87 protein-coding genes (2 of these 87 running past the window's edge) are annotated in these 115343 nt (G+C 46.4%); 54 read left to right on the forward strand and 33 right to left on the reverse strand.

From position 1 onward, the window contains the following. Positions 1-697 carry the 5' portion of an arsenosugar biosynthesis radical SAM (seleno)protein ArsS gene (gene arsS / locus DTQ70_RS24820; protein WP_122933293.1) on the reverse strand. Its footprint begins 365 nt before the window's first position, so only the first 697 of its 1062 coding nucleotides appear in the window; it begins with the start codon at positions 695-697; its stop codon lies beyond the left edge, outside the window. 27 nt (positions 698-724) lie between these two features. Next, positions 725-1060, reverse strand: coding sequence for an arsenosugar biosynthesis-associated peroxidase-like protein (locus tag DTQ70_RS24825; RefSeq protein WP_028525823.1), 336 nt, complete (start codon positions 1058-1060; stop codon positions 725-727). Between the two features lie 112 nt (positions 1061-1172). On the opposite strand from DTQ70_RS24825, the gene rnr reads away from it, so the two are divergent. Then, positions 1173-3509 (forward strand): ribonuclease R, encoded by a 2337-nt coding sequence (rnr, locus tag DTQ70_RS24830; protein WP_409050421.1) that lies wholly within the window; start codon positions 1173-1175, stop codon positions 3507-3509. A gap of 98 nt (positions 3510-3607) precedes the next feature. On the opposite strand, the gene DTQ70_RS24835 is transcribed toward rnr, so the two are convergent. Continuing rightward, complete coding sequence (locus tag DTQ70_RS24835) at positions 3608-8584, reverse strand: hypothetical protein (RefSeq protein WP_122933294.1); 4977 nt, start codon at positions 8582-8584, stop codon at positions 3608-3610. 96 nt (positions 8585-8680) lie between these two features. Here DTQ70_RS24835 and DTQ70_RS24840 point away from each other — a divergent pair, with 96 nt between their 5' ends. Together DTQ70_RS24840 and DTQ70_RS24845 are read left to right on the forward strand one after the other, a co-directional pair. Further along, positions 8681-9955 carry a DUF2851 family protein gene (locus DTQ70_RS24840; protein ID WP_122933295.1) on the forward strand — a complete coding sequence of 425 codons (1275 nt, stop codon included), beginning with the start codon at positions 8681-8683 and terminating at the stop codon, positions 9953-9955. 85 nt (positions 9956-10040) lie between these two features. Continuing rightward, positions 10041-11507 (forward strand): M20/M25/M40 family metallo-hydrolase, encoded by a 1467-nt coding sequence (locus tag DTQ70_RS24845; protein WP_122933296.1) that lies wholly within the window; start codon positions 10041-10043, stop codon positions 11505-11507. Between the two features lie 227 nt (positions 11508-11734). Here the strand turns inward: DTQ70_RS24845 and DTQ70_RS24850 are convergent, their stop codons facing one another. After that, on the reverse strand, positions 11735-12370 hold the full coding sequence (locus DTQ70_RS24850) for a DUF1361 domain-containing protein (protein ID WP_122933297.1): 636 nt from the start codon (positions 12368-12370) through the stop codon (positions 11735-11737). A 409-nt stretch (positions 12371-12779) separates the two neighbouring features. On the opposite strand from DTQ70_RS24850, the gene DTQ70_RS24855 reads away from it, so the two are divergent. From DTQ70_RS24855 to DTQ70_RS24865, 3 genes are all read left to right on the forward strand, one after another. After that, entirely contained in the window at positions 12780-16022 is a 3243-nt protein-coding gene (locus DTQ70_RS24855; protein ID WP_122933298.1) for a SusC/RagA family TonB-linked outer membrane protein, read from the forward strand. Positions 16023-16087: 65 nt separating this feature from the next. Further along, the gene (locus DTQ70_RS24860) at positions 16088-17614 is read left to right on the forward strand and encodes a SusD/RagB family nutrient-binding outer membrane lipoprotein (protein ID WP_122933299.1); all 1527 of its coding nucleotides are present in this window, start codon (positions 16088-16090) and stop codon (positions 17612-17614) included. Between the two features lie 109 nt (positions 17615-17723). Continuing rightward, positions 17724-18623, forward strand: a complete 900-nt coding sequence (locus tag DTQ70_RS24865; RefSeq protein WP_122933300.1) for a DMT family transporter — start codon at positions 17724-17726, stop codon at positions 18621-18623. Between the two features lie 12 nt (positions 18624-18635). Here the strand turns inward: DTQ70_RS24865 and DTQ70_RS24870 are convergent, their stop codons facing one another. Together DTQ70_RS24870 and DTQ70_RS24875 are read right to left on the reverse strand one after the other, a co-directional pair. Continuing rightward, on the reverse strand, positions 18636-20351 hold the full coding sequence (locus DTQ70_RS24870) for a hypothetical protein (RefSeq protein WP_122933301.1): 1716 nt from the start codon (positions 20349-20351) through the stop codon (positions 18636-18638). Between the two features lie 46 nt (positions 20352-20397). Then, positions 20398-21579 (reverse strand): GlmU family protein, encoded by a 1182-nt coding sequence (locus DTQ70_RS24875; protein WP_122933302.1) that lies wholly within the window; start codon positions 21577-21579, stop codon positions 20398-20400. Positions 21580-21705: 126 nt separating this feature from the next. On the opposite strand from DTQ70_RS24875, the gene DTQ70_RS24880 reads away from it, so the two are divergent. The 10 genes from DTQ70_RS24880 to rimO all read left to right on the forward strand — a co-directional run bounded on the left by DTQ70_RS24880 (position 21706) and on the right by rimO (position 31949). Next, positions 21706-23196 carry a tagaturonate reductase gene (locus DTQ70_RS24880; protein WP_122933303.1) on the forward strand — a complete coding sequence of 497 codons (1491 nt, stop codon included), beginning with the start codon at positions 21706-21708 and terminating at the stop codon, positions 23194-23196. Positions 23197-23276: 80 nt separating this feature from the next. Beyond that, a complete protein-coding gene (locus tag DTQ70_RS24885; protein ID WP_122933304.1) occupies positions 23277-23915 on the forward strand; it encodes a DUF1684 domain-containing protein in 639 nt (212 codons plus the stop codon). Positions 23916-24090: 175 nt separating this feature from the next. Continuing rightward, positions 24091-25131 (forward strand): hypothetical protein, encoded by a 1041-nt coding sequence (locus DTQ70_RS24890; RefSeq protein ID WP_122933305.1) that lies wholly within the window; start codon positions 24091-24093, stop codon positions 25129-25131. A 355-nt stretch (positions 25132-25486) separates the two neighbouring features. Continuing rightward, on the forward strand, positions 25487-26347 hold the full coding sequence (gene rfbA / locus DTQ70_RS24895) for a glucose-1-phosphate thymidylyltransferase RfbA (RefSeq protein WP_122933306.1): 861 nt from the start codon (positions 25487-25489) through the stop codon (positions 26345-26347). A gap of 4 nt (positions 26348-26351) precedes the next feature. After that, complete coding sequence (locus DTQ70_RS24900; RefSeq protein WP_122933307.1) at positions 26352-26960, forward strand: riboflavin synthase; 609 nt, start codon at positions 26352-26354, stop codon at positions 26958-26960. 12 nt (positions 26961-26972) lie between these two features. After that, complete coding sequence (locus DTQ70_RS24905; RefSeq protein ID WP_122934549.1) at positions 26973-28445, forward strand: alpha-amylase family glycosyl hydrolase; 1473 nt, start codon at positions 26973-26975, stop codon at positions 28443-28445. 51 nt (positions 28446-28496) lie between these two features. Further along, positions 28497-29003: a GbsR/MarR family transcriptional regulator gene (locus tag DTQ70_RS24910; protein ID WP_122933308.1), complete on the forward strand. Its 507-nt coding sequence runs from the start codon at positions 28497-28499 to the stop codon at positions 29001-29003. A gap of 85 nt (positions 29004-29088) precedes the next feature. Beyond that, a complete protein-coding gene (locus DTQ70_RS24915; protein ID WP_122933309.1) occupies positions 29089-29667 on the forward strand; it encodes a hypothetical protein in 579 nt (192 codons plus the stop codon). 160 nt (positions 29668-29827) lie between these two features. Continuing rightward, positions 29828-30475 carry a hypothetical protein gene (locus DTQ70_RS24920; protein ID WP_122933310.1) on the forward strand — a complete coding sequence of 216 codons (648 nt, stop codon included), beginning with the start codon at positions 29828-29830 and terminating at the stop codon, positions 30473-30475. 166 nt (positions 30476-30641) lie between these two features. Further along, positions 30642-31949, forward strand: a complete 1308-nt coding sequence (gene rimO / locus DTQ70_RS24925; RefSeq protein WP_122933311.1) for a 30S ribosomal protein S12 methylthiotransferase RimO — start codon at positions 30642-30644, stop codon at positions 31947-31949. Positions 31950-32083: 134 nt separating this feature from the next. On the opposite strand, the gene DTQ70_RS24930 is transcribed toward rimO, so the two are convergent. Continuing rightward, on the reverse strand, positions 32084-33430 hold the full coding sequence (locus DTQ70_RS24930) for an amidohydrolase (protein ID WP_122933312.1): 1347 nt from the start codon (positions 33428-33430) through the stop codon (positions 32084-32086). 92 nt (positions 33431-33522) lie between these two features. Here DTQ70_RS24930 and hisB point away from each other — a divergent pair, with 92 nt between their 5' ends. After that, entirely contained in the window at positions 33523-34644 is a 1122-nt protein-coding gene (hisB, locus tag DTQ70_RS24935; protein WP_122934550.1) for a bifunctional histidinol-phosphatase/imidazoleglycerol-phosphate dehydratase HisB, read from the forward strand. Between the two features lie 504 nt (positions 34645-35148). Next, complete coding sequence (locus DTQ70_RS24940; protein ID WP_122933313.1) at positions 35149-35520, forward strand: DUF3127 domain-containing protein; 372 nt, start codon at positions 35149-35151, stop codon at positions 35518-35520. Positions 35521-35674: 154 nt separating this feature from the next. Here DTQ70_RS24940 and DTQ70_RS24945 read toward each other — a convergent pair whose 3' ends face one another. From DTQ70_RS24945 to DTQ70_RS24995, 11 genes are all read right to left on the reverse strand, one after another. Further along, the gene (locus DTQ70_RS24945; protein WP_122933314.1) at positions 35675-37051 is read right to left on the reverse strand and encodes a putative oxidoreductase C-terminal domain-containing protein; all 1377 of its coding nucleotides are present in this window, start codon (positions 37049-37051) and stop codon (positions 35675-35677) included. Positions 37052-37099: 48 nt separating this feature from the next. After that, a complete protein-coding gene (locus tag DTQ70_RS24950) occupies positions 37100-37888 on the reverse strand; it encodes a glucosamine-6-phosphate deaminase (RefSeq protein ID WP_122933315.1) in 789 nt (262 codons plus the stop codon). Between the two features lie 15 nt (positions 37889-37903). After that, positions 37904-39079 (reverse strand): N-acetylglucosamine-6-phosphate deacetylase, encoded by a 1176-nt coding sequence (gene nagA, locus DTQ70_RS24955; RefSeq protein ID WP_122933316.1) that lies wholly within the window; start codon positions 39077-39079, stop codon positions 37904-37906. A 28-nt stretch (positions 39080-39107) separates the two neighbouring features. Continuing rightward, positions 39108-40463 carry a sugar MFS transporter gene (locus tag DTQ70_RS24960; protein ID WP_122933317.1) on the reverse strand — a complete coding sequence of 452 codons (1356 nt, stop codon included), beginning with the start codon at positions 40461-40463 and terminating at the stop codon, positions 39108-39110. A 70-nt stretch (positions 40464-40533) separates the two neighbouring features. Next, on the reverse strand, positions 40534-41901 hold the full coding sequence (locus tag DTQ70_RS24965) for a Gfo/Idh/MocA family oxidoreductase (RefSeq protein ID WP_122933318.1): 1368 nt from the start codon (positions 41899-41901) through the stop codon (positions 40534-40536). 225 nt (positions 41902-42126) lie between these two features. Then, positions 42127-42450, reverse strand: coding sequence for a high-potential iron-sulfur protein (locus DTQ70_RS24970; protein ID WP_122933319.1), 324 nt, complete (start codon positions 42448-42450; stop codon positions 42127-42129). 23 nt (positions 42451-42473) lie between these two features. Continuing rightward, the gene (locus DTQ70_RS24975) at positions 42474-44408 is read right to left on the reverse strand and encodes a PVC-type heme-binding CxxCH protein (RefSeq protein ID WP_122933320.1); all 1935 of its coding nucleotides are present in this window, start codon (positions 44406-44408) and stop codon (positions 42474-42476) included. A gap of 7 nt (positions 44409-44415) precedes the next feature. Next, positions 44416-45681 carry a hypothetical protein gene (locus DTQ70_RS24980; RefSeq protein ID WP_122933321.1) on the reverse strand — a complete coding sequence of 422 codons (1266 nt, stop codon included), beginning with the start codon at positions 45679-45681 and terminating at the stop codon, positions 44416-44418. Between the two features lie 161 nt (positions 45682-45842). Then, positions 45843-47186, reverse strand: coding sequence for a neutral/alkaline non-lysosomal ceramidase N-terminal domain-containing protein (locus tag DTQ70_RS24985; RefSeq protein ID WP_122933322.1), 1344 nt, complete (start codon positions 47184-47186; stop codon positions 45843-45845). Beyond that, positions 47183-48577: a DegT/DnrJ/EryC1/StrS aminotransferase family protein gene (locus DTQ70_RS24990; protein WP_122933323.1), complete on the reverse strand. Its 1395-nt coding sequence runs from the start codon at positions 48575-48577 to the stop codon at positions 47183-47185. Before DTQ70_RS24990 ends, DTQ70_RS24985 begins: the two co-directional genes overlap by 4 nt. 62 nt (positions 48578-48639) lie before the next feature. Beyond that, positions 48640-49656: a Gfo/Idh/MocA family protein gene (locus DTQ70_RS24995; protein WP_206019577.1), complete on the reverse strand. Its 1017-nt coding sequence runs from the start codon at positions 49654-49656 to the stop codon at positions 48640-48642. Between the two features lie 154 nt (positions 49657-49810). On the opposite strand from DTQ70_RS24995, the gene DTQ70_RS25000 reads away from it, so the two are divergent. The 26 genes from DTQ70_RS25000 (at position 49811) to ileS (ending at position 85845) form a co-directional block, all read left to right on the forward strand. Beyond that, positions 49811-50449, forward strand: a complete 639-nt coding sequence (locus DTQ70_RS25000) for a GntR family transcriptional regulator (protein ID WP_122933325.1) — start codon at positions 49811-49813, stop codon at positions 50447-50449. 329 nt (positions 50450-50778) lie between these two features. Next, positions 50779-53943 carry a TonB-dependent receptor gene (locus DTQ70_RS25005; RefSeq protein WP_122933326.1) on the forward strand — a complete coding sequence of 1055 codons (3165 nt, stop codon included), beginning with the start codon at positions 50779-50781 and terminating at the stop codon, positions 53941-53943. Positions 53944-54112: 169 nt separating this feature from the next. Then, positions 54113-55900 (forward strand): RagB/SusD family nutrient uptake outer membrane protein, encoded by a 1788-nt coding sequence (locus DTQ70_RS25010; RefSeq protein ID WP_122933327.1) that lies wholly within the window; start codon positions 54113-54115, stop codon positions 55898-55900. Between the two features lie 116 nt (positions 55901-56016). Further along, on the forward strand, positions 56017-56805 hold the full coding sequence (locus DTQ70_RS25015) for a creatininase family protein (protein WP_122933328.1): 789 nt from the start codon (positions 56017-56019) through the stop codon (positions 56803-56805). A gap of 149 nt (positions 56806-56954) precedes the next feature. Continuing rightward, the gene (locus DTQ70_RS25020) at positions 56955-57344 is read left to right on the forward strand and encodes a RidA family protein (RefSeq protein WP_122933329.1); all 390 of its coding nucleotides are present in this window, start codon (positions 56955-56957) and stop codon (positions 57342-57344) included. Between the two features lie 90 nt (positions 57345-57434). Further along, positions 57435-58394, forward strand: coding sequence for a 3-hydroxyacyl-CoA dehydrogenase family protein (locus DTQ70_RS25025; RefSeq protein ID WP_122933330.1), 960 nt, complete (start codon positions 57435-57437; stop codon positions 58392-58394). Then, positions 58394-59521, forward strand: a complete 1128-nt coding sequence (locus DTQ70_RS25030) for a mandelate racemase/muconate lactonizing enzyme family protein (protein WP_122933331.1) — start codon at positions 58394-58396, stop codon at positions 59519-59521. Before DTQ70_RS25025 ends, DTQ70_RS25030 begins: the two co-directional genes overlap by 1 nt. A gap of 65 nt (positions 59522-59586) precedes the next feature. Further along, positions 59587-60498, forward strand: a complete 912-nt coding sequence (locus DTQ70_RS25035) for a DMT family transporter (protein ID WP_229600008.1) — start codon at positions 59587-59589, stop codon at positions 60496-60498. An 11-nt stretch (positions 60499-60509) separates the two neighbouring features. Then, positions 60510-61460 (forward strand): dihydrodipicolinate synthase family protein, encoded by a 951-nt coding sequence (locus DTQ70_RS25040; protein ID WP_122933333.1) that lies wholly within the window; start codon positions 60510-60512, stop codon positions 61458-61460. Positions 61461-61567: 107 nt separating this feature from the next. Further along, positions 61568-62356 (forward strand): SDR family NAD(P)-dependent oxidoreductase, encoded by a 789-nt coding sequence (locus tag DTQ70_RS25045; protein ID WP_122933334.1) that lies wholly within the window; start codon positions 61568-61570, stop codon positions 62354-62356. A 498-nt stretch (positions 62357-62854) separates the two neighbouring features. Beyond that, the gene (locus DTQ70_RS25050) at positions 62855-64924 is read left to right on the forward strand and encodes a beta-N-acetylhexosaminidase (protein WP_122933335.1); all 2070 of its coding nucleotides are present in this window, start codon (positions 62855-62857) and stop codon (positions 64922-64924) included. A gap of 124 nt (positions 64925-65048) precedes the next feature. After that, a complete protein-coding gene (locus DTQ70_RS25055; RefSeq protein WP_122934551.1) occupies positions 65049-66122 on the forward strand; it encodes a hypothetical protein in 1074 nt (357 codons plus the stop codon). Positions 66123-66410: 288 nt separating this feature from the next. Continuing rightward, positions 66411-67832 carry a Gfo/Idh/MocA family protein gene (locus DTQ70_RS25060; RefSeq protein WP_122934552.1) on the forward strand — a complete coding sequence of 474 codons (1422 nt, stop codon included), beginning with the start codon at positions 66411-66413 and terminating at the stop codon, positions 67830-67832. A 102-nt stretch (positions 67833-67934) separates the two neighbouring features. After that, on the forward strand, positions 67935-68429 hold the full coding sequence (locus DTQ70_RS25065) for a molybdopterin-dependent oxidoreductase (protein ID WP_122933336.1): 495 nt from the start codon (positions 67935-67937) through the stop codon (positions 68427-68429). Between the two features lie 45 nt (positions 68430-68474). Next, the gene (locus tag DTQ70_RS25070; protein ID WP_122933337.1) at positions 68475-69554 is read left to right on the forward strand and encodes a cytochrome-c peroxidase; all 1080 of its coding nucleotides are present in this window, start codon (positions 68475-68477) and stop codon (positions 69552-69554) included. Between the two features lie 7 nt (positions 69555-69561). Then, positions 69562-70317: a molybdate ABC transporter substrate-binding protein gene (modA, locus tag DTQ70_RS25075; RefSeq protein ID WP_122933338.1), complete on the forward strand. Its 756-nt coding sequence runs from the start codon at positions 69562-69564 to the stop codon at positions 70315-70317. A 5-nt stretch (positions 70318-70322) separates the two neighbouring features. Continuing rightward, positions 70323-70982 (forward strand): molybdate ABC transporter permease subunit, encoded by a 660-nt coding sequence (gene modB / locus DTQ70_RS25080; protein ID WP_206019579.1) that lies wholly within the window; start codon positions 70323-70325, stop codon positions 70980-70982. Next, positions 70979-71794: a sulfate/molybdate ABC transporter ATP-binding protein gene (locus DTQ70_RS25085; protein ID WP_122933339.1), complete on the forward strand. Its 816-nt coding sequence runs from the start codon at positions 70979-70981 to the stop codon at positions 71792-71794. Before modB ends, DTQ70_RS25085 begins: the two co-directional genes overlap by 4 nt. Positions 71795-71876: 82 nt before the next feature. Further along, entirely contained in the window at positions 71877-72611 is a 735-nt protein-coding gene (locus DTQ70_RS25090) for a Bax inhibitor-1/YccA family protein (protein WP_122933340.1), read from the forward strand. 14 nt (positions 72612-72625) lie between these two features. After that, on the forward strand, positions 72626-73423 hold the full coding sequence (locus DTQ70_RS25095; protein ID WP_122934554.1) for a cation transporter: 798 nt from the start codon (positions 72626-72628) through the stop codon (positions 73421-73423). 408 nt (positions 73424-73831) lie between these two features. Then, positions 73832-76936 (forward strand): SusC/RagA family TonB-linked outer membrane protein, encoded by a 3105-nt coding sequence (locus DTQ70_RS25100; RefSeq protein WP_122933341.1) that lies wholly within the window; start codon positions 73832-73834, stop codon positions 76934-76936. A 157-nt stretch (positions 76937-77093) separates the two neighbouring features. Then, a complete protein-coding gene (locus DTQ70_RS25105; protein ID WP_122933342.1) occupies positions 77094-78554 on the forward strand; it encodes a SusD/RagB family nutrient-binding outer membrane lipoprotein in 1461 nt (486 codons plus the stop codon). A 128-nt stretch (positions 78555-78682) separates the two neighbouring features. Beyond that, positions 78683-79942, forward strand: coding sequence for a dipeptidase (locus DTQ70_RS25110; RefSeq protein ID WP_122933343.1), 1260 nt, complete (start codon positions 78683-78685; stop codon positions 79940-79942). Positions 79943-80205: 263 nt separating this feature from the next. Then, entirely contained in the window at positions 80206-81306 is a 1101-nt protein-coding gene (locus DTQ70_RS25115; protein ID WP_164490200.1) for a mechanosensitive ion channel domain-containing protein, read from the forward strand. 244 nt (positions 81307-81550) lie between these two features. Beyond that, positions 81551-82264, forward strand: coding sequence for a head GIN domain-containing protein (locus tag DTQ70_RS25125; protein WP_122933345.1), 714 nt, complete (start codon positions 81551-81553; stop codon positions 82262-82264). A gap of 128 nt (positions 82265-82392) precedes the next feature. Continuing rightward, positions 82393-85845: an isoleucine--tRNA ligase gene (ileS, locus tag DTQ70_RS25130; RefSeq protein WP_122933346.1), complete on the forward strand. Its 3453-nt coding sequence runs from the start codon at positions 82393-82395 to the stop codon at positions 85843-85845. Positions 85846-85885: 40 nt separating this feature from the next. Here the strand turns inward: ileS and DTQ70_RS25135 are convergent, their stop codons facing one another. Then, entirely contained in the window at positions 85886-86410 is a 525-nt protein-coding gene (locus DTQ70_RS25135; RefSeq protein WP_122933347.1) for an NADPH-dependent FMN reductase, read from the reverse strand. A 100-nt stretch (positions 86411-86510) separates the two neighbouring features. Between DTQ70_RS25135 and DTQ70_RS25140 the strand changes: the two genes are divergently transcribed. The 3 genes from DTQ70_RS25140 (at position 86511) to DTQ70_RS25150 (ending at position 89619) form a co-directional block, all read left to right on the forward strand. Continuing rightward, entirely contained in the window at positions 86511-87167 is a 657-nt protein-coding gene (locus DTQ70_RS25140) for a bifunctional 4-hydroxy-2-oxoglutarate aldolase/2-dehydro-3-deoxy-phosphogluconate aldolase (protein WP_122933348.1), read from the forward strand. Between the two features lie 215 nt (positions 87168-87382). Further along, the gene (locus DTQ70_RS25145; RefSeq protein ID WP_122933349.1) at positions 87383-87928 is read left to right on the forward strand and encodes an RNA polymerase sigma factor; all 546 of its coding nucleotides are present in this window, start codon (positions 87383-87385) and stop codon (positions 87926-87928) included. Positions 87929-87972: 44 nt separating this feature from the next. After that, the gene (locus DTQ70_RS25150) at positions 87973-89619 is read left to right on the forward strand and encodes an anti-sigma factor (protein ID WP_164490201.1); all 1647 of its coding nucleotides are present in this window, start codon (positions 87973-87975) and stop codon (positions 89617-89619) included. Here DTQ70_RS25150 and DTQ70_RS25155 read toward each other — a convergent pair whose 3' ends face one another. The 4 genes from DTQ70_RS25155 to atpD all read right to left on the reverse strand — a co-directional run bounded on the left by DTQ70_RS25155 (position 89620) and on the right by atpD (position 94023). Beyond that, the gene (locus DTQ70_RS25155; protein WP_122933351.1) at positions 89620-90477 is read right to left on the reverse strand and encodes an SDR family oxidoreductase; all 858 of its coding nucleotides are present in this window, start codon (positions 90475-90477) and stop codon (positions 89620-89622) included. It lies immediately after the preceding gene. 16 nt (positions 90478-90493) lie between these two features. Beyond that, positions 90494-92026, reverse strand: a complete 1533-nt coding sequence (locus tag DTQ70_RS25160; protein WP_122933352.1) for a 4Fe-4S binding protein — start codon at positions 92024-92026, stop codon at positions 90494-90496. Positions 92027-92184: 158 nt separating this feature from the next. Further along, entirely contained in the window at positions 92185-92424 is a 240-nt protein-coding gene (atpC, locus tag DTQ70_RS25165) for an ATP synthase F1 subunit epsilon (protein WP_028525889.1), read from the reverse strand. A 78-nt stretch (positions 92425-92502) separates the two neighbouring features. Next, positions 92503-94023: a F0F1 ATP synthase subunit beta gene (atpD, locus tag DTQ70_RS25170; protein WP_122933353.1), complete on the reverse strand. Its 1521-nt coding sequence runs from the start codon at positions 94021-94023 to the stop codon at positions 92503-92505. 343 nt (positions 94024-94366) lie between these two features. Between atpD and DTQ70_RS25175 the strand changes: the two genes are divergently transcribed. Further along, complete coding sequence (locus DTQ70_RS25175; RefSeq protein WP_122933354.1) at positions 94367-95440, forward strand: endonuclease/exonuclease/phosphatase family protein; 1074 nt, start codon at positions 94367-94369, stop codon at positions 95438-95440. 4 nt (positions 95441-95444) lie between these two features. Here the strand turns inward: DTQ70_RS25175 and DTQ70_RS25180 are convergent, their stop codons facing one another. Beyond that, positions 95445-96638, reverse strand: a complete 1194-nt coding sequence (locus DTQ70_RS25180) for an ATP-binding protein (RefSeq protein WP_122933355.1) — start codon at positions 96636-96638, stop codon at positions 95445-95447. Positions 96639-96975: 337 nt separating this feature from the next. Between DTQ70_RS25180 and hemA the strand changes: the two genes are divergently transcribed. Beyond that, positions 96976-98247, forward strand: a complete 1272-nt coding sequence (gene hemA, locus DTQ70_RS25185) for a glutamyl-tRNA reductase (protein WP_122933356.1) — start codon at positions 96976-96978, stop codon at positions 98245-98247. Positions 98248-98368: 121 nt separating this feature from the next. Here hemA and DTQ70_RS25190 read toward each other — a convergent pair whose 3' ends face one another. Further along, positions 98369-99466 carry a P1 family peptidase gene (locus tag DTQ70_RS25190; protein WP_409050433.1) on the reverse strand — a complete coding sequence of 366 codons (1098 nt, stop codon included), beginning with the start codon at positions 99464-99466 and terminating at the stop codon, positions 98369-98371. A 267-nt stretch (positions 99467-99733) separates the two neighbouring features. On the opposite strand from DTQ70_RS25190, the gene DTQ70_RS25195 reads away from it, so the two are divergent. Continuing rightward, positions 99734-101320, forward strand: a complete 1587-nt coding sequence (locus DTQ70_RS25195) for a hypothetical protein (RefSeq protein ID WP_122933358.1) — start codon at positions 99734-99736, stop codon at positions 101318-101320. A 76-nt stretch (positions 101321-101396) separates the two neighbouring features. Here DTQ70_RS25195 and DTQ70_RS25200 read toward each other — a convergent pair whose 3' ends face one another. Together DTQ70_RS25200 and mdh are read right to left on the reverse strand one after the other, a co-directional pair. Next, positions 101397-103415: a plastocyanin/azurin family copper-binding protein gene (locus DTQ70_RS25200; RefSeq protein WP_122933359.1), complete on the reverse strand. Its 2019-nt coding sequence runs from the start codon at positions 103413-103415 to the stop codon at positions 101397-101399. 111 nt (positions 103416-103526) lie between these two features. Beyond that, positions 103527-104456 (reverse strand): malate dehydrogenase, encoded by a 930-nt coding sequence (gene mdh, locus DTQ70_RS25205; RefSeq protein ID WP_122933360.1) that lies wholly within the window; start codon positions 104454-104456, stop codon positions 103527-103529. Between the two features lie 277 nt (positions 104457-104733). On the opposite strand from mdh, the gene DTQ70_RS25210 reads away from it, so the two are divergent. Then, complete coding sequence (locus DTQ70_RS25210) at positions 104734-105366, forward strand: hypothetical protein (protein ID WP_122933361.1); 633 nt, start codon at positions 104734-104736, stop codon at positions 105364-105366. Positions 105367-105385: 19 nt separating this feature from the next. Next, positions 105386-106558: a glutathionylspermidine synthase family protein gene (locus tag DTQ70_RS25215; protein WP_122933362.1), complete on the forward strand. Its 1173-nt coding sequence runs from the start codon at positions 105386-105388 to the stop codon at positions 106556-106558. A 45-nt stretch (positions 106559-106603) separates the two neighbouring features. On the opposite strand, the gene DTQ70_RS25220 is transcribed toward DTQ70_RS25215, so the two are convergent. Then, entirely contained in the window at positions 106604-107566 is a 963-nt protein-coding gene (locus tag DTQ70_RS25220; protein WP_122933363.1) for a YheT family hydrolase, read from the reverse strand. A 338-nt stretch (positions 107567-107904) separates the two neighbouring features. Between DTQ70_RS25220 and DTQ70_RS25225 the strand changes: the two genes are divergently transcribed. Continuing rightward, complete coding sequence (locus DTQ70_RS25225) at positions 107905-109062, forward strand: cysteine desulfurase family protein (protein ID WP_122933364.1); 1158 nt, start codon at positions 107905-107907, stop codon at positions 109060-109062. 3 nt (positions 109063-109065) lie between these two features. Here DTQ70_RS25225 and DTQ70_RS25230 read toward each other — a convergent pair whose 3' ends face one another. The 5 genes from DTQ70_RS25230 to DTQ70_RS25250 all read right to left on the reverse strand — a co-directional run bounded on the left by DTQ70_RS25230 (position 109066) and on the right by DTQ70_RS25250 (position 115059). Beyond that, positions 109066-110097 carry a flavin reductase family protein gene (locus tag DTQ70_RS25230; protein WP_122933365.1) on the reverse strand — a complete coding sequence of 344 codons (1032 nt, stop codon included), beginning with the start codon at positions 110095-110097 and terminating at the stop codon, positions 109066-109068. Positions 110098-110148: 51 nt separating this feature from the next. Continuing rightward, positions 110149-111231, reverse strand: coding sequence for a TlpA disulfide reductase family protein (locus DTQ70_RS25235; protein WP_122933366.1), 1083 nt, complete (start codon positions 111229-111231; stop codon positions 110149-110151). Between the two features lie 128 nt (positions 111232-111359). Further along, the gene (gene lysS, locus DTQ70_RS25240) at positions 111360-113069 is read right to left on the reverse strand and encodes a lysine--tRNA ligase (RefSeq protein WP_122933367.1); all 1710 of its coding nucleotides are present in this window, start codon (positions 113067-113069) and stop codon (positions 111360-111362) included. A gap of 89 nt (positions 113070-113158) precedes the next feature. After that, positions 113159-114250 (reverse strand): glycosyltransferase family protein, encoded by a 1092-nt coding sequence (locus DTQ70_RS25245; RefSeq protein WP_229600009.1) that lies wholly within the window; start codon positions 114248-114250, stop codon positions 113159-113161. Then, positions 114247-115059 (reverse strand): UDP-2,3-diacylglucosamine diphosphatase, encoded by an 813-nt coding sequence (locus DTQ70_RS25250; RefSeq protein ID WP_122933369.1) that lies wholly within the window; start codon positions 115057-115059, stop codon positions 114247-114249. The genes DTQ70_RS25245 and DTQ70_RS25250 overlap by 4 nt, the downstream gene beginning before the upstream one ends. Positions 115060-115207: 148 nt before the next feature. Here DTQ70_RS25250 and DTQ70_RS25255 point away from each other — a divergent pair, with 148 nt between their 5' ends. Continuing rightward, a protein-coding gene (locus DTQ70_RS25255; RefSeq protein WP_122933370.1) for a PadR family transcriptional regulator crosses the window boundary here: on the forward strand, positions 115208-115343 show its beginning. It continues 203 nt past the right edge of the window; 136 of the gene's 339 nt are visible here — the first part of the coding sequence; its start codon is at positions 115208-115210; its stop codon lies off the right edge, out of view.

Here is a 115343-nt window from a genome sequence, read left to right on the forward strand (position 1 = left end):
GCGCCCGTTTAAATTCGCGCTCCAGCCCCGCTTGCCCGCTAGGCAAGAAAGCGCCCGCAGGGTTATAGACCAAATTGAGGGTCAAGCCCGAGCCTTCTTGCCCGTATCCCACAGCATTGAGGAGCTGAAGCGCTTTGATAGAATCTTCAAACACGCCGTTGCCGCGTTGAGAATCTGTGCGGTTGGCGGTATAAAATGGCAACGAAGATACCACTTCCACCCGATGCTTTTTGAAGAAATCGGGCAGGTCGTGGTACTTAGGATTAGCCAGAATAATGGTAAGATTGCAGCGAACAATGATTTTAATCTCCTGACTGATTTCACGAATTTGCTCCACAAACCACCGAAAATGAGGGTTCATTTCGGGGGCTCCTCCCGTTAGGTCAACGATTTTGAAAGGATGCTTTTTTAAGACATCCAAACACAACTGCATGGTGTCTTGCGTCATAATCTCCTTGCGGTCGGGGCCTGCGTCCACGTGACAGTGTTTACACACTTGATTGCACATTTTGCCCACGTTGATTTGAAAAATATCAATTTGCGTGGGTTTCAACGGAAACAAACCCATTGGGGCTAGTTTTTCCCGAAACAACGGAAAATTATGTCCTAGTTTATCCGAATCGTTCAGTACATCAAGCTGGTACTGGGTGTTTCCGAGTTCGTGTTTTTGTGCCTTGAGAGATTTGACGGGATTCATGAAAAGGGAGGGTAAAACCTGCAAAAACTACATGGTGACTTCTTTGGCTTTATTAATCATTTGGGTGCTGTGAACAAGCGTAATTCCTGCGGCCATAACGGCACTTACGTGTACAGCTTCCATCATTTCATCTTCCGAGCAGCCTTTTTCGAGGGTGTCGGTGGTGTACGCGTCAATGCAATAAGGGCATTTGAGCACGTGAGCTACGGCCAACGCAATGAGTGATTTTTCGCGAGAGGTAAGAGCGCCTTCCGCAAACACGTCGCCGTAATATTTGAAAAAGTCTTGGGCTAAATTTTTTGCACCAAAATCGCCAATGGCGCCAAATTTTTTAAGGTCTTCAGAGTTGTAGTACGATGCCATAGTTTAAAATGTCTTGGGTGTTTACTTATTTACGCAAATAGAGGGGTTTTGGTTTTAAAAACTAGAGAAATGCAATGATTTTCGAGAAAAAATGGTTAATTTGAGTAGAAGTATGAAAAATATGAAGAATAAGTCACAGAAAACGCGTAGCCCCAAAAAGAAACAAGGGGGGCGTACGCACCGACAAATAGTCTCGTTTTTGGACGAACTCAAATCCGAGATTGCTACTTTTTTTGAAATCAATACCGAGCGCCCTTTTGAATTGCATGAACTTCACAGTCATTTTGATGCCGACGACCCAAAACTTCGGCTTATTTTCAATGGATTGCTCGATGAACTTGTGGAAGAAAGTAAAGTAGTCCGAACGAAAGAAGGGCTGTATGCGACCAACGAAAACGCAAATGTGTTTATCGGGAAAGTCGAACACGTCAATAAAAACTATGCCTTTATTGTACTAGATACCCAAAAATCAAGTGAGCAGCCTAAGTTAGAAAACACCGACATTTGGGTGGATTCTGATGATTTGCGTGGGGCGATTGATGGTGATACCGTTCGGGTAAAACTTTTGAGTGATTACCGAAGTGGCCGCCGTCGCGAAGGCCGAGTGGAGGAGATTTTGGAGCGTGGACGGGTCGAATTGGTCGGAGAAGTAGAACTTTGGCCTAAATACGGCATAGTGGTGTTGGACAACCGTCGCATTTATGACGATGTGTATATTCCTGAGCCCAAACTCAAAAATGCACAAGACGGAGACAAGGTGCTGTTGAAAATTACGCAGTACCCAACGCGTTCGCGACGCATGGAAGGAGAAGTGCTGGAAGTATTAGGCAAAGCAGGAGCTCATGAAACCGAAATGCACGCGATTTTGGCGGAATTTGGGTTGCCGTATAAGTTCCCTGAAGATGTAGAAGCGGAGTCAAATGCGATTTCGGAAGTGATAGAAAACGATGAAATAAAGCGCCGTCGCGATATGCGTGACGTGACTACGTTTACCATTGACCCCGCCGATGCCAAAGACTTTGACGATGCGCTTTCGGTTCAGTTGTTGGAAAATGGTCATTTCGAAATCGGGGTTCACATTGCGGACGTTTCGCATTACGTACGCCCCAATACGGCGTTGGAACGGGAAGCGTATGCGCGTGCTACGTCGGTGTATTTGGTGGATAGAACAGTGCCTATGTTGCCCGAAAAACTATCCAATAACTTGTGCTCTTTACGCCCGAATGAAGATAAATTGACGTTTTCGGTGGTGTTTGAGTTGAACGAAAATGCTAAAATCGTCAACGAATGGTTTGGCCGTACGGTGATTCATTCTGACAAGCGTTTTACGTACGAGGAAGCGCAAGAGGTACTCGAAGCGACTGCGCGTGGAGAAGAGGAAGCGGGGCCTTTTGCCAAAGAACTTACGTTGCTCAATCAGCTGGCCTATAAACTTCGCGATGAGCGTTTTGCCAAAGGAGCGGTCAATTTTGAAACCACCGAAGTGAAGTTTAGGTTGGACGAAAATGGCAAGCCGTTGGGGCTTTACACCAAAATCCGCAAAGACGCCCACAAGCTGATTGAGGAATTTATGTTGTTGGCCAACAAACGTGTACCCGAATACATTTACCGAAAATCGAAAAATAAGGAACAGCCCAATACCATGGTCTATCGGATTCACGAGGAACCCGACATGGAAAAGCTGCGTATGTTTGCCGCCTTCGCGGGCCGACTGGGCTATAAAATGAAGCTCGACGATGAAAAAGTAGTGGCAAAGTCACTCAATCAACTGATGTCGGATTTGGAGGGAAAACCCGAACAAAATGCGCTTGAACAATTGGCGATTCGAACCATGGCCAAGGCGCGGTACAGCACCGAAGATGTCGGCCACTTTGGTTTGGCTTTTCGTCGGTATTCGCACTTTACGTCGCCGATTCGCCGCTATCCTGATATGATGGCGCACCGTTTGTTGCAGCATTATTTGGACGGAAAGCCATCGCCCGACCGAGCCGAGTACGAGCCTGCTTGCAAACATTCGTCGTCGAGGGAGCAACTGGCCGCCAATGCCGAACGGGCAAGTATCAAGTATAAGCAAGTGGAGTTTATGTCTTCGATGGATCCTGAGCGCGTTTGGGACGGCATTATTACGGGCGTTACCGAATTTGGCTTGTTTGTCGAAATTACCGAAACTGCATCCGAAGGCTTGGTCAGAATGAATGACCTGAACGATGATTTTTACGAACTAGACAAAGAAAACTACCGATTGGTAGGAAAGCGCACGCAGCGTTTCTACACGTTTGGGGATACGGTAAAAGTAAAAGTGAAAGACACGAATATTTCGCGCCGAAGCATGGATTTGACTTTGACAGAAACTACTTCTAATGTCGTTTCGGCTTTACCTACGCGTGGCCGTGGTAGAGGAAGTGTGAAAGAAAAACGCCCTCGAACGAAGGAAAAGCGCCGCAAATAATTTTTAAAAATAGCCTCGGAGAGACGCAACCTTTGTAGAAATTGCGTCGGAGACGCTAGACAGTATTTCGCCCCGAGCTGAACTCGGGGCGAGTTTGTTTAGAACCCTTCCTTCTCTTCCTCCTTCTCTTTCTTTTTCGTTGGGGTTTTAGCAGGTGGCGTTTGTGCTACTTTGGCACCAGGTTTTGCTTTCGGGTCAGTAGCTGTCGTCTTTGCTGCCGTTTTGGTATCTTTTGCTTTCGGATCTGTTGTTGCTTTGGCGTCTTTTGCAGCAGGTTTGGTATTTTTATCTGCCACTTTTACCTCTTCCTCCTCAGCTTCCGTTTCTTCGGCTGGAGTCGTTGTCGTTGCTTTTTGAGCAGCGGCAGGTGCCGATTTTGGCGCAGTCGATGGCGCAGTTGTTTTCGCGGGAGCGCCTTTGGCAGGGGCTTTGGTGTTTGCCAGCGGTTTTTTGACTTTCGGACGGTAATAGGCCGTAAAACGATCCACAAACAAATCACGTTCTTCAAAGCCGATTGGCAGAATAGAACCGTCTTTTTTGTCTTTTGATTTCACCGAAATTAAATCGTTGATTTCTTGCACTGACGATACCATGGCAAGTTTGTCTTGTTGCCAATCAAAATAATACCATACATCTTCAGATGCTTCGATGTAGATACTGACTTCGTCGCCACGGGCGTTTTTACGAATTTCCACCATACCTTCTAGCTCGGCGTTGATGTCGGTATTGCCAAGGTTGGAGACTCCAATTTTTCCCACACTATAAAACGCATTTTGAGGCGCCGACCAGCGAAGATTGACGTTCGATAAAACGAGTGTACTGTTGAATTTAGGAGAAGCATCAAACAACGGTTTGTACGCGGCGGCACTGCGACTGATGTAGCCGTCGGTGGCTTTGCGGCCAATGAGGGCGGCCAATTTATTACCCAAACGCTCGATACTCGGTTCGGCGGGGTCGCTGTTTTGTTCGTCTAAGTTGGTTTGAACAAGGTTTTCGGCCGCTTTGGTAATAATCTCACGGTTCGCAGGAAAGTTGAGCGACATGAGGGTGTTGAAGCGGTACGTACTACTGTCGATGTTGGCCTGCGCACCTCCTGAAACCATAAAGAGCTGCTCAGCTTCTTTGGTGCTTCGGTCGCTGATAAGGCTCATTTTACCCGAATACGAAATGGTGCCTTTGGTGTCGTTGAAAGTATAAGCATTTTCTTCATCGACTAGCTCATCGGCGGTTTTGGCTTCGGGCGTTACGCGGAATGCTTTTAGCTTATCATCAAAGCGCAAAAGTCCATACGCTTCAAAAATCACTTGGTCGTTACGCGCTTCTTTGCCCGATAAAAAGGTTGGATACAACCCATCAGTCCCAGCCCGATAATGCAACCCAACCGATATTGGCATATCTGCTTCGTTTTTGAGGCCAGGGGTTACTTTGAGGGCTACGTCTTTGGTGGGGGTTTCTTTGAACGGAATCCAAGAAGCGACCAAATCGGGGCGTTTTTTGAGGATTGGCTTGACGTACCCATCAAATTGTAAGTTCGGTTCGGGGGCAAGCATGGTCATAGCCCCTTTGTACTGCAAGCGAGGGGCCGCCACAAAGTTGTCGAGTTCCACAATTTCCGCCTTGGCCACGGTGTAAGAAGTCTTTTCTTTGGAAGGCGCTGTGCGGTTGCTACCCGACGACACCGCTACGCCTTGGCGCAGGCCAAAGTTGCCCATTTTGACAGGAATGGTGTCGTTGGTAACGGTAGCATAGAGATAAGTGGCGTCGCCCGTAAATTTGGTGCGTGATTCAATCTTGATGTTACCGTTTTTGAGGCGGTGGTATTCGTTGAGGGTATCAAGTACCAAGCGTGCGTTTTTGAAAGGTGTCATTTCGCCGTTGCGGTGAATGACCACAAGTCCTTTATCTGGCAATACCTTCGCGTCAGCAGATTTGATAAACGGAACACCGCCAATATTGAGGGTCATTTTTTCGATTTCGTACAAGGCCGAAGAACCATTAAACGTCAACCCTGCTTGTTCGGGAGCAGTGGAGGTAAAGGTGGAAGTGGCCACATCGCCTTTCATAGCAATGGTTTTGGCGTTGATGTTCCACTGAGCGCGGTTGATAGAGGTTTGATATGAGGCAAACGGAAACTCCATGAGCGGGTTTTCCAGGGTATTTTTACTGGTCGAAATACCGACTAATCCCTTCACAAGGTTAAAGTCCACGTCCACGTTAGAGCCTAACAAAACGGGGCGGGTGGCATTGGTGGCTGAGATAATTTTGTACTGCGATTCGCCCGCAAAAAAACCTTCTTTGTTAAACTTGATGTCTTGAGAAGTAAGCTCTGAGTCGTCGCGGCGAAGTAATCCTTTTCCATACAAACCCGTCGAACGAAGCACAATCCGCCCGTCGAGTTTGGTTGTACCGTTGTAAAAATTAAAGGTATTTCCCTTGGTTGTCAGTGACATACTATCCGCTTTGGGCGTCCAGCGTAGGGTAAAGTTACGAAGGTCAACCCTAGGGAAATACGCCTTTCCAATGGTTGCCTCTTTGACTTCGGCCTGCGCACCGTTGGCAATCAACGAATCTGACATAAACAACAGGCTTTCGGTAGGAATACGCGCACTCAAGTGGGTAATTTCCCCTTGCGACCGAAGACCTTTATTGTCCATGACCAGTTCTTTGGTAAACTTCACGACGGTATTGGTGCCATATACTTTATAGCCCGTAGCTGGCGGGGTATAATTGAAACCCAGCGAGTTGTCGGGCATGGAGCGAAGTTCGGCTTGGAAGGTGGGGAAAATGCCGTTGGAATTAAACGTTCCAATAAACACAATGTCTTGAAGACCAAGGCTGTCGTAGTCGAGCGACGGAATTTTAAAGAAAACTTTGCGGTCGTATTTGAAATTTCCACGGTCGGGTTGGTCAAAATACACTGTCATGCCTTCGGGCACGTGCAAACGGGGGAAAATAGAGTTTTTACGTCCACCCGATTTATTGGTTGGGTCATTTAGATAAATCCGTCCTGATTTTTCATACACAATATCACCGCCCACCTCGGTGTTGCTTCCTTTGTCGTAGGCCGCTTTTGGCACAAAAGTGATATTGTCAATTTTATTCAAATCGACAAAAAACTTGTCGTAGTTAAACATCAAATCGCGGCCATTGAAGCGGAAGTTGGCCGAAACCAACAGACCATTCATGCGAAAATCGCGGTTTTTGAGGACTTTGATTTCTTTGTCTGAAGGCGAAGCGACGATTTTAAGGGAGTCGCTAATGGTAAATTTATCAACTCCTCTAATGGTCAACACATTGTCTTTGAGGTCGATGCTGGCGTTAGCGACGTCGTTGTTGGCAGGATACAACGACGAGACTTTGAAGTTATCAAAATCGGTTTGTTTGTTGTTGGCCATCACGTACAAAGCTCCTTTATTGGTAAAGCGGAAAAGACCATTTTTAGGATCGATGGACAAAAAGCCGTCGTAGTACAGTTGCATAAAAGCCGAGCGTACGGCGTTCATGTCGCGTTTGAAAAACTGGGCAACTTCTTCGGGTGCAAAGCTGGTTACTTTTTGTTTGGTAACGTAGTTTGATGCCATTTGCAGCGGGTGAAAACCCGACTGCTCGTTCATGGCGCGGAAGCGTTCGGGTTTGAAATAGCTAAACGATTCGAACGAAATGGGAACGACGTTTTTACCCGAAATACGCAAAAACTCAATTTGATTTTTGGGGAAATTCCAGCGAAGCATTTCCGCGTCGATGTACATTTTGTGGTACGAGTCGGAATAAGGCGTATAGTGAAAGCCTGATTTGACCGAAGCGGGTTGTGTTTTGACTGTCCCTGCGGCTTCGCTGTACGAAAGTTGAACGCCAGGGTGATACAGCGAATCAGTTCCTATATAGCTCGTGAATGTCGCAATGGGAGAAGTAATGAGGGAATCGGTGATGTCGAAATGGCTGCTGCTCGATTTGAACGCCAATTTTCCGTTGTAATTGACCATTACCGTAGAGGGCGATTGGCTCAAAGACGCACTGGTCATTTTTTGCCCTATCAGCGAAATTCCCCCTTGGTACATGATATTTTTGCTTAATCCCTTGATTTGGGCGTCGTTGCGGTACGAAATAAAACGAGGATAGGGCGAAGGTTGGCCTTTGGTGCGTCGTTTACTTTCGTATTCAAATACCCCTTCGACAGGAGCGTTGAGCTTGGCACCGTACTGGAGTTTGGCATCGTCGGTCACGAGTTTAGGAAGTCCTACATTAAAGCTGTAGGCACTCAGGTTGACAAAAATATCGGGTGTGCCTGCTGTTTCCCAAGTTACTTTTCCACCCATACCTACCCAGTTTCCTTCACGAATGGCCAATTTCCCGCTCGTTTGCAGAATAGGCACTGAATCGTTAGCGGTGAGCATAACGAGGTTGGTGTTCTTGAACTCAATAATGGCACCTGAAACGTCAGGTAGAGGCTTTTTCTCGTAAGCAGGCAGCAGGGTGACGGCGTTTGAAGTATCGGTTACGGCTCCCCAGCCATCGTTGGCTGCACTATTTTTGGCCGATTCTACGGTCTTGATAAGCTCAGAATTGACGTCACTAAAACGGAAACTAAACGTTCCTTCGAGCGCATAAAGTCGGTTGAAGTTCGAGGTATAAATCAGGCGATTTTCAAACAAGTTGCGGGCTGTCTCAAAATACTTTAAAGTCGCTTTGGTGTCGTAGGCTTCTAAGGTTTGGGTGGTGGTGGTTAGGTAGCCATCTACTTCGTTAGGATTGGCGTGTGTTCCATTGAAAGCCGCGTAAAGACTGTTGAAAAACTGCTCAAAATGAGGTGTGGTAGGTTTGTATCCTTTCGCTACCATGCGTTTGGTGAGGGTAACGATACTTTTTTGGTGCGCCTGCGTCAAACGACTGTCCAACCAAAGGGTTTCGAGGTTTTTGGCGGCTTTGAGATAGGTAGGATTGCCACTTGCAGCCATCATTTTCTGCACGTCGGCTATAAACTGCGCAGGGTCGTCAGAAAGTTTGACGACTTGAGCGTGAAGAACCAACCCTGTAAGCCATAAAAAAACGATGAAGTAGGGCGTAAAACGTTTCATAGTATCTGCGGAATTTGTCGAAACCAAAACTAGGTATAGAACTATTAATATACCTATTTAACTCAATTTAATTCAAAATTATTTCAATAAAGCGCTATGTCCGAAGATTTTCTGTACTTCTTGTGGCAGTTTCAGTATTTTGACGCTGCTCACCTCACCACCACGGCGGGAGAATCGCTCCAAGTACTGGCCATTGGACAACGAAACGCCAATGCTGGCCCCGATTTTATCAATGGGCGCGTCATAGTAGAAAATATCGAATGGGCAGGAAGTATCGAAATGCACTTGCGAAGCTCAGACTGGCACCGACATGCCCATACCACCGACCGTGCCTACGAGAGTGTTGTTTTGCACGTGGTTTGGGAAAACGATGCGGATATTTGTCGGCACGATGGCACGGTGGTTCCTACCTTGGCTTTGAAAGACATTACCTCTCCCAAACTGTTGCACAAATATCACCTACTAATAGAAAGCAAAGAAACGATTCCTTGTGAAAACCAATTGGACGTTGTTTCAAGCTTGCAGAAACGCATGATGCTCGACCGCGCGGCTACGCAGCGTCTTGAGCGTAAAGCACAGGGCGTATTGGAATTGTTGACCCAAAACCACCAAGACTGGGAAGAAACGACGTATCAATTGTTAGCCCAAAATTTCGGTTTTAAAGTCAATGCTGAACCGATGCTTCGGCTGGCGCAGGGATTGCCCCTGAAAATCCTTCACAAACACCGCGATAACCTTTTTCAATTAGAAGCCCTACTGTTTGGGCAGTCAGGATTATTGACACCCGCAGACGAATACGCACTGTCTTTGCAAAAAGAATACACGTTTTTAGCAGCGAAATACAGTTTAAAGTCCACCCAACTGCAGGCCCACGAATGGAAGTTTTTGCGGTTGCGTCCCGCTAATTTTCCCACGGTTCGGTTGGCGCAGTTGGCGGCGTTTATTCAGCAACAACCCAGCCTATTTTCGCTCTTTATTCACGGGGAAAATGTCAAAAAATTGGAGGCTGTACTCCGCGTCAAGCAGTCGGACTATTGGCAGACACATTATCACTTTCAAAAAACAATGGCAGCGAAAGTAGCTACCTTAGGAAAAGCATCGGTCGAAAATATTGTCGTCAATACGGTCGTTCCTTTATTAGCAGCTTATGCGGAAGCAAAAGATAATCTAGATTTTATGAGCAAAGCAACCGAATTATTGGAACAACTTCCTGCCGAAACAAACCACCTCACCGATAGGTGGCATCAGATGGGGGTAGAATCAAAAACAGCCTTTGATTCCCAAGCTATTATCGAACTCTATACCCATTTTTGTGTAAAAAAGGGATGTTTACAGTGTGCTATTGGTACATCGTTGCTGAAATCTCCCTGACCGTTAGATAAATAGTTCCATTCTTTTTAAACCAAACACTTACTATTTTTGTATTGTTTAAAGTTGTAAAACTATACAAGCCCCCATGTATCGCCACCTTTTTCCTTCCTTTTTGGTCAGTGCGAGTTTTTGCGTAATTGTTGCATTTCGAGACAACAGCGAATTTGTCTCGGCTTTTCAAAAAATTAACAATGAAACCCTGAAAAATAGCCAAGCGTACGAAACCCTCGGCGATGCTACTTCGACCATCGGACATCGTCTGACGGGAAGCCCGAACGGAGCCAAGGCAGAGCAGTATGCCTTCAATCTTCTCAAAAAGTATGGCTACACAGATGTCAAATTTCAATCGTTTGAGGTAGAGTCGTGGATGCGTGATACCGTGACGTTGGATGTAGTGCCCAACAAAAGTGATAATTTCAGGACAGTGCCCGTGGTGGCGTTGGCGCATTCGCCCGTGCGTGCCAAAGTTAGCGGTGCAATAGTGGACGTGGGTAATGGCTTGGAAGAAGATTTTGAAGCGGTCAAAGATATTATTAAAGGTAAAGTAGCGCTAGTAAATATCGGATTGGTTAACGGAAAAGCTGGGCAGAAAAACCTCCACCGCTCCGAAAAAACGGCTTTGGCCATCAGATACGGCGCAAATGCGATTATCACCGTCAACCAAGTGGTAGGGAATGTGCTTTTGACAGGAACGGCCTCGGTGACAGGGGCGTTGATTGGTATTCCTGCCGTGAATATCTCGCGCGAAAGTGGTGAAGAAATTCGGAGTTGGATGAAGGTGGACAACGACCTCCATGCTATTATTGACATGACCAACGTGAGTAAAAAAATAAAAGCACGGAATGTCATTGCTACCCTTCCAGGCAAAAGCGACGACCGAATTGTGATTGGGGGGCACCTTGATTCGTGGGATTTGGCAACGGGCGCAGCCGATAACGGCCTAGGTTCATTCACTGTCATGGATATTGCCCGAACGTTTAAAGCCTTAAAAATTAAGCCTAAACGAACGATTGACTTCGTATTGTTTATGGGAGAAGAGCAAGGTTTGCTTGGTTCGCGGCAAATGGTGAAAGAATTGGCCAAGACCAAACAGCTTGAGAAGGTCAAGTTTATGATGAACCTCGACATGACCAACAACGTGTTTGGAATGAGCGTGGGAGGGCGCGACGAACTGATTCCGTTTTTCCAAGCGGTGGGGGAACAAATCAAAAAAGTGGACGATACCTACTCAAACATCGTTAGCAGCCGCGCAGGGCTCCATTCAGACCACCAACCGTTTATGTTGGAAGGCATTCCGACGGGAGCACCTGCGGGACGTCTCGGCGCTAATGTTTATGGCTGCTATCACGCTGACTGTGATAAATTTGATTTAATCAATCGCAGTGAAATGGTCAATGGCGTTCGTTTTTCGGCCATGCTGCTTTATGCTTTGGCCAATGCCAACGATTTGCCTGCCCAAAAACTAGATACTTACAAAACCCGCGATTTAATGGTTGCGCAAGGGCTCAAAAAAGAGTTGATTCTCGGCAAAGACTGGAAATGGACGGATTGATAAGTGTGCCAAGGGTTGCTCACGTCGTGCTAAGGGTTGCTCACAACCCGCCCGATAATGAACAAAGGGCAAGAAGCAAAAGGCAAATGCCGTGCTAAGGGTTGCTCACGTCGTGCAAAGGGTTGCTCACAACCCGCCCGATAACGAATAAAGGGCAAGAAGCAAAAGGCAAATGCTGTGCTAAGGGTTGCTTACAACCCGCCCGATAACCCCAAACAGGAAACACATTACTCGGCATTAGAGCGAGCCAATACCCAAAAGACTCCGTACGTGGACAACATCACAAAGGAAAATGCCAGCGTGAGTTGTAGCGCTACGGGGTTTTGTAGTAAATTATTCCCAATATACCGAACCAACGATAATGGATGGGTAGCCACGTGCCAGCTATTCCAACGACCAAACCTTCCCAAATAGATTCCATAACTTGCGACTATTAAACTCCCCCCAATTAGCAGCCAACTTGTGATTCGGCTGTAGTAATCCTCCAAAAGTGCATGGATTTTTAGGACAGAATAAAAACCCGTGAACAGCCCTGCCAACGCAAACGAAAAACTCATTAAAGCATCGTACCAAATCAAATGGTCGGGGGAAGCCCTCAGGTGAATTAGGTCGGTGATGAGGTAAGGAGCATTGGGAAAAAACAACAACCAAGCTGCTGCTCCCAAGAGTACTCCCCGTTGGTGGACAAAACGGTGCTGAGCTAAATCTTCTACAATACAAGCAATTCCGAACGGAACCCAAGCCAGAAAAAGATTCCAAGTAAGGAAAATTCCTCCAAAATTTTCGGTAAACGTAACGCGACCACAAAGCAAAATGATGCTTATGAGCGACACCGCAGCGAGTAGATGGTTTTTGTTTTTCATTTTTAAAAAAAAGAACTTTGAAATACAAAGTAAAATAAACCAATCAACTGTGTCAATAGGAAAGCCCTTTTTTATTTCGGTGAAAAGATGACTAAAGTCTTTTTTTTAGGATGGAGATGAATTGATATTTGTTTAGGGCAAGAAGAAGACAAAAAGCCATTATTGAAAAAGTACTAAAACAGAAATAGAAATTTAAGCTTTTTGTGAGAGAGTAAAACGAACAAAGAAAGGTTTTAATGGCTATTTTAATGGCAAAACGTCATTAAAGAGGGGGTTTTGGTAGCTAGATTTGGTGTTTTTGTAGATATACAAAATAACTTTAATCTAATTTTCATCTCGGCAGATAGTATCTTCTTTAGATTTACCCGCAGAAATATTTCTTAATCTAAACTAAAAAACAAGTAAAAGTATGAAACAAAGGTTTACACTGCTGGCCGCAGTGGCGATGCTTTTTTGTGGCCTCACGTTGTTTGCCCAAGACCGTACAATCACGGGTAAAGTAACCGCTGACGATGGTTCTGTTCTTCCTGGGGTAAACATTACGCTTCGTGGTTCTAACCGCGGTACAAACACAACAGCGGAAGGGACTTATCAAATTGCTGTCCCAAACAACGCTGTTTTGGTGTTCAGTTTCATTGGTTTTAAATCGCAAGAAGTTGCGGTAGGCGCACTGTCGGTAGTTAATGTAAAGCTGGTTGCTGATGCTTCACAATTGCAAGAAGTAGTGGTAACGGCGCAAGGAATTCGTAAAAGCCAACGCGAAATCAATTACTCGTATGCAAAAGTAGCCAACGAAGACATCACCCTTGGGCGTGCACCTCGTTTGGCACAAGCGCTTGCGGGTAAAGTAACAGGTTTGGCCGTTTATAACGTAAACAACAGCGTTGACCCTTCGGTGAAGGTGGTATTGCGTGGGTATCGGTCATTGACAGGTAATAACGAAGCGCTTGTGGTGGTTGATGGTATGCAAACAACCTCGACGGTATTGGCCCTTATCAATCCCAACGACATTGAGAGCGTAACAGTACTGAAAGGTGGTCAGGCGGCTACGCTTTATGGCTCGGCAGGTATCAACGGTGCGATTGTTATTTCAACCAAAAAAGGTGCAAAAGGAAAATTAAAAGTAAACTATACCAACAGTACTAACTTTGAAGAAATTAGCTTTTTACCACAGTTTCAAAATAAATACGGGTCAGGGTCACACTACGCGGCCTCTTTCGGGTCGGCAGGGTATTTGACCAGCCACACTGATCGTATGAAGCAAAACTGGCGCCCTTACGAAAACCAACAGTACGGAGATGCTTTTGATGGCTCGATGCGTATTCAAGGACGGGTGTTGGAAGATGGTTCAAAATTAGAAATTCCGTATGCTGCCCTTGACAATGTTCGTCGTAAGACCTTCGACAGGGGAGTGTCAATGAACAACCAAATCAACTTTGAAGGTGGTGATGAATCAACAACGTTCCGTTTGTCATTGGAAAATCAGAAAATTGCGGGGATTGTTCCTAAAGATAAAAGTGATAGAACGGGGATTCGTTTCGCGGCGTCGAAAGAGTACAAGCGTTTGACGGCGAGCTTCACGGCCAACTACACCCAAGCAAAGTATGATCGTACGTCTGCTGATTTCTATAACGACGTATTGAACCAACCTGCCAACTTGCCATTGTACGACTTGCGGGATTGGCAAAACAACAAATTTGCGAACCCTAACGGTTATTACAACGATTACTACAACAACCCTTATTTTAATAAGGACATCAACCGTAACAACTACAAAGATGCCAATATTTCAAGCAACATTGCTTTGGAATTTAGAGCAACTGATTGGTTGAGATTGGTAAACCGTTTGGGAGTGATGAACAACTCACGTACGGGTAAAAACTACACGAGCAAGTTCCTTTATTCTGACTGGGCAAAAACAAAAGCATTTGTTCCTGCGCCTTGGGGTATCGATGATGTGGACGGAACGGGTATCTACCGTGCTATTTCTGACATCTTAGGAGGTGTGTCAGACTACTCAAGCACAGAAAACGTCATCAACAACGAATTCCAAGCACACGTAAACAAAGATTTTGGTGACTTCAAAAACAACTTGATTTTGGGGGGAAGCTTGTATCAACGTTACACAAAAGCGATTGCTATCAGTTCGTCATCTATTGTTGTGCCTGATGTGTATAACGTATCGAACCGTCAAGGTATCCTAGGGGGTGGTGAAGGAAACACCATGGAGCGTCGTTATGGATATTATGCCGACGTAACTTCTAACTATAAAAACTGGTTGATTCTTAATGCTTCTGGTCGTTACGATGCTACTTCACGTTTTTATAAGCCAACGCGCAACAAAAACTATTGGTCTTATTTATACTACGGAGCAGGTTTATCGTTCATCCCAACCGACGCCTTTCCAAGTTTGAAGAGCAATGTACTTAACTTCGCTAAAGTACGCATGAACTACAACAAAAATGCGAACGACAATATTCCTCTTTATGGATTGGACTTGACGTATCCTAATGGTAGCGGTTTCCCATTCGGAAACACGGTAGGGTTGACCGTAGGTAACACACTTCCTGATGCCAACCTCAAACCTGAAATTGTATATTCTGGTGAGATTGGTGCTGAATTTCAGATGTTTAATAACCGCGTAAACTTAGAGTTCTCGGCCTACAGCCAAACTTCGAAGGGCCAAGTAATCACCGTACGTGTACCAAACACTACTGGTTTTAGCAACTTGCTTATCAACGTAGGTGAAACCAAAAACTGGGGATATGAGGGTGAATTTAAGTATCTTATCGCTCGTGGAAGCAAACTTAACTGGGATGTGAGCGTGAGATATTCTTACAACGACAACAAGGTAATTGACCTGTATCCTGGGATCAATGAATTCCAATATGGCGGATTCGCGTATGCCACAACCAACGTAATTAAGGGCGAGCGTTTTCCAATGCTTAAAACGAACGGATACACATACGCGCCAGATGGATCAGGATATGTGCTGGTAAACCCGACGACTGGCTATCCTATTCTTAACAGTACTTTGGCCAATAGAGGTGGTACTTTGCCACGCCACATTGCGGGTTTAGGTTCAAAAGTTAGCTACGGTAACTTGACGTTTAACTTCAACTTTGAGTACCGTGGTGGAAACGTGATGTTTAGCGACTTAGGCCGTCAGATGACCTTTACAGGGGCAGGTAAGTGGACAGAGAACCGCGACCCACAAATGGTGCCAAACTCCGCAACGCTTAATGCCGATGGCAAAACAGTTACGCCAAATACCAACATCAACGTTCGCGAGTCAGAATATGGATATTGGGTGGACAATTACCGTTTGATTTCGGAAAACTTCGTCACTCCAGGTTGGTTTATCAAATTGAGAGATGTGAACCTTGCTTATACGCTACCAACTAGCCTTATGGAGAAAACAAAGGTATTCTCACGGGCAGAAATCGCGTTCTTTGGACGTAACTTATTCACGATTGTTGATAAGAAAAACTACTACACCGACCCTGAGTTCAGTAACGTAGCGACCAACAACTTTACAGGTACGATTTCTTCAGTTACTGCACCAAGTGCTGGTAACAACGTGGGTATCAACACGACTGGCCAAACGCCACCTGTTCGTCAGTATGGTGTAAGCCTTAACTTGACATTCTAAGAGGAGAGCAGCAGACAGTTTCTGGATGTTTCTCAATTTTTTACAACCTTATAAAGAAGTACACAATGAAATTAAAATCATATTTTCTCATTGCGGTGTTGGCTTTGCTAAGTACGGCTTGTAACGAGCAATTCCTAGACATAAACACCAACCCCAACTCGTTGCCAACGGCATCGCCAAACTATATTTTTACCAATGCGCTTCGTCAAACGGCATCTAACATGCTGGGACCAAACGAAACTGCTTCGTACTGGTCGGGACAATGGACGCAGTCAAACGGGTATATCCTGAGCACAACCATTTTTACGTATAATTTTACCAATGGTGATTTTAATTACTGGGATGGCTATTATGACAACCTCCAAGATTATCAGGTGGTTATTGATAATGCGGATGCGCAAAATCAGAAGTTTTTGAAAGGGCCAGCTAAAGTAATGAAGGCGTTATTGTTCCAACAATTGGTGGACATGTACGGAAACCTTCCATACACCGAGGCTTTGAAAGGTGTGTCGTCGTTGGCTCCTAAATTTGATGAGCAACAGGCGGTATATGATAACCTTATCAAACTTCTTGATGACGCAATAGTGGACTTAAAGGCCAATGCGTTTGCCAGTGCTTTTGCAGGTTCGGATATTGTTTTTGCGGGTAGCAACACTAAGTGGATTCGTTTTGCGAACTCTGTTAAATTACGCATCTTGATGCGTCAGGCACGTGTAGCGGCTAAAGAAGCAACTATCAAAACGGAAATCAATAAAATCGTAACGGAAGGTTCGGGTTTCATCACGGGCGAAGACGTAGGTATTGGTAGTGCCTCTTTCTGGCAGCCAGCGGATGGTCAAATGAACCCAATTTACGAAAGCTGGGGTTATAGCGCCGCTGGTGCGAAAAAAGCATTGAACAATTACCCTCGCCTTACGAAGTATTTGATTGATGGTTTGAAAACATCAGGCGATACTCTTCGCTTGAAGCGTATTGCATATGCCATTGGTGGCGAAGGTAGCACAGCGGGTGTAAGTACTCGTGCAGAAATTGCTGCTAACTACGCTGGAGTACCGTTCGGTGCAAGCTCAGGCTATCTGCCAACTACGGTCTCGGCGCCTGGCCCAAGTATCATTGCCAAAGGCGCGTTTAACCGTCCGTACCTTATTATGACAGCAGCGGAAATCCAATTGAACTTGGCAGAAGCAAAAGAAAAATTCGGAACTGGAGTAAGCTTGCCAGGTACGGCACAATCGTACTTTGAAGAAGGTCTAGTCCAATCATTCAGAGCATTGGGCGCAGCTACTACTGGAGCGGCGGCGTTTAAAGGAAGTAAAATTGAGAACTACGACTACGTAGCTTCAACCAATAAGCTTACGGCAATTGCCTACCAAAAATGGCTTGCTTCTTGTAACTTCACTGGTTTGGAAGCGTGGGCAGAATACCGTAAAACGGGTGTGCCTGTTACGCCACAAAGCTTGGGTGTACCTGATGCCAAACGCCCCGTTCGTTTGTTCTATCCAAACACGGAAGGTGGTTCAAACTCTGCCAACGTAACTGCCCAAGGAACGGTGGACGTATTTTCTACTAAAATCTTTTGGGATATCGACTAATTAGGCTCAAAAAGTAATTCGTTGATTTCGTACGTACAGAAGGCAGCGCCACGGCGCTGCCTTCTTTTTTGTATTATAATTGTACCTTTGTTGTCTAATACCAACACTGATGAACACCTCGCCCAAACCTACCCTGTTCGATTACTTACACCTACACTTTTTGGTCATCATTTGGGGCTTTACGGCCATTTTGGGAAAATTAATCAACGCCGATTTGTCGCGGGTTAGTTTGACGTTCTTTCGCACTCTATTAGCAGCCGTCGGCTTGGCCTTGGTACTAACCTTGCGCAAAGAATGGAAAAAAGTAGCCCCTCAAGACCGCAATAAAATGCTGGGCGTTGGGGTGATTATGGGCGTTCACTGGTTGACTTTTTTTGCCTCTGCCCACGTATCGAGTGCGTCGGTATGTTTGGCAGGAATGTCCACTACGTCATTGTTTACGGCTTTGCTAGAACCGTTGTTTAGCCGTAAACAAGTGCGACCATTAGAAATTCTGATGAGCCTGTTGGTTATGTTGGGGCTTTACCTGATTTTTCGTTTTGAGTTTGACCAATCGTGGGGCTTGGGCTTGGCGCTCATTTCGTCCTTGCTGGCGGCCTTGTTTACCATTGCCAACAGCCGTTTTGTCAAAACCCATCCTGCGTTAGTCATTACTTTTTATGAAATGAGCGGTGCCACCATGGGGATGTTTTTGGGGTTAGTGGGTATCGGAATGGTGAGTGGCCTTTCTCAAACACAAGTCGTTCCTCAAAGCATGGATTGGCTTTGGCTGGGGGTTTTAGCCAGTGTTTGTACCGTTTATGCGTATTCGGCAGGCGTGCATTTGCTGAAAAAAATGTCCCCGTTTACCCTCAATCTTACCATCAACCTAGAACCTGTGTATGGCATGGCGCTGGCGTATTTTATTCTCAATGAGCGCATGACCGCAGGTTTTTACGCAGGAACGGGCGTTATTTTACTGACAGTAATTTTGTACCCGATACTCAACAGCCGTTTTTCTAAAGGATAACCGCTGTCTTTTCTATCTCTTAAAAACCTTTGGCCAAATCTTGCTCCATCCTTCGCGGTCGCCAGGAAGGGGGGCGTCGCGTTTGATGTACCTGCCTTGGGCATCCAGAAGAACAGCATAAGGAGCTCGGGTTATTTCCCATTCTGCTTCTAAGAATTCGTTTTGATCTTGGGTAAGTTTCCCGTGCAGTCCCCTAGATTTTCGCTTGATTACATTTTCAACCCATACGTTATTGTCCTCTTTATATTCTGACAAATAGACAAAATTAAGCTGCCCTTTGGGCAAAGATGCCTCTAGCTGACGGGCTTCGGCGAGGGCGCGCATTCCGTATTCGTCGTTGGTCCAAAAGATTAAATAGGTGGGTGCTCCTCGTACTTTTCTTTTGATTTCATCCCAAAACTCACGCCCGCCCATGTAGATTTTTTGGTATAACGTAATGCCATTTCCCACTTCTGCTTCGAAGTTGCCTCGGGTTTGCAAATCTACAATGTCGTGTGCTTCATTGATGGCGGTGGAGTCGTTACATTCGATGTGGTGCAATTCGTCCAACGACTTTTGGTAATAGGGCGAAGTCAAGGTAGGGCGAATGTGTTGGTACCAGACCATTTTATTTAAAATAGGTGCGGTGTAGAGATGTCTGACATAAAACGTCGCGTTGAGGTAATCGACTCCTCTGTCTCCAAAATAGAAGCTATATCTTCGGTTTTCAAGCTCAAACGTGTTGATTGCCTCTAATGTATCGCGTTTTTTGTTGAAAAGGTTATTTAGCATTGTCAAGTCGCGTGTTTTGGCCGAGCCACCCTGTGATATTTCCAGCAACTTGCTTTTTTGTTCTTCGGTAATGTTGGTAATGTAGGTAAGAATGAGCGAAGCAACTTTGGAAACAGGAAGTGAACTAACAGAAAGGGCGGGGGTGGTCAGCTGCGCGTGAGCGCTGAATTGCCGAAAAAAATCTGCGCGCGCAAAGGTAAGCAAACTCGATTGGTCTAAGTCGGCGACGGTAACAATCGGCTTGCCTTGCGGCCCCATGCGGGTTGTTCGTTGCTCAGCCTCGGTCGAAGAAATAACCCAAAGTGAATTTGGTACACGCTGCAGGGTTTGCTGCAAAAAAGAATACAATTGCGCTTTGGCGGTATTTTCAATCGAAGAAACCACCCATTCCTCTAACAAAGGGGGCGCTTTAGTAAAAGCTGGGAGTGCGCGAAAAAACTCAATTTGTCGGTTGCTTTCGGTATCTAAGTGCTGCCAGTATTTGCTTGGGTCAGTCGTGTTTGTCGTTGTTGCAGGGTTGGCTTCTAGCCACTTTTTGCGTTGGACATAAAACTGAGCGTGTAAATTATTCACCTCGGCATTGACGCCTGCAAAGCGGAGTGGAATATCGCTTTTGATCAAAGAATCGGCATAAATCGTCACTTCGACAATGCCTTTACTTCCCAAGAAGGGCATCACGACGTTGTTATACGTCAAATAACACTCTTCTTTGGGAAAAATAAGGGGCATTTTGAGTTCAAAACTACCGTTGGGTTGCAAAGGAGCAGCCCGTATGATTTCGTGGTTGGGTTGTAAAATATTTACTCTCGCCACGATAACTTCAGGAGCTTGTCGATAAAGACGTGCCGTGAGGTTTTCGATTTTTCCCCGCACCACTAGGGTGTCAGTTTGAGCATAAGTGTTTTGGGTGGACAAAAATAGCACGAGGGCTGAGAAAAAATACCAACGCAATTTCATAGGAGTACTGAACGAATATGTTGTTATGGCTCTAAAAATAGTTGACTCAAGAACGTACCCGAGTCTGCTCAAATATACTTCTTAAAATGTCTTGTTCTATTTCTCCAAAAGGAACATTACGCCTGCTAACAGTTTCGTAGGCCACTTGGATGGCCTTTTCGAGACGGTATTCGGTGGTGCCTTCCGCGGCGCCTCCCCACGAAAACGAAGGGATGTGCTTCGACTGAAATCCTGCCCCAAAAACGTTGGCATTGACGCCCACAACCGTCCCTGTGTTGAACATAGTACTGATGCCCGCTTTGGTGTAGTCGCCCATAAACAAACCACAAAACAAGCGCCCCGTGTCTTCAAGGGTATGCGTGGCGTAGCTATACAGCTTTACATTGGTATAATCGTTTTTGAGGTTGGAGTTGTTGCAGTTAGCGCCTAGGTTGCACCATTCACCAAGAACAGAATTCCCCAAAAAACCATCGTGGCCTTTGTTACTATAACTAAAAAGAACAGAGTTGCTGATTTCTCCTCCTACTTTACAGTGAGGACCAATGGTTGTGTTCATGCGCATTTTTGCCCCCCAGTTGACAGTCGCGCTTTCTCCCAATGAAAATGGACCCATGACCACGCTACCTTCGCAGATGGTTGCATTTTTACCAATGTAAATAGGGCCGTTTTCGGCGTTCAAAATCGCAGCGCGTACACTCGACCCTTCTTCGATAAAAATACGCTCGGGGGCGTAACAATGCGTGTGTGGGTCGGCCAGTGGTTGGGAAGTTCGCTGGTGGGTGATGGCGGCAAAATCAGCGTTGATTTGTGCGCCGTTTTCTACAAAAATATCCCATATATGTTGAATAACTGTAATAGGCTCGGGAAAAGAAATGACCGAAAGCTCGGTCTGCGGCTGTACCACTTCAAACGGTGAACGGTAGGCAATTGTAATGCCACTGGAATCCACTAATACTTGTCCTTCTTGTAATTTTTCAACCGCATTGGCGATAGCAACGGTGGCACAAACGGCCCCGTTGAGGAAGGTATTGTCATGGGTTGTAATGAGCGGAAATTTATACTGAAGGTAAGGTTCGGTCAAAAAAGAAGGGGTTGTACCAAGGTAATGCACCCATTTTTCGGTCAAAGTCATAATGCCACAGCGTACTTCGGAAACTGGGCGGGTGAACGTGAACGGGAGCAAATGAGGGCGGATGGCCGCGTCGTCGTACAAAATAAAATTGGTCATAAATCAATAAAATCTATTAGAGTTTGTAAGCCTTTGGTAGCCACAAAGATAAGTTTTGCGCAAAATTTATTAGGTTTGCCAATACAAACATTTTTAACCTACCAAACTGCTCAATCTTTTAGAACCATGCCTAAATTAACCAAACAAATTGTTGATAACGAAACCCAATATAGCTTTGATTTACCCGTAAAAGTGCTCCAATTTGGTACGGGCGTGTTGCTCAGAGGGTTGTGTGATTATTTGATTGACCAAGCCAATAGACAACACGTTTTCAACGGACGTATTGTGGTGGTGAAATCTACCGCAGGTCTATCCGACGATTTTGCCGAGCAAGATGGATTATATACGGTTTGTGTGCGTGGCGTGGATAGCAACGGCGAAACCATCGACGAGGCCGTGACAGTGGGGGCAATTAGCCGCGTGGTATCGGCACAAGACAATTGGCGCAGCATTTTGCAAGTAGCCCGCAATCCGCACCTCGAAGTCATTATCTCGAACACGACCGAAGTGGGAATTCAGTACGTGGAAGAAAATATTTTTCAAAATCCACCTCAGTCGTTTCCCGCCAAATTGACGGCGTTTTTGTACGAGCGCTTCCGTACGTATGGTGGAAAAAGAGACAAAGGCGTGGTTGTAATTCCGACGGAGTTGATTACCGACAATGGCCTTAAACTGCGCGAATGTGTCGAAAAACTTTCTGCTTATAATGAGCTTGGTAAATTGTTTAATAAATGGTTAAAATACCACGTTAAGTTTTGTAACTCATTGGTGGACAGGATTGTGCCAGGGAAACCCGATGCAGCTACTCAAGCGCAATTAGAAGCAAAACTAGGGTACGAAGATAGCCTATTGACCGTAGCCGAACCGTATTATTTGTGGGCTATTGAGGGCGACGACCGCGTGAAAAAAGTGCTGTCGTTTGAGCAATTGTTTGACAATGTGATTGTTGACGAAGATATTTCGTACTACCGCGAGCGCAAACTTCGCATCCTTAACGGAAGCCACAGTGCTTCTGCTCCGTTGGGATATTTGAGTGGCTTTGACATTACGTACCAGTGTATGCAAGACCCTGCGATGTCGAAATACTACGAAAGTGTTATTTACGATGAAGTGGTGCCAACCTTGCCTTTTGAAGACCAACTAGCGGAGTTGAAAGTCTTTGCGGGCGACATCTTGAGTCGCTACCGTAACCCGTTCATTCAACAAAAGTTGATCGGTATTACGCTCCAACAAACCTCGAAAATGAACGCCCGTAACGTTGCGACCATTCAGCGTTATTACAAGCAATTTGGTACTGTACCTAAGCATTTTGCGTTAGGTTTTGCGGCTTATTTGCTTTTTATGAAAGCCGTTAAGAGTGAAAATAATCAGTACTTTGGACAGCGTGGCGAGAGTTTTTACCTCATCAACGACGACCAAGCGGCTTATTTCTCTGAACAATGGCAAGGCGTAACCGTAGAGACGGTAGGAACGCTAGTAAATGAGGTGTTGAGTAATACCAAGATTTGGGATACTAACTTGACCAAATTGGCAGGTTTTGCCGAAACCGTCACCGAGTTGTTGACCGAAATGATGACCAACGGGGTCAAAGCAACGCTCGAAAAAGCAATTTTGTAAGAATATCAGTTATAAAGATTACTTGCGACGGCATCGCCTCAAGCGATGCCGTCGCTTTGTCTCATTAATTTTAAGCCAGTATGTTTAAAAATAAATTTGTCATCGGATTGATTGTAGCGGTTATTGTCGGGGTCATTGGCTACACATTTTTGGGAGAAGAAACAACCGTGTCAGAAGCGGATTATGCGGCAGAAATGGCGCAAGAGCGTAAAGACAAAGACAAATTTTTCCGCGATTCAGAGGAGTCTCCTTTTCGTAAAACGGGTGATTTCAAAGGCATCAATTATTTTTCTCCGAGCTCTATTTATAAAGTAACTGCCACGGTGGTGCCTTACCACGCTACTGATAAAAAAGTCAACGTGCCAATGACCGACGGCACAACGGTAGCATACGAAAAATACGGCTTTGCAGAATTTACGTTGCCAGGCGAGAGCGCCGCTGCCGACCTTAACGTTTATCGGTTGTTGATTTATAAACACGAATCAGGGCTGTCGATTTTGTTTCGTGACGCCACTGCTCCCAAAGAAACTTACGGCGGTGGACGTTACTTAGATTTCAAAATAGAGGACGTGAAAGACAGCAAATTGGTCATTGATTTTAACAAAGCATATAACCCTTACTGCGCGTATAATCACGAATATTCGTGCCCTATTCCTCCCAAAGAAAATACCCTGCCAGTGCGGGTAGAAGCGGGCGAAAAAATCTATCAACAAGAATAAAGGAAAGAGTCCGTTTTTTCCCTTTACTCTTGGCGGTGAATTCCAAAATCATTCGCCAAAATTTCCAGCCTTTCCGTTTTGAATTAGAAAAAATCTTTTTGAAAAAACAGCGCTTTGCGTGCAACGTGAGCTCAAGGTTTTGCATCTATTTAACAAAACACAAACTCATACAACCATGAAAGCCATCGTCTTTACACTATCGTTCGTTTTAGTTGCTTTTGCCGCATTCTCTCAAAAGGACAACGAAACTCCTTATTTTACCAAAACATTTAGCGCTTCGGCTGTAAAAGCCCTTCAAGTACGTACCTCTGGCGGGAGCATTCGTGTAGCAGGTAGTACCAACGAACCCAAAGTCGAAATGTACGTACGCTCCAACAACTGGAACGGCAGTTCGGAATTGAGCAAAGAGGAAATTGACGAACGCCTCAAAGAATACGAAGTACGCGTAGCGATGGAAGGAGAAACACTCGTTTGCCGCGTAAAACGCAAAAACGAAGACGAAAAATGGGATTGGAAACGCTCATTGAATATTTCATTTAAAATCATTGTTCCCGAAAAAACCGCTACCGATTTGGTTACGAGCGGGGGAAGTATCCGTTTGGCGAATTTGTCGGGAACGCAAAGCTTCTCTACCAGTGGTGGGAGCTTGCATTTAGACGAATTGAGCGGAAATGTTAAAGGACGCACGTCGGGTGGCAGTATTCATTTGGCAAAATGCCGTGAGCAAATCGACCTCAGTACGAGCGGTGGCAGTATTCATGCCGAAGAATGCAAAGGTGAAATCAAACTCGTAACTTCAGGAGGAAGTATCGAGCTCAACCAAGTGGATGGCGTTTTGAGAGCCAGTACGAGTGGTGGGAGCATTAGAGGAGGCGGTATCAAAGGAGAACTGACGGCTTCAACTTCGGGAGGTTCGATTCGTTTAAACGACGTAGCAGCTTCGTTGCGAGCTTCCACAAGCGCAGGAAGTATCCACGCTGATATTGTATCGGTAGGACAATTTTTAGACTTGTCAACTTCAGCAGGCGGGATTCACGTTCAAATGCCATTCAACAAAGGCATGGAGCTTGATTTACGCGCCAATCGCGTCAACGTAGGGACACTTAAAAACTTCAACGGTATCGTAGAAAAAGACCGCGTAAAAGGCTCACTTAACGGCGGTGGCGCGTTGGTGTCGATGCGTGCAAGTGCTGGTTCTATCTCAGTGAATGATTAATAGGTCAGACGATTTTTCGGTCAGACGGTAGTCAGACCGCCTCGGAATCGTCTCTCAGTCTGACTGTCGTCTGACTCTGAGATAAGGTCAGACGATTTTTCGGTCAGACGGTAGTCAGACCGCCTCGGAATCGTCTCTCAGTCTGACTGTCGTCTGACTGAAATAAGGTCAGACGATAGTCAAACCGCCTCGGAATCGTCTCTCAGTCTGACTACCGTCTGACTGGGTTTACGATAGTCAGACCGTAGTAAGTCCGCCAGTTTTGGCGGACTTTATTTTTTGGTGCTGAGTTTCACAATGAAATAGCTAATTTTGACGCTAAATCACCGAAACACAATTAGAACTTCCGCATTCTATGAAAGGAATTATTTTGGCGGGTGGCTCAGGCACTCGCTTACACCCACTCACGTTGGCCGTTAGTAAGCAGTTGATGCCAGTTTACGATAAGCCAATGATATACTATCCGTTATCGATTTTGATGTTGGCGGGTATTCGTGAAATTCTCATTATTTCGACTCCCCATGATTTACCGCACTTCCAAAAACTCTTAGGAGATGGAAGCCGCATCGGTTGTGAATTTAGCTATGCCGAACAACCTAGCCCTGATGGCCTTGCCCAGGCGTTTATCATTGGCGCTGACTTTATTGGAGACGACAAAGTGGCCTTGGTATTAGGCGATAATATTTTCTACGGAAGTGGTCTCAGTAAATTATTGCAAGCCAACAACGATCCCGACGGAGGTGTGGTGTATGCCTACCAAGTTCACGACCCTGAGCGCTATGGTGTGGTAGAATTTGACAAAGATTTTAACGTGCTTTCGATTGAAGAAAAACCCGAAGCACCTAAGTCAAACTACGCCGTTCCAGGGCTTTATTTTTATGACAATGAGGTGGTGGAAATCGCCAAAAATATCCAGCCTAGCCCGCGCGGAGAACTCGAAATTACGGACGTAAATCGCGTGTATTTGGAGCGTGGAAAGCTCAAAGTAGGCGTTCTTAATCGTGGAACAGCCTGGTTAGATACAGGCACGTTTGCGTCGTTGATGCAAGCAGGGCAATTTGTTCAAGTAATTGAAGAACGCCAAGGGCTTAAAATCGGTTGTATCGAAGAAGTGGCTTACCGTATGGGATTCATTACGGCCGACGAACTTCGCGAAATCGCCCAGCCGTTGCTCAAAAGCGGTTATGGCCAGTATTTACTAGGAATTTTGAAGTAAAACCATGTTTACAGGAATTGTAGAAGCGACGGCCGAAATCGTCGAAATCATTGCGGAAGGAACGAACCTGACGTTTAGATTGAGTGCAGCTTTGGCGCCCGAACTCAAAGTGGACCAAAGCGTGAGCCATAACGGCGTTTGTCTGACGGTGACGAGCATTGAAGGAACTACCTACACGGTAACGGCGGTGGACGAAACCCTCAAAAAAACAAACTTAGGTCAGTGGAAAGTAGGCACGAAGGTAAACGTAGAACGATGTATGCCTGCCCACGGTCGTTTTGATGGGCACATTGTTCAAGGCCACGTTGACCAAACGGGGGTTTGTACCTACATCGCTGAAGTGGGTGGAAGTTGGTTGTTTGATTTTACGTACGATGCCGCTGTGGGCAATATTACCGTAGAAAAAGGCTCAATTTGTGTCAATGGGGTGAGCTTGACGGTCTTTAACTCGCACGATGACGGTTTCCGCGTAACGATTATTCCTTATACCTACGAGCATACTAATTTTCATCAATTGCAAGTCGGCGACATCGTCAATTTGGAGTTTGATATTTTGGGGAAATACATGCAGAAGATTTTGGCGAAATCAATGGCGCCCATTGCAGTTAAATAAACCTTGGAAATCTTGACGCACCCCCGAATTTGTTACGAAATTTTTGTTCGTTCTTTTTGCGATTCCAACTGGGACGGAATCGGTGATTTGAATGGCATTCGTTCCAAACTGCCTTACCTTCAAGAGTTGGGCATTGAGGCAATATGGCTCACTCCGATTCAGCCATCACCCAGTTATCATAAATACGATGTTGTTGATTATTACGGCATTGAACCCGAATACGGAACCCTCGACGATTTTAAAAACCTCCTGACTGAAGCCCACGCTCGCGGGATCAAAGTCATCTTAGATTTGGTGATTAATCACACGAGTGTGCGCCATCCTTGGTTTGTAGAATCGGCGAAAGGCAAAGCCAATCCTTACCGAAACTATTACAATTGGAAAAGCCCGAAGGAAATTGAAGCATTGGGGATTGCCACGCGCGAGGCTACCCCCGATACGTGGGAACGAAAGCCTTGGCACAGTGCCGTGGGCAATACCGAAAAATACTACGGTTTGTTTTGGAAAGGAATGCCTGACCTCAACTGCGACCACCCACCTGTGCGCCAAGCGATTTATGACATTGGCAAATATTGGCTAGAAATGGGCGTGGACGGTTTTCGATTGGACGCCGCCCGCCACATTTATCCCGAATGGGAAGAGTACAAAAACTACGATTTTTGGGTCGAATTTCGGACGGAAATGCAGAAAGTAAACCCGCAGGTGTATTTGGTCGGTGAAGTGTGGAACGCAGCCGATAAAATTGCTCCTTATTTTCGCGGGCTGACGGCCAATTTTAACTTTGATTTGAGTTTGGCGCTTCAAAAAATCACCGCCGAGGAGCGAGATACCGTGCATTTGATTACTACTTTGGCTAAAAATCGTCAAGTATTTGCCCAAACAAATCCCCGTTTTATTGACGCCACTATGCTGACCAATCACGACCAAACGCGCATTGGAAGTGTGTTACACGGCAAGCAGACCCATTTGAAAGTAGCGGCGAATTTACTTTTTACGCTGCCAGGGCAGCCGTACGTTTATTATGGCGAAGAACTGGGGATGCTGGGACAAAAGCCCGATGAGTTTATCCGTGAACCGTTTTTGTGGGGGTACCGTCAGCACGACCGTGAACGAGCGCGATGGATGAAGCCCAAGTACAGCAAAAGCGTGACCGTAACTCCGTTGGCGAATCAACAAAACGACCCCAATTCGCTTTATAATCACTACAAACGCTTGATTCATTTCCGTAAATCCAATGACGTCATCGGTAGTTTTTACGGGCAAATCGAACCTTTACCCAACCGCAACCCTCGCTTGGTCGCATTCAAGCGTGGCCTTGCTGAGCAGGAAGTATGGGTGCTTCATAATCTTTCCAATACAACCGTAATTTACGCTGCTTCCTTCATGCCCACCGAACTGCTATTCACCACCGACACCGCGTCGCGTTTTGAAAAGGTCGATACCATTTCGTTGGCGCCGTTTAGTTGTGTGGTGTTGGGAGAATAAATTTATTTTCAAATATTTTTGAAAATACAATAATTTATTTTACTTTTGGCTATGGAATTACAAGAGGCAAAAGACCGCTTTGTTCAGGCATGGGGAACATTAGCGACCCAATGGGGAATTAATCGTACGATGGCGCAGATTCACGCGCTATTGATGATTTCTCCTAATCCGCTCACGACCGAAGACTTGATGGCGCAGCTTCAGATTTCTCGTGGGAATGTAAGCATGAACTTACGGGATTTGATGGATTGGGGATTGGTTTTTAAAGAATTGCGCCCTGGAGAGCGTAAAGAATACTTTTTTGCCGAAAAAGACGCTTGGAAAGTAGCCAAACAAGTAGCAAAAGAACGCCGAAGGAGAGAGATTGAGCCTGTGATTAAGTTATTAGAAGAGCTTCGGGGTGTCCCTGTTCGGGCGGGTGATGCCGATTCGGAAACATTCCATGCGACCATCGAAAGCATCAGTCGAGTGGTAAACTTAGCAGACGGGGCTTTAGATGCCGCAATGAAGGCGGAAGAAAGCTTAATCTTAGGAACGCTAATCAAGCTATTGCGCTAATAATGGCGAACAAACGGGCACTTAGGTGCCTATTTATTGGGTTTTAAATTTCAATAATTTCTGAAATATCTAAATATACAAAAAGATGAATCGTGTCATGAACCTTCCGCCCCAAGCGCCAGACATCCGTTCGGCGTTTCGACAAAAATGGTTTTGGTTGTGGGCATTATTGCCCGTCGGCGCCTATTACGTAAGTTGGTTGTTGATGATGATGCCTTTTCCTTTGTTTTTGGTCGCTGGACAATGGGTCGCATTGGAGAGTTTTCATAAAAAACAAAAACCAATGACTTTATGGCTACTGAATTTAGTGACCTTGCTGGTAACAGGTCTGCTTATTGTAGTGATGGTGGATAAGATGTGGACAAACCAATACGATGACTATCTCCTTTTTGTCCTTTTCGGAACGTACTACCTATTCCAGTGCTTCAATGAGTGGGTTTTCTTTAAGTTATTTCCTTCTTGGCGCTTTGGCTATTGGTCAGGGGCCAATCTCATCGCAGCAGCGGTCTGGATAGGAGTTTTAGTGGGTGGCAAACTCATTTTACCTTTTGCCATCAAGCAAGAATATGTGCTTTGGTTTATCATTCCCGTGCTTGGAATCATCTCCAATAGTATCACCGCCTTAGGAATACATCTCGCTACTCAAACCCGTTACGGACTATGAAAAAAATAGTAGTCTATCCCGCCACTTTGAGTCTGCCTTTAATGCTTTTACCCTAATATGGCCTTATGTTTCTTATATGGTTCACCACCTATTAACAAACAAAAACTAAAAAAGAAATAAATCATACCAGTAGCCGTTTTATCATTATAACGGCTATGACATGAGAACCTTCTATTTCTTTACGCTTGCGTATCTTCTGGGCAAGGAAACTTTGGCACAATACCCAAACACCAGCTATTGGCAAGCCGAAATGAGCTATGCCGCCCCCATTTTTCAGAAATCGCAGGCCATTCGCTACGGTTCAACTCAAGTTGATGCGTGGACGCCACGGGGGCAAGTCAATGCCAACCTTGGGTTGCACTTTGAATCCATAGAAGGGCATTTTGCAGAAGTTTTTCTTCATGCACGATGCTTAGAAAATGATTTTGAAGACTCTGCTATACTTATGGGCATGCGGCTAGGAACGGGCAAAAAAAGGTGGCGCGTCTATTTGGAATTAGATCAAGGTGGGCGAAATGGCAATTTTTGGGCTTTTGAAGTTCATGACGAATCCGCAGGCTTTATGTATGGCTTAGGGACTCGCTACCGAATCTCGACGCGGGTGTCCCTGCAAGCCTCTTATTTAAGAAATCATTTTATCCAATTCAAAGAAGTCGCTGTTCCATTCAAACGACCCTTTGGTTCTTTTGCCTCGTTGGGTCTTTATTGGAACTTGAGCGTAAAACCTGATAGGCAGTCCAAACCCACCAAAGTCAAAAAGTTGACGCCTAGTCGGCAAGACCGCTGCTTGTACGCGCCAGCTGTTTAGAGATAGTTTGCAGTACAATAACCCCTAAATCCGTCATCAATTTTGGTGCTTCCGATTCAGTTGCCGAACTTTGTGGCTCAAATTACAGTATTACGTAGAGGCATAATAAGTTGAGTATCTGTTTTTTTCTTGTGACTCATGAAGCCTGCCTCCATTCTCTGAATCAATGAAAACCAAAGGAACCAAACGAAACAAAGTCAATATCGTGACACTGGGTTGTAGTAAAAACTTGGTGGATAGCGAAAATATCTTTACCCAACTCAAAGGCAACGGCTACAACGTGACCCACGAGTCGCAAAAAGACGATGCCAATATTGTGATTGTCAATACGTGTGGGTTTATCGACAATGCCAAACAAGAATCGGTGGACACCATTCTGCGCTATGCCGATGCCAAAGAAGCAGGGCTGGTGGATAAAGTATATGTAACGGGTTGTTTGTCACATCGTTATAAGGATGAATTGGCGGTTGAAATCCCCACAGTAGATGCGTGGTTTGGGACGAATGAACTTCCGCGTTTGCTCAAAACCCTCAAAGCAGACTACAAACAAGAGCTCGTTGGAGAACGTCTATTGACGACGCCCGCGCACTATGCCTACCTCAAAATCGCAGAAGGATGCGATCGTCCTTGTAGTTTTTGTGCAATTCCGTTGATGCGCGGAGGCCACGTGTCGCGTTCAATTGATGAGCTGGTGACTGAGGCAAAATCATTGGCGCGTCGTGGCACGAAAGAGTTGATTTTGATTGCTCAAGATTTGACCTACTACGGGTTGGATATTTACAAAAAACGCAATTTGTCGGAGCTACTCAATCACCTAGCCGATGTAGAAGGCATCGACTGGATTCGTTTACAGTATGCGTACCCGTCGGGTTTTCCGCTAGATGTGTTGGATGTGATGCGCGAGCGTTCCAACATTTGTAAGTATTTGGACATGCCGCTGCAAAGTGGTAGCACCGAAATGCTGAAACTCATGCGCCGTGGTATCACGCGCGAAAAAACCGAAGACCTCATCAAGACCATTCGGGATAAAGTACCAGGCATTGCGCTGCGTACGACCCTCATTGCAGGGCATCCAGGGGAAACGGAAGAAATGTTTGAAGAAACCCTTGAGTTTGTGGAACGTACCCGTTTCGATCGCTTGGGTGTGTTTGCCTACTCGCACGAAGACCAGACGCATTCGTTTACCATGCCCGACGACGTGCCTGCCGACGTAAAACAACAACGTACCGACGACATCATGGCGGTGCAGCAAGACATTTCGTGGTCGTTGAACCAAGAAAAAATTGGCAATACGTACAAGGTGTTGTTCGACCGTAAAGAAGGTGGTTATTTCATTGGCCGTACCGAATTTGATTCCCCCGAAGTAGATAATGAGGTATTAATTTCGGCCGAACAGTACGTTCGAGTAGGGGACTTTGCCAACGTAAAAATCAACAACGCCGAGGAGTTTGACTTGTACGGGCAATTGGTCTAAATCGGGTATATTCATTTCTAAAACACATAGAGCACAGTAGTGTTTTCACATAGTAAACATATCGAACGGCTAATGCGGCTGAATGCTATGTTTACTATGTGAAAAAAACTATCTAAACTATGTGGTCACCCACGTTATTTTGTTGCTTTCTTCCCTTTGGTAGTGCTTGAAGCTGCTGCTTTAGAGTTCATCTCCATATAATCTACCACCAAGTGGCTAAGAGATTTTACGCCTAACGTAAACCCGCTTTCATCAAGGTAAAAATCAGGGGTGTGATGCGGTGCTACGTCGTAAGGGCTTTTGCCTTTGGCCATTCCTCCCAAAAAGAAGAAGAACCCAGGGATTTTCTTTTGGAAGTAGCTAAAGTCTTCGGCACCAGTAGCAACGGGCGAAAGAAGGACGTTGTCTTTGCCTGCCAATGCCTCCAACGTCGGAATCATTTTATCGGTAAGTGCGGGGTCGTTGACCGTCGCTGGGTAGCCGATGCCAATTTCTACGTCGGCTTTTGCACCTGCGCTTTCAGCAATATTCGTTGAAATTTCCTTGATGCGACGGTGAACAAGCGCCTGCTGGTCATCACCGAAGGTACGAATGGTGCCAATCATTTCGAGTGACTCAGGAATGATGTTGTAGCGAATACCGCCGTGAATCGCACCCACGGTTACTACCGCAGGGTTTTCCGTAATGTCAACATTGCGACTTACGATGGTTTGCAAACCCATCACCACCTGAGAAGCCGTAACGATAGGGTCAACGCCCGACCAAGGGTTGGCGCCGTGGGTTTGTTTTCCTTTTAGTTTGATGGTCAACTGGTCAACGGCTGCCATGGTCGCACCTGGGCGGTAGCGGATTTTGCCTACTTCGGTTTGTGAGTTGATGTGAAGTCCAAAAATAGCATCCACTTTCGGGTTGTCCAATGCGCCTTCTTCCACCATTCGATTGGCACCAAAAGTCCCACCTGTATAAACGCCTTCTTCGGCAGGTTGGAAAATAAGCTTAACCGTTCCTGCTAAGTCTTTTTGCATCGACGCCAATACCTCAGCAACCCCCATCAAAATAGCGACGTGGCTATCGTGACCGCAAGCGTGCATGACACCCGTTTTTTGGTTGTTGAACTCCGTTACCACTTTCGATTTGAAAGGAATATCCACGCGTTCAGTTACAGGCAGGCCGTCCATGTCGGCGCGAAGGGCGACTACGGGGCCAGGTTTTCCTCCTTTGAGTACACCGATAACTCCCGTAACGGCTACTTTTTCTTTGACTTCATAACCTAGCTTGCGTAGGTGTTCGGCCACGATATTTGCCGTTCTAAATTCTTGGTTGCCAAGCTCTGGGTGCTCGTGGAAATCGCGACGCCACGCAATTACCTTGCTTTCGATAGCGTCAGACGCTTGGTTGATAACGGGCTTGAGGGCACTTTGTGCATATCCTGTGCCGAGGCTCAGGGCCAACAATGCACCACTTAGGAGAGGTTTTTTCATCGGATTTTAGTTTGTCGTTAGGAAAAATTTTGAGCAATTTAACAAAAAACGCCCTTGGATGTTCGATATTCGCGGTTCAAAATCGAAAACTGATGCAAAAACTTCTCTTCATAGACCGCGACGGAACTATTATCGTTGAGCCACCCGTCGATTTTCAGGTAGATTCCTTAGAAAAATTGGCTTTTTTGCCCAAAGCCATCTCAAATCTTCGTCGTTTGGCCGAAGAAACCGATTTTGGTTTTGTGATGGTAACCAACCAAGATGGCTTGGGAACTGATTCTTTCCCCGAAGATACGTTTTGGCCTGCCCAAAATAAAATGCTCCAAGTTCTCGAAGGCGAAGGGGTAACTTTCCAAGCAATTCACGTGGATCGTACCTTCCCGCACGAAAATGCCCCCACGCGCAAACCTGGCACGGCTTTGTTGACGGAGTATTTCAATGGCTCGTACGATTTGGCAAACAGCTACGTGCTGGGCGATCGCCTGACGGATGTGCAATTGGCGGTGAATATGGGATGTAAAGCCATTTATATTGCCAACGAACTCCCTGCCGATCTTGCCTCTGAATTGGCCAATGCCATTTCGCTCGTTAGCACCGATTGGGACGCTATTTATGAACACCTTCGCTTGCCTGCCCGTACGGCTTCGGTAGAGCGAGTGACGAAAGAAACCCAAATCAAAATAGAACTCAACCTCGATGGTACAGGTAAGTCAGCAATGAATACAGGGCTTGGATTTTTTGACCACATGCTCGACCAGCTTGCCAAACACTCAGGCGCCGATTTGACAATTTCGGTGGTGGGTGATTTGCACATCGACGAGCACCATACCATCGAAGACACCGCCTTGGCGTTGGGCGAAGCTTACCGCAAGGCGTTGGGCGACAAACGAGGTATTAGTCGCTACGGCTTTTTGTTGCCAATGGACGAAGCCTTGGCCCAAGTAGCTATCGACTTTTCGGGTCGCCCGTGGTTGGTGTGGGATGCTGATTTCAAGCGGGAAAAAATCGGAGAAATGCCGACCGAAATGTTTTATCATTTCTTCAAGTCGTTTTCGGATACGGCTCAGTGCAACCTCAACATCAAGTGCGAAGGAAGCAACGAACACCACAAAATCGAGGCAATTTTTAAAGGATGGGCCAAAGCCATCAAGATGGCCGTGAAGCGTGATTTGAAAGCCCTTGATGTTTTACCGTCCACCAAAGGAGTACTTTAGAAAGAACGTATTCGGATAATTTTACAAAAAAACACCAGTTTTTTTGGGTCTAAATGCCGAATGCTATTACTTTTGTACTATCTTTAAAATAAGGTTTTACACAATAAATTACGAATCATAATGGACTTAAGAACCATCGGTACCCTCATATTTTATGCAGTATTGTTAGGCGTTTCTTTTTGGGTAGGAGGCCTTTTAGAGAAAAACGAACGTAAATACACGAAATACTTCAAAGAAGACTAACAAAACGCATGAGCGCAAGCTCATCGTCTTCGATACATCAATTTCAAACGCGAGCTATTGAGGAACATCAGTAGCTCGCATTTTTGTATCTAGCACTTCTTATAACCCATGTAACTTTTTAGTGAGAAGGTAGTCAGAAGGGCAAACGTGCGTATCAAACGTGCTTGTGGTTGCTCACAACCACAAATGGATGATGTGCTTGTGGTTGTGAGCAACCACAAATGGATTAGCAAATATTAACAATAAAACGAATAACGGACTATGGACATCAAAGGAAGAGTACTCCAGCTATTGCCTTTGCAAACAGGCGAGGGTAAAAATGGGACGTGGAAAAAACAAGATTTTGTCATTGAAACTGACGGACAGTACCCCAAAAAAGTGTGTATCTCGGCATGGGGAGATAAAATCAATGAAAGCGCGTTGAAAGTAGGGAACGAAGTAAACGTGTCGTTTGATATTGAAAGCCGTGAGTACAACGGCCGCTGGTACACCGATGTAAAAGCGTGGAAAATTGATTCAATGAGCGGAGGCGGTGGTGCCAGCGAAGAGGCAAGTTTTGGCGGAAGCACCCGTCCTACAACATCGCTACCTACCACCTTTGAAGCCAGCGAGGAAGATAATTTACCATTTTAGGAGTGTCGAGGGTCGAATGCAGAGTGTCGAATAAGAAAAATACCATTCGACACTCTGCATTCTCAATTCGACACCAACAATCGGGTTGTAAGCAACCCTCAGCACAGAATTGTTCACTTAGGCTAAGACAAGACAAACAATTAACAGATAACGATTAACGATTAACTGTGCTTTTGCTCTGCGCCATTTTAAGGGCTTGCGTGGTGGTATAATACTTCGAAATCATGTTAGGAACTTCCCACTCGGGCAGTTTTCCAGCCTTCAAAAAGTCCATGTATTTCTTCGCTACTTGTGAGAAGTGCGCTTCGTGGCCAATGTCATATTTCTTCGGAATCACTACTTCCCAGCCTTTGTCATTTTTCTTGAGTTCGATGCCTGGGTACGTTGTCTGTACTTTTTTGAACGCTTCGGCCACTGCTTTTTCGTACGCTGGCGTATTGTTAAGGGCTTCAATGTACAACACAGGCTTAAAATTCTGCTCCTTGCCCTGACGTATAATCAAGTTCGCTTTGCTTCCCTTCATAATTGAATAGTGCGTATCGCCCGTGCCTTGTGGCGCTTGGAAGTTCCAAATCACCGATGCGCGAGCGTGTACGCCCTTGAGGGTGTAGTCAATCTGACCGTTGGCATATACTTCAAGATTTTTTCCTTTGACGTCTTTTTTCAAATAATCGGGGTAGGTGTCATTTTTGGTGACGAGTTTAAATTGCTCAGGCGTCATGGTTGTGGCGCTGTGAGTCGCATTGAGGAGCTTAATGTCTTTTTTGTAGTCAATGATTTGGTTGGGAAAACAGCTCCATTGAATCAAATCCACCAAGTGGGTCGTCACGTCCACCACGCCTTCGCCTTGTTGTTTTACGTCAAAAAACCACGATGGACGAATCAGAGGCTCGCCCGAAACGTACTTGAAAAAGTGGTGAACGCTCTCTTTGGTAACGGCAGGGTCTTGGGGTGTGCCTTTTTGGAGTGTACCAAAAATGGCGGGCACCAGCGCAAGCTCGCGTTGAAGGGCATTGCTGATTTCGTAGCGCTCCGTCATGATGTCGTAGAGCAATATGTTTTTCTTTTTGGCTTGGGCAAAAGCTTCTTGCAGCAACGAAAAACCAGCGGCGTCAATGGCCATGGGTTTATCGGCCAACACGTTCAACCCCGCGTCCACCGATTTTTTGATGTAGTCAGTTTTCTTTTGATTATTTCCTGCCAAAACCACCAAATTACCTGCTTTTTCGCTCAACATCTTCTGGAAAAAGTCAGTGCCCGTATAGACTTTCTCGTCCCACTGCGTCGGGTCGTCGGAGCGGGTGTTGTACTTTTTAATTTTATCGAGGTACGCCTCTACATCGGGGCCTTTGGTGGCATACACGTGCACGACGGGGTTGACGTTGTCGTAGCGGGTATTTTGTACCAGTGCGGCATGAAAGTGCCCAGGCTCAAGCACGATGAGGCTAATGGGCTTTTTGGCTTGTTGTCCCATACTGGGGAGGGTTAAACTACTTGCAGCTAATAAGCAGCCTAGAAGGCGATTCTTCATAGAATTTGTGGGTGATTTTTTAAGGAATAAGCGTTTGTGGCCACAAATTTACTTAGTTTCCGTAGCTTCCAACCACTGCTGAGCGCTATTAGGATCGATAAACAGGGTGGCGTTGGGGTGGGTACGTAAAATCGTTGATGGATATACTTCGCTGATGTCGTCGAGGAGGGTATGGTAAATGGCCTCGGCTTTGTGGGCTGCAGGAACCATGCAAAACACCGTGGGCGCTTTTACCAACGCAGGAATCGTAAGCGTAAGGGCATACTCGGGAACAAGCTCCAACGACGCAAAACAGCCGTCGTGCACTTGCTGCTGACGGCTCGTAAGGTCTAAGTCCACTTTTTTGACCAGTACAGGGTCATTGAAAAATGCAATGTGCGGGTCGTTGAACGCAATGTGGCAGTTTTCGCCGATACCCATGCAAACGATGTCGGTGGGGTATTGGGTCAACAAAGCCGAGTAACGTTGACATTCTGCTTCGGCCTCTGCTACGTTTCCATTGATGTAAAACACTTCTTTCAACGGTACTTTGGCAAAAAATCGGTCTTTGAGAAAATTGCCAAAACGTTGTGGTGCCTCGTCCGACAAGCCAATGTATTCATCCATGTGAAAGGCATTGACCCGTTGCCATTCAACACCAGGCTGGACAGCGAGGGCGTCCAAAAACTCGTTTTGTGACGGAGCAGCGGCAAAAATAATATTGACGGTTTCTTGGCTTTGAAGCAATGATTTAATTTTTGTAGCGGCCATTTCGGCTGCATATTGCCCTAATTCTTGGCGGTTTTGGGCTAATTTGACGTGGAGTTTGTCAACGGTTGTTTCTTGTAAAAGAGGCATATTGTAACTTTTATTTTACTTTTTGTAAATCACTTTTCCCCCCACCATCGTCATCCCGACGTTGATATTTTCATCAAAAATAACAACATCAGCGTCTTTGCCTTTGGCGAGCGAGCCTTTGCGGTCGCTAACGCCCATGATGCGGGCGGGGGTAGTACTTGCCATGCGAACGGCATCCAACAACGGCACATTGGCCATCGTAATCATGTTGCGCACCAGTCGGTCGAAGGTGGCGACGCTGCCCGCAAACGAGGTACGGTCGGGGAGTTTGGCCACACCGTCTTCGATGATAACGGGCAAGCCATTTTTCAACGATCCTAGCACACTTTCCCCCTCGGGCATCCCTGCGCCGCGCATGGCGTCGGTGATGAGGGCAGTGCGGTCGGGTCCTTTGAATTTATAGACAAATTGGAGCAAAGGAGCGGGCAAATGAATGCCATCACCGATGATTTCTACGTCTAAGTCAAGTAAGTACGAGCTTTCAATCACCCCCGCGTAGCGAAAGGCGTTTTTGCGCGTCACACCCGACATCGCTGAATACAAATGAGTGACGAGTGAATAACCATTTTCGTAGGCTGCCAACACATCGTCGTAATAAGCATCGGTATGGGCAATGGCCGCCAAAATCCCTTTTTGACGTAGCCGTTGTCCAAACGGAATTGCTCCTTCTAATTCAGGGGCGGCACTCCAGCGAACGATGGACGACGAATAGTGCAGAATTTCTTCGTATTCGGCGGGGTCGGGATTGCGGATGTAACGCGGGTCTTGTGCTCCCCGCTGACTCAGGGCAAAATAGGGGCCTTCGAGGTGAATGCCCAAAAAGGCCGCGCCGTTAGTATTGCGTCGATGGGCTTTTTCATAAACATCGAGCGTATGAAGCAAATCTTCTTTTTCGGCCGTCAATGTGGTTGGTACCAAGGCCGTTGTACCAAAACGCGCGTGCAGCTCGGCAACGGTCAGGAAAGCTTCTTCGGTACCGTCCATAAAATCGGCACCACCACCGCCGTGAACGTGGATATCGATAAACCCAGGAGAAATGTATTGCCCTTGGGCGTCGATTTCTTCGGCATCGGATACGTCAACGAAGCCTTCATGCACACCGACGATTTGACCGTTTTCCACCACCACCGTTCCATTTTTAATGGCACGAAAAGGAGTCAGGATAGTCCCGTTACTGATTTTTATTTTCATAAAATGCAGGTCTTTTTGGCTGAAAAAATTAGCCCTTCTCCTGAAAGGAGAGGGGTTGGGGTGAGGTTCCCCAATGCTTCACTTTATGGCCATAGGCTGCATAATACACCAAGTACAAATAACAAGGCAACAATACCCAATAGGCAGTGCGCACGTCGTACAAATCGGCGAAATAACCGTAGAACAGCGGCATAATGGCGTTGCCACACAAGCCCATGATGAGAATCGACGCACCGAGTTTGGTATAACGGCCAAGGCCGTCTAACGCCAAGGGCCAAATTCCCGCCCACACAAGTGAGTTGGCCAAACCGAGCAACACCACAAACCAAATCGAAAGGTCGGCGGTATGGCCTAGAAATTGAACGGTGCCTTTGGCAAAAATAATTAGCAAGGTAAACACCGTTCCCAACACCGTACAAAAGCGCAGGGCATTGACTTGGCTGATGAACTTAGGAATGGTGATAATGCCGATGATGTACCCACAAATGGTGCAGGCCAAAGTGTAGGATGGAAACGTTTTGGCCTTGAGCAAATCAATGCCCATGGAGTTGGCATAACCAATGACGGTATCAATGGCAATCACCTGCGTACCTACGTGCAGGAAGATGGCCACAGCCCCCAAAATAAGGTGCGGAAACTGAAAAATGCTGGTTTTGCTCGCATTGGCAGTGGCGACTTCGGGGCTTTCGTGCTCGGTATTGATTTCGGGAAGTGGCGAGCGATACACCAAGTACCCTAACACAAATAAAAATATTCCTAAAACAGTATAAGGCTGAATCACACGACGGACGAGTTCGTCCAAAGCAGCGCTTTTTTCGGTAGGATTCATCGTGCCAAGTTGTGCAAATAAATCGGTGTCGGTGGGGCGTAAAATCACGGCAGCAAATACCAGTGGTGACAAAATACCAGCGGCTTTGTTGCAAATGCCCATGATACTAATTCGTTGAGCACCACGTTCTTTGGGGCCTAGAATGGTGATGTAAGGATTGGCAGCGGTTTGTAAAATGGCTAACCCAATGCCAATCGTAAACAGCCCCATTAAGAAAATGCCGTAGGTGCGCGTCATGGCGGCAGGAACGAAAATAAACGCTCCCAAAGCCATGGCCCAAAAGCCAAACATCATGCCCTTTTTGAACCCTTGGGTTTTGAGTAAATACGAAGCAGGCACCGACATGATAAAGTAAGCAATGTAAAACGCAAACGCCACCAAATAGGCTTGAAAGCTGGTGAGTTCGCAGGCAATTTTGAAGTAAGGAATCAGAATGGAGTTGACCCACGAGATGAAGCCGAAGATAAAAAACATCAGCCCAATTAGGAAAATAGAAACGGTAGTTTCGCGCGGGCTTAGGCTGCTTACTTCAACGGCAGCAGTAGAGGATTTCATAGAAAGGATGGTTTTGAACTTCCCGAAAGTTACTCACTTTCGGGAAGCTGGTTAGGTTTAGAAAGAATCGTTATAACGTTGGCTCCCAGCCTTTTTCGTACTCACGCTTCCAGAATTTCTGCGCTTCTTTGTTGTTCTTGATGTGTCCGTTGGTGGGGTCAATGTCCAAAATGCTGTTGGAACGCAAAGCGATGTTCCCCAACTGACACAAAAGCGTACTTTGATGCCCGCTTATAATATCGGATGCCAACGGAGTCCCTTTTTTGATGGCTTCCACAAAGTTTTGGAAGTGAGTGGCATCCAATGCTTGCGAAGGATTCATTTTGTTGCGAGGGTCAATCGGCATGTCGTTGGTAACGTCTTTGATAACCTTGTTGTCCAAATCGTAAATTTTGTACGCATTGCCGCCGCCGTATTCCAACGTACCTTTTTCTCCGTAAAACGAAACGCCTACGCTGCTGCCTTCGATATTGCGGCTGTTGCAGCTACGGCCTTCCCACGTCATGAATTTATCTTTGCCAAATTCAAGGTTAATGACTTGGGTATCTGGTGTTTCCCAATCGTCTTGGTAGCGGTAACGCCCACCCGAAGAGGAAACTTTGGTCGGATAACTTACCTGCAATCCCCAACGCATGAGGTCGAGCATGTGGGTGCCGTTGTTAAGGGCTTCGCCCGTTCCCCAATTCCAAAACCAGTGCCAGTTGTAGTGGATGACGTTGTCTTTGTACGCACGGCGTGGCGCTGGGCCTTGCCACAGGTCAAAGTTGAGCCAAGACGGTACGGCCGTTGCTTTGCCCGTTCCGATGGTAGGGCGGTTGTTGGTGTACCAGCCTTTGGCAAAATACGGGCGACCAATTACTCCGTCGTGAATTTCTTTGATGGCTTGTTTGACGTTGGGCCACGACCGACGCTGGTTTCCCATCTGAATCACGTTTTTGTACTTGGCGGCGACAGCCATCAACAATTCGCCTTCGTGCGGGTTGTGGCTGCATGGTTTCTCCAAATACACATGTTTTCCTGCTTTTGAAGCCAAAATAGCCGCAGGAGCGTGCCAGTGGTCAGGAGCGGCGATGATGAGTCCGTCCATGTCTTTGTCCTCCAGCGATTTGCGGAAGTCGGGCGTTTCTTTTGGCTTGCGGTTTTGGATTTTTTCTACCCCCGCCACGCACTTTGCAGCGGCTTTTGAATCAACGTCTGAAATACTGACGACTTCACAATTGGGCTGAAGGGCAAAGTTGGTTGCCAAAGCAAAGCCACGGCTATTGACCCCCATTACACCGAGGCGTACTTTATCGTTGGCGCCCAAAATGTTGGCATAACTTTTTGCACTAAAACCAGGGAGAACGCCGCCTACGGTCAAAACGGCCGTTCCTGTTAGGCTTTTTTTGAGAAAATCGCGGCGAGAGGCGCTGTTGGATGAAGTTGAGTTTTTGCTCATGTAAAGGTTTTTGGTTAGAAATAATGTGTTTATTGACACCTGCAAAAATAAAGGTTAGCCCGAGGTTTTGTCTAAACTTTCCAAGTTTCCTTTTCTGCGATTTGTGAACCTTGGAAAGGTTTTTAACCTTTCCAAGGCTGTTTTTCGACGCTTTACAAAACTTGGAAAGTATCTTAGCCTTTCCAAGTTTGCTTTTTGACGCTTTTCAAAACTTGGAAAGGTTTGTTATTTGCTTTGCGGTGCCCAATACGTACAATAACCAGCCGTTTGAACGGGGCCTTTGAACAACATACAGCCACCGCAGGCTTTGCCATCTTTGGGAGGAAGCCACAAATTGCAATTTCCACACTGAGATTCGGCACGGGGGGACGCATCGACATATCCCAGTTTTTTCCGAGTTTTTAGGTCATTTTCGCTAACTGTTGAAAAATCTTTGCAAGGGTCGGTCGTTTCAGACTGAGAAGCTGATTTTGGTTGACAGCTACTCACCAAAAATGCGGTAGTGGGTAATATCGGTAACGCAATGGTGATAAATTCTCTTCTTTTCATTCGGGTTGATGCTAAAAAAACGATTACTTCTTTTTCAACAAAAGCGCGAGTCGCTGAACTTCCCCCGAACGATTGCGGGCGCGCACCACGTGAGCAAAGTCGTTGAGGAAACTTTCTTTGTCGGGTATCATTCGATCAAAAAAACCTTCCCTTTGCAGTACTTCAATGAGCGTAAAAGAGGCCCCTGCTTCCGAACTTAAAATTCCCATGCGGTACCATTTGTCCTGAACGTGCTGCGAGAGCGCTTTAGCTAATGCGTTTGAAACTGAGGGACTTGTAAACTGTCCAAGGCTTAAACAGGCTTGAAACGATACTTTTGGCGAAACGTCGGTGGTCTTTTCGATAAGTTGTGGCAACAACTCAGACCACTTTTCGGCTTCGATGAGGCTATAGGCGCGGAGGTCGGGCTGAGCATCGGCGAGAGCTTTTTTTATCAAACTGAGAGTCAGTGCGTTAAGTCCTTCCAAAACAAAAAACGCGTGCAAACGGGCGCGAGCGTCGGCGTGCGTTAAGAAAAGGTCAGTCACGGCAGGAAGTACCGACTTATCTTTCCTTTCGAGTAAAAGTCGCTGGGCATTCAGCCGCCACCATTGTTGCGGATGGGCTAAAAGCGCCACCAATTCGGCCGATGATTTGGAACGTAATTTAGGCGCTTCGTGCGTTAATTTGGCTTCTTTTGGGACAATCTGGTAAATGCGTCCGAGTTTGTTGCCGTTGAAAAAATCCATTTCTTCTTTCAAATCTTCAGGAATGGCCGTGGGAGTTTCGATGTGCTGACGGTACATGTCGATGACGTACAGCACGCCGTTGGGCCCCACGCTCAGTTGCGCGGGCCGAAACCAGGGGTCGGAAGAGGTCAAAAACTCGGTGGTCTTTTCTTTTTCCCCGCGTTTAGCAACAAACGTTGGGCTGTTGGGCAAAGGTTGCACAATGTCACGGTGAATCAAATTTCCTGCTACTTCGCCCGTAAACACCGAGCCACGGTAGTCGGCGGGAAGTAAATTTCCGCCGTAAAATGTTCCTCCCGAAGCTCCCGTAAAATGATCTTCGGCGTATTCGTGGCGGTCGAGTTTGGCTTCGGCAAACTGCTCATTGCGGCGCTTGGTACGCTCTTGACGCCAGTAGGGAGCGGGCGTTTCTTGAAACATCTCAGGGTCGTGGTCGGAGATATTCAAAGCCACATCATACGACGGCAAAAATGGATGACGGAACAAATAACGTCCTGCGATGGGGGCGTGCTGAATGTGCAAGGAATTTTCGGTAAAAAAGCGGTTACCCCAGTCATCGACCGACATCCCAAACTGCCCCGTACTCGACTCAATTTCAAACTGCCCTCGGTCGAGACGAAAACGAAAATCGCCGCCTTTGACCGAAATGGGCGGTAGTTTGGGGTTTCGCATAAATTTTACTAGCCCATCTTGCCCACAGTTGGAGGCATAAATCCAGTTATCGACGTTGTAGTGCAAATTGGTGATTTGCGCTTCTGAATTGTTGGCAAAAAAGCCCGTAAAAAGTACCTCACGAATGTCGGCGCGGTAGTCGCCTGTGGTATCTTTTAAAAACAAAATATCGGGAGCGGCGGCGACTAGCAGTCCTCCTTCCCACGGTAACACGCTGGTAGCTTCCGAAAGGTTGTCGGCAAAAACAATGGCCGAATCAATGCGCCCGTCTTGGTTGGTATCGCGCAGGAGCCGAATTGCTCCTCCCAACGTACCATCTTCGGGTTTGGAAGGGTAGTCGGGCATCTCAACGACAAACGCATTTCCCTCCTCATCAAACACCATTTCAACGGGGTCGAGTACGTGCGGTTCGGCGGCAAATACTTCGATTTGGAGGCGGTCGTCGCTCAAGGTAAAGCTTTTGAGGGCTTCGTCGGGGGTGAGGGGGTCGGTATAATGCGCACACGACCAACTGAGTCCTACAAGTGCGAAGAAGAGGAGGTTTTTCGAGGCATTCATTGGGATATTACAAGCTGATTTTTACTAAATCTTGAATCTCGTGTCCTTGGTGGTCAAAGCGTGCCAAGGTATAGACCGACTTATCGGCGCCAATGGCAACAGAATTGACGTAAGTAGGGCGACTGCCATCGGCGTAAAAAATCGGGCCGTGGTCTTGGTAGGTATGAGTCGGTAAGTGGTACGTAATCAAATGCAGGTTTTCGAGTCCCTTGGCAGCCCCTTTGGCAATTTGGTCGGCTCCTTTGACGCGTTTTCCGTCGATGTAAATGGGGCCACCTGTGAGGTAGTAGATGGTTTCTTGGTCGGGGCCTAATTGGAAGCCCAAATACCCGTAGCTAAATTGGTCGAACATGCCACTTTTGCGCGAAGGCTCCGACGTGAGGCGTTCAACAAGTTCTATTTTTTGAGCTTTGGGGTCAAAACGGAACAAATACCCCGAATTTCCGTGAATTCCGTAGGCGACTTGCTCGGGAGCGTACCAGAAAATTTTACGCCAATTGTACCCCATGCTGCCTGGGTGTTTGGGGTCGTATTTGCCAAAGTAGTCGATACGTAAGTCAACGTTTTCTAATTTATGTATTCCTTCACTATCAGGATGATACGTAAAAATGTCTCCTTCGGATGTCGAAAAATAAACGTTACCATCGCGTGGGTCAACGAGCATCGAACGGCACAAAACACGGTAGTCGTCTCCAGGAATTCCTGCTTCGCCGTTGGCGGAAACTAACGCTATTTTTTTAAGGGTTTTGGTAGAAAGTTCGAGGTCAATAAAATACCCCAACGGCCACGTAATTCCGTACAAATGCCCTCTTGCACGGTCGATGGTCATGGTTAAAATCCCTTCGCCTTCAGGAGCAAGCGCGAGGTCTTCAAATTCGCCCGTAGCCAAATCGTAGGAAAGGAAATGCCCACCTGGGTAGAGATTTTTTCCGTTGGGCGCTTGGGTAGGAAGGCGTTCCATGCCCTCAATCATCTCATAGACGCCAATGTGGGTAGCAAAATAAAGTTTGCCGTTGTTTTCGTAAAAACGAACGTGGCTTTTTCCCTGCGGAATGGCGTTAGCTTCTTTTTCGCCGCAGACGTCGGTGAGGTCGGCTACCCATTCGGTTTGGTCAGTAGCGGGGTCATAAGCGTACATTTGTCCCCCGATGTCGTACGATTCTGAACAAAGAACGTAATAAACTTTGCCGTTGCTCGCCACTGAAATGGCGTTGTAGGTATCGTGAGCCAACTCAAAACCCGAAAAGTAGGCTTTGGCAGTAAGTGAATTCATGTGGTTGTGGTTTTTTGGAACAAATAATTGTTGGTGTGCGCGCTTAGTGAGCGAGGGTACTCATACCCTCGCATCGCGGTTGTGAGCAACCGCGTGTTCTATGTGCGTGAGGGTACTCATACCCTCACGTTACGGTTGCTCACAACCGCGTGTTAGATACCCTATTTCGGTACGAGCTTAATTTGCTTTGCTAGTTTGTCAATTTCGGCATAAATCAAGGAAGGCACCGATGCGTCCCAAACGCTCGGCAAGCCATAGACCATCTGCGACGATTGACCTTCGTAGCCCCCTTCTTTCAGTATCGTGGCGGAAGGGATATAACCCATGACGTCGTTGGAATAAGCCGCCACAAAAATGTCCGTTCCGTAGCGCTTTTTGCATTCGATGGCGTATTCAATGACCAATTCGCCCCCAAAACTGAACAAAGCCTGTTCGCCTAATTTCCAAAGTTGGATGGGGTAAGGGTAAGACGACACAAACGGCTTTCCTTGCTTCATTTCACTAAGCAAGCGAGTAGCCCAACGCTGCATGTAGGGGGCTTCGGTTTGCTGAACTTTCAACAGCTGTGCCTCCGTGGGTGGTGCCGAAAGCGGTAAAGTGACCTCGGCATAGGCCGATTGAAACTGCGCCGAAAGCGGTTTCATAGGTTCTTCCAATACCCGTTCTACGGCGGCGGCGAGTTCTTTGCCGTATTGCTTGGCCAACGAAACTGTACGCCGAGGTAGCGGGTTTTGGTCGCCCGCCGCGCCTTGAAAAAACAAGGCGGTAGCTTCGGGGTGCGCTTTTTCTAACTCGATTTGGGCAAAACCAGGGTAATCCCCCGAAAGGGCATAAAGGTCGAGCACGGTAGGGTGGCAAGCGTAGCCGAAAACAATGGCTTTGAGCTTTCCCTTGGGCGTCACGGCTTTGATGACAGGTACGGCGTAGTCGTTGGGACCTTTTAATTCAGTTTGTTCAAGCAAAGCCCCTTCTTTGTTGTTGCGTCGGTTGACCTGAAAGCGGGTGACGCCGTTTTGGGAAAATAGCTCAACGGGCTCTAAGTTTTTCAACGCATTGCCGATTAACTCCACCACTTGCCCCTCCAACCAACGCGAATACTGGTCGATTTTGGCCTCTTCGGCGGCGTTGAGGGGATAAATGTCGTGCAGGGCGTCGTACAAGACAGGGCCAGAATGTGTGTGCGAACTGTTCAAGAGAACATTCGCTTTACTCAAACCAAAACGTGTTTGTAGCTGGCTTCGGATGCGGTCTGACATGGCTTTGGGAAACCCCAACATATCGGTAGTGACCAGCACCGAGCGTTGGCCACTTTCGTCTTCCAGTGCCACGGCTTTGGCCCACAAATCGTGCAATTTTCCTTCCGAAGCGTGGGTGCGCGAAGCATAACCTGCTTGCCAAATTGCCTCTTTGGGGGTAATAACGACTTTGGAAATGCCTGCTTTCCAGCCTTTTGCAAAAGTGGTTGAAATGATGAATAGCCCCACCAGCCAAAGATGCTTTCTCATTTCATTGTCAGGAGTTTATCGACGTGGGTAAAGATTTTTTCGATGGCATTGGCGATGTCGTCCATGTCGGCGCGTGTACCAAGGAGCATATTTTGCGTAAACCAAACGGCTTCTTCGTTGCAAAGGCGGTCGTTGTTGGGACAATGGTTACGCTCCACGTAGCTTTTGAAATCTAACATGGCCTTGGGGTACATTTTCTGGAAATTTTTCGATTGGAAAGCATCGTCGAGGTAAGGCATGTTGTTGAGGGTCGCGTAACCTTTCGAACATGGGATTCCCTCGGCTGTCAGCGCTTTTAAGAACGTGTCGCGTGAAAGTCCTTTAAAGGCCGATTTTTGATAACGGAACGGAAATAAATGGAAGGCTGCTTTGGTGACGTTGTCGTACAATTTGTACGGAATAATACCTGGAATTTGTTCGATTTTGGCTTTTAGGTAAGCCGCATTTTCGTTGCGGAGGTTGGTTTCTCCTTCCAACCGTTTAAGTTGTGCCAACCCAATGGCGGCTTGGTATTCGGTAATACGTTGTTTGGTACCTTGCATGATGGTGCCCGCGCCAATCACCCCCGAAGCCATGCCGTAGGGGTTGCCGTAGTTGTGGTACGAAAAGCAACGATCCATAAACAAGTCATTGTTGCTCACAATCGCTCCCGCTTCGCCGATGGCTAAGTTTTTGGAATTTTGGAAGCTAAAACAGCCCGCATCGCCAAAAGTTCCCACTTTTTGGTGATTGATTTCGGCCAAATGCGCCTGGCAAGCATCTTCAATCACGGCCAATTTGTGTTTTTTGGCAATAGCCAAAATCTGCGGCATATTGGCTGGCAAGCCTAAAATATGCACTGGGATAATGGCTTTGGTACGAGGTGTGATTTTTGCTTCAATTTTGGCAGGGTCAATCTGAAACGTCTCGGGGTCAACATCGACAAACACGGGCATGGCACCGTTGGCAATGACGGGAGCTACTGTCCCGATAAAAGTATAAGGCGGAACCAGTACTTCGTCGCCCCCACGAATGTTGAGTTGTGCCAATGCCGTGATGAGGGCGTTGGTGCCATTGACCACCGCCAACGAACGCTTCGCTCCAACGGCTTGTGCCCATTTTGCTTCAAAATCGGTGACGACATTGGCCCGTGACCAAACACCGCTGCGGAGGACTTCAAGCAGTTGTTTTTCATCCGTTTCGGGCTTCCAAATCGGCCACGTAGGCCATTGTTGCGTCCGTACGGGTTTGCCTCCCAACAACGCTGGAGGCTCTGCCAACGAAAACGTAGCTGATTTTGCGCTAGCTTCTGCGGGTGAGGTCGTTAGCAGGGTGGGAGCCAAGGCAGCGCCGAGTCCCGTGAGCGAATTTCGTTTGAGAAACTCTCGTCGTGAAAAGGGTTGGGAAGGCATATTGATGAATGTTATCCTTTCCAAGGTTTTAAACCTTGGAAAGGTTGTTTACAAGGTTTTTACTATTTTCTTGCTTTTTTTAACACACTTTCGAGCGTTACGGGGACTCCGCCTTGACGTTTGCTTTCGTCGGCGGCTTCCATAAAGGCAAAAATTTCAATGGTTTCTTCGGGGGTAACGGGGACTTGTCCCGTTTCAAAATACGTGACAATGTCCTTTAATAGAGGCTCGTAGCCGCCGTAAGGGCCAAGAACGATGTTGCCGTTTTGGGTGTAAACGGTGCCACCGTAGTCGTGTTTCCCCGTGCGTGTTCCGCGGAAGGTACCCACGCGCCCGTCGGCCCAAGTGCCTACCACAATGTCGGTCCCTTCGTTGTTGATTCTAATTACTTGTTTGCAGCCCGTACCCATGACAGTATAGAGCGTTTCTACGCCGTGAATACCGTACCAGAATAAGTCGGGGTGCGTTTTTTCCAACACCGCAGGGCTAAAGGTATCAGCGCCCACGACTTTGGTTTTATCGACTTTTTCTGCGCCTTTTATATGCCGCAACGAAGACGCAGAGAAAAGTGGCATTTGGTATTTTTTGGCGGTTTCAAAGATGGTGAGGACGTCGGAAAGCGAGGCGGCAATGGGTTTATCAATAAATACGCGTTTGCCAGCTTTAAGCACGGGGATAAGTTGTTCGAGGTGGCGGCGGCCGTCGTTGGTTTCGAGCAATACCACATCGACTTTTTCTAACAATGCTTCAATTGAATCGACGATTTCGACATTCAATTTTTTGACTTCTTCCGTATAGCTGGGAATACGTTTGGTACTACTTTCAATGTCTTTGCTGCCGTATGGATAGGCCGCTACAATTTTATACCCAAGGAAATCGGGACTGGCATCAGGGGCATTGAGAACTTTGGTAAAGGCAGTACTGTGCGAGGTATCAAGACCAATAATACCTACTCGCTTTCCTGCTGCTACTGATAGAGGCGTAGAAGCAAAAGAGGAAGGGGCAAAGGCCGACAAAGACAAACTTCCAACAGTAGCGCTTTTGACAAAATTTCTTCTCGTAAATGTGGTTTTTTTCATGATGAAAACAGATGATTGGGTATAGACAATATTATATCTATATTTAGGAAGGCATTTTGTACTACTATTACGGTGCCATTGGATAATTATTTTTTAACTTTACAAAGATAGTTAAAATTTGTTTACATTTTTGCATAAAATTAGACTACAAAAAATGAAAGTAGATTCCCTCGCTAATAAAGTATATAACGAACTTCGTAAAAAAATCCTGTCGAACCAATTGGTGTCGGGCACTAGACTAAAAGAAGATGTATGGGCCAAGCGCTTGGATGTAAACCGTATGGCCGTACGGGAGGCACTGACGCGGTTATTGGGGGAGCAATTGATTGAAACGGGTGAAAAGGGAGGGTACTTTGTGAAGTCGATGAGTGTGGAAGATGTACGTCAAATACGCGAATTGCGGGAAATATTAGAGTTGGGGGCAATTCGTTTGGCAATTCAAAAGATTGATGATGAGGGGATTCGGAAGTTAGAGGAAATTTGTAATGATTTTTCGTCGATGGTGGAGCGAGGTTATTTTGGCGGGGCTTGCGAAGCGGACGTGAAGTTTCACGAAACACTCATTGATTGTGCCCAAAATACCAAACTAAAAGACATTTACGAAATTAGTAACATTCCGTTGTTTCATCAAAAGCTGGGAAAATCTCAAACCCACATGGACGACTACGAACTCACCGACCAAGAGCATCGACAGTTGTTGAAAGCATTGAAAGAGAAAGATGTCAAGTTGGCGGAAGAAACGTTGTCGAAGCATTTGCTTCGTGGAGAAGTGGAGGCGTTGGAGCTGGATTGAGCAATAACTTCGGAGGGTAGCCGCTATGCGGCAAAAAATTTATTCTTCTTATTGGTGTTTTCCTACAAATAAGTAGCCACTACGTGGCAACAGCGTCATTTTTGTGCTGCGTAGGGAAGGGTTTCGTAAAAAAAAATTAACATAACTTTTTTTGTTTACAAAAATAAGTTTTCTTTGTAAACAAATTCAGCAAAGATATGTAGGCGAAAGTCGCGTAATGCCTAACTAGATTTGGAGAATTGAGAATGTTACCAATAACCCTTATTAAAACACCATTAATGTTAAGCCCTATTTACTATTAACTCTTTTCTTTAAAAAACATCACACACATGAATGACTTCTTCCTACTCCGAAAAAAAGGGGTAAGTATGCTATTGCTTTGCCTACTTATGTCCGTTGCGGTGTACGCCCAAACCCAAATCTCGGGTAAAGTGGTGGGGGCTGATGATGCTCAGCCCATTGCAGGCGCTTCGGTGCTTATTAAAGGAAATACGACAAATGGTGCCATCACGGGTGCCGACGGTACATTTAGATTGACGGTTGGCTCGAATGCGGTGTTGGTGATTTCGTACATTGGATACCAAGCGCAGGAGGTAAATGTGGGTTCGCAAACGACTTTTAACATTTCACTAGTTCCTTCGACCACTACCCTCGGAGAGGTTGTGGTAACGGGCTACTCTGCTGAGCGCAAAAAAGACATTACAGGCTCGGTGTCGGTGGTGGATGTGAAGGCGCTGAAATCGATTCCTTCTGGTTCGGCAGTGCAAGCCCTTCAAGGTCAGGCGGCTGGGGTCAACGTCATTAGCTCAGGCGCGCCAGGAAGCCCCAGCAATATCTTCGTACGCGGGATTACTTCGTTTGGAAATACGCAGCCTTTGGTGCTCGTTGACGGCGTTCAGGCAGAACTCAACGACGTAAGTTCGGACGACGTAGAGTCGATTCAAGTCTTGAAAGATGCGGGTGCGGCGGCCATTTACGGCGTACGTGGCTCGAACGGGGTGATTGTCGTGACGACCAAAAAAGGAAAGTCTGGACAACCCGTTATTTCGTACGATGCCTACTACGGAAGCCAGCAACCTTTGCAGGGCAATGTCTTCAACTTGCTTAATTCAACGGATTTTGCGCGTTTGACCAAAATCGCGTACCCAACGACGGGTTTATTTCAAAACGGCCTTCCTGATTTTACGTATAGAGGTCCAGGTGCAACGGGCGTGGGTAAAGCAGGCGATGCAGCGGTGGATCCTTCCAAGTATAATTTTGATGCCAACAACCCAGGACGCAACTACTTGATTCAGTCCGTAAACAAAGAAGGTACCGACTGGTTCCACGAGTTGTTTAAACCTGCTGCAATGACGAGCCACAACTTAACGGCTAGCGGAGGCACCGATAAATCGAATTATATGGTGTCGTTGGGGTATTTCAACCAACAAGGAACGATGCTCAAAAGCTACTTGGAGCGTTATTCGGCGCGTATTAACACCCAATTTAAGATTAAAAACAACATTCGGATTGGGGAAAACGTCTATATGTTCTACAAACGTAACCCAGGGTTTGACAACTTGAGCACGGGTAACCCAATCGCTTGGACGTACCGTGCCATGCCGATTATCCCTGTCTATGACATCAGAGGAAACTACGGTGGAACATTTGCGGGGCCAGAATTGGGAAGCTCTTCTAACCCTGTGGCGGTACAAATGAACACCGTCAACAACAAAACCAACGCTTGGGATGTGATTGGAAACGTGTATGCCGAAGTTGATTTCTTGAAGCACTTTACGGCACGCACCAGTTTTGGAGGAAGCATTGATAACCAGTATGCGACGAACTTTAACTTTACCCCTTATAACAATTCAGAAGGTAACACGAACCCTAACTCGTTTTCGGAAATTGCGTTGTACAACAGCAACACCATGTGGACGAATACGCTGACGTACACGAACTCATTCGGCAAAAGCAATTTGAAAGTAATTGTGGGTTCGGAAGCAATTCGTAACTACGGGCGTTATCTTATCGGTTCGGCAAGTCGCTTGTTTTCAACCAATTTTGATTATTTGAGCCTGTCGAACGGAACGATCAACATCACCAACGGTAGCAGCGCTTACAACAATACGTTATTCTCGATTTTTAGCCGCGTTGATTATTCGTTTGATGACAAATATTTGGTAGGTGTAACGGTTCGTCGTGATGGTTCGTCACGTTTTGGAGCCAATCGCCGCTACGGTATTTTCCCTTCGGTGTCGCTCGGCTGGCGCTTGACGGGAGAGGAGTTCTTGAAAGATGTCGCTTGGCTCAACGAATTGAAATTGAGAGCAAGCTACGGGGTGCTTGGTTCGCAAAACAACGTAAGTCCGCAGAATGCCTATACGCTCTTCGGGGGTACGTTTGCTAATGCCTATTACGACATTGGCGGAAACGGTGCGTTGGCACAGGGTTTTGCCCAAACAAGCATCGGAAACCCGAACACAGGATGGGAAGAAAACATCGTGACCAACATCGGTTTGGACGGAACTATTTTGAACAACAAATTGGACGTTTCGGTCGAATATTACAAAAAGTCAATCAATGGCTTATTGTTTAGCCAACCGCTTCCTGCTACGGCTGGAGGAGCTACGGCACCAACGGTGAACATTGGTGACATCCAAAACAAAGGGGTAGATTTGGCTTTGACCTACCGCCAAACGATTAGCCCAAGTTTGAAATTTAGCATTGGTGCCAACATTACGACTTACCAAAACAAAGTCGTAAACACGCCAAGCCCAGGGTATTTTGACGGTGCCAACACCCAAAACCTCGGAAACGTTGTTCGCAACCAAATCGGTCAGCCTGTAAGTTCGTTTTTTGGCTACAAAGTGATTGGATTGTTTAAAAACGACGCCGAAGTGACCTCTTCGCCCACGCAGTCGGGAGCCGCGCCAGGCCGCTTTAAATACGAAGACGTTAACGCAGATGGCAAAATCGACGCCAGCGATCGTACGTTTCTCGGAAGCCCTAACCCTGATTTTACGTACGGCCTGAACTTAGGTGTTACTTACCGCAATTTCGATTTCTCGACGATTTTGTACGGTTCACAAGGCAACGAAATCTACAACACGGTGAGGTCTTATACGCACTTCTTTAGTACGTACGTAGGAGCAAAAAGCAATGATTTGTTGAACGCTTGGACGCCTGAAAATCCCAATAGCAGCATTCCAAAAATTGAGTCAACGGGTTCGTTTAGTTCGTCGGGGGTTTCTAACTCGTTCTACGTAGAAAATGGGTCGTTCCTCAAAATGCGTTCGTTGATGGTAGGTTACACTGTGCAACCGTCGTTCCTCAAAAAATATGGCATGAGCAAACTTCGCTTGTACGCCCAGGCCGCGAACTTGTTTACGTTCACCAAATACACGGGTCTTGACCCAGAGTTGAGCGGAAACAGTTCGGCCTTCGGAATCGATTATGCCAACTATCCCAACAACCAGAAGAATTTCATTTTTGGTCTAAACCTTTCTTTTTAAAGACTTTATGAAGCCATTCATCGGCGTTATCTGCGGCTCTCAATCTGTGTTAATCTGCGGGTAAAATTTTTAAAAAACTTGGCTAACACTCTATTAATCGTTGTCAGTTAAAAAATGAATTTAATCCTGAATTAACTGATAACCAATAACAGTCTAAACATTGACTTACATGAAACGATTTAAAACACTTTTATATGCAACTGGCTTGGGGTTGATTCTGACAACCAACTCCTGCAAGGAAGAATACCTCGAAATTGGGGCGTTGGGTTCTACCAGCGAAGCTACATTGGCCAATAAAGCAGGTTTGAATGGCCTCTTGACGGGTGCTTACTCGCTACTCGACGGCTGGGGCGTACCCAACACCACCTACTATTTTGTGGGAGTGAGCAACTGGATTTTCGGCGGAGTAACCTCTGACGACGCCCACACAGGAACGCAAGCGTCGGCGTTGCCACCAATGGAAGCCGTTGAAAGTTACAATTATGACGCGACTTTGGCACCGTTCAACAACAAATGGATGGTGTTGTACGCAGGAGTGCAACGTGCCAACGACGTATTGCGGGTTTTGGCCAAAACCAATGACCCCGCGCTTTCGGCCGAAGAAGCCAAGCAAATCAAAGCCGAAGCAACGTTTTTGCGTGCAGTGTATCACTTAGAAGCGGCCAAAATGTGGGAAAATATTCCGTACTTGGACGAAAGCATCAGCTACGCCAACGACAACTACAAAGTACCAAACACGACTTCAGCTTGGCCTAAAATTGAGGCAGATTTTAAGTTTGCGGCAGATAACCTCTCGGGTACTAAAACCGAAGTAGGTCGTGCTAATAGCTGGGCAGCGAAGGCGTTTTTGGCAAAAACGTACATGTTCCAAGATAAATACACGGAAGCCAAAACGGTATTGGAAGATGTGATTGCTAACGGCGTAACTTCGTCGGGAGCAAAGTATGCGTTGGTCAACTATGCCGACAACTTTAACCCTTCCAAGAAAAACGGACCCGAATCGGTGTTTGCGGTGCAAATGTCGATTGCCGAATCGTTCCAAAATGGAAACTACGGCGATGCTCTCAACTTCCCGATGGGAGGCCCTGCTACTTGCTGCGGGGCGTATCAGCCGTCGTTTAGTTTGGTCAACTCCTTTAAAACCGATGCTGAAACGGGTTTGCCTTTGATTGATACTTTCAACAATTCGGATGTGAAAAACGACCAAGGAATCGAAAGTAGCACGCCGTTTACGCCTTACGCAGGAACGCTCGATTCGCGTTTGGATTGGACGGTAGGTCGTCGCGGAATTCCGTATTTGGACTGGGGATTGCACCCAGGAAAAGCGTGGATTCGCGTTCAGGCGGTCGCAGGGCCGTATAGCCCTATCAAGAGCATTTATTACCAAGCGGCGGCCGCAACTACTTCATCGTCATCGCGTTGGACGTCCAACAACTACACCATGATTCGTTTTGCGGATGTATTGTTGTGGGCAGCAGAAGCCGAGGTAGAAGTGGGAAGTTTGGCAAAAGCGCAAGAGTATGTCAACCGTGTGCGTGCTCGGGCGGCAAATCCAGCGGGATGGGTAAAAAAATACGTGGACAACACTGCACCTCTAAAAGGATTTACCAGCGAACCTGCGGCCAATTATAAAGTAGGCTTATACACCACCGAATTTACGGCCAAAGGCAAAGAGTTTGCGCGGGAAGCGGTGCGTTTTGAGCGTAAAATTGAATTTGGAATGGAAGGCCATCGTTATTTTGACCTTCGCCGTTGGGACAACGGAACAGGTTACATGGCCAATGTGCTCAATGCCTACGTTCAGCACGAAACGACCATCCCAGGCTATGATTTTACCTACATGAAAGGTGCGACGTTCAAAAAAGGTAAAACAGAACTTTATCCAATTCCACAGGCTCAAATCGACCTAAGTGTAGTAAACGGTCAACCCGTATTGAAACAAAATCCTAATTATTAGGCTGTTAACTGTGTATCCGTTATCCGTTAACTGTGTATCTGTTATCTGAACCAATAACAGTTAACGGATAACCAATAACGGATAACCAGTAACAGATAACGAATAACAAATACACCATGCTTTTTTACGCTTCTACATACTCTGACCTCAACGAGGCAGCCAAAGACAAGGTGGTGGTGTTGCCTTTGGGCGCCATCGAACAACACGGCCCACATTTGTCGGTTTCGACCGATACCGACATTGTCACGTACGTTGCTCAGCAGATAGAAAAAGCCTTACCAGAGTCGGTGTTGCTTTGTCCTACGCTGCCTTTTGGGTCGAGCCACCATCATTTATCGTTGGGGGGAACGATGAGTATCTCGCCCGAACTATATACCCAAGTGGTGATGGATTTGGTGGGGTCTTTGGTAGAAAGCGGTTTTAAAAAGATTATTTTGCTCAATGGCCACGGGGGAAACATTACCCCCGTGCGCCAAGCATTGGCGGTGTTGAGTAAGCGTTTTGACGTAAGTCACCAGCCTACTATTGCGTTGGCAACGTATTGGGAAGTTGGAGGAAAAGCCTTTGCGGGGGAACCGCCAATGGAAAGCCCTGCCCTGAGCCACGCGTGTGAATACGAAACAAGCATGATGCTGCACTTATTTGCCGATAAAGTGTGGATGGAACGAGTGGAACGTGCACAACGTCCCGAAAGCAACGGCTACATTCCGTGGGAAGACGATGAGCCGTACCGTGGGGTGACGGTCTTCAAACAAACGGCCTTCATTTCGAGCAATGGCAGCAGCGGCGAGCCTCAATTGGGTACGGCCGAAAAAGGAAAACATTTAGTAGAACAGGCTATCAAAGGATTAATTACATTTATAGAATCATTCAAAAACTGGCCGCTGTCGGAGAGTTTAAGGTAAAAAAGAGCATAACCCTAAAGGGATGGGGTTAAAAAAACTAATAATTCTTTTAACTACGTCCTTCAGGGCGTAGCAAAAAGGTCAAAAGCGACAAAAGGGCTTTAGCCCTGATGGTATCACGAGTTTAATGGAGAAAACATAGAATAGTTATGTCAAAAAAAATAGAAATAAAACATCCCGATAAAGCCGCCAATACGGGCGCATATTCGGCAGGAGTAATGGTAGGCGAATGGTTGTTTATCAGCGGACAAGGCCCACTCGACTTGACCACGGGAGAAGTGATTCACGGTACCATCGAAGAAGAAACCCTGCTCACGCTCTCTCACGTGCAGAAGGTAGTCGAAGCCGCAGGGGGAACGATTGATGACATCGTTAAATGCACCGTTCACTTGGAAAATATCAACGACTTCGACCGCTACGACGCGGCCTATGCCTCGTTTTTTCAGGGAATCAAACCCGCCAGAACCACGGTGCAATCGGTATTGTCGGACGGAATTAAAATTGAAATTGACGCGATAGCGATTATTGCTCAAAAATAGAGGGACAGTTTGAAAATTCGGTAATTTGAAAATACCGTCTGTCACTAATTTTCAAATTGCCCCATTTTCAAATTTTCAAATTTGTAGAGTATGAATCAAAAAAAACGCATTGGTACGGTTGGGCTGGGCCTCATGGGAAGCAGCATTGCTACCTGCATTTTGGCAGCGGGGCATGAGGTGACATCGTTGGTCAAAGACCTAAGCATTGTGGACGAAGCACGGCAGCGTATTCATTCTTTTTTGGAACAACTCCACCAAGAAAGTATTCTGACCGAGCGTCCCGAAGAGGTACTAAAACGCCATACCATCACCGATGACGTGGCTAACATGGGGGGGCATGAAGTGGTGATTGAATCCATCATCGAAAATGTTGATGAAAAGAAAAGTGTCTATAAAAAACTTGAAACGGTGCTTTCGCCCACGGCCATTATTGGTAGCAATACGTCGGCGATTCCCGTCACGGTACTTCAAAGTGGACTCCAACACCCCGAACGAGTGTTGGGAATTCACTGGGCTGAGCCTGCTCACATCACTCGTTTTATGGAGGTAATTTGTGGTAAAGATTCGGAACTAGAATATGCCTATAAAATGGTCGAACTGGCCGAAAGTTGGGGTAAAGAACCTTCGTTGTTGAAAAAAGACATTCGTGGGTTTATCACCAACCGTATCATGTACGCCATGTTGCGCGAAGCATTCTATTTGGTCGAAAACGGCTACGCCACCATGGAAGATGTGGACCGTTCGTTACGAAACGATTTGGGGTACTGGATTACGTTTGCAGGACCGTTCCGATTCATGGACCTGACGGGTATTCCAGCGTACCTTACTGTTATGAAAGACTTGTTTCCAGAACTCAGCAACGCTACCGAAGCACCTGCTTTTATGGAAGACCTCGTGTCGGCAGGTGCCAAGGGCGTTAGCAATGCCCAAGGATTTTATCCCTACACGCCCGAAAGTGCCGAGCGTTGGGAGGAAAAATTCATTGAATTCAGCTATGACGTCCGAAAATTAGCCAAAAAGTATTCATCCAGTTCGATTGAAAATATCTAATGACGACTATCCACACCATTAAAGCCACGGAGGTGATTGTGCCTGCCAAGCCCGGAAGCCTAAATTCGGAGGAGGTAATAGACAAAGACGCCGCCTTTGCCCAGAAGTTTTTGACGGGCGAGCGCTGGACGGAGTTTGCCAATCAGCCCAAGTGGATCATTGAAATTACGCTTAAAAATGGCCTGACGGGCATCGGTGAAACCTACCGAAGCGTGTCAAAAGAGCAGTTGTCTGAGGCCATGAAAACACTGGTTGGGCAAGATGTACTCAAGTTAAACTGGCGTCGATTGCCCGTGACCGACCAACGAATTTACGAAGCTTTTGAGACGGCGGTGCTGGATGTGGTGGGCAAAATACTGAACGTACCCGTCGCTCAATTGCTTGGTGGAGCCTACCGCGACCGCGTCGATTGTTTTGGTTGGACAGGTCGCCGAACCCCCGAAGATGCCGCTCAAAAAGCGTATGAAGCCATGCAAAAAGGCCACAAAGCCTTCAAATTTAAGTGCTCCGACGAAGACCCTGTGCGTTTGTGGACGGCCGAAATCAAGAAAAAATGCGGCGATGGTATTAAAATATTGCTCGACCCCAACCAGCGTTGGACGGATGTAGCTACCACGCTTCGATTGATGGAAGGCGTAGAAAACGACATCATGCTGGGTTTGGAAGACCCCATTTTGCACGCCGACGTGGCAGGATTTAAGTACTTACGCGAAACGCTGGGTATTCCAATGTACCGTCATATTTCGTTGCCATACACCCAAGACATCCGCGACATGATTGCATTTGTTCGTGCCGATGCCGTGGATGGGTATAATTTTAACGGTTCGGCTTATAACTGCGTACTGTTGGCCGAAATCGCTCATTTAGAGGGAAAAGCCTGCTGGAGAGGCTCGGAAGTGGACCTAGGGATTTCGGAAACCATGGGGTTACACATCGCTGCGGCGAGTATTAACTGTACCATTCCCTCTGATTTATTTGGGGAATTGGTGCGCGAAGATGACCTGATTGTAACTCCCATTCAATTTGAAAACGGCGCTGCCCTAGTCCCACAAGGCGCAGGACTCGGCATTGAGCTAGACAGAGCGGCATTGGAGAAGTATAAAGTGAGTGAAATGAGTTATAACTAATTGCTAAAAGTTAAGGAAAAAATTCCCCCATTGGGGGACAGGGGGCTACTATGAAAAAATCGGCAATGTCTTGGACCATACTGTTTGCTTGTAACTTTATGTGGGCCTTTCATTTTACGAGCATCAAGCTGACGCAAGACCAAGTCGGGCCGTATTTTACGGTATGGGCACCCATGCTACTGGCTACGATTTTGCTGGGGCCGTTTGTGGTACGCGATTTTAAGAAAGGAGGTAAAAAACTCTCCGACATCTTGGTTTTCGTGCAGTTGGCGGCGTTGGGTGCCTTTCCCTCACAAGTACTAATGACATGGGGAACGCAGTATTCTTTGGCCAGTAATGCGGCTATTTTGGTCTTAACATTGCCTGTCATTACGGCGGTTTTTGCCTTTTTGATACTCAAAGAACGCATGAACGCGGCCCGTTGGGTCAGTTTTGCGATTGCGATTATTGGCGTTGCCCTTTGTTCTACTGACGATATTAAGCGAGTCGATTTGAGCTCGAAATATGCCTTGGGGAATGTCCTTATTTTCTTAGCGATTTTGGGAAATGCGTACTACAACGTAGGCTGTAAGAAAATTGCGGAGAAATACACCGAAATCGAAATGGTGTTTTATACCTACCTCGTGATGTGTATTTTGCTTACGCCGCTGGTGCTCTATTACGAACCCGAAATGTTTGGCAAAATCCCCGAGTTTACCACCAATACCTGGATTGGGATGATTTCGCTGACGGTGTTTCATAACTTCCTTTCGATGGTGCTGTTTTTTAAGGCCCTCAAGTACTTGGACGCGACCCAAGTGGCTTTATCCAACTACCTCATTACGTTTATGGGGCTTCCGATTGCCGCTTTTTGGTTGGGCGAAAAGCTTAATTCACAGGCCATTATCGGCGGTCTTTTAGTGCTAGTTTCTACCCTTATTCTTTCGATTGTAGATAGCAGAGTGCAACAGAAAAAAATGATTAATAATAATCCATAATCAGTACAGATATGTCAGAGCTAACAAACGAGCTATTCGGCGTTGTCCCGATTGTTCCCACACCCTTTACCGAAAACGAAGAAATCGACGAAAACGCCCTTCGCAATTTGATTGATTTCGCCATTGCAGGAGGCATCAAAGCAGTTTGCTTACCCGCCTATGCCAGTGAGTTTTACAAACTTACGGACGAAGAAAAGCTTCAAGTCGTACGAGTAGCGGTGGAGCACGCGGCGGGGCGTATCAAGATTGTGGCACAGTCCAACCACCCATCGCTGAAAGTGGCGATTCGGTTAGCCCAAGCCAATGTAGCAGCAGGTGCCGATGTGGTGTCATTGGCCGTACCTCGTATTTTTAGCCTGCCCGAAAGCTCGCTGAAACAATACCTATCGGAGTTCCTTCAGTCGATTCCCAATACGCCTGTATTGATTCAAGATTTTAACCCAGGTGGCGCTTCCATCAGCGTAGAATTTATCAAAGAGTTGATGGACGAAAACCCGAATTTCAAATACCTCAAACTGGAAGAGCCGCTTTGTGCGCCTAAGTTTGAAAGCATTATCAAAGCGACGAAAGGCAAGGTGGGTTTGTTTGAAGGATGGGGCGGCTTGTACATGCTCGAATTGATACCCATTGGTATTCAGGGAGTAATGCCAGGATTAGCCGTGGCCGATATTCTACAACGCGTGTTTGATCTGCGCCGCAATGGTGAAGATGGCAAAGCATTTGATTTGTTTGAAAAAGTAATGCCGCAGATTTTCTTCTCGTTGCAAAACATGGAATTGTTCCACTACGCCGAAAAAGAATTGCTTATTGCGCGGGGTGTGTTGAGCAACAGCATTGCCCGTAAAGCAGCCTACATTCCAGACGCGTCGAGTGTGAGCTACATCAAAGAGTTAAACCAACGAGTCATTGACGTTCTCAACGACGAAACCTACGCCATTCGCCCAGTAGCCGAAGCAGTATAAATAACCTCTCGAAAGTTTTGAACTTTCGAGAGGTTAAATGTCGAAGGCAGAGTGTAGAATGTCGAATGGATAAAAATTGCCTCGGCGAGGCACAACGTTTGTAGAAAATGGAAATAACATCATCAAAAATTGCCTCGGAGAGGCAAAACGTTTGTGGGGAATTTGACGGGCAAATAGCCATTGTAACAGGAGCGGCATCAGGCATAGGCTTGGCAATAGCCAAAAAACTTCTTGCCGAAGGAGCCCACGTGGCATTGCTTGATTTTAACGAAAAAGGGCTTCAACAAGAATTTGAATCCTATGGCGAGCAGACCCTACGCATTGGACTCGATATTACCAACGAAACACAAGTACAAGAGGCCGTAGCCGAAGTAGTGGCACGTTTCTCAAAAGTGGATATTTTGGTCAACTGTGTGGGCATCACGGGAGTAACCAATTTGAAGAGCCATGAAGTAAGCACCGAAAACTTGCAAAAGGTGTTTGATGTCAACTTTATGAGCTGTTTCTATACTTCTAAGGCAGTGATACCTTCGATGTTAGCCCAAAAATACGGCCGTATTTTGCACATTGCGTCCATTGCAGGGAAAGAGGGTAATGCGGGGATGTTGGCTTACTCAGCTTCCAAAGCGGCGGTGATTGGCCTGACCAAAGTCCAAGGAAAAGAATACGCCGAAGACGGGATTACGGTCAATGCCTTGGCACCTGCAGTGATTCGGACGCCTTTGGTGGATGCCATGCCCGAAGTTCAGGTCAAATACATGACGGACAAAATTCCAATGAAACGTTGTGGTACGTTAGACGAAGCCGCCGACTTGGCTGCCTACATCGTTTCTTCAAAAAACAGTTTCACCACGGGCTTTACCTTCGACTTATCGGGAGGCAGAGCGACATATTAAAACAGGGTTTTGAGAAACCCTGTTTCGGATATGAGTATCCGAAAGCACGCAAGCGTGTTGGAGGTTTCTCAAAACCTCCAGAAAGGGTTCCTCAGAACCCAGTTTGCGGGTGACTTTTATTGACGGGGTTTTGAGAAACCCTGTTTCGGATATGAGTATCCGAAAGCATGCAAGCGTGTTGGAGGTTTCTCAAAACCTCCAGAAAGGGTTCCTCAGAACCCAGTTTGCGGGTGACTTTTATTGACGGGGTTTTGAGAAACCCTGTTTCGGATATGAGTATCCGAAAGCACGCAAGCGTGTTGGAGGTTTCTCAAAACCTCCAGAAAGGGTTCCTCAGAACCCAGTTTGCGGGTGACTTTTATTGACGGGGTTTTGAGAAACCCTGTTTCGGATATGAGTATCCGAAAGCATGCAAGCGTGTTGGAGGTTTCTCAAAACCTCCAGAAAGGGTTCCTCAGAACCCAGTTTATTGGATAGGAATGGTTAAAACAAAGAAAAATGAAATCCCTCATTCTGATAATAAGTAGTTGTTTTTGGGTGTTTACGGGGGTTTTTGCCCAAAATCGTCCCAGTTTGCTGCCCGAACCCACTTCGGTTCAGTACGGGAATGGAGCGTTGGCAGTGAGCAACTTGACGCTTTATGTACCTCCGACTGCTTCCAAAGACATTGTTTTTATCCTTAAAGAATTACAACAAACCCTGCGTGAGCGAAGTGGAAAGCCTGTGAAAATGGCTTCCACACTCGCCACGTCGCGGGTGCGCTACACGGTAAAAACGACAGGTCGAGAACTGCCCGAAACCGACGAAGCGATTAAAGGAAGTACGCGCGAACACTATTCGTTGTCGGTATCGGCGCAAGGAATCCGAATAGAAGCCGAGACCTCAACGGGGCTATGGTATGCTGTGCAAACCCTGCGACAACTGATTCAAGGGGAAGGCGAACGCGCTACGATTCCTTACGTGACCATCACCGACCGACCCACCATGGCCTTTCGAGGCGTGATGATGGATTTTGCCCACGGAGGCTTGCTAACGGTGGATGAAATCAAACGTCAAATCGACTTTTTGGCACGTTGGAAAACCAACCAGTATTATTTTTATAACGAAGTAAGCATTGAATTAGAAGGCTATTCTACCCTTAATTACAAAGCCAATTACACCCAAGAGGAGGTGAAAAACATCATTGCGTATGCTCGTGAGCGGCACATGGATGTCATTCCATTCGTCAATTTTTACGGGCATTTGCACGAACTTATTCGGAATGAAAAGTACGCTTCGTTGGCGATTGGTCGCTACGGACACGAGATGGATCCTCGTAATGCAGGTGTGAAAGAATTGCTCAAAAACTGGATTAAACAATACACGTCGTTGTTTAAAAGCCCGTTTATCCACGTGGGTTTTGATGAAACGTGGGAAACCAAGCGTCTGAACAGCACAGGTGAGAAAAGCCTGAATCCCGAAGCGTTGTACATCCAACAGCTGACGTTTGTGAGTGAAGAACTCAAAAAATACGGAAAAACGCTTTTGGCGTGGACCGATATGAGCTCGTTTTATCCCGATATTATCAAGAAATTTCCTGCCGACGTCATCCCCGTTATTTGGCAATATTCGCCCGATTCGGCGGCAACCTACCATTACTTAAACCCTGTTTTGAATGAAAAAAGACCCTTTTTTATTCAACCTGCGGTTTCGGGCTGGGGGCACATTTATCCCGAAGCAAGCTATACCTACGACAATATTGATTTGTGCTTGCGGGCAGGATTGCGGCACCAAACATTAGGCTTTATCACCTCCGTTTGGACCGATTCGGTAGAGCCCTTTGTGCGGTCGTCGTGGATGTTTATGGCCTACGGTTGCATTTCGGCTTGGCAGGGAAAATCTCCTAACCAAAAAGAGTTTGCCCGAAAATACGCATCGTTGGTCTATCCCAACATCGCCCAAGAAATGGGTGAAGCTTTTGATAACATTGCTATTTCGGTCGAATACCTGAAAAAGTGTTTAGGAAAAAATACCCAAAGTATGCCGAGAGGGACGCTGGTAGAGGCGTGGTCGAACCCGTTTTCGGCGTATTATTTGACCAATACCGAAGCGCACATGGCTGATTTTAGGGAAGTTCGGAAATACAGCGAAGAGGCACAGGCTAATCTGATAGCGGCTCTTAAAAAAGCCTCAAAAACCGAACGTAAGTTTGCCAATTCATTGTTAGTATCGGCTCGATTAATCAATTATTCGGCCATGCGGTTTATGTGGGCGCGTACGGTGGTGGATCGCTGGGACTATGCAATGGTGATGAAGAAAAAGGAAGATTACGTCATTTATGATTTGACCTATCCTTGTCATAGTCTGTTGGTGGACGCCATGGACGAAACGGGCGAACTCAAACGTGAGTACGAGGCCGCGTGGTTGTCGGAATGTATGCCGTATCGCCTAAATAGTATTCTGGGGCGTTTTGAGGTGGAGTACAGCTTGTGGCGAAAATTGCACTTGAAAGTGGTTGATTTCCAGATTCAACGCCAAAAAGATACGCCCGTAAAGTCGTTTGTAGAGGTCTTTAATCCTGATTTTTAAGCAATGGGTAACCTTTACGATGCAAATTTTCTAGGTATTATGTGTGTCGTTAGGCACTACCTATTTGTAGAAAATGGGAAAACAGAAATATATTTTGCCCCTTAGGGGTTACCCATATAAAAACATGAAAAACATAGAATTTATCAGCCCGATAGAAGGCGATATGCTTCACGGATGGGACGGACAGGTAGTGGAAGGAACACTCCAAACGACGGTAAAAGTAAAAGCGCCGTTGCAGCATTTTATTGTCATCAATGGCGTGGAAGCGCGCGAGCGTGAAGGTGTTTTTGAAGCCTTGGTGACGTTGAGCGAATACCAAAATACGGTCGAAGTAAAAAATATGACCACGGGAGAAAGCGCCCAAATCAAGGTCTTTTGGCTGCCCAATTTTGCAGGAAACTACCGCTTGTCGATTGATGATAACATCTGGTTTTTGCGTGATATTCACCAAAACGATGCGAACTATACGTCGATTTTTGATAATGAATATTTGGCCTTTTTGAAACAAATTCACGACGAGTACGGGACAAAAATTCACCTCAATCTCTTTTACGAAACCGACGGCTTTAATTTGTCGCAACTGACCGACCGCTTCAAACCTGAGTGGACTGCCAATGCCGATTGGTTGCGGTTGAGTTTCCACGCGCGAGGGGAGTTTCCCGATATGCCCTACCGTACCGCAGGCTACCAACAAGTTGCCGACGATTGCGAAATGGTCAAAAATGAAATTCGAAGATTTGCGGGCGAGGCCGTGATAGGGCCTGTTACCACTTTACACTGGGGCGAAGCCACCGTCGAAGGCTCGCGGGCTTTGCGGGATGCGGGCTATGTGGGGCAATTGGGATACTTCAACGTGGACGATGATTTGCCGCCAGTTTCGTATTATTTGACCGTTGAGCAACGCCGTCAGTTGAAAAAACGCTTTGTGTGGCACGATACTGAAGAAGACATTACGTTTGTCCGAAGTAGCATTGTGATTGATAAAAAAGAACTACCCGAAATTGTCCCTCACCTCGACAACTACGCCAATCTGCCGTCAGGGCAGCCACCGTACGTCGATTTTTTGGTACATGAGCAATACTATTATCCTTTTTATGAAGCCTATCAGCCCGACTTTCGCGACCGCATTCGTGCTTGTGTGCGCTGGGCAACCGAAAAGGGCTATCAGCCAGCTTTCCTCGGAGATTGCATTTTTTAAGAGCTGAAGTAGGTTGTTAACCGTTATCAGTTAACCGTTAATAGTTGTTAATTAATTATGTGATAATTAGGCGATAAGTCATAAATGAAAACAATTCAAAATCTTTGATTTTTTAATTTTCTAGTCTTCTCGTGAAACGGCTTGTAATTTCGGATAAAGCGCAACGCGCCCGAAATTACAGAGCGTTGAAGGAGAAGGCGAGGCCCAGCGGCCGTGAGCGACCTGCAAAGTCTCAAACTCAAAGAAAGTTTGATTAGAGCATATTCAGAAGGTTTAACCACTAAAAATATGGAAAACAACCGTAGAAATTTCTTAAAAACGGCAAGTGCTACGGGATTAGGGCTCTTTGCCGCTAACCCCTTTGCCGCTTACGCCAATACCCCCGAAGAATGGGCACAAGTGCGCGAACAAGCTGACCGTAAGCGGGTTCAGAAATTTAACATGAGTGGCTACGCCGCTCCCAAACTGGACGTAGTTCGGGTTGGGTTTATCGGCTTAGGCAACCGTGGGATGGGGGCCGTTGAGCGATTAAATAAAATCGAAGGTGTCGAAATTAAAGCTTTGTGCGATTTACGTTCTGAGAAAACAGCCGCGGCCAAAAAACTGGTTGAAGCTTCGGGACACCGCCCCCAAACCTACGATAGCAGCCCCGAAATTTGGAAAAAACTCGCCGAACGTACCGATTTGGACTTGGTGTATATCCTCACTCCTTGGGCATTCCATACGCCGATGGCGGTTTTTTCGATGGAGCACGGCAAGCACGTGTGCGTAGAAGTGCCCGCCGCCAAAACCATCGAGGAGGCGTGGCAGTTGGTCGATACCTCGGAGCGCACGCGCAAGCATTGCATGATGGTCGAAAACTGCTGTTATGACTTCTCCGAATTGCTGACGCTCAATTTGGCTCGAAATGGCTTTTTTGGGGAAATTATCCACGGAGAAGCCGCTTATATTCACAATTTACAAACGCACGTTTTTTCCAAAACCCATTTTTACCAATTGTGGGAGCTTCAAGAGATGTTTCAGCGTAAAGGCAACTTGTATCCCACGCACGGATTGGGACCTATTTGTCAAGTAATGGACATCAATCGTGGCGATAAAATGGAGTACCTGACTTCGATGTCGAGTAGCGATTTTGTGTTGGGAAATTTGGCCAAAGAACTTGCCGCCAAAGACGATTTTTACAAGCCTTACGTGGGAAAATCCTACAACGGAAACATGAGTACGACCACGATTAAGACCCAAAAAGGGCGTACCATCATGGTTCAGTACGACGTGTCATCGCCAAGGCCATATTCGCGGATTCAACTGGTGAGTGGGACCAAAGCGGTAGGTTTAAAATACCCCGAACCCGCGCGATATTCAACGGGTCACGAATGGATGTCGGCCGAGGAATACAAGGCGTTGGAAGAAAAATACCTGCCGCCAATTGTGAAAAAAATGGGTGAAGTGGCCAAAAACGTCGGCGGACACGGTGGGATGGATTTTTTGATGGATTGGCGCACCATCGACTGCCTTCGCAATGGCCTTCCGCTCGACCAAGACGTGTATGACGCCGCCCTTTGGAGCAGCATTGCACCGCTGAGTGGCTGGTCGGTGGCCAATCGCTCCAATTCCATTGATGTACCTGATTTTACAGGTGGCTCGTGGAAAGCTAATGCGCCCGTCGATATTTCAATGACCAAAGGCGGCACGACCAAAGCAAAAGTATAGAGTAAACTTTTAGCCTTGGAACGGTTCCAAACCGTTCCAAGGTTTTTCTATTAGGTAATTTCCCCAAAGCGTTATATTTTTGAAAAAATAACGCTTTGGGGAATGATACATACTTCCATAAAACTACTTTTAAGCGGAATACTGGTCCTTTTATTCGCTACTAAAGGGCTCCTCGCCCAAACCATCTCCGTCACGGGCGAAGTAAAAACGCCGCTGACCCTGACCGCCTCCGACCTTCAAGCATTAGAACGAGCCGAGCTAACTGCCAAAGACCGCGACGGCAAAGAGCACCGCTATGCGGGAGTACTGCTTACGACGGTTCTTCGCAAAGCAGGCGTAACTTTGGGTGGAGAACTTCGCGGTGAAAATCTCTCAAAATACGTGATTGCCAAAGCGGGTGATGGCTACGAAGTGCTGTTTTCGTTAGCCGAGGTGGATGCTGAGTTTAGCGGACGTACTATTTTAGTGGCCGACTCGGCCGATGGTGCACCTTTGGCTCAGGGGGTAGGTCCGTTTCGCTTGGTAATACCCAACGAAAAACGCCCTGCTCGCTGGATTCGGGAGTTAAAATCGCTCGAAATTCGATTTGCTAAATGATGTTTCTGCTTCGCGGTGTAATCGCAAATTAACAACGCCTTCCCAATGCGATACTTTCCACTCCTAATAGCTTTGTTAGTTTTCTTTTCTTCTTTTTTGGTAGAAAAAAAGGGTAAACTGCATCCCTACAAGCTGGAGTATCCAACTTCATTTGGTAGTCGTTTCACGATTCCCGACGATAATCCGATGACCGAAGAAGGCGTGGCGCTGGGCCGAATGTTGTTTTATGAACCGCTGCTTTCCAGTACCAACACCGTCGCTTGTGCAAGTTGTCACAAACAAGCCAATGCTTTTTCGGACGACCGACAACTCAGTATCGGCGTATCAGGAACACCTACTCGTCGAAACTCCATGTCGCTGGTGAATCTGTTGTGGGTAAAGAACTTATTCTGGGACGGGCGCGCCAATGGTCTCGAAAATCAAGCGGTTTTTCCCCTGACTCACCCCGATGAAATGGGGCAGTCGCTGGAGGCTTCGGCGAAAAAGTTGGCCAAAACGCGTCTGTATCCTCCGCTATTCCAAGAGGTATTTGGCACTTCTGTGATTACGGGAGAACAAATCACCAAAGCGTTGGCGCAGTTTGAACGAACGTTGATTTCTGCTAATTCACCTTACGACCGCTCTTTAAAAGGTGAAACTACTCTTTCGGCTTCTGAGCAGCGGGGGCGAGATTTGTTCATGCGTGGGCCTGCTCCTGAGCGAGGTGTACGCGGGGGCAATTGCGCACATTGCCACGGAGGGGCTAAATTGATGCAGGAAGTATTTCATAACAATGGTCTTGATAGCATAGCCGTCGCGGACCGAGGAAGGCAAGAAATAACGACTGACGGACTGGATAACGGTCGTTTTCGAGTGGTAACTTTGCGAAATATTGCCCTGACGGCACCCTACATGCACGATGGCCGCTTTGCGAGTTTCGAGCAAGTACTTGATCACTACAACGAGCACTTTCATTTTAGCCCTAACCTTAGTCACGAGCTGAGAACTTCTCACAATGAACCCACTGGGCAGCGCTTGGGACTGACTTCTTCCGAAAAAAAGGATATTATTGCGTTTTTACATACGTTAACGGATTCAACTTTTGTGACAAATCCTGCGTTTGCCAACCCTTTTAGAAAGCATTAACTACTGAATGAAAAAAATAATATTACTCTTGTGGCTCATTGTACCGCAATTGTATGCCCAAACGGTGCGTGTCGCCGTAGCGGCCAATGCCCAGTTTGTGATGGAGGAATTGGAGGCCGTTTTTGAGAAAGAAACGGGTGTAGAGCTTGAAACCATTATTAACTCTTCAGGAAAAATCACGACTCAAATCCAACAAGGAGCGCCGTTTGACGTGTTTTTGTCGGCTGATATGCACTATCCTGACGTGCTCTTTAAAGAAGGGTTAACCACGGCCGCTCCCAAGATTTATGCCTACGGAGCTTTGGTCGTTTGGGGCATCGGAGCGACAAAGCCTACGAAAGATTTGTCGTTTTTGACCCAACCTTCCATTAAAAAAATCGCCATTGCCAACCCCAAGCTTGCGCCCTACGGAGTCGCGGCGCAGGAAGCCCTCAGGCATTATGGTTTGTTTGAAAAAACGCAAAGCAAGTGGGTCATGGGAGAAAGTATTTCGCAGGTCAATCAGTATATTTTATCGCAGGCTGTGGAGGTTGGTTTTACGGCCAAATCGGTAGTGCTCGACCCTTCGTTAAAAGGGCAGGGAACATGGATAGAAATAGACCCAAGAACCTACAGTCCGATTGCGCAAGGTGTGGTATTGCTCAAAAAGAAAAACGCTGAACCCAGTTTGGCCGCCCGTCGTTTTTATGATTTTTTGTTTAGTAAACGTGCACAAGCTATTTTTCGGAAGTTTGGGTATCGAATCGTGACACAGCAAAAATGATAAACATGGATTGGGAGCCGATTTGGCTTACGTTTCGTTTGGCAAGCATTACCACGGTACTTCTGCTGTTGGTAGGGATACCGCTTGCGGCCTGGTTGTCGGCCACCAAAACTAAACTCAAACCTTTGATAGAGGCCATCATCAGTATGCCTTTGGTCTTACCGCCGTCGGTGTTGGGGTTTTATTTTTTATTGGCATTGAGTCCAAACAGTACCTTGGGGCAATTTTTGGAACAAACGTTCGATCTGCGACTGGTGTTTTCGTTTGAAGGGCTGGTTGTGGCATCAATGGTGTACAGCCTACCTTTTATGGTGCATCCAATTCAGGCGGGGCTTGAAAACTTGCCGCCATCGTGGCAGGAAGCCTCTTTTACCCTCGGCAAATCACGCACTACTACTTTGTTTCGGATTCTTTTGCCCAATAGTAAGCCTGCGCTGCTGACGGGTATTGTGCTGTCTTTTGCGCATACCATTGGTGAATTTGGGCTGGTGTTGATGATTGGCGGAAACCTACCAGGGCAAACGCGCGTAGCGTCGATAGCCATTTATGACGAGGTCGAAACGCTCAATTATGCCGCTGCGCACAGTTATGCCGCGTTATTGTTGGTTATTTCTTTGGTGATTTTAGTGCTTGTGTATCGTTTCAATAAACGCTTGACGGTATGATAGAACTTGACCTTCAGCTACCGCGCCTTTTTGCCGATGGTCGGGGAGAGCTACGGATTCAGCTTTCGTTGGAGTCGCATAGCTTGACGGCTTTGTACGGGGCGTCTGGGGCTGGAAAAACAACGCTTTTGCGTTTGTTAGCAGGTTTAGAAACCCCCGTTTCGGGACGGATTGTCGTGGATGGCGATACGTGGCTGGACACTTCTTCCAAGATAAATGTACCCGTTCAGCAACGTTCCATTGGCTTTGTTTTTCAGGATTCGGCGCTTTTTCCTAACATGACTGTTCGCGAAAACTTGGCCTACGCTGCCGCGTCGACGAAAGATGCGTTGATTGATGAATTGCTGCAAAAAATTGGTTTAGAGTCGCTTGCGCACCGAAAGCCCGATGCGTTGTCGGGAGGGCAGCGGCAGCGAGTAGCGTTGGCGCGGGCGTTGGTACGGCGACCTAAGGTGTTGTTGTTGGACGAGCCATTTGCATCGCTTGATGCTACCACTGCTCAAAGCCTTCGTGAAGTATTAATGAGTTTGCACCAACAAGCCCAAACGACGACGTTGCTGGTGACCCATAATCAAGAAGACATTCGTCAGTTGGCCGACCGAAAGGTTGAACTGGAACGTGGACAGATAAAAGCGGACGAAAACAAAGCCCCTGAGCCCACGCCTGTGTGGGGTGTCATCACAAAATTAGACCGTGAGAATGGTTACCTCGAAACCGATACGATGCAAATACGCTTTAGTGCTTCTGCTCCTTGGCCCAACGACTTGAAAGTGGGAGACGAGATGTCGTTGAGTTGGAAACGGCGAATTTAATTCAACGAAAAAGTCTTTGAATTTTCCCAAAAACTGCATAAATTGTCGTTGACAAACGTTTTTTACAAAAAATAATCCAGCTATGGCGAATCCAACCTTATCCGAAAAATCATTCATCAAAGCCGCCCAAGAAGGCATTGGGCAAGGAGCGATGACTGTCCAAGGTACAGTCAACAAAATCATTTTATTAGGTGCATTGGTCATTGCCTCTGCTGTGGGCAGTTGGTTGTTGTTTGCCTCCAATCCTGCACTTATCATGCCTTTGGCCATCGGTGGCGCAATTGCGGGTTTCGTGATTGCCCTCATTTTGGCTTTTAAACAACAGCTAGCACCTACCTTGGCACCTATTTATGCCCTGGTTGAAGGGGTTTTTGTGGGAGGCATCACGTTGGTATTTGAAAGTATGTATCCAGGCATTGGCTTATCGGCGGTGCTGCTCACTTTTGCCATTTTGGCGGGGATGGTCGGTTTGTACAAAGCGGGCGTCATTCGGGCAACTCCCACGTTCAAACGGACGGTGATGGCAGCTACGGCGGGAGTGGCTATTTTTTACTTGGTTGCTATGGTACTGCGTATGTTCAGCATCGAAATGCCGCTTATTTACGATACAGGCTGGTTCGGAATCGGCTTTTCGTTGTTTGTGGTGGGGTTAGCAGCCTTCAATTTAGTACTTGACCTCGACAGAATCGAGCAAGGCGCGGCCTACGGTGCACCCAAATACATGGAATGGTACTGCGCGTTTGGGATGATTGTTACTATTGTATGGTTGTACATAGAAGTGCTTCGTTTGTTAGCCAAGCTCTCAAGCCGAGACTAAGTAGAACGATGAAAATGCAAAAAACAAGGTTCAAAATAGGGAAAATGGATTGCCCATCCGAAGAACAAATGATACGGATGAAGTTGGCAGATTTGGCAATGATTGAGTCTCTTGATTTTAATATTCCTGACAGACAGCTGACGGTGTATCATACACAGGGCTATGATTCTATATTTCAACGCCTTGATAGCCTGAAGTTTGATACATCGGTCATAGATAGTGTTGTGGCGGAGGGTTATCAAAAAGCATTAGAGGAGTTGGGACAGGAGCGAAGGCTACTTTGGCAAGTTTTAGCGATTAACATGCTGTTTTTTGTACTAGAACTCATAACAGGCGTCATTTCTAATTCGATGGGGCTGGTCGCAGATAGCTTAGACATGCTTGCCGACAGTATCGTTTATGGCCTTGCGCTTTTTGCTGTCGGCGGAGCTATCGCGCGAAAGAAAAATAGTGCAAAAGCTGCTGGGTATTTGCAAATGGTACTGGCAATCGTTGGTTTTGTGGAAGTAGTCCGACGTTTTCTTGGGTTTGAAGAGGTGCCCGCTTTCCAAACAATGATTGTTGTTTCAATGTTAGCCTTGATGGGGAATGGGCTTTGTTTGTATTTATTGCAAAAAAGTAAAAGTAGCGAGGTCCACATGAAAGCAAGTATGATTTTTACATCCAATGATGTGATTGTAAATATTGGGGTGATGCTTGCGGGGGGACTGGTGTATTTGACTAACTCTAAGTACCCCGATTTGATTGTTGGTACAATCGTTTTTGTTATCGTTGGACAAGGAGCGTATAAAATTTTTAGCTTATCAAAATAACCAAAGTGCGAAACCAATAGCAGCAGTTACAAAAACGTCAGGCGATTTGTCTGACGTTTTTTTTGAAGTAAAATTGAAATAGTACTAAAAGATGTGTTGTGAAAAAGAAGTTACTTAGAAAGTTTACTTATATTCTTTTGATTGAAATTTTAGCTTATAATTTAATAAATAAATAATTTGATTTTTTAAACATATTTAGAATAATCATTGGAAAACATTACAAATCACCATAAACTTGCGCAATAATAGTGCCAAGCAACAAAAGATTTTTCGCTCTTTGTAATTACATATTTTAATTCTGAATGGCCGCAACTATGTAAGAATTAAGCCTCTCTTGTACATACTATTTGCAAGGGAAAATTATTGGAAAATTACCATTATTACCCAATAACTTAATATAGTTCGCCCATGAGAAATTTTTTATCCACTCTCTGTTTAGTAGGTGCGATGCTGACATGCTTGGTCAGTCACGCACAAGACCGTGTGTTGAAAGGAAAAGTCCTTGACAAAGACGGTGCTCCCCTTCCTGGAACAAGTATCGTCATCAAAGGTTCTGACCGAGGTACTTCGGCCAGTTCTACGGGAGAGTTTAGCCTCTCTGCTCCTCCGAGTGCTACGACTTTAGTGTTTTCTTTTATTGGCTACAAGCCCCAAGAAATGGCTATCGGCGCGCAAACTTCGTTCAGTATTACAATGCTAGAAGATGCGTCCATTTTGAACGAAGTCGTTGTTACTGCCTTGGGGATTGCCCGTGAAAAGAAAGCCTTGGGCTATTCGGTCCAAGAAGTAAGTGGAAAACAAATGACACAAGCTCGGACCACCAACTTCGTCAATGCCTTGGCTGGTAAAGTGGCTGGGGTACAAATTACGGGTTCGAACGGTGCGCCAGGGGCTTCGTCGCGGATTTTGATTCGTGGAACAAGCTCAATTGGTAGCAACAACCAGCCCCTTTTTGTGGTTGACGGTGTGCCCATCGACAACGGTAACTACGGCTCAGGAACGGGCGTTGACTACGGAAACGGTGCCGCGTCGATTAACCCCGATGATATTGAAAACGTAAGCGTATTGAAAGGGCCAAGCGCGGCGGCTTTGTACGGTTCGCGCGGGGCTAATGGCGTTATTTTGATTACGACCAAAAGCGGAAAAGGCGCGAAAGGTATTGGCGTTTCGGTCAACTCTAACACCGCTTTTGATACGCCTTTCCGACTTCCTGAATGGCAAAATGAGTACGGTCAAGGAAACAAAGGCTTGTTTTCGTTTGTGGATGGAACGGGCAAAGGCGTCAACGACGGGGTGGACGAAAGCTGGGGGCCTAAAATGGACGGTCGCTTACTTCCACAGTTTGATTCGCCGCTGGATGCCAATGGCGTTCGTACGGCGACTCCGTTTGTGCCTCATCCTGATAATGTTACAAACTTTTTTAACGTTGGTAAAACCTACACCAACAATATCGCCATCACGGGCGGAAACGACAAAGGCGATTTCCGCCTTTCGTTTACCAATTTGAGCCAAACGGGAATTTTACCAAATACTGATTACAAACGCCGTACGGTTTCGTTGAATGCGGGTTGGAATTTGACCAAAAAATTGAGCATTCGTGCAACGGGTAATTACGTCGTGGATGGTAGTGATAATCGTACTAACTGGGGGCTTTACTTTATTTGGTTTGGCCGCCAAGTGGATATTGAAAAGCTGAAAAATTATCAAGCACCTAACAGTGTGTATCAGTACAACTGGAACTATAATTATTGGACAAACCCGTACTACGTGTTGAATTTGAGTACGAAGTTTAACCAACGCGACCGCGTATATGGAAACCTAGCTGCTACCTATAAATTTAACGACTGGTTGACATTGACAGGGCGTTCAGGAACCGATGTATATATTGACCGCCGCAAAACCAAAAATGCCGCCCGTATCGACAACCTCAACGGTGCAAAACAGTATGACAGCTACAACGAAGAGCAGATTTTTATTCGTGAATCGAACTCGGATGTATTGTTGAGCGCGACACGTAAGTTTGGTGATTTTGACGTGTCGGCCAACGTGGGTGCTAACCACCGTAGTAATTATTACCAACGGAATTACATGGGAGCGACCGAATTGGCCATTCCGCGCGTGTGGAACCTCGGGAACTCTCGCCAAGCAAAGGTGGCTGACAACTCATTCTCCGAAAAAGCAGTAAACAGTGTTTATGCGGCGGCTAACTTCGGTTATCGCAATTATCTTTTCTTGGATTTGACGGCACGAAACGACTGGTCGAGTACCTTGCCTGCCAACAACCGCTCGTATTTCTACCCATCGGCGGCATTGAGTGCCATTGTAACCGACATTTTGGGCCTAAACTCACCTGTATTATCATTTGCCAAATTACGCGCAGGGATTGCCCGCGTAGGGAACGACACCGATGCCTATCGTTTGATTCAAGCCTACAAGTACGAAAACCCTTGGGGCAGTACGCCTTCGTTGTCAGAAAACAACGCGATGTTGAACGCTTCCCTCAAACCAGAGTTGACAAACTCGTACGAAATTGGGGCTGAATTTAAGTTTTGGCGCAACCGCGTAGGTTTGGATGTAACGTACTACAACAAACAGTCGTCGAACCAGATTTTGGACGTTAATATCTCACAAACAACGGGTTTTAACTCAAAACTGTTGAATGCTGGGAAAATTGAGAACAAAGGAATTGAAGTACAACTCAGCGCCACACCTGTGAAGGTGCGTGATTTTCAGTGGGATGTGGCAGTCAACTGGGCGCGAAACCAAAACAAAGTAATCGAATTGGCAGATGGCCTAACAACCTACACTTTAGGAACCGTTCGCGGTATGACAATCGAAGCGCGTGTGGGACAGCCTTATGGTACGTTCTTCGGACAAGGTTTTGCCCGTGACCCGAGCGGTAACATCATTTACGACAAAAGTGGTTATCCAACCCTCAACCCAACTCGCCGTATCTTAGGAAGTTTCACACCAAAATGGTTAGGCGGTTTACAGAATACCTTTACGTACAAGAGTGTCTCGTTGAGTACCTTGATTGATGTGAAATACGGTGGTGATATTTTCTCGCAAAGTGTGAATATCGGTCGCTATACAGGTGTATTGGCCGAAACGGTATTAGGGCGTGAAACAGGAATCGTTGGCGAAGGCGTTGTGAACACAGGCACGACCACCGAACCTGTCTATGTGCCAAATACAAAGAATATTTCGTCGGAAGAGTGGCACCACAAATACTACGCATTGACCAACAACGAAATGACGATTTTTGATGGTAGCTATGTAAAACTTCGTGAAGTGAGATTGAGTTATGTGCTTAACAATCAGTTAATTAAAAAGCTGCCTGTGCGTGATATTACGGTATCGGTCGTAGGACGTAACCTCTGGTTGATTCACAGTAATGTGCCACACATCGATCCTGAAACCAGCTTCTACAACGATGGCAATTTGCAGGGAATCGAGAACGGTCAAATTCCAACAACCCGCTCGGTTGGTTTTAACATCAGTTTTAGCTTGTAAAGGTGTCAAGGTCAGACGGTAGTCAGACCGTATTTCCATTGGTTTGGTTGTCGTTTGACCTATCACATAATCATCGGTCTGACTGTCGTCTGACCTCAGATAAAAAGTTACGGTCTGACTGTCGTCTGACCTATCACATAATTTTTCTATTACGACAATGAAAAGACTTTTTTCTTCTTTCCGATACAAAGCCGCTTTGGCGGCGGTGATGCTGAGTGTTTCGGCTTGCACCGACAAATTTGACGAAATGAATACCAATCCCAACGCTCCTGCCACGGCAACGGCCGACCTGTTTTTGCCGCACGGCATTCAGAGTGCAGTAGATGTTTATTGGGGTGGTTCGTTGGGAATGGACATTGGTAACTTGATTTCGCAGTATTGGGCTCGCATCCAATACACCGACATTGACCAGTATTCTATCTCAAGCAGTGTGTATAGTGATGCTTGGCAGACATTCCACATCGAGGCCCTGGCCGACTACCAACGTATTTATAAGATGGGAGCGGAGATTAAAAACCCTAATTACCAAGCTGTGGCCATCATTATGCGTTCTTGGGTGTTTTCATTATTGACGGATATTTACGGAGATATTCCATATTCTAAGTCGCTTCAAGGGCTGGAAGGTGAGTTGCAACCTGCGTACGACACCCAAAAAGACGTGTACGCGGGTTTAATCAAAGACCTCAAAACGGCTAACGACATGATTGATGCAACTGACAGAACCAAGGCGATTGCGGGTGATATTTTGTTTGCCAATGATCTTACCAAATGGAAAAAATTTGCCAATTCCTTGAGCCTTCGCTTGTTGAATCGGATGTTGAGCAAAACCGACGCAGCCATTGATGTAAAGGCGGAAATCAACCGAATTTTGAGCGACCCTGCTAAGTACCCAGTAATTGGCTCAGTGTCGGAGAATATTCAGTTAAATTACATCGACGCAACAAACAACAACAACCCGATTAACCAAAACCGCAAAACGCGCGACGACCACCGCATAAGTGCTACATTGGTGACAAAATTGGCGGCCTTGAAAGATGCGCGCTTGGCGGTGTATGCCGACAAACCTGCCGATGGAGGAGATTATAAAGGCGTACCAAACGGGCTGTCGAATGCCGATGCCAATGCATTAGGCTTATCGAAAACGTCGAAAGTTGGAGCGTTTTTTGTGAGCGCGACAGCACCAGGCGTAATCATGTCTTATGCAGAATTGTTGTTTATCAAAGCCGAAATGGCCTACAAAGGTATCACAGCTGCGGGCGACGTGGCTACTAACTATACCAATGCCATTACGGCTTCGCATAGCCAATATAAACTTACCGTGGGGGCTAACTACTTAGCCGCCAACGCGCTTAAATCAGGAACTGATGGTTACAAACAAATCATGGAACAAAAATGGATTGCGTTGTTTGGTCAAGGAATAGAGTCATGGACAGAGTTTCGTCGTACGGGCATTCCTGAATTAAAGCCATCAGTAATCAACGTAAACGGTGGCGTTATTCCAACGCGTTTGCCCTATCCAGGTTCGGAAGAATCGCTGAATTATACCAATTTTAGTGCGGCGTTGAAAGCTCAGGGAGGCGTCAACGACATGAAGCTGAAACTTTGGTTTGCCAAGTAAGTGATTCATACATACATTGTTCTCTCCAAAAACCCCAGCTCTTTAGGTTGTGGGTTTTTGGCAATTTGCTGATAATTAGGTTTTTTTGATTGTTCACTTGTTTCTCAATAAACTATTTAACCATTCCCATGAAATACCTTTTCCGTTCCACCCTTTCTGCCTGTTTGGCGGCGGCGACTTTTACCGTTTCGGCACAAGATGACGCAGCTTTGCTAAAAAAAGCAAAAAAAATCCACGACAAAGCTTTTACGCTAGATACGCACGCCGACACGCCGATGCTGCTGGCCCGCGGAGGATTTGACATCACCAAAGACAACGACGCCCGCACGACCAACAGCAAAGTGGATTATCCACGCATGGTTCGTGGTGGCTTAGATGCCATCTTTTTTGCGGTGTATTTGGGGCAAGGTCCACGCACGCCCGAAGGCCACGAAACGGCTAAAAAACGGGCATTGGAGATTTTTGATGCGGTTCATACCTCGCTAAAAAATACGAGCTCAATGGCCGCCTTGGCTACAACGCCCGAAGAGGCCATTAAGATTGGTAAAACGGGTAAACGCGCGATTTTTATTGGGGTAGAAAACGGCTACACCATCGGTCACGACTTGGGTATGCTGCAAAAATTTTACGATTTGGGCACGCGTTATATGACGCTTTGTCATTCGAGCAACAACGACATCTGTGATTCGTCCACCGATCCAAAAGGGGCGGAATACCAAGGGTTGAGCCCGTTGGGTGAGCAAGTAGTGAAAGAAATGAACCGCTTAGGGATGATTATTGACGTATCGCACGTGTCAGACTCTACTTTTTACGATGTCGTTCGCCTGTCGAAAGTGCCCGTGGTAGCGACGCACTCAGGAGCTAAGGCTATTTGTAATCACCCTCGTAACCTCACCGACGATATGCTAAAAGCATTGGCTAAAAACGGCGGTGTTGTTCAACTCAACTTGTTGAGCGATTACGTTAAAACCATTCCTCCAAGTGCCGAAAGAGAAGCGGCGATGAAGGCATTATATACCAAATACAACATCAAAGATCGTCGTGGAATGATGACCTTGCCCGAAGCTGAACAACAAAAAGCCCGTGCCGATTTTATGGAGTTGAACAAAAAATACCCTGTTCAGTTGGCTACGGTCAAAGATGCCATTGATCACATCGACCACATGGTGAAGCTCATCGGTATCGACCACGTAGGAATGGGTGCCGACTTCGACGGTGGTGGCGCTTTGGCCGACTGCTTCGACGTAAGTCAATACGAAAACATGACCATCGAACTTGTGCGTCGCGGCTATTCAAAAAAAGACATTGAGAAAATTTGGAGCGGCAATTTCTTCCGCGTGATGAAAGCCGTAGAAAAAGGCAAAACGGGCGAAGTGAGCCTGAAATAAAAGTAAGTGAGACAACAACGAAAATGAAAAGAGTCGGGCAGTTGCTCGACTCTTTTTTTGTAAAATAAACCCACCTTCCCGAAAGTTTTAAAACTTTCGGGAAGGTAGTGGCATAATTTTTTGCTATTATTGATACTTACCAACGACGATTAATGATGCTGCCTATGTTGTTTTTACGTTCAAAATTACCCCAATTTGTTTTCCTTTTTCTCTTGATAATCGGCTCCTTTGCTGTTCATAGTCAGTCACTTTCTGGGATTAAATTGCCTTCTTTTTCTGAAGACACCCTGAACCGTGTCTCGATGCGAGGAATGTTCTCGCAACTTAATAACACGGCCACCATCAGCGACTGTAAAACGGGGAAAATTGTGCACGTTTTGCCCCAAAAAGCCTATAAAGACCTCATGGAGGCGTACCAAGAAGTGAAACAAACGGGTGAAAATAGAATGTACGTCGAAATACAAGGGTATTTTAATGACAATCGTTCTGAAAAACTCATTGTTGAAGAACTGCGTTTTTACGAAAATACCTCGGTTTGCCCTTCAGTTGCCAAATCTTACATTGCCCGTATGAAGGCTGACTTTGTCGAATATGGTGAAATGACCGTCGGTTGGGGGATTAAACTGGGTATTGCGGCGCTGATACTTATTTTGGGATTTGGGCTGATTAATTTTTTAGATAAACCGCTCAAGTCGTTTATTGACAAACGCAGTACCATCGATCCCTCCGTCAAGAGCTTTTTAAAGAGTTTGTTATTTATCAGCCTCCGAATTACGCTCATTATGATTGCGGGTGGTTTTTTAGGGATTCGGGTGACGGGGATTGTGGCCCTGTTTAGTGCGGCTACGTTGGCCATTGGTTTTGCCCTGCAGGGGAGTTTATCCAATTTTGCGGGAGGCTTTATCATCTTGTTGATGAAGCAATTTAAGGTGGGAGAAAAAATCACCGCCCAAGGCTACACGGGGCAAGTGCGTGATATTTTGATGTTTAATACCGTTTTGGATACGGGTGATGGCCGTCGGGTGATGATTCCTAACGGACCACTGCTCAACAGTACCATTATTAATCATACCCGAGCGGGATACGAAAAACGGGTACTGAAGATTTTTACCACTTCTGACGTAGATACGGAGCACCTAAAAGCCATTATTTTGGACCAAATGGGCACCCTTAACGATGAAACATTGAAGCTTGCCCCCGATGTAAAAGTAACCGATTGGAACGGCGACCGCCTCGAAATCACCTTGTCGTACCAAACACCTGCGGCACTGAGCGGAGGGGTTTATGAAAAGGTCATTCAACAAATGAACAACCGCCTGCGTGCAGAGGGAATCAAACTATATCCTTCCATGACTACGACCTAGTCGCTATCAAAACACTTTTTGATTATTTGGAAGTCAGTTCATTAGATAATTCTTTGGAAGGTTTTCCTACAGTGACGCGTAACCAAGCTGAGGCTGTTATCGAGCTGGCAGCCAATTTGTTATATAACTCTACGCATCACTATGAAGCTGCTGCTTGACGAAAATATTGACGTGCGCATAGGGGTGGTATTTCGGTTAGTTGTCATAGCTTCAAAACAGTCAATTAAAAACGTTTCGAACAGCTATGAAAAAGTCATTAGTCATCTTTTTGTTTGCGCTTCTTGCCTCTCTCCAATCGTGTGTTTTTATTTCAGAAGGCACACTTACGCCCCTTGATCCTACGTCCCAAACTTTCAATCTCCGCGATTTTGACCAGCTCGAAATGGGCAATGCCTTTGACATCCACGTCCGCCAGTCGGGGCAGTTCAGCATTTCGGTGCGGGGCGACCGCCGCGACGTTCAAGATTTGGACGTGTATGTTGACCGCTCAGGTAAGTTGGTGATGAAATACCGAAACTGGCGCGTTCGCCGCTACGACATGGAAGTGGACATTACGATGCCTACCCTTACCGAAGTGGATTTCTCGGGAGCTACAACTTCTACCATCGAGGGTTTTACCAACGGCCGTACGCTCGACGTCGAACTATCGGGCGCCTCGAAGTCGGTGATTGATAGCGATTGGGACCGTGTTAATGTGGATTTGTCGGGTGCCTCTAATCTTACTTTGCTTGGGCAAGGGCTTACAATTGCGGGCGAGTTGTCAGGAGCTTCACGCTTGGATGCCTTCGACTATCCCGTTGATAACGTCGATTTAGATCTTTCGGGAGGAAGCAACGCCCGTGTATTGGTGGGCAAAACCTTGAGAGTCAACGCCAGCGGAGGAAGTACATTGCGCTACCGTGGCACGCCCGAATTGCGCTCCAATATTTCGGGTGGAAGCACCGTAAAGCCAGATTAAGCCAAAAAATTCCTACCTTTGTGGTTCTTAATTGAAGCCGTTATCGGTTATCGGTTATCAGTTATCCGTAGAATATGCGGTTTACTATTAACGGCTAACGGTTAACGGCAATTTAAAAAAATTGCCCAATGAACTACAAAGAGTATAAAGGTCTGGACTACGCGCAGGTAGGGAAAGAAATCCTGCAGTTCTGGAAAGAAAATCAAATATTCGAAAAATCAGTCGAAGTACGGGAAGGGTCGCCGTCATTTACGTTTTACGAAGGGCCACCATCGGCCAACGGGACGCCTGGGATTCACCACGTAATGGCCCGTACCATCAAAGATATTTTCTGCCGCTACAAAACCCTTCAAGGCTACCAAGTGAAGCGTAAAGGGGGCTGGGATACGCACGGCCTGCCGATTGAGCTTCAAGTAGAAAAAGAATTGGGCATTCGCAAAGACGACATTGGGGTAAAAATCAGCATCGAAGACTACAACAAAAAGTGCCGCGAGGCCGTCATGCGTTTTACCGATTTGTGGCTCACCATGACCGAAAAAATGGGGTATTGGGTGGACATGGACGACCCGTACGTGACCTACAAAAACGACTACATCGAAACGCTTTGGTGGTTGCTCAAGCAGCTCTACGACCAGGGGCTTTTGTACAAAGGTTATACCATTCAGCCTTATTCTCCAGCGGCGGGTACGGGGCTTAGTTCGCACGAGTTGAACCAGCCTGGTACGTATAAAGACGTAAAAGACACCACCATCGTTGCCCAGTTTAAAGTAAAATTGACGGGTAAATCGGCCTATTTGTTTGACACAGCCGACAGCGATGAAGTGTACATTCTAGCATGGACGACGACGCCTTGGACGCTTCCTGCAAACTCCGCCTTGACCGTAGGAAAAGACATTATGTACGTCCTTATCAAAACCTTTAATCCATATACTTTTTTGCCCATCAATGTGGTGTTAGCAAAAGATTTGGTGGGGAAATATTTCTCGGAAAAAGGCAAAGACGGCGATTTTGTAGCCTATAAAGACGGCGACAAAGTGATTCCGTGGTCGGTATTGATGGAGTTTAAAGGTGAACACCTCGAAGACATTCAGTACGAGCAATTGTTGCCTTACGTGCAGCCGCTCCAAGATGCCGACAAAGCTTTCCGCGTTATTTTGGGCGATTTCGTCACGACCGAAGACGGTACGGGGGTAGTGCATACCTCTCCTACTTTTGGCGCGGATGACTTCCGCGTGGCGAAAGCCAACGGCGTACCTGCCATCATGGTGCGCGACGAAAGCGGCAAAGAAGTACCTATCGTTGACCGTCAAGGGCGTTTTGTCAAAGAAGTCGGCGAATTTGGTGGGCGTTTTGTCAAAGAAGAATACTACTCGACCGAAGAACGCAACGAGCCTGATTTCCGCCCGACGGATGTGCTTATCGCCATCAAATTGAAAGAAGAAAATCGTGCCTTTAAAGTGGAAAAATACGAGCACCCTTACCCACACTGCTGGCGTACGGACAAGCCTGTGTTGTACTACCCACTCGATAGCTGGTTTATTGCTACGACCAAGAAAAAAGACCGCTTGGTAGAACTCAACAAAACCATCAATTGGAATCCTGAAAGCACAGGAACGGGGCGTTTTGGAAACTGGCTCGAAAACCTTGTGGACTGGAACCTTAGCCGTAGCCGCTACTGGGGTACGCCTCTGCCGATTTGGCGCAGCGAAACGGGCGAAGAAGCTTGCATCGGTTCGGTAGAAGAGCTAACCAATGAACTCCAAAAGGCGATTGATAGCGGCGCACTTAGCCCTGAGCAACAAGCCAAGAATGAGTCGTTTCTGCAATCAAAAGGCACGGAAGCCTTTGATTTGCACCGCCCCTACGTGGACGAAATCTTTTTGGTATCGGCCTCGGGCAAAGTGATGTTTCGTGAGCCTGACCTCATCGACGTGTGGTTTGACTCGGGAGCGATGCCGTATGCGCAGTTCCACTTCCCGTTTGAAAACCTCGACAAGTATCCACAAAGCATGGGCGGTACGGCAAGCGATAGCAAAACGTCGTTCCCTGCCGACTTCATCTCCGAAGGAGTTGACCAAACGCGCGGTTGGTTTTTTACCCTCCATGCCATCGCTGGATTGCTGTTTGACTCGGTTTCGTTTGAAAACGTTGTTTCGACGGGCTTGGTGTTGGACAAAAACGGCAATAAAATGTCGAAACGTTTGGGCAATGCCATCGACCCGTTTGATACCATTGATAAATACGGCCCCGATGCGACGCGCTGGTACATGATTACCAATGCTGAGCCGTGGGACAACCTCAAGTTTAACCTCGACGGTATCGCCGAAGTACAGCGGAAATTCTTTGGAACGCTGTTCAATACCTATAATTTCTTTGCTTTGTACGCCAATCTCGACGGCTACAAAGTAGAACAGTTTAACCGCGTTCCGCGCGAACAATTGAGCGAGCTTGACCGCTGGATTATTTCAAAGGTCTATACCCTTGTGAAAAACGTGGGTGAGCAGTTTGATGGATACAATCCTACAAAAGCGGGGCGCTTGATTCAAGATTTTGTGTGCGACGACCTTTCTAACTGGTACGTTCGTCTCAATCGCCGCCGTTTTTGGCAAGGAGAAATGACCGATGACAAGCGCGCTGCGTACGAAACCCTCCAACATTGTTTGGCGGCAGTGGCGCAGTTGATGTCGCCGATTGCGCCTTTCTTTGCCGATTGGCTCTATCGTAATCTAACCGACCACGTACGTGTTGAATCAATCGAAAAAAATACGCCGTTCAAACACGAATCGGTGCATTTTACTGAATGGCATACGTACGACGAGTTCTGGGTAGATGCCGAGTTGGAGCAATCAATGCAATTGGCGCAAGACATTTGTTCGTTGGTACACTCGTTGCGGAAAGGGCACAAAATAAAGGTGCGCCAGCCGTTGACCAAAGTGTTGATTCCTGTTTTGAGCGACAAAGTTCGGGAGCAAATTGAGCACGTAGCACCTATCATCATGAGCGAGGTCAACGTTAAAAGCGTTGAGTTTGTGAGCGATGATTCGGGCATTTTGAAAAAGAAAATCAAGCCAAACTTCAAGGCACTTGGGCCTAAGTACGGCAAAAATATGAAGGCAGTGGGCGAAGTAATCAACGCCATGAATGAAGAGCAAATCCGCGAAATCGAAAGAAACGGAAAAGTGACTCTTACTGGCGGTGATACGACGTTTGAGATTCTTTTGGCAGAAATCGAAATCTTGACCGAAGACGTACCAGGTTGGTTGGTCGCAAGCCAAGGCAGCCTCACCGTGGCGCTTGACGTGACCATCACCGAGGAATTGCGCCGTGAAGGAATTGCGCGTGACGTAGTAAACCGCATCCAAAACCTCCGTAAAGACAGTGGTTTTGAAGTAACGGACAAAATCGCTATTCAGTTGGAAAACAACAACGAAGAGCTTGCCGACGCCGTTGAGACCAACAAAAACTACATCTGTCAAGAAGTCCAAGCCGTTCAACTCGACCTCGTTGCTGACCTCAATGGCAGTGCTTCCGAAATCGAAATGGACGAGTTTTTACTCAAAGTGAAGATTGAAGTAGTGTAATTCGTTAATTGCGTTCGGGTGATAGCCCGAACGCAATTCTTTAAAATTTAACCAATAATTCGGCTTGTTCGCGGAGAAGTTTATTGATGAGTGGGTCAATGACTTCCCCATCGACAAAATTCTTTTTCATAAACGGAATTTTGACCCGCTGGGCAAGTACGTGCATTCCCAAATAGCTAAAGACGTCGATTAAGTGGCTCAGTGCCAAAGCCGACCCTTGCACGCCATCCGAAATTCCGACCAACGCTGCCTTCTTGTGAAGCAGCTCGCTAGGGTAGCCAAGCCCGTCGATAAATACTTTGAGCGCCCCAGGAAAAGAACCGTTGTACTCGGGGACGATGAAAACATATTTATCAGATTCCTTCATTAGTTGGCGATATACATTAAAAGACTCATTTTTGCCGTTGTTTTCGTATAAAGCCGATCGAATGAAATCATCGGGTAGGTCTGCAATATCTAAAATCTGACTTTCGGTATGGAGTTCAGAGAGCAGCTTTTGGTAAAAAATAGCCACCTGCTTCGATTTAGAACGGCGGCGATTTGTACCTACAACAATGGTAATCATAGAGTTTTGGAGAAAATATTTTTAAATGTAACTCAAAACTTACCGTAAATTGTTCTGAAAAAGTTAACCAAATTGCGATTTCTCAAAAAACTATCTACACATGGCTCGTTTTTCTCGTCTTCACGTATATCAAACTTTACTCGATGTTCCTATTGTTCCACTTTTCAGCAGCCAAGACCTTGATGTTTGCAAAAACGTCCTAAGCGCGTGTTACAAGGCTGGAATTCGGGTATTTGAACTGACCAACCGTGGAGATTTTGCCCATGAATTGTTTGCAGAGTTGGTAAAAACCGCCCGTACCGATTATCCCGATTTGATTTTAGGCGTGGGAACTATCATCGACCCTGCTACGGCGGCCCTGTATTTGCAGTTAGGCGCCAATTTTATCGTCAGCCCAAGTTTTGATGCCGACGTTGCCAAAGTATGTAACCTCCGAAAAATAGGCTATTTGCCAGGTTGTGCCACGTTGACCGAAATCTCAACGGCTGAGTCATGGGGTGTAGAAATCATTAAATTGTTTCCAGGCGACACACTTGGGCCTTCCTTTGTGAAAGCCTTAAAAGCACCCATGCCGTGGACGACTGTACTTGTGACGGGCGGAGTAGAACCAACCGAAGAAAGCCTAAAAACATGGTTTGGCGCAGGAGCAGACGCGGTAGGTATTGGCTCGCGCTTGCTTACTCCTGAAATTCTCCAAAAGAAAGACTGGGAAGCCCTCGAACATCGCGTAAAAAACGCCCTAGCGTTAGTTTGCTAAGGGTTTCTCTTGTGTGGAGGGTTTCTCAAAACCCGCTCTCGTGTGCTAAGGGTTTCTCAAAACCCGCCTCTCGTGTGCTGAGGGTTTCTCAAAACCCGCTCTCTTGTGTGCTGAGGGTTTCTCAAAACCCAACCCTGTGTGTCCCAAAACAAAAACTTTGAAGTAGATTCCAACCATTTTAGCTTCTACAGCGTCATAAAGTCAGAACGGATTGCATGAAAGATGAACGTACGCTAGTTGAGGGGTGTCGAAATAAAGACCGCATCGCCCAACGAACGCTCTATGAGCGCTTCGCTGGACGGATGTTTGCGGTCTGTCAGCGCTATACCCGTAGCCGTTTTGAGGCCGAAGACGTACTTCAAGAAGCATTTGTGAAAGTTTTTACGCAAATACACACCTTTCGTTACGATTGTCCGTTGGAGGCATGGATTAAAAGAATCATGATAAATACGGCGATTTCGTACTTACGTAAGGAAAAAGCCTATCTAGACCAAGCCGATGTGGACGACTATGCCGATGCGGTTTCGGAGGGCGAAACGACCGTTTCGGGCATGGAATACCAACAACTCCTAGGCATGGTGCGTGAGCTGCCTGCGGGGTGTCAGTCGGTCTTTAATCTGTATGCCATTGAAGGTTACCAACATAATGAAATCGCTCAGATGTTGGGGATTTCGGAGGGAACATCCAAATCGCAGTATGCTCGGGCAAAACAGCTTTTACAAGCCAAAATTTTAGAAACGAATAATACGAACTCTTCGTAGAGAGTGAAAGAAGTGAGGAAAAAAACAAAGAGTTTGTACATCAATTGAATACTACAACCAACATGGCTTCTTCGGAAGAACATACATTTGAAAACGAATGGCGGCGACGTTTCGACGACGCTTCTGAGACGCCCCCACCTGCTTTGTGGGAGCGCATAGAGGCGCGCTTGGATGAGGAGGAAGAAGAGCGCGTCATGGTGATTCCTTTCTGGCAACGGACACAACAACTTCGCTGGGTGGCCGCGGCTAGTGTTACCGCTTTGCTTTTGGCCGTGGGCGGATGGTGGCTAAAAAACAACCTTCCCGAAAAATCAGTGGCGGCTTCGACGGAGTTGGCCCAACAACCACGCGCTACAGAAACCACTAAATCGGAAAACCTAAGTGTGCCATCAGCCAAAGCAAATGAACCAACAACAAGTTTGGCTGCGAAGAGCGAACCTGTTGCGGCTGACGGTGTTGCAGAGACGCCAACGAAAGTGACACGGGCAAAAGAACAAGTTGCTGCTGCACCTTTGTTGGGAGAAACTGCTCGGCTTATGGCTAGTTCGTCTAAAAGAAATAGAGCCCAAAAAGTAAGAGAGGCGAGACAAGAATCGAAGCAGCCCGTTGTTACACCAGCTTTGAATTTGCCCATTTCTGAAAAAACGATAGCTTTAGCAACGACTCAAAATTCAACGCCTAACAGCGGAGAAAAAATAAGTGCGAGAAGCGGGGTATCAGCCGAATTGCCAGCGACAGCGATTTCAGAGGGAGCTCTGACTACTTCCCCGTTGGAAACAAAAGTAAGCCCTGAAATGACATTGGCGTTTTTAGAAAGTAAACAAATGCGTCAATTGTTGGGGCATCCAAAGCGTCAACCTTGGGTAGCTGTCCCTTCAGAACCTACCGACTTTGTAGAGCCCAAACAGTTGCCTAAAGAATACTGGGCGTCGGTGGGAGTGATGCCAGCAAGCTATAATGCAGGGGTTGAAATCGGCGGAAGGGGAATGCTGGCTGCTGCAAGCAACACGCCTTTATATAACAATTCGGCGTCGTTTAACAACTCCGCACGAACTTCTTCTGGTACTAACCGCTCGGCGCTTTCGTACGCTTTTCAGTGGCAAGGGGGAGTGCAGTTATCCTCACGTTGGTCGTTGGAAAGCGGAATCAATTACCTTCAAGGAAACTCTATTTACCAAGGAGTGAATGCGTTTAGTACGTTGAGTAACAGTTATATCAATAGTCTTGAAAGTGCTGTTAATTTGAGTGATAACAACATACCTCGCTACGATTTTGCAACGATTGGCTCAGACAAATCACTCGTACAAACCTTAACTACAACGCAGGATATTAGCAACTCATATCAGTTTTTACAAGTGCCAGTTCAAACGGGTTTTGCGCTTATTAAACCCAAACGCAAGTTTTCATTGTGGCTTTTGGGGGGAGTTATTAATAATATTTTCTTGAAAAACTCTTTCCAAACGGGGCAAGATAACATGGTGACAGTAACTGGTAACGACAGCCCTTATCGTCGCTTGTCGTTTGCGGCAACAACGGGTATGCGCCTTCAATATAAAGTAAACAAACGTTGGACTACCTTGTTGTCAGGGAATTATCAGCGGTCGGTAGGTTCAACAACCCGAGCCAATGCAGCTTTCCAAGCTCGTCCTCAGCTCATGGGTGTAGGCGCGGGAGTTCGTTATGGATTTTAGTCAAGCTTTTTGGGCAAACTGTACCATGGTTGTGGTCGGCTTGCCAAGTTCTTTCCACGTACTTTGAGCAGCGAATGGCTCTGGGTGTTCTATCATTGATTTGATGACATGATAACCGTAGTCGGCTTGGCGGTTTAGTAGTCCTGCTACTTTTAAAACCCACAGCGGTAGTTTTGCCGTTTTTAAAGAACGCTTGGTGTAATGTGCTCGATAGATTTCTGCGGCTTCGTCAACCGTCAGCGCTTCTGGCCCTTGTACTACATATTCTTTGCTTTGGCTGGAAAGAATCAAGAAAGACTGCGCTACTTGTTTCCCATAATCAGCTCCTGCAATCCAGTAATTTTTCACAAGGGGAGTCCCTGCCAATAAAATCCTGCCACTTTGAACCATTCGTTCGGGGAAAGTTTCCATAAACGACGATGGGTAAAAGATTGTGTAAGGAATGCCCGTCGCTTTGATGCGCTGAATGGCTTCTCGTTTCCAGTCAAAAATCCACCACTGAAATCCTTGATAAGCTTGGATGATGGAAGATAAATACGCAATGCGCTGAATCGGAAATTCACCAACGACCGACAGAATGTTTTGGAGACCGTCGCGTTCGCCAATAAAGTCGGAAGGGCGAGCCGTTTGCTCAAATGAAAGGCTCAAATAGATTCCTTCGGCTCCTTCTAGCGCCTTACGAATGGCCGACGTGTCAGCCAAATCTCCTTTGATTAAAGTGACCGCTGCGGGTAAGGTTTCTTTTGCTTTTTGTGGGTTTCGTACCAAAGCAGTTACCTCAAAACCTGCCTCTACAAGCGCATGTACAACGGGTTTCCCCAATAAGCCTGTAGCTCCAAAAACGGTGATTTTTTTCATCTAAATGAGCGTCATTTTATTTCTTATTCCCAAGTAAAACTTCAGGCGCCACCATTACTCTAGAGTTTTCAGAAGCATTTTCGAGGTTGAGAACACCACGCGGGCATACGGCAGAACAAATGCCACAGCCCACACAGGACGACCGTACGATGTCCTGGCCGCGTTGGGCATAAGCACGTACGTCGATGCCCATCTCGCAGTAGGTCGAGCAGTTGCCGCAAGAGATGCACTGACCGCCGTTGGTGGTAATGCGAAAACGTGATTTTTTTCGCTGCCACATACCAAGGTACGCCGCCAACGGGCATCCAAAACGGCACCAAACGCGGTTGCCCATCATTGGATATAAACCCGTTCCGACAACGCCCGCAAAAATGCCTCCAATCCAAAAACCATACAATGAACGTACGCTGTAACTATCAATAAAAAGTACCGTAGAAGAACCGCTAAAGTAGGTGTATAACACCATGACTGTCATCACCACTGCCGCGCCCAACACCGCATGAATGAGGTAACGCTCAATTTTCCAGGCGGCCAAAGATTTATCTGAAAGTTGTCGATAAGGATCGCCGAGGGTTTCGGCCAAGCCGCCACAGCCACAAACCCACGAGCAGTACCAGCGTTTTCCAAAAAAATAAGTCAAAATAGGTACGCCTACGACGAATAACACGATGCCCCAAACCAGCATAAAAATACCCAAATTCCCGCTTTGGAGAATGCTGTTGAGGTTATAATCGAAGAAAAAGTCGTAGTCGAGCGGCCAAATGTTTTTGAAGTCGAAATAAGGCTTATTGAGGCTGACTAAGATTTCGGGCAGAAGAAAGGCGACGGCCGTTTGAAAAAATACTACTGACACCGTTCTCACTTGCTGGTAGCGGTTGTGGCGGTATTTGATGGCCATTCTTACCCCCATCACCAACACACAAACCGTATAAATAAACCCATATAGAAACCACCGACTCGCCTCGGCACCGTTGAGTATTCGACTGATGGGGTCAACGAGCATCGTCCAGTTGACCAAGTATTGAGGATAGTAATACAGCGTAATGTAAAAAAGAATGAGAAATGCCCCGATACCTTTGGCTATCCACCCACGGTTGGTTGAAGCATCTTGAAAAATACCGTTGTTTTTATTGCCTGCCAATTGGATAAGTGCGGGAAGAATAAACAAGAGAGCCCCAACGATAACCAGCCCAAAGGAGAGTCCAAACCACAACCAAGGTTGTTGTTTGAGCGGGCCTGAGGCGGCGGCTTTGGTGATTGCAAAGCTGTATTCATCGTAGATGACTTTGTCCCATTGTTGGGCATTGCGGTACTCGCTATTAAGGTTGTTGAGAATGGTATCAAAGGCATACGTAAACTCCCAACCCGATTGGAAGGTTTTTTGAACCAAAGGCTGCAACCGTACGCCCAGTGTAGCTTGGTGTTCGGGTTTTAGATGGGAAGAAATCAGGGTAGGAGTAAGGGTAAAGTCATTGAGGGTAAGGGTGTATAGCCACAACCCAAAACCAGCTAAAAGTAGATACAAGCCTAACCGAGAGAGACGTGCCATTTTCTTCAAGTATTTATGGCGAAGATACGGGAAAACCTTCACCTTCCCGAAGGTTGGTAGTAAACCCTCTCGAAAGTTTTAAAACTTTCGAGAGGGCGAAAAAACAAAAAGCGCGAGACAGGTTGCCTCGCGCTTTAGCGTATAGTACAAAGTGATGTTTACAAAATTGCTTCCGCCAACACCAATACTTTATTGTTTAATACTTCTACCACACCACCATCTACGGTAAAGGTTTCTTTGCCGTTACCTTCAATGATGATACTGCCTTTTCCAAGTGTACTTACAAGGGCGGCGTGGTTGTTCAAAATTTGAAACTGACCTTCCGTACCAGGAAATGTTACCGCAGTAGCCTCACCTGAAAAGACTTTTTTGTCGGGAGTGATGATTTCTAATGTCATAGTGTATCAATTTGAAAATTTGAAAATTTGAAAATTAAAATTTCTAATCTCAAATTTTCAAATCAACTCATTTTCAAATTATTTGCCAGCCGCTTCTTTCAACAAACGCTCACCTTTTTCGATAGCATCTTCGATGGTACCAACCAAGTTGAAGGCCGACTCAGGAAGGTGATCGTAAGCTCCGTCGATGATTTGGTTAAAGCCTTTGATGGTATCGTTGATATCAACCAATACACCTTTCAAACCTGTAAACTGCTCGGCTACGAAGAATGGTTGTGACAAGAAACGTTGTACACGACGAGCGCGGTTTACCGTTTGCTTATCTTCTTCCGACAATTCTTCCATACCCAAGATGGCGATGATGTCTTGCAATTCTTTGTAGCGTTGCAAGATTTGTTTTACGCGCTGTGCACAGTTGTAGTGTGCATCACCAAGGGTTTCGGCCGAAAGAATACGGCTTGTTGAATCTAGTGGATCTACCGCAGGATAGATACCCAACTCAGCAATTTTACGGCTCAATACCGTTGTTGCGTCCAAGTGGGCAAATGTCGTTGCTGGAGCAGGGTCAGTCAAGTCATCGGCAGGTACGTAAACGGCCTGTACAGATGTAATTGAACCACGTTTTGTTGACGTGATACGCTCTTGCATGGCACCCATTTCCGTAGCAAGTGTAGGTTGGTAACCTACCGCTGATGGCATACGTCCTAAAAGGGCTGATACCTCAGAACCTGCTTGTGTAAAGCGGAAGATGTTATCAATAAAGAAAAGAATATCGCGGCCTTGGCCTGTACCGTCTCCGTCGCGGAAGTACTCAGCGATTGTCAAACCTGACAATGCCACACGAGCACGCGCTCCTGGAGGTTCGTTCATCTGACCAAACACGAACGTAGCTTGTGAATCTTTGAGTACGTCGTAGTCAACTTTGCTCAAATCCCAGCCACCTTCTTCCATGCTGTGTTTGAAGCCTTCTCCGTATTTCATGATACCAGCTTCAATCATTTCACGCATAAGGTCGTTTCCTTCACGTGTACGCTCACCCACCCCTGCAAATACCGACAAACCTGCGTATGCCTTTGCAATGTTGTTGATAAGCTCTTGAATCAATACGGTTTTACCTACACCCGCACCACCAAAGAGACCGATTTTCCCCCCTTTTACGTAAGGAGCCAACAAGTCGATTACTTTGATACCTGTATAAAGTACTTCGGTAGCAGTTGCCAAATCCTCAAACTTAGGAGCAGCGCGGTGAATCGAAAGTCCGTTTGACTTATCAACAGGCTTTAGTCCGTCGATAGGATCACCTACTACGTTAAATAGACGGCCTTTGATATCGTCGCCGATGGGCATCAAGATGGGGCCACCCATGTTTGTTACTTCCATTCCACGTTGGATACCTTCTGTACTATCCATCGCGATGGTGCGCACGCGGTCTTCGCCAAGGTGCTGCTGACATTCCAAAACTACCGTTTGTCCGTTGGGCTTGGTTACTGCCAAAGCGTCAAGGATAGCTGGTAAGCGATTGCCTTCCCCTTCAAAACTCACGTCCACAACGGGGCCAATCACCTGCGTTACTTTGCCTATGCTTGTTGTGTTTGCCATTATTTGTTAAATAAGCGTTATCAGTTATCTGTTGTCCGTTAATGTTATCGTTACCCGCTAATTTTGAAGGAATTCCACTCAACGGATACGCGGATAACTATTAACTCATCCTTTCAGGCCGCAAAATTAGGCGTTTGTTTTCTGAAACCCAAAATCAGTTATCTCTATTTTGGATATTTTTTATAGAAATGACCTATTTTATCGAAAAATGTTGTGCGAAAACGAGTTTGACCCACAAATGGAAGCATTACAAATCCAAATCTTAACAAACAAATTAAAGAGGTTGACTGTTGATTTAGCCGTATTTTGTTAGTAACCTTGTAAAAGTTACCACTCCTACTGCTTGAAACTCTATTTGCAACTATCGGCGAGCTTCCTGCTCATGGCAACCTTGCTTCCGTTTGTCCGAAGTGATTATTGGACTTTTCGGGTAGTAGAATTTCCGCGTTTGCAGAAATTTTTCCTTGGGCTAGTGGTGCTTGGTTTGTATGCCACTGTCATGTCGGTGGCGTCGTGGTTGGATTGGGGAGTGGTTGTATCGCTCGTAGCGATGCTGGGATACTTGGCTTGGCAAGTGTATCCGTTTACGCCTTTTGCCCCAAAACAACTCATTAAAACGCGCATCATCAACGCCGACCGCACTTTGAGTTTGATGATGTGGAACGTGTATCAGTACAACCGCAATGCTGCCCGTTTTCTTCGACTTGCCCAAAAGGTAGATTCTGACGTTATTTTATTGGCGGAGACAGACTTGTGGTGGCAAGAAAATGTGCGCTCCTTGGAAGAAAAGTACCCGCACCTAGTGCATGTTCCGTTGGAAAATACTTATGGAATGCTTCTTTACTCCAAACTACCGCTGCTGGAGGCAAAGGTGCATTATTTGGTTGAAGAAGGTATTCCTTCGATTCATGCCAAAATACAGCTTCGTTCGGCCGAAGAAGTACAATTGTTTTGTATTCATCCGACCCCGCCCGTTCCACAAGAAAATCCCCGCTCGACGGAAAGAGATAAAGAACTATTACTCATTGCCGAACTTGCCAAAACGAGTACAAAGCCTGTTGTTGTTTGCGGAGATTTGAACGACGTAGCGTGGAGTTACACCACCGATTTGTTTCAGAAAATGAGCGGCTTACTCGACCCGCGCCGTGGCAGAGGTTTCTTCAATACTTTTCATGCTAAAATTCCTTTTTTGCGTTTTCCGCTCGATCACGTTTTTTGTTCCACCGATTTTACACTCATCAAAGTAGCTCGCCTTCAAAACAGTGGTTCCGATCATTTTCCGATGTACATAAAACTACAGTACGAACCTAAGGCTGTTTTGGTACACGACGAGCCGCAGCCGACAGCGGAAGAAGAGCAAGTAGCCCAAGAAAAGATAGAGAAAGAAACGCGAGATGAAGGTCCCGCTACTGAATAGGTCGTTACCTTCGTAATATGATTCGGAAGGTAGTGCCTTTGCCTACTTCGGACGATTTGACGTATAATTTCCCGCCGTGGTATTCCTCCACTATCCGTTTGGCCAGCGTTAGACCTAGCCCCCAGCCTCGTTTTTTGGTACTTACACCAGGTTTAAAAACTTTTTGCCAACTGCCGCGCGGAATCCCTTTTCCCGTATCACTGATGTCGATAGCTACTTCTTGCTTGTTGAGGGCAAACATTCGGACGTTAAGCTCACCTGCGCCCGTCATGGCATCGACGGCATTTTTACAAATATTTTCGACCACCCATTCAAACAGATTGCGGTTGAGGTACATCGAGCGCTCAGTGTCTAACTCGTTGATAAACTGTAGTTTGACTTTTGTAGAAATGCGCCGCTTGAGGTAATCTAAGAATGGGCCGAGGACTTCGACCATCTTTTCGTACTTCATGGTAGGAGCCGAACCGATGCTGGAAAAACGGGCCGTAATCATTTCGAGTCGGTTGATGTCCTTCTCAATTTCGCGGGTGTATTCTTCAGGATAGCGGTCGGGGTCGGTTCGGAAAAATGACACCCAACCCATCAACGACGCAATGGGCGTGCCCAGCTGGTGAGCAGTTTCCTTAGCGAGCCCTACCCATACGCGGTTTTGTTCGGCAGCCCTTGATGAACTGAAAATGAGGTACGCCAAAAATGCCAACACGAGCAAGCTTAGAAGCTGGGCGTAGGGGTAATAGCGCATTTGTACCAACAGGGGAGAGTCGCTGTAATAAATGTATTGTTTTGTCCCCATGACGTCAACCACAATAGGAGGATTTTCCTCTTTCATTTCTTCAAAGGCTTCCTTCAAAAGTTTGGTGTGTTCAGCTTCCGAAACGTTGCTGGGAATGTCGAGATTGATGTCACCCTGGGGGAGCATGTCTTCACTGACCAATACCGTAGGGATTCGACTCTGTTTGATATTTTCCCTGACGATTTCGAAAAGTTTGGTGTAATCTTCGGTTAAGTCGGGGTGATTGGCTTGGTATTCAATAAGTTGCGCAAATATGGCGAGTTGCCGATGCTCGCGGGTATCGAGGTTGTCAACGATGTTGTAGGTATAAAAAATCGAAGCGATGCCGATAAGCGCCAAGTTGACACCAATAAATAATTGGTACACGTTTTTTTGGCTGTAAATGTCTATCGTTGGAAATTTCATGGGGGATACCGAAATTTTTTTTGTAAAATAAGTACAACAGAAGCATCTAATTGCTTTTGTAAGTCGTATGTAATATTGAACGAAAAATCAAAAAGTAAACATATACCTTGTGAATTGGGCTGTCAAAGGAAAAAGTTTTTAACGACTATCCAAAATATGACAAAAATCAGTTTTACAACCCGTATAAAGTCATCTTTTGAATTTTGAAAATGGTTCTAATTGCGGTGTAACTTCTTTTAGTAGTTTATACTCATTCTAAATTATTTTTTACTCGGATTTTAATTCTTCAAAACGCGTTGTTTGAGGTAACTTTGTGAACTTTTTTCTGGCAAGTGACATGGAATATTTACAGTTTAGAAGCGTTGGCATTTCGTATAAAACAGCCCCACTAGAGATTCGTGAGCAAATTGCATTAAATGAAGATGAAGCCAAAGGCTTGATGCTCAAAGTGCAAGAGTTCTTCGGTGGGACAGATATTTTGGTGGTTTCGACTTGTAACCGTACTGAAATCTATTACAATGCAGCGGCCAATTACAACGTTGATATTGCTAAATTACTTCTTATTCAAAAGGGTTTAACCAATACCGAAGCCTATCTCTCTTATTTCATAGACTATACCGAGCAAAACCAAGCTGCTCGTCACTTGTTTGAAGTAGCCACGGGGCTCCACTCGCAAGTAGTAGGCGATATGCAAATTCCGAACCAAGTAAAACACGCCTATCAGTGGTCGGTTGACTTGGGCATGGCGGGGCCATTTTTGCACCGTTTGCTTCACACTATTTTCTTTGCCAACAAGCGCGTTGCTCAAGAAACGTCCTTCCGCGATGGTGCCGCTTCTACTTCGTACGTGGCAGTAGAGTTAATCGAACACGCAACTGCGTTGAAAGCAAATCCGTCGATTCTGGTATTGGGCGTTGGGGAAATTGGAACCGACGTTTGCCGCAATTTGAAAGAAAAAGAATACACAAATATCACGGTAGTTAACCGTACTCGGGCTAAAGCGGAGCAGCTGGCCAATGAGCTTGGTTTTGGCGTGGCTGATTTTGAGAATGTAGAAGAGGAAATCCTCAAAGCAGACGTGGTGATTTCGTCGATTTTGCGCGATGAGCCTTTTATCAATAAAGCCCTTCTTCAAAAGAAATCACTTCATTCGTTCAAATATGTGGTCGATTTGTCGGTACCTCGCAGCGTGTCTTCGGATGCGGAGCAAGTCCCTGGGGTAATTGTGTATAACATCGATAATATTCAGGCCAAAGCCAACGAAGCGCTTGACCGTCGTTTGGCGTCGGTACCGCAGGTGCAAACAATCATCGAACAAGCCCTCGATGAGTTTAGCGATTGGTCGAAAGAAATGGTGGTGTCACCGACGATTCAAAAGCTGAAAAATGCCCTTGAGCAGATTCGTCAGGAGGAAATGGCGCGTTTTATGAAAAACTTGAACGAGGACGAAGCCGCCAAAATTGACAAGATTACGTCGAGCATGATGCAAAAAATCATCAAGCTGCCCGTGCTTCAACTAAAAGCTGCCTGTAAACGTGGCGAAGCAGAGACGTTGATTGACGTGCTAAACGACTTATTCAACCTTGAGCAACAACCAGAACGGCGTTAGTCTTTCTTGAGTTTACTGTTTTAGGTTTCGGGTTTACTGTTTTAGGTTTCTTTTTGCTTGTTTGCCTTTATTCGGGTTGTGAGCAACCCTTAGCACGTGTGAGCAACCCTCAGCACGGGCTCTACTTCACTTTTCCGTATTTTTTCAAAATTTCGAGTGTTTTAGCAATGGGCAATCGCTCGATGGTATGTCCTTGGTGGCCTTTGGTCGTTTGAGCCATAAACAACGAATTGATGATGGCTTCTTCGGTGGCTTCCATCGCGGCTAGAAACAACGGTGAGGTGTCGTCGTTGCGCAGGAGAGGGTACGTTTCGAGCGGAGAGCTGGATTCGTGCGGAATCCGATACGCTGTCGAAAAGGCAATAACGTAATCTCCGCTGCCGTTGGCCATAATTCCTCCTGTTTTTCCTAATCCTAACAAGGCGCGTTTTGCCAAGCGTTTGAGGTTTCGAGCGTCTAAGGGGGCATCGGTAGCTACTACAATCATGCAAGAACCATCGCCCGATTTATCGAGGGTTTCTTTGAACGAATACTTACCCAATTCCACGCCAACGGGTGCGCCTGCCACTTCCAAAACCCCACCAAAATTGGTTTGTACCAAAACGCCCACTGTATAGCCTCCCAGTTTTTGGGGGAGCTTGCGTGATGACGTCCCAATTCCCCCTTTCCAGCCAAAACATACCGTACCCGTTCCTGCTCCCACGCAGCCTTCTTCTTGGTTGGTAGTTGTGGCGCGTTGGATGGCTTGAAGGACATCGGAGGTTTTGACGTGGCGACCTCGTATGTCATTTAAGTAACTATCGTTGGTCTCACCGACGACGGGATTCACCGACCGTACATTTTCGTTTCCTTTTTGTTGCAACGTCCAATCCACCAAGGCAGCACTGCCAGCAGGGACGCTCAATGTGTTGGTCAGTACGATAGGCGTTTCGAGGTTGCCCAATTCAGTGACTTGGCTATAACCCGCCAATTTGCCAAAGCCATTCCCTAACTCAATCGCAGCGGGTACTTTTTGTTGAAAAAGGTTGCCGTCGTGCGGTAAAATGGCCGTAACTCCCGTTCGGACGCTGTCACCAACGGACAGGGTCGTATGGCCTACTTTAACGCCATTGACGTCGGTAATGGCATTTAGTTTACCCGTGGGAAGTACCCCGATTCTTAATCCTAAATCGCGAGCACGCTGGGCTTTTCCGTAAAAAGAGAACGAAAATGCCACCATAAGGAGGAGTAGTCTAAAACCTAACATGATTTTTTAGCAGTATTTAGAAAAGACAAAGGCCTGATTTGGTAACAAGGAAGTAATTAAAGAAATAAGCCGAATAAAATGGAGATGTAAAATAAATTTTCTTGAAAATATGCAATTAAACGTTGATATGATTTAAGTTTTTCTTGGATAAGTATAGAAATAAAGCAATTATTTGAGGAGACGTAAAATCATTGGTGTAATTTTGCGTTTAATTCAATCAGATGAGATTTTGAAGCTACCATGAGATATTCCATTCATTTCTTTTTCCTGTTATTTATTCATTTTCAGACAATCGTATGCGCCCAAGACAATCGCTCTAATTTCCACATTGAGCTGCCTAATGAGCCAAACTGGAATGTGGTGCATGAAGGAAGTCGTATTGAGTTTCGCCTAAAAACGTTGGGAGGAAAGTCTGATTCCCTGATTTATTTTACGGTAAAACAGGGTTTGTTGGACGATATGAAGTTTGATTCGACGGGGTATTTTGAGTGGGTGCCCTCGTACGACTTGGCTGATCGAACCGATACCCAAAGGTCGATTCAGTTGATTGTAGAGGCAAAGAATGGCCATAATGAAACGGCGACCCGCTCGTTTGATTTGAGGGTCATTCACGTCAATCGGCCTCCGCAAATTGATATTCTAAAACCTTTTTATGTTCAAAACCGTACGCAAAACATCTATCAGATTGATGCCAATGCGTTGAAGGATGAAGACAACGACCCGCTCGCGATTATTCCCGTTACGGAAAGTTTGCCCGAAGGAGCAAAGCTATCAGCAGCGGGCGAATTGACGTGGCATCCTTCGATGACTCAATTCAACAGTTTGAAAAATAAACCCATCTACATTGACTTTTACGTAGAAGATCAACCAAGCAAAGCGCGGGCCAAAGGGCGCCTTAAATTAGAGGCTACTCAAATGGACTTACCACCCGATATCATTCAAATTCCGAAGGGAGATGCCTTCAAGGCAAAGGAAAATACAACCATTAATTTGAAGTTTTTCTTGTCAGACCCTAACGGTGACGATGACATCGAAGCTTTTGATTTTGTGACGGATAATCCCGACGTACCTTCCAAAGCGTTGGTGAAAAACACCAATAATCAATACGAGTTCATCTGGACGCCCACCTATGATTTTGTAAAAGATCCGCACGATTCGTTGACGTTTTATATCAACTTTTTTGTGTTGGACAAAGAGCAAAATCGAAAAGAACAGAAGATTCGGTTTACGATTATGAATGCGGTCAACGAAATCGAGCGAGACCGTCAGTTGTACGTTTTGTACCGAAACGCATTGGTAGAAGCGTGGAACTTGGTAACGCAGCTTTCTGAAAAAGAGCAAGAACTCAAAAGAGCGTACTTAAAAGCCAAAAAGGGAAAGAAAAACCGTTCGATGGTCAATGCGTCGTTGGGGGCTACTACAGGTTTGTCGCCTGCATTGATAAAGACGGCTCAGACTAAAACCATTGTAACGGCAATCGGTGGAACGACCATTGCCACAATCGGGGCGTTGGAAGCGGCCGAAGTAATTGGAAAACCACTGCGTGATTTGCTTGACCGTTATAATTATGTGTTGGAAAAGAAAATAGAGATTCAGAACAAAGGCGATGTTTTTGCGCGGGAGTTTGCACTGAAAGCAGCCCGTCGTCAAAATGATTATGCCAAAAAACGTGACGAATTTAGGGCAGCTTTGGCCATTAAAGGCTTAGTAACGCTGGATTTGGATGCGGGTTGGGAGAATAAAAAGGAAGCAACTGACAAGGCAATTGGAAATACCTTTAAGGATTTTACGCCGCTGGAAGTAGGAAATCGTTACCGTCCACAGTAAGTATCCTGCTATCATTTTTTATTAAGACGTTCCAAGGTTGAGCCAACAAACTTGGAACGTCTTTTTGTTTTGTGACTTACTTGGTCACTTTCATTTTACCTTGCATCAAGGTATGATGCCCAGGAAAAGTACAAAGGAAAGTGTAATCGCCAGGTTCAGAAGGAGCGATAAAATAAATGGTTTCGCTGGTTTCTGGTTGGAGAATATTGGTGTGAAACAATACATTCGCTGATTTGGGAACGTACTGCATGTCAGGGCCTTTGAGACCGAGCTTAATCGCCGCTTCGCCCGTTGGATTAGCGGTACCAGGTTTTACAAGGACGCAGTTGTGAAGCATGTCGTCGTTGTTGTTGAAAACCCACTTGATTTTACTTCCTGCTTTCACTTGTACATCGGCAAGGTCAAACTTCAATCCAGGTTTGGTTCCCAAAATAATCACTTGGTCGGGGCCATTGCTCCAATCAGCAGGCTGCTCAACTATCCGTTTGGGGCTATTGCTGGCTTTGGCGGGAGTGGTTGTAGTAGCAGCAGGCATGGTATGACCCGCGTGGGCGTTGGCATCGGCCATTTTGGCGGGCGCTACCACGTTCCATTGCGACGTTGGGATTTTTTCACCGTCAGGAATTTCGTTTAATGTATAGTAACCTACATTGTGCAAAAGAGGTAAACCTGCCGCCGAGCGAATACCCTCGGCTTTGATTTCGTGGATGTAGCCAAGTTTTAAGCTATCCAACACAATGCGCGCTTTGAGGCCGTTGTCCGCAACCTGAATGTGCTTAATCACCCGCTCAGAAGCACGAATGATGGGGCTACCGTAGGTGCGATGGTATTTGTAGGTAAATGTATTGAACTGATACGAAGCCGCATCTTGGGCCGTTTTTTTGTCAACGGGCAACGTAAATTCTACTTCAAAACCATCGGGTGTAGCTTTCACGGTTTTCATTTCAAACGGTGTTTTTCCCGTCCAAACCAAGCGTTGAATCCCAAAATTGTCTTTGCCCGTCGCTGACCAGCCACGGCTCGTTTGCCCCACAAACATAGAGCCATCAAGCCCCCAAACCATTCTCAAAATTCCCGACTGAAATCCTTCGCGGAACGGGAAACAGATTCCTTGCCAGCGTCCTTTTACTTTTTCGAGCATAACACGCATGATTTTGCTGTGTCCTTGGTCGCCGACAAACAATTGTCCTTCAAAAGGCCCAAAGGCTCCTTTGGTCATGTCTTCGCGAATATCGGAGGTAGAAATTCCCATCAATGTGTGCGGAAACCATACAGCGGGAGCTTTCAAGCCTGGAACGCGCTTGGCTACTTCGTAAAGCGGCTCGCCCGTATCGGGAATGTCTTCTGTTTTGAGCTTAACGGGTGATTCGGGCTCTTGGCTCCAGCGCAAACCTGCGGGATTTCCCGCAAAATCACCCGATTCGAGGTGGGTCATACGCCCTGAACCTACCCAGTCACCTTGGTTTTCGGTATAAAACATGTCGCCATTTTGTAGGGCAACGTAGCCCGCTGGTGAACGAAGCCCCGTTGCAATAGGCGTCATGTTAGCTTTATCGTCGAACTTTAGCAACCAGCCGCGCCATTTGGCTAAACTCGCGCCACGGCCAATCCAGTCGAGGTTGAGTGTAACGAGCAAGTCACCGTTGGGCGCTTGAACAGGGCCGTACGAATATTCGTGATAATTTCCCGACAGTGGCCATTTGTAAAACGATTCGTAAATGTCAGCAACGCCATCGTTATCTGAATCAACAAGGTGCGTGATTTCGCCGCGTTGAGATAACAAAAATGAACCATCGGGGCGGTACAACAACCCAAGTGGTTCGTGAAGGCCGTGGGCAAAACGTTTGTAAGAAGGCTGCCCCGAGCCTTTGAGGTAGGGATTGGTAATCATCCACACTTCACCACGGCGCGTAGAAGCCGCAAGACGCCCGTCGGGTAAGACGGCCAATCCACCCACTTCCAATTGGACTGTTTCGGGGATAGGCAGGGTAACAATACGGTAATAGTCTTCTTCGGTCATGGGGCGGTTTTGGGCCTGCCCTGCAAGTACCGACGTTAACAAAACAATGAGAGAATAAGCAATTCCTTTTTTCATGAACAACTATCTTAATTTTTCAATACAAAGGTCTAAAAAGTCCGTCTTTACCCAAAATAAAAGCGGAGTACTTCGAGTACTCCGCTTTATTTTTCCTACAAAGAGGAAATATTACATAGAGGTAAGCACGTTGTTCATGTTGCGAACAGCATCTGCTGATTTTGCAAAGGCAGCTTTTTCTGACTCGCTCAAACGAAGGCTGATGATTTTTTCCCAGCCACCTGCACCGATTACCACTGGCACACCCATGCAGATGTCTTTTTGGCCATACTCGCCATTGAGATAAACTGAGCAAGGGAAGATACGCTTTTGGTCACGTACGATGCTTTCTACCAACGTTGCTACTGCTGCACCTGGTGCATACCAAGCCGAAGTACCAATCAATTTTGTCAAAGTAGCACCACCCACCATTGTGTCAGCGGCTACTTGTTGCAATTTCTCTTCTGACAAGAAACGGCTCACAGGGATACCGTTGTATGTCGCCAAACGAGTCAAAGGAATCATAGTAGTATCACCGTGGCCACCGATTACCATTCCGTGGAGGTCGTTAGGTGAAACATTCATAGCAAACGACAAATACGTTTTGAAACGTGCGCTATCCAAGATACCACCCATACCGATGATACGCTTCTTAGGCAAGCCCAACTCTTTGAACGCCAAGTATGTCATCGTATCCATTGGGTTAGAAACGATGATGATGATGGCTTTAGGAGAGTATTTCAAAATGTTTTCTGCTACGCCTTTGACGATGCCAGCATTGATACCGATAAGTTCTTCGCGCGTCATACCTGGCTTGCGAGGAATCCCTGAAGTAATAACAACTACGTCCGAACCTTTTGTTTTTTCATAGTCACCTGTTGAACCTGTGATTTTCGTATCAAACCCGTTCAAAGTAGCCGTCTGGAACATATCAAGGGCTTTACCTTCCGATAAGCCTTCTTTGATGTCGAGCAATACTACTTCTTGAGCCAATTGGCGGCGGGCGATGTTGTCAGCACAAGTTGCACCTACTGCACCTGCACCTACTACGGTAATTTTCATTAGGAATATGAATTTTTGGTGAATTAACAGTTTTCTAAAAAACGCCGTAAAGATAGGGCGAAAAGCATTTGAAGCTACTCTTAAAGGTATTTTTAATGCTAAAAATAGATAGTTTGATGCCGTTTATCCGATTTTCACAAGGAGACTGTTCTTGGAAATTGCTGCTCATCCCAAAATGATTGTGAACCGTATAATCACTACCTTACCTTTGTATTGCCTTTTTCGGCCATGAAATGTTAATTTTAACCAATTGATTATTACTACAACCTTTACTAATATGACACTTAAACGAAACGGGGCGGTGATTAAAACCGTCCGAGAAATTACGATAGGAGCTGCTTTGTCGGTGGCTTTATTGAATGGGGGAATGATGCTGCAAAGCTGCGGTGGTTCGTCGTCGGATGACCGCGAACAAGCAGAAGCACCCTACAAAGGCCGCCCTGTCAAAACTTACATCACCGAAATGAAACCAGGTGAGTTTAAAATTACGGATGAAATTGAGGTGAAAAATGCTTCGGAAGCGGGCGCCATTGTGCGCTATTTCGACGGCCGCCGCGATACCTTGAGTGTAGCAGAAGCACAAAGACTGGTGAAAACCGACTCCACTACAAAGGATTATTACAACAACCCGAATCATTATCATACGCACCACCACCACCGTAGCTCGCTGTCAAACGCACTACTCTGGGGCGGAATGGGGTATATGTTGGGGCGTAATAACTCATCTCAGTTTTATAACGAACAACGTGAACGTCAATACAGCTCAGGAGTCTATGCCAACTCGTCGGTGTATTCTCGTTCATCAGGTATTCATAATAACTACCATAGTTACCGCAAAAGCGTCGCCTCACGGCCAAGTAGCAGCCGTAGCGGATTTTTCAGTCGCTCGGGACGCAGTTTTGGTGGATAATTTTTTATTGATAACAACCATGATACGAACACATTATTTGAATAATAGCCCCGAAACTCAACTTCGTAACGTGGGTTGGGATTGGATGCTCGGAGCTGATACGCTGCCTTACCTGACCAACGAGGCGGTAGCTATCAAATCGTACGAGGCCGAGGCGTATTACAACGCCGCCAACGAACTCTACGAAATTTATGCCGAAGCGGCGCAGCACGCCATCGACCGTCAGCTTTGGAAAGAAATGGGGATTCCCGAAAATTTGATTGAACTGGTCAAACTGACGTGGGAAGACGAGCGTCATTGGCACATTTATGGTCGGTTTGACTTGGCGGGAGGGGTAGGACGCGAGCCTATCAAACTCATTGAGTTTAACGCCGATACCGCTACTTGTATTCCCGAAACGGCCGTAGTGCAGTGGGCGCACCTCAAAGCCAACCAAATGGACGAGAGTAAGCAGTTTAACAACGTTTATGAGGCATTGAAGACGCAGTTTTCGGAACTTCGTCAGCGCAACCGCCACTTAAACCCGACCTTGTTGTTTTCGACCATGCGCGACGCCCTCGAAGACGATACCAATGTAGCTGTGCTCGGCGAAGCCGCGCGAGAGGCGGGTTTTGACGTGGAGTTTAGCTACATCGACGAGATTGAGTTTTCGCCTACCGACGGGATTTTTAAACAGAATCCTCAAAATGGGCAATTTGAATCCTTCGATTTTTGGTTCAAACTCGTACCGTGGGAGTACATTGGTTACGAAGAACCTGAGTTGGCAGATTTGCTGACAAGCATCGTCAAAAACGGGAAAGCTGTCATTGTCAACCCTGCTTATACTTTGCTTTTTCAGTCGAAATACATTTTAAAGTTACTCTGGGATTTGTACCCCAATCACCCGCTGTTGCTGCCGACCTCGTTACAGCCTTTTACGGACAAAACCAGCGTGGAAAAGGTGCTTTTTGGACGGGAAGGGGCCAATGTTCGAATCATTGAAAGCAACGGAGCCGTTGTTTCGTCGGCAGAAGGTGATTACGGAGATTACGAAAAAGTCTATCAGGAGTACGTCGAATTTTCGCGCGATTCGCTCGGGAAACGCTACCAAGCGGGCGTTTTTTGGGCGGGAGAAGGTTGTGGTTTGGGCTACCGTCGCGGCGGCAAAATCATCGACAATACTGCCCAGTTTGTGGGACATGTGGTGGAGTAGCGTGTGTCTGGATGCTTACATCCAGACACATCTAGCCAGACGTACTTACCCATTCAAAAACTCCAAAGCTCTACGTTCGGCCCACGAAAACTCGTCGTTGGGTACCATAAAACCAACGTGGCCGCCTTCAGTTGGGGTTTCTACAAAAATATGGGAGCTTTTCTCCGCCAATGCCTTGGGCGCACAGTCGGCGTTGAGAATGGGGTCGTTTTGGGCGTTGCAAATGAGAACTGGAATGCCGACGTTTTCAATGAAATTGGCGGCAGAAGCTTGTTCGTAAAAATCGTTGGCATCGCGGTAGCCGTTGACGGGAGCGGAGAAAAAATCGTCAAAATCCTTCCAAATTTTCACCTCTTTGAGCTTGGCTAGGTCGATTCGATTAGGGTACAGTCGGTCTTTTTCGGTTATTTTTTTAAGCAATTTTTTCTTAAACCGTTCGCGGTAGAGTCGGTTTTGGGGTAGATCCAACAACTGAGCGCTTGTTTTTAAGTTGGTAGGTGCCGAAAAAGCAGCTACTCCCCGCACCACATCGGGTAAATCTTTACCCTTGACGCCCACGTACTTGAGCGAAATATTTCCGCCCATGCTGTACCCTACTAGCGATACCTGTTCGTATTTTTTGGTACGAAGGGCGTGGGAAATTACTTCTGAAATATCCCCCGTTTCGCCGTGGTTGTAGAGGCGAAACGCGCGGTTCATCTCGCCACTGCATGAGCGACAATTCCAGGCCAATACGTCCCAGCCATGTTGGGCAAAGAGCTTGGCCGTTCCTTTTACGTAATGCCGATGCGAGTCTCCTTCTAAACCGTGGGTGATAACCACCAATTTTTTGCTACCTGTATCAAGCCAATCCACATCCACAAAGTCTCCGTCGGAAAGCGTCAGCCGTTCGCGCTCATAATCAACCCCTTTGATTTTTCGGAATACACTCGGAATCACGGTTTGTAGGTGTCCGTTGAACAAAAAACGCGGAGGGCCTGGGTAACTAGAACGATGAATGACGGGCATAAGAACGAAGTTTTTTTGCAAAATTGCGGCTATTTTAGCGAAAATTCGCACCCGCTGGATTAAAAAATGAGCTTCATTCACAGAAACTTATCCTTAATGTGATGGTGTTATGGATTTGGGAATTAGCTTATTGAGCAACGATTTATTTTGCACATTTCTAATAAAGGCAGGACTTAGATTTCTGAATGGGTTCATTTCCAAAAAAATATAAAAACAGAAAGGGCTTAAAAGTTAATAGTCAATCGACTCGGTAGGTTGTTGGGTTTAAAGATTCCCTTTATTTTTGCGTATAGTTGTTTCGACAACTATGCACCTCACTCACATTCATCTATGCTTTTATGATTCGTTCAGTTGCAGACCGTATTTATTTAGACAACGCCGCTACGACGCCCATCGACGCGGAAGTAATCGAAGCCATGCTCCCTTGGATAACGGAGCAGTACGGAAACCCGTCGTCGATTCATGGACACGGGCGTGTCGTAAAATCGGCGATTGAACAAGCACGCAAAACCGTGGCAGGATTGCTCAATACGTCGCCTTCCCAAATTTTCTTTACCTCGGGAGGAACCGAAGCTGATAACACGGCCATCCTTTGCAGCGTGGAGGCGTACAATCTTACCCACGCCATCACCTCGCCGCTAGAGCACCACGCCGTTTTACATACATTGGAGTATTTGGCCAAAGTAGGAAAAATCAAACTCAGCATGGTCAACATCGACGAAAAAGGCCACGTGGACATCAACCACTTGGAGGAATTGTTGAAGACCAACCCTCGCTCGTTGGTGTCGTTGATGCACGGGAATAATGAAATTGGTAACTTGTTGGATTTGAACGTGGTAGGAGGGTTGTGTGAGCAATACAACGCCATTTTTCACAGCGATACAGTACAAACGATGGGGCATTTACGACATGACTTAAAGAATTTGAAAACCAATTTTTTGGTCGGCGCAGCGCATAAATTTAATGGCCCTAAAGGCGTTGGATTCTTGTACGTCAACGATGTGCGCATTCATCCGTACATTCACGGGGGTGCGCAAGAACGGAATATGCGCGGCGGCACTGAAAATGTCTATGGGATTGTGGGTTTGGCCAAAGCATTAGAAATCGCTTACCGCGACATGGACAGCCACCGCGCCCATCTGGAAAACCTCAAAAAGAGAATGATTGCGGGCTTCCGTGAAAAAATAGAAGATGTTCGTTTCAACGGCGACTCGGCCAACCTTGAGCGGAGTAATTACACGGTTTTGAACGTGAGTTTACCGCCGTCGGACGTCAATGATATGTTGTTGTTCAACTTGGACATTGCCAAGATTTCGGCGTCGGGCGGAAGTGCCTGTTCGAGCGGTTCAGAGGTCGGCTCGCACGTATTGTCGGCGTTGGGCGTAGCTCCTGAGCGCGGCAATGTTCGTTTTTCATTTGGTAAATACAACACCGAAGCTGAAATCGACTACGCCGTAGCGACCGTAGCGGATATGTATAAAACGGTAGGGGTGTAAAAACTACCAAGCAATAGAAACCCCTTCGGTGAGGGGGTGTGCCATACAAGTTAGTACTTGCCCATTGGCAACCTCCTCATCGGTCAATACTTCGTTGTATTCCATTTCTACTTCGCCTGAAGTGCACAGGGCAATGCACGCCCCGCAGCGTCCTGCGCGGCAGGTGTAAGTCAAAGGCCAACCCGCCACCAGTCCCGCATCCAGAAGCGTCTGATTTTCACGAACCAAAATCGTTTGTTGCGTTCCTTGAAAGCTCGCCAAAATCGTTTGGGCAGGATACTGTTTAGGAGTTGGCGGTTTGGACTCAATCACAAAATGCTCCCGTTGGAGTTGGTCTTTGTGAAAGCCTATCGTCAGCAAACTTATTTCCACCATCAACATATAATGGAATGGTCCACAGGCGTAAAAATGGGCGTCAGAAAAAGGAGCGCCTTGAAGGGTTTGCTGAATAATTTCTTCCAATAAAGTGCCATTGAGGCGAGCCCAACGCAGATTTTTGGCATTCCCCCACAAAAAAATAACCTTCAACTGCTCAGAATGAGCGGCTTGAAGGGCGGTAAGTTGGGCGTAAAAAATGGTGGATTCAACCGATTTGTTGCTGTAAATCAGGGTAATCTTCGTAGAAGGATGTTTGGCCAAAAGTTCTTTGGTTAACGCCAAAAGTGGGGTAATACCACTTCCTGCGGCCAACAAAAAAACGTGCTTCGGCGGATGAGCAGGAAGCACAAATCGACCCGCAGGAGGCAGACACTCCCAAACGTCGCCAATGCGGCTATAATCGAGCAATGGGCGGGAAATCAGGCCATTGGCAACGCGTTTAATTGTAACCGATGGAAGACTATCGACCGACGGAGACGACGACAGCGAAAACGACCTGCGCACTTCGTGCCCGCTTTCTTGAAACAAAAACGTCAAAAATTGCCCCGCTTGGTACTCCAGCGGTTGTCCATCGACGGATGCTAACACAAAGGTTTTGGCGTCTTCGGTTTCTTCGATGATGTCGTGAATGGCTAATCGTTGCGTAATGGGCGTCATAAGGGTATAAAAAAGGCGAGGTGGTTGACCTCGCCTGCAAGTATTCAAGTATTATTTTACTTCTTTGTCGGGCATCAGCTCGGCGAGTTTTTTGGTAAGGGCCTCACCACGTAAGTTCTTGCCGACGATTTTGCCGTTAGGGTCTAACAAGAAGCTGGCAGGAATCGAATTGATACCGTACTGAACAGCTACTTCGTTTTGCCAAAATTTTAAGTCCGAAACGTGTGTCCAGGTAAGTTCGTCTTTTTCGATGGCTTTGAGCCAAGGGTCTTTTTTCTGGTCAAGCGATACGCCCAAAACCGTAAATCCTTTGTCTTTGTAAGCATTGAATGCCTTTACCACATTCGGGTTTTCTTGGCGACAAGGGCCGCACCATGATGCCCAAAAATCAACCAATACGTATTTTCCACGGAGCGACGACAAGGAAACAGGTTTTTCATTGACATCGTTTTGGGTGAAATCCATGGCCAATTGTCCCACGGCAGTTTTGGCGTTAACGTCGATTTTTTTCTTCAAATCTTTGGCAAAATTCGACGTGAGCGCGTCACCTTTTAAATAGCCATACATGCTCGACAACTCGCTATCTTCGCCGTAGAAGAAACGACTACGTACCAACCACGCACTTACCAACGACTCAGGGTTTGACTGGATAAATTCTTTGGCTTTTGTGGTAATTTGCTCGTCGATTTTGTCAACTTGCTCGTTGAACTCCTTGTAAGGTTGCTTCTTTTGGTACGCATCCATGAGCGCGGCCATGACAGGACGACGTTGGTTGTTGAGTGACGCAATGGAAGCAGTATAACGTGATAAGTCATCGTTGATACGGGTTCCTGCTACGCTTGAGTTTTCAAGTTCTTCTAGGCTACCCGCAAACGTAAGTGTAGCGTTTTTCTCCACAAAAAACGAAGTCTGCGTTTTGCCTACGCGAAGGTAAGCCGTTGTAAGGTCTTCGATTTGTCCTTTGAAATTAAACTCACCATTCGCCGACTTGAGCGAATCAATGGTTTTTCCGTAACGGAGATAAATGGTTTGGTCTTTTACTCCTTTGATGGCGCCTGTTACCGAAAAGGGGGCAGGGTCGGCTACGGCCAAGAAAGGAAGCAGTGCGAGGCAAGACAATAAAAGCTTTTTCATCGCGAAATGGTTTTGAGTTTCAGTGAAATGTAAATGTTTTGGCAAGATAAGGCGTATTCGGTAGAGTGCCAAATTGGGTAGGGGGAAAACTAAAAAAGCGGAGAGTGTTCTCCGCTTTTTTTACTATTTTATCCAATCCAAGCCTCAACCTCTTCTTTTTTCGGCATGGGAGCGTCGATTTTTAGTTTTTTGCGCAAACCACCCAAGTCGTTGAATACTTTGTTGGGGTTGGCGGCTTTGAGGGCGTCGATGGTCAAGAAACCCATTTTTTGGAGGGCAGGTACCCAAATCGCGGGCACGCCTTGCGCTACGTAATCGGCTTCGGTGGCCATTTCTACCTTCTTCTCTGGGCGCATTTGTGGGAAGAATAACACCTCCTGAATGCTGGTTTGGTCGGTCATCATCATCGTCAGACGGTCGATACCGATACCAATTCCCGAAGTTGTAGGCATTCCGTACTCAAGCGAACGGATGAAATCTTCGTCCATTGCCATCGCTTCTTCGTCGCCGCGTTCGGCAAGGCGAAGTTGCTCCTCAAAACGCTCACGTTGGTCGATAGGATCGTTTAGCTCAGAGTAGGCATTGGCTACTTCTTTTCCGTTGATAAACAACTCAAAACGCTCCACCAAACCAGGTTTGCTACGGTGCTTTTTGGTCAATGGCGACATTTCAACGGGATAGTCGATGATAAATGTCGGTTGAATCAGGTTGGCCTCTACCTTCGCCCCGAAAATCTCGTCGATGAGTTTGGCCACGCCCATGGTCGCGTCAGTTTCGATGCCCCACTCTTTGCATTGAGCGATGAGCTCGGCTTCGGTTTTGCCCTCTACGTTTACTCCCGTGTATTTTTCAATCGCTTCAAAGATGCTCAAGCGTGTGTAAGGCCCTGCAAACTCAATTTCGTTGCCCCACGATTGGATTTTGGTCGTACCGTTTACCGCTACGGCTACTTTCTCAAGGATTTCTTCCGTGATACCCATCATCCAGTTATAATCTTTGTAGGCCACGTAAAACTCCAACGACGTAAACTCTGGGTTGTGAGTACGGTCCATTCCTTCGTTGCGGAACATTTTTCCAAACTCGTACACCCCATCAAAACCACCCACAATGAGGCGCTTTAGGTAAAGTTCGTTGGCGATACGCATGTACAACGGCATGTCGAGCGTGTTGTGGTGCGTCTTAAACGGACGGGCCGTAGCTCCTCCGTGGATAGGCTGGAGAATGGGCGTTTCGACTTCCAACCAACCTCTGTCGTCAAAAATCCGACGCATGGTGCTGATGATGCGAGCGCGTTTGATAAAAATATCTTTGACGTGAGGATTCACAATCAAGTCCACGTACCGCTGACGAAAACGTTGCTCAGGGTCCGAAAATGCGTCATACACTTTGCCATCTACTTCTTTCACCACTGGAAGTGGGCGAAGCGATTTGTTCAAAATTTTAAACTCCTCAACGTGAATCGAGATTTCGCCCGTTTGAGTTGTAAAGACATATCCCTTGACCCCGATGATGTCGCCGATGTCGAGCAATTTTTTGAAAACAGTATTATAGAGCGTTTTGTCTTCACCAGGGCAAAGGTCGTCGCGGCGGAAATAGAGCTGAACGCGTCCCGTGCTGTCTTGTAATTCAACAAACGACGCGCTTCCCATGATACGGAAGCCCATCAAACGGCCTGCAATGGAGATACTCTTATAATTGAGCTTATCGTTTTCGTAGTTTTTATGAATATCGGCTGCCGTAGCGTTTACCTCAAATAATTCGGCAGGATAGGGGTCAATCCCCATTTTCATCAAATCTTCGCGCTTTTGGCGGCGGAGGAGTTCTTGTTCGCTCAACATTTACTTGGTTGTTTTAAGCCCCTTACCCCTCGCTGGGGAAATGTACAGATACGGGACTATTCGTTGTTTTTTTTAATATTGCTGCAAAATTAGATAAAAGCCACCAAAACTTGCTTCCCAAGTGCGACTTCTTCTAATTGAGCTAGAAAAAGGGGCGTTGCTTGAGCACACCATTCTTGAAAATGGGCTTGTGCGGGTACGTGTTTGGGAAGGTAATTGAGGAGCAGCGACAGGTCAAATGCTTCGGCGGCAATCCCCGCGCCCGCCCGCTGCGCATCGAGGGCGTTGCAGGCTTGTTCGTAGTGCGCAGGAACCATCAAAGCTGGTTTTTCAAGGTACATCGCTTCACAGACCGACTCAAATCCTGCCGTTGTCACCAATGCCGTGCAACGTGCCATCATGTCTAAAAACTTAGCTCCATCCACTTGATGAAAAGTCAGCGTAGCGTCAAATGAGCGGTCGGGTTGGTCCCAAAAACAGTGTAAATTCACTTCAGGATGCTGTAAATGCCACTCAATCACGGTTTTACTCATGGCAGCGTAGGTGACATAGACCAGAAAAAAGGGCTCTTGGGTAGGCGTCAGCGCTTTGACCGTCCCACGAAGAAGGGGTGGGACGGTCACGATGCGCTGGTGGGTAGGAATAGCAGTGGGATAAAACGAAAGAGCCAGCAGTTTTTGAGCCCGTATTGCCGTTAGGCGCGTGTTAATCTTTAACAACCAATGGTCTAAACTTCGTTTGGCGGGAAATATAAAATCGTTACGTAGGAACAAATAATGGTGCCCAACGGCGACAATCGGAACCGTAGGCCGATACGTCAGCGCGTATAAACCGCCAAGTACATCGTAAAAATTAACGATGACGTCGGGTTGGTAATGCTGAACGTGGGTATGAATGGCTTGGAGGCTTTTGACGTAAAGAGGAATCCGAAAAAGATGATGCGTAATCGTTTTGGAAAAACTAATTCCCCGTTTTCCCATTATCAAATGTGGACTGTCAAACGAGTGAATATCAGTGGGAAACGAATCGTAAAAGAAAGAAGGCAATTGCCGCCCTTTTCCGATTCCGACCAGCCCAGCTACCACTTCGTGGCCGTTGGCGCGCAATAACTGCGCCAACGAAATGGCTTGGGTCAAGTGACCTCTACCTTCGCCTTGGATAATAAACAGAAACTTACTCACGATGCAGCCCGCTCTTTTACGCCAAAAAATTCGGATACCGTTGGTTCGTCTGCTTTGCCCATTTGGGCCTCGTTGTAGTAAACCAGTGTCCAGTTGCCATCGTGGTCTTCGACCAAGGCCGTGAGCGATTCTACCCAGTCGCCTGAGTTCATGTAAAGTACGCCGTCAATGTCGCGCATGGCGGGTTGGTGAATGTGCCCGCAAATGATTCCGTCACAGTTACGAGAGCGGGCTAGTTCGGTGAGTTTTTCTTCAAAATCAGAGACGTAATTGACCGCTGCTTTGACTTTCTGCTTGATTAATTGCGAAAGTGAATAATACGGAAGTCCGCACCAGTCGCGGTAGTGATTGTATAACTTGTTGATCCACAGTAAGAAGGTGTAGCCTGCGTCGCCCAAATACGCTAACCACTTCATGTGCGTTGTGATGCTGTCGAAGACATCGCCGTGGGTAACGTAAAACCGTTTTTGTCCCGATTTTAGGATGTAGTCTTTGCGAATTTGAAACTGTTTTCCGAGGCGTAGAGGCATGATTTGGTCTAAAAAATCATCATGATTTCCACGAATATAAATGACCTTGGTGTGGTAGTCATCCATCATTTTTAGCACCGTTTTAAAAAAAGCCGTGTGCCGACGCTTCCACGTACCGTATTTTTTCAACTGCCATCCGTCGATGATGTCGCCGTTTAGGATAAGCCGTTTACATTTGTATTGCTTCAAAAAATGCGTGACTTCTTTGGCCTTGGAGCCGCCAGTTCCGAGGTGAACGTCCGAAATCACAATGGTACGATAGTGCGTCTTCTGCTTCATGTTCGCAAATTGCATTTCATCTATTACTTTATTATTGCTTGATTTTTAAGGTTTTAAAAAGTTTTCATTGACTTTCCTAACAAATGGATAATGTAAAAAAATAATACCTCAGATTTTGATGTATCAATTTCTGAGGTATATTTGTGCCATGAACAATTCACAACTGTACAAGGGAAGCCTTTCGCTGATTATTCTGAAGCTATTAGAAGAAAACAAGCGAATGTACGGCTACGAGATGACGCAAAAAGTAAAGGAGCAAACGGGCGGAGAACTGGTGATCAACG

The sequence above is a fragment of the Runella sp. SP2 genome, assembly GCF_003711225.1.
Classification (GTDB): Bacteria; Bacteroidota; Bacteroidia; order Cytophagales; family Spirosomataceae; genus Runella.

Excerpts from the sequence above, each read along its gene's own strand:
- DTQ70_RS24825 (WP_028525823.1), bottom strand. The coding sequence starts at position 1,060 with ATGGCATCGTACTACAACTCTGAAGACCTTAAAAAATTTGGCGCCATT.
- rnr (WP_409050421.1), top strand. The coding sequence starts at position 1,173 with ATGAAAAATATGAAGAATAAGTCACAGAAAACGCGTAGCCCCAAAAAG.
- DTQ70_RS24835 (WP_122933294.1), bottom strand. The coding sequence starts at position 8,584 with ATGAAACGTTTTACGCCCTACTTCATCGTTTTTTTATGGCTTACAGGG.
- DTQ70_RS24840 (WP_122933295.1), top strand. The coding sequence starts at position 8,681 with ATGTCCGAAGATTTTCTGTACTTCTTGTGGCAGTTTCAGTATTTTGAC.
- DTQ70_RS24845 (WP_122933296.1), top strand. The coding sequence starts at position 10,041 with ATGTATCGCCACCTTTTTCCTTCCTTTTTGGTCAGTGCGAGTTTTTGC.
- DTQ70_RS24850 (WP_122933297.1), bottom strand. The coding sequence starts at position 12,370 with ATGAAAAACAAAAACCATCTACTCGCTGCGGTGTCGCTCATAAGCATC.
- DTQ70_RS24855 (WP_122933298.1), top strand. The coding sequence starts at position 12,780 with ATGAAACAAAGGTTTACACTGCTGGCCGCAGTGGCGATGCTTTTTTGT.
- DTQ70_RS24860 (WP_122933299.1), top strand. The coding sequence starts at position 16,088 with ATGAAATTAAAATCATATTTTCTCATTGCGGTGTTGGCTTTGCTAAGT.
- DTQ70_RS24865 (WP_122933300.1), top strand. The coding sequence starts at position 17,724 with ATGAACACCTCGCCCAAACCTACCCTGTTCGATTACTTACACCTACAC.
- DTQ70_RS24870 (WP_122933301.1), bottom strand. The coding sequence starts at position 20,351 with ATGAAATTGCGTTGGTATTTTTTCTCAGCCCTCGTGCTATTTTTGTCC.
- DTQ70_RS24875 (WP_122933302.1), bottom strand. The coding sequence starts at position 21,579 with ATGACCAATTTTATTTTGTACGACGACGCGGCCATCCGCCCTCATTTG.
- DTQ70_RS24880 (WP_122933303.1), top strand. The coding sequence starts at position 21,706 with ATGCCTAAATTAACCAAACAAATTGTTGATAACGAAACCCAATATAGC.
- DTQ70_RS24885 (WP_122933304.1), top strand. The coding sequence starts at position 23,277 with ATGTTTAAAAATAAATTTGTCATCGGATTGATTGTAGCGGTTATTGTC.
- DTQ70_RS24890 (WP_122933305.1), top strand. The coding sequence starts at position 24,091 with ATGAAAGCCATCGTCTTTACACTATCGTTCGTTTTAGTTGCTTTTGCC.
- rfbA (WP_122933306.1), top strand. The coding sequence starts at position 25,487 with ATGAAAGGAATTATTTTGGCGGGTGGCTCAGGCACTCGCTTACACCCA.
- DTQ70_RS24900 (WP_122933307.1), top strand. The coding sequence starts at position 26,352 with ATGTTTACAGGAATTGTAGAAGCGACGGCCGAAATCGTCGAAATCATT.
- DTQ70_RS24910 (WP_122933308.1), top strand. The coding sequence starts at position 28,497 with ATGGAATTACAAGAGGCAAAAGACCGCTTTGTTCAGGCATGGGGAACA.
- DTQ70_RS24915 (WP_122933309.1), top strand. The coding sequence starts at position 29,089 with ATGAATCGTGTCATGAACCTTCCGCCCCAAGCGCCAGACATCCGTTCG.
- DTQ70_RS24920 (WP_122933310.1), top strand. The coding sequence starts at position 29,828 with ATGAGAACCTTCTATTTCTTTACGCTTGCGTATCTTCTGGGCAAGGAA.
- rimO (WP_122933311.1), top strand. The coding sequence starts at position 30,642 with ATGAAAACCAAAGGAACCAAACGAAACAAAGTCAATATCGTGACACTG.
- DTQ70_RS24930 (WP_122933312.1), bottom strand. The coding sequence starts at position 33,430 with ATGAAAAAACCTCTCCTAAGTGGTGCATTGTTGGCCCTGAGCCTCGGC.
- hisB (WP_122934550.1), top strand. The coding sequence starts at position 33,523 with ATGCAAAAACTTCTCTTCATAGACCGCGACGGAACTATTATCGTTGAG.
- DTQ70_RS24940 (WP_122933313.1), top strand. The coding sequence starts at position 35,149 with ATGGACATCAAAGGAAGAGTACTCCAGCTATTGCCTTTGCAAACAGGC.
- DTQ70_RS24945 (WP_122933314.1), bottom strand. The coding sequence starts at position 37,051 with ATGAAGAATCGCCTTCTAGGCTGCTTATTAGCTGCAAGTAGTTTAACC.
- DTQ70_RS24950 (WP_122933315.1), bottom strand. The coding sequence starts at position 37,888 with ATGCCTCTTTTACAAGAAACAACCGTTGACAAACTCCACGTCAAATTA.
- nagA (WP_122933316.1), bottom strand. The coding sequence starts at position 39,079 with ATGAAAATAAAAATCAGTAACGGGACTATCCTGACTCCTTTTCGTGCC.
- DTQ70_RS24960 (WP_122933317.1), bottom strand. The coding sequence starts at position 40,463 with ATGAAATCCTCTACTGCTGCCGTTGAAGTAAGCAGCCTAAGCCCGCGC.
- DTQ70_RS24965 (WP_122933318.1), bottom strand. The coding sequence starts at position 41,901 with ATGAGCAAAAACTCAACTTCATCCAACAGCGCCTCTCGCCGCGATTTT.
- DTQ70_RS24970 (WP_122933319.1), bottom strand. The coding sequence starts at position 42,450 with ATGAAAAGAAGAGAATTTATCACCATTGCGTTACCGATATTACCCACT.
- DTQ70_RS24975 (WP_122933320.1), bottom strand. The coding sequence starts at position 44,408 with ATGAATGCCTCGAAAAACCTCCTCTTCTTCGCACTTGTAGGACTCAGT.
- DTQ70_RS24980 (WP_122933321.1), bottom strand. The coding sequence starts at position 45,681 with ATGAATTCACTTACTGCCAAAGCCTACTTTTCGGGTTTTGAGTTGGCT.
- DTQ70_RS24985 (WP_122933322.1), bottom strand. The coding sequence starts at position 47,186 with ATGAGAAAGCATCTTTGGCTGGTGGGGCTATTCATCATTTCAACCACT.
- DTQ70_RS24990 (WP_122933323.1), bottom strand. The coding sequence starts at position 48,577 with ATGCCTTCCCAACCCTTTTCACGACGAGAGTTTCTCAAACGAAATTCG.
- DTQ70_RS24995 (WP_206019577.1), bottom strand. The coding sequence starts at position 49,656 with ATGAAAAAAACCACATTTACGAGAAGAAATTTTGTCAAAAGCGCTACT.
- DTQ70_RS25000 (WP_122933325.1), top strand. The coding sequence starts at position 49,811 with ATGAAAGTAGATTCCCTCGCTAATAAAGTATATAACGAACTTCGTAAA.
- DTQ70_RS25005 (WP_122933326.1), top strand. The coding sequence starts at position 50,779 with ATGAATGACTTCTTCCTACTCCGAAAAAAAGGGGTAAGTATGCTATTG.
- DTQ70_RS25010 (WP_122933327.1), top strand. The coding sequence starts at position 54,113 with ATGAAACGATTTAAAACACTTTTATATGCAACTGGCTTGGGGTTGATT.
- DTQ70_RS25015 (WP_122933328.1), top strand. The coding sequence starts at position 56,017 with ATGCTTTTTTACGCTTCTACATACTCTGACCTCAACGAGGCAGCCAAA.
- DTQ70_RS25020 (WP_122933329.1), top strand. The coding sequence starts at position 56,955 with ATGTCAAAAAAAATAGAAATAAAACATCCCGATAAAGCCGCCAATACG.
- DTQ70_RS25025 (WP_122933330.1), top strand. The coding sequence starts at position 57,435 with ATGAATCAAAAAAAACGCATTGGTACGGTTGGGCTGGGCCTCATGGGA.
- DTQ70_RS25030 (WP_122933331.1), top strand. The coding sequence starts at position 58,394 with ATGACGACTATCCACACCATTAAAGCCACGGAGGTGATTGTGCCTGCC.
- DTQ70_RS25035 (WP_229600008.1), top strand. The coding sequence starts at position 59,587 with ATGTCTTGGACCATACTGTTTGCTTGTAACTTTATGTGGGCCTTTCAT.
- DTQ70_RS25040 (WP_122933333.1), top strand. The coding sequence starts at position 60,510 with ATGTCAGAGCTAACAAACGAGCTATTCGGCGTTGTCCCGATTGTTCCC.
- DTQ70_RS25045 (WP_122933334.1), top strand. The coding sequence starts at position 61,568 with ATGGAAATAACATCATCAAAAATTGCCTCGGAGAGGCAAAACGTTTGT.
- DTQ70_RS25050 (WP_122933335.1), top strand. The coding sequence starts at position 62,855 with ATGAAATCCCTCATTCTGATAATAAGTAGTTGTTTTTGGGTGTTTACG.
- DTQ70_RS25055 (WP_122934551.1), top strand. The coding sequence starts at position 65,049 with ATGAAAAACATAGAATTTATCAGCCCGATAGAAGGCGATATGCTTCAC.
- DTQ70_RS25060 (WP_122934552.1), top strand. The coding sequence starts at position 66,411 with ATGGAAAACAACCGTAGAAATTTCTTAAAAACGGCAAGTGCTACGGGA.
- DTQ70_RS25065 (WP_122933336.1), top strand. The coding sequence starts at position 67,935 with ATGATACATACTTCCATAAAACTACTTTTAAGCGGAATACTGGTCCTT.
- DTQ70_RS25070 (WP_122933337.1), top strand. The coding sequence starts at position 68,475 with ATGCGATACTTTCCACTCCTAATAGCTTTGTTAGTTTTCTTTTCTTCT.
- modA (WP_122933338.1), top strand. The coding sequence starts at position 69,562 with ATGAAAAAAATAATATTACTCTTGTGGCTCATTGTACCGCAATTGTAT.
- modB (WP_206019579.1), top strand. The coding sequence starts at position 70,323 with ATGGATTGGGAGCCGATTTGGCTTACGTTTCGTTTGGCAAGCATTACC.
- DTQ70_RS25085 (WP_122933339.1), top strand. The coding sequence starts at position 70,979 with ATGATAGAACTTGACCTTCAGCTACCGCGCCTTTTTGCCGATGGTCGG.
- DTQ70_RS25090 (WP_122933340.1), top strand. The coding sequence starts at position 71,877 with ATGGCGAATCCAACCTTATCCGAAAAATCATTCATCAAAGCCGCCCAA.
- DTQ70_RS25095 (WP_122934554.1), top strand. The coding sequence starts at position 72,626 with ATGCAAAAAACAAGGTTCAAAATAGGGAAAATGGATTGCCCATCCGAA.
- DTQ70_RS25100 (WP_122933341.1), top strand. The coding sequence starts at position 73,832 with ATGAGAAATTTTTTATCCACTCTCTGTTTAGTAGGTGCGATGCTGACA.
- DTQ70_RS25105 (WP_122933342.1), top strand. The coding sequence starts at position 77,094 with ATGAAAAGACTTTTTTCTTCTTTCCGATACAAAGCCGCTTTGGCGGCG.
- DTQ70_RS25110 (WP_122933343.1), top strand. The coding sequence starts at position 78,683 with ATGAAATACCTTTTCCGTTCCACCCTTTCTGCCTGTTTGGCGGCGGCG.
- DTQ70_RS25125 (WP_122933345.1), top strand. The coding sequence starts at position 81,551 with ATGAAAAAGTCATTAGTCATCTTTTTGTTTGCGCTTCTTGCCTCTCTC.
- ileS (WP_122933346.1), top strand. The coding sequence starts at position 82,393 with ATGAACTACAAAGAGTATAAAGGTCTGGACTACGCGCAGGTAGGGAAA.
- DTQ70_RS25135 (WP_122933347.1), bottom strand. The coding sequence starts at position 86,410 with ATGATTACCATTGTTGTAGGTACAAATCGCCGCCGTTCTAAATCGAAG.
- DTQ70_RS25140 (WP_122933348.1), top strand. The coding sequence starts at position 86,511 with ATGGCTCGTTTTTCTCGTCTTCACGTATATCAAACTTTACTCGATGTT.
- DTQ70_RS25145 (WP_122933349.1), top strand. The coding sequence starts at position 87,383 with ATGAAAGATGAACGTACGCTAGTTGAGGGGTGTCGAAATAAAGACCGC.
- DTQ70_RS25155 (WP_122933351.1), bottom strand. The coding sequence starts at position 90,477 with ATGAAAAAAATCACCGTTTTTGGAGCTACAGGCTTATTGGGGAAACCC.
- DTQ70_RS25160 (WP_122933352.1), bottom strand. The coding sequence starts at position 92,026 with ATGGCACGTCTCTCTCGGTTAGGCTTGTATCTACTTTTAGCTGGTTTT.
- atpC (WP_028525889.1), bottom strand. The coding sequence starts at position 92,424 with ATGACATTAGAAATCATCACTCCCGACAAAAAAGTCTTTTCAGGTGAG.
- atpD (WP_122933353.1), bottom strand. The coding sequence starts at position 94,023 with ATGGCAAACACAACAAGCATAGGCAAAGTAACGCAGGTGATTGGCCCC.
- DTQ70_RS25180 (WP_122933355.1), bottom strand. The coding sequence starts at position 96,638 with ATGAAATTTCCAACGATAGACATTTACAGCCAAAAAAACGTGTACCAA.
- hemA (WP_122933356.1), top strand. The coding sequence starts at position 96,976 with ATGGAATATTTACAGTTTAGAAGCGTTGGCATTTCGTATAAAACAGCC.
- DTQ70_RS25190 (WP_409050433.1), bottom strand. The coding sequence starts at position 99,466 with ATGGTGGCATTTTCGTTCTCTTTTTACGGAAAAGCCCAGCGTGCTCGC.
- DTQ70_RS25195 (WP_122933358.1), top strand. The coding sequence starts at position 99,734 with ATGAGATATTCCATTCATTTCTTTTTCCTGTTATTTATTCATTTTCAG.
- DTQ70_RS25200 (WP_122933359.1), bottom strand. The coding sequence starts at position 103,415 with ATGAAAAAAGGAATTGCTTATTCTCTCATTGTTTTGTTAACGTCGGTA.
- mdh (WP_122933360.1), bottom strand. The coding sequence starts at position 104,456 with ATGAAAATTACCGTAGTAGGTGCAGGTGCAGTAGGTGCAACTTGTGCT.
- DTQ70_RS25210 (WP_122933361.1), top strand. The coding sequence starts at position 104,734 with ATGACACTTAAACGAAACGGGGCGGTGATTAAAACCGTCCGAGAAATT.
- DTQ70_RS25215 (WP_122933362.1), top strand. The coding sequence starts at position 105,386 with ATGATACGAACACATTATTTGAATAATAGCCCCGAAACTCAACTTCGT.
- DTQ70_RS25220 (WP_122933363.1), bottom strand. The coding sequence starts at position 107,566 with ATGCCCGTCATTCATCGTTCTAGTTACCCAGGCCCTCCGCGTTTTTTG.
- DTQ70_RS25225 (WP_122933364.1), top strand. The coding sequence starts at position 107,905 with ATGATTCGTTCAGTTGCAGACCGTATTTATTTAGACAACGCCGCTACG.
- DTQ70_RS25230 (WP_122933365.1), bottom strand. The coding sequence starts at position 110,097 with ATGACGCCCATTACGCAACGATTAGCCATTCACGACATCATCGAAGAA.
- DTQ70_RS25235 (WP_122933366.1), bottom strand. The coding sequence starts at position 111,231 with ATGAAAAAGCTTTTATTGTCTTGCCTCGCACTGCTTCCTTTCTTGGCC.
- lysS (WP_122933367.1), bottom strand. The coding sequence starts at position 113,069 with ATGTTGAGCGAACAAGAACTCCTCCGCCGCCAAAAGCGCGAAGATTTG.
- DTQ70_RS25250 (WP_122933369.1), bottom strand. The coding sequence starts at position 115,059 with ATGAAGCAGAAGACGCACTATCGTACCATTGTGATTTCGGACGTTCAC.